This window comes from Streptomyces sp. NBC_01352 (assembly GCF_036237295.1).
In the GTDB taxonomy this organism is placed as follows: domain Bacteria; phylum Actinomycetota; class Actinomycetes; order Streptomycetales; family Streptomycetaceae; genus Streptomyces; species Streptomyces plumbiresistens.
Genome location: NZ_CP108354.1, coordinates 10452415 through 10566166, shown reverse-complemented (window position 1 = coordinate 10566166; position 113752 = coordinate 10452415). Strand labels below are relative to the sequence as shown.

Below are 113752 nucleotides of genomic sequence, written 5' to 3'. Positions count from 1 at the left end.
GGAGGACCCGAAGGCACGCGCGGTGAACGAGAAGCACGGTGACGATCACGGTGTGAACCTCGGCAAGCTGCGTGCACTCGCGAAGCGGCTGAAGACGCAGCAGGAACTCGCGTGCCGGCTCTGGGAGACGGACGACACCGCGGCGAGACTGCTGGCGATCCTGATCTGCCGCCCGAAGGCGTTCGAGCGCGACGAGTTGGACGCCATGGTGCGCGAAGCGCGCGCACCCAAGGTGCACGACTGGCTCGTGAACTACGTGGTGAAGAAGAACCCGCACTCCGAGGAGCTGCGCCGGGGCTGGTCCGCCGATCCGGATCCAATGGTCGCGAGTGCCGGCTGGGCGCTGACCACCGAACGCGTGGCGAAGAAGCCCGAAGGACTCGACCTCGCAGGACTGCTCGATGTCATCGAGGCGGAGATGAAAGACGCCCCGGATCGCCTGCAGTGGGCGATGAACCACTGCCTGGCTCAGATCGGGATCGAGCACGCCGAGCACCGCCCCCGTGCACTCGCCATCGGTGAGCGCCTGGAGGTGCTCAAGGACTACCCGACCTCCCCGGGCTGCACGTCTCCGTACGCGCCCGTCTGGATCACCGAGATGGTGCGCCGACAGCACCAGTAGGGCCTGTCCGGCGGATCCTGCCGGACAGGCCCTGTCCCGGAGGACTCAGCGCTTGAGCGCGTCAACCACCATGCCATCGGCGCCGTGACCCTCCTGCTCACCGCCCCGGGCGGCCTGCCCACGACCGACCTGCGCCTGGCCCAGGCCCTCGCCGACGTGGCGGCCGTGGCCCTGGTCCACTGGAGTCCGGACCCGGCCCGGCCCATGGACATCCTCACTCAGGCCCAGGCCGCCGTCGCCGCCAAGGCGACCGTCGAGATGGCCCAGGGCATGCTCGCCGAGTACGGCCGCCTCGATCCCGCGCAGGCCATGGACGCCCTGCACGCCTACTGCTGCCGCGACGGCGACCGCCTCACCGAGGTCGCGCAGTCCCTCGTACGCCGCACCCTGGCCCCGGAGACGGTGCTCGCCGCCCTGCGGTAGCCGGTCCGGCGCCCAGCGTTTCTGCCTCTGGTCGCTCATTCCGGTTCCTGGAGCCAGGAGTTCGCTGAGCGGCGGGGTGTCCGGGGCTGCGGGATGCGGGCGGGTCGGGGCGGACTCCTTGGCCCTGCGTACCTTGTCACCCAGCTCGTTGAGGGTTTCCGCGGGGCAGACGTCGGCCAGCAGGGAGCTTCCAGCACCTTCAGCAGGCGCTCCACCTCGCTGTGGTCGGCCAGCTCACGGCGCCTGTTCTCGGCTGCGGTCGTGGGTTTCCATCTCAGCGAAGCGAACAGACCGTCAACTTCCCGGTGATCCGCTGTCAGTTCCTCAATGACGTTTCCTCCGTGCCCCATGTATGGGCGCTCCTTCCCGTCATCACCTGGCGGCCGGGAGGCGAGGGAGGACCTGCGCGCCAACGCAGTTGCTCATGTCCTGGCGATTTATGGGACTCACATGGGGTACTTCCGATATGAACGTTCTGGCCCGTGGGAGGAATCCGGACATGCTGTCTCATACGCTTGAGCGTGGCGTTCTGGTCATCACTGTGCACCGCGATCCCGGCATCGGCGGACGCGCCACCCTCGCAGCGGAGATCAGCCACCTGATCCGTGCCCACAAGCCGGCGCCAGTCGTCATCGTCCTGGACGAGCCGGCCACAGGTGGCGCAGCGATCAGTGCGGTCCTGCGCGCCCATCGCACCTGCAGCAACCTCGGTGTCCTGATGTCGGTGGCAACCCACAGTGCCCCCGCCCGACGGCTGCTCGAGGCCAATGCCGACACCACCGGACCCCGACTGGTCATTCACGCGCGGACCGACACCGCCATCACCGCGGCGTTCACGGCGGCAACCGCCGCATGACGCCGTGAAGAACCACGCCGTGAAGAACTACGTGGACTCTCCGTCGTCGTCCGCCTCGGTATCGACGCCCTCGAGGGGCTTGCCCGCCGCCGTGCCCTTCTCCGCCTGGTAGCCCTCCTTCGCGCCGGCCGTACCCGGTACGGATCGCTCCCGTGCCTGGCTCTCCGCGCCCGAGTGCGCCCCCGGTTCGTCATGGTCGCGCGCCCGGTCGAAGCGGTCTCCGCGGTGACTCTTCCGGCTGCTCATGCTCGGCCTCCCATCGGCAGTGGGGCTTTGCCGGGTTCCCCCGGGGGGGGACCGGAAACGCCTGGGGCCGACGGGGCAGGAGGCCGCCGCTGGGTGGAGGGCCGTAACGGCATAGTCGTGCCGCGTCGGCGCCATGCGGTCCCGCATCGAGCCAGGTGCGTGCGCTTCGAGAACCGCGCGCCCCACAAGCCGCGGCGGCAAGTACCGTACGATCGCGACTCGTTGGGCGGTCGATCGGAGAGCTGCGGATGCCGGGTGGACTCGTCGCGCTGGCACTCGGCGGTTTCGGTATCGGCCTGACCGAGTTCCTGATCGCCGGGCTGCTGCCTCAGGTAGCGTCCAGTTTCTCGGTGTCCGAGGCCGCCGCCGGCTGGCTGATCTCCGGGTACGCACTGAGTGTCGCGATCGGCGCGATCGCCCTCACAGCGGCGACGGCGCGGCTGCCCCGCAAGGCGGTCCTGGTCGGCCTGGTGGCGTTGTTCGTCGTCGGCAACCTGTTATCCGCTCTCGCGCCGACCTATCCGGTGATGCTGCTCGGGCGGATCGTCGCGGCGTTGTGCCACGGTTCGTTCTTCGGTATCGGCTCGCTGGTCGCTCGCAGTCTGGTCGCGCCGGAGAAGAAGTCCCGCGCGGTGGCGCTCATGTTCGCCGGGTTGACCGTTGCGAACGTACTGGGTGTGCCGTTCGGTGCCCTGGTCGGTGAGCGCTGGGGCTGGAGAGCGGCCTTCTGGGCGGTCACCGCAATCGGCGTACTCGCGCTGGCGGGCATCGTCGCCCTCGTCCCCGGCCGGGCGGGAGAGACACGGCCGTCGACGGTGCCGGGCCGCGCGGGCCCGATGGCGGCCGGCGGCCTACGGGCCCAGTTCCGAGCGTTCCGGTCCTGGCAGGTCTGGCTGACCCTGATGGCCACCGCGCTCAGCTACGGCGGGATGTTCGGTGCGTTCAGCTACATCGCATACACGTTCACCGAGGTCGGCGGCTTCTCTCCGGCTGATGTCGCCTGGTTGCTGATGGTGTACGGCGTCGGCCTGGTCGTCGGGAACCTGGTAGGCGGGCGAGCGGCCGACCATGACCGTGACCGCGCCCTGGTCCTCGCCTTGCTCGGACTCACCGTCACCCTGGCCACTTTCGGTCTGCTGGCCGGCAGCCCCACCGCGTCGGTGATCCTCGTGTTCCTGATGGGGCTGTTCGGGTTCGCCGGCGTCCCCGGCATGATCACTCGCGTCACCGACTTCGCCCACGGAGCGGCGCTGGCCGCCAGCGCCAATGTGTCCGCGTCCAACATCGGCAACGCGCTCGGCGCCTGGCTCGGAGGCCTGGCCATCACCGCGGGTCTCGGCTACGCGGCGCCGCTCTACGTCGGCGCCGGTATCGCCCTGATCTCCGTCATCGTCATGGCCGTCGCCGCACACCAAGCCAGGTCACCGGCTGAGCAGCGGACTGACCACTGCCTATAACCCCTCTCCTCTCTGGGAGAAGGGCATTGGTGTGGCCGCCGGCAGCTTGGGTACTTCGTGTGGCCGAAGAGGGGAAGTGTGGGACGAGACGCTTCCGCATCGAGGGCATGCCCCACCGACGCCACAGCGGCCTGCGGGATCGTCGGCGGTGTCGTGACGGTGCGGAGCCTCCGACCCCGGCAAGACGGTGTACTCCCCGGATGCTCCCCGGACGGGCCCTGCCGAGACCGTGTCACAGACGAGGAAGGCCGAAGCCGTGAACCAATCACAGAACCCCGCCCACCAGCATCCGCGGCCCGAGTTCCCCTCCCAGGATCAGCCTCATCCCGGCTGGACCGGGCCCATGGACCCGCCGCCGGACCACGGTGAGGAGTCCTACCGGGGCAGCGGCCGCCTCGAGGGCCGCAAGACTGTGATCACCGGCGGAGACTCCGGAATCGGACGGGCGGTGGCGCTGGCCTTCGCCCGCGAGGGAGCCGACGTGCTCTTCACCCACCTGGACGAGGAGAAGGACGAAGCCCGCGAGACCGCCCGGTGGGTGGAGGATGCCGGCCGCCGCGCGATCCCCGTCTCCTGCGACATCCGTGAAGAGGACGCCTGCCGGTCCCTGGTGGACCAGGCCGTCAGCGAGTTCGGCCACATCGACATCCTGGTGAACAACGCGGCCTACCAGATGTCGCAGCCGGAGGGCATCGAGGCCGTCTCCACCGAGCAGTTCGACCGCGTGCTGCGCACCAACCTCTACGGCATGTTCTGGCTGTCGAAGTTCGCTCTGCCGCACATTCCCGAGGGCGGCGGCATCATCAACTCCACCTCCGTACAGGCGTACAAGCCCAGCCCCCATCTGCTCGACTACGCGATGACCAAGGGGGCCATCGTCACCTTCACCCAAGGGCTGGCCCAGATGCTGGCCGACCGGGGCATCCGCCGTCGCCCCGGGACCGGTCTGGACGCCGCTGATCCCGGCGACGATGCCGGACACGGTCGAGTTCGGCAAGCAGGCACCGCTGGGCCGGCCGGCCCAGCCCGCGGAGATGGCGCCCGCCTATGTCTTCCTGGCCTCGCAGGAGGCGTCCTTCATCACCGCCGAGATCGTCAACGCCACGGGGGGTACGCCGCTGCCGTGAACGCGACGGGCTGGACCGGCGCCCGGTATGCCCGACTCATGCCGGGTACTCCGGGAGACATGGCTGGTATCGAGTTGCGCAGCAGCGCATTCCACGATCACTCCGTCATCGAACGCCGGTACGCGTACGAGGGCGACAACACCTCCCCTCCCTTGGCCTGGAGCGGTGTGCCGGACGACGCGAACGAACTGGTGCTGCTCTGCGAGGACCCCGACGCCCCGTCGGGCACCTTCGCGCACTGGATCGTGGTCGGCATCGATCCCCGCAGTGAGGGCGTCGCGGCGGGGCAGTGCCCGACCGGCGGCACCGAACTCGTCAACGGCTACCACGAGCGGGGCTGGGGCGGGCCGCACCCTCCTCCGGGGGACGAAGCGCACCGCTATTTCTTCCGGCTCTACGCCCTGTCGAAGCCGTGCGTGCTGCCCGACGCGCCCAGCGCCCAGGAGGTGCATCAGGCGGTGGACGAGGAGCAGCTCGCGAGCGGCACTCTGGTGGGGTTGTACCAGCGCTGACGGCACCGACAGCACTGACGGCGCTGACGGCACCGACAGCGCTGGACGTCCGTGCGCCGTTCGTCCGGGACGACGGAGGCTTCAGCCGGAACACTCGTCATCGGGCGCCGCGCCCAGGTGATCCCGGAACCAGTCGGCGGCGGCCTCCGCGGCCTGCCGCAGCGTGCCGGGTTCGGGGAAGAGGTGGGTCGCGCCGGGCACCACATGGACCTTGTGCGCCACGGACAGCTTGCCGGCGGCCTGGTGGTTGAGGTCGAGCACCGTCTCGTCGTTGCCGCCGACGACGAGCAGGACCGGGGCCGCGACCAGGGCCAGCGCGTCGCCGGCCAGGTCGGGACGTCCGCCCCGCGACACGACCGCCGCGACCCGCCTTGGACGCTCGACTGCTGCCACCAGGGCCGCGGCCGCTCCCGTGCTCGCCCCGAACAGGCCCACGGGCAGGTCCGCGGTCTGCGGGCGTTGCTCCAGCCAGTCGATGGCATCGGCCAGGCGCCGGGCCAGCAGGCCGATGTCGAAGCGGTGCTCGCCCGTCACGACGTCCTGGTGCTCTTCCTGCTCGGTCAGCAGGTCCAGCAGGAGGGTGCCGATGCCGGCCCGCTGCAGCTCGGCGGCGACGGCACGGTTGCGGGGACTGAGGCGTGAACTGCCGCTGCCGTGCGCGAACAGCACCATCCCACGCGCCCCGAAGGGAATCACGAGGTCGCCATGGAGGGCCGCCTCCCCCGAAGGAACGATCACCGCTTCGGAAACCATCGTCGTCATCTCCCCTGAGGCCGTACGAGGACTTGGACGGGTTGGACGGGTACCCAGGTGTCCCGGTTTTGGCGCTTCCCGAAAGGTAAGCCCGGAAGAAACATCCGGAAATATCCGTAATCGGGCACGGATGACGGGGGCACCAGGCGCACGAACCCTGCAGGAGCGGCGGATCCTCGGCCATGAGGCCGTCGGCGTCGTGGAGGAGACAGGCTCCGGGGTGCGCAGCTTCCGCCCCGGCGACCGGGTGGTGGTGCCGTCCACCGTGGCGTGCGGGACCTGCGGTTACTGCCGTGCGGGCTACTACGCACAGTGCGACAACGCCAACCCGAGAGGGTCGCGGGTGGCCACGGTGTTCTTCGGTGGTTCGGAGGCCGCAGGGAGCCTGGACGGGCTCCAGGCGGAGTACGCCCGCGTTCCGTTCGCCCAGGTCAGCCGGGTGCCGTGCCGGACACGGTCGACGACGCACAGGCCATCCTGTTGTCGGACATCTACCCCACCGCGTGGTTCGGGGCGAAGCCGGCCGAGATCGGTGACGGCGACACCGTGGCGATTCTGGGCGCCGGGCCGGTCGGGCAGGCCGCTGTCGCGCGCGCCCGTCTGCAAGGCGCCGGGCTGATCATCGTCGTCGACGGCGTGGCCGACCGGCCGCTCTGGAGCTGACCGGCGGCATCGGCGTCGACCGGGTGATCGAGGCCGTGGGCGTGGACGCCCAGCGACCCGCCCACGGGCCGGCCCCGGAGGCTCTGCGGGAGCAGGCCGAGCAGTTCGACCACGAACGCCAGGAGGCAGCCCCGGAGCGGAATCCGGCCGGGGAGGACGTGGGTGCCGGGCGATGCCCCGACGCTGGCGGCCCGCTGGGCGGTGCAGCTGGCGGCCAAGGCCGCACGGTCGGCAGCGTCGGCGTCTGTCCGCCGCAGCTGCAGCATTATCCGTTCGGCGAGGCGTTTCGGGCCGCCTTGACCCCACACCGCTGATCACCCGCTGGGTGGGGACGGAAGACGCGGTCGACGCCTACCGCACGTTCGACCGGCGCGAAGTGGGCTGGCCGAAGGTCACCCACGGCGTGGCGGACTACGGCTCGGTCGCCCCAGCCTCGGCGAGGCAGCCGGAACCCGCAGGGGGGCGAGAAGGCCGTTCATGTGGCACCCCACCGTCCCATGTTGATCACATCGCTAGACGCCTTTGCGTCATGCCCCTGACCAGGCGTTGCCTCGAACGGTGAGTGCCGAACGATCCGAACACTACGAACGGTCCCAACAGTCCCATCAGTCCCAAGAGTCAGAACAGCCAGAACACCACGGCGCCGACGCCGCGGGCGACCGCTCCGCGCGACGCGCCGTCACCGTCTTCCCGTTCCTCGTCCTCGTAGCCGGCGCCGTCGGGCTGCTGCTCCCGGGGAGCTTCACCGGCTGGGGCGAGGCGGTGCCGTACCTGCTGGGCGTGGTGATGTTCTGCATGGGCGTCACCATGACCCCCGAGGACTTCCGGGGAGTCGCCAAGCGGCCCTGGGCAGTGGCCCTCGGGCTGGTCGCGCATTACGTCATCATGCCGGGCCTCGGCTGGGCAGTCGCCCACCTGCTCCAGCTCCCGCCGCAGCTCGCCGCGGGCGTGATCCTCGTCGGTTGTGCCCCCAGTGGCACCGCTTCCAACGTGGTGACGTATCTGGCGCGTGGTGATGTGGCGCTGTCGGTCTCCGTGGCGACCGTCTCCACGCTCGTGGCCCCGCTGGTCACCCCGCCCCTGACACTGTTGCTGGCGGGCGAGTACCTGCCGGTCGACGCCGGCTCCATGGTCACCGACATCCTCAAGACGGTGCTGCTGCCGGTGCTCGCGGGCCTCGTCGTGCGGCTCCTGGCGGCCCGCCACGTGCAACGGACCCTGCCGGTGCTGCCGTGGCTGTCCGCCCTGACCATCGGCGTGATCGTGACCGTGGTCGTCTCGGGCAGTGCCGATGCCATCAAGTCGGCGGCCCTGCTGGTCTTCGTCGCCGTCGTGCTGCACAACGGCCTCGGCCTCGCACTGGGATACGGCGCGGGACGGATGGCCCGGCTGGGCGAGCCGGGGAGCCGTGCCATGGCCTTCGAGGTCGGCATGCAGAACTCCGGGCTCGCGGCCTCGCTGGCCACCGCTCACTTCAGTCCGCTGGCCGCCCTGCCGGCCGCGGTCTTCTCCGTCTGGCACAACATCTCCGGTGCCCTGGCCGCCGCTTGGCTGTCCCGCCGGACGCGCTGACGGTGCGCGGACGTCGGCCGCCGCCTTCGCGACGGCCGGCGTCCGTGCACCACTCCGGTCGGTTGTCCACGCCGTGAAGAGGCCGGCCAGGGCTGCCGGCAGCCCTAACCCGCAGCATCCGGCCGACCGGTGTGCGCGGCGACGGGCCGTCCCCGCGCACGTCCCTGGGTCAGTCCACGATCACCGTGGTGCGGGCAGCCGACGCCGGACGGGCCAGCGCGGCGTCGAAGTTGCCCTCGACCTCCGCCTTCTCGGCCGCGTCCGGGTAGGGGTTCGTGCACGCGACACCGGCGCTGGAGCCCGACATCAGGCTGGTGCAGGGGCCGGGCTTGCGGTCCGGCAGGCCGAGGATGTGGCCGAGTTCGTGCGCCGAGATCCGCACCGTGTCGTAGCCCTCGTTGACGGCCTGCCGTCCGATGTAGACCGTTCCGTTGCCGAGCGAGGTGGTCAGCGCCCGGGGCCAGCCGTTGTCGGCCAGGATCCGGATGTTGGCGCGCTGCCCGGCGGCCGCCGGGCGCAGTTCGACGGAGTCCACGCTCTCGTTCCAGATCGCCGCGCCCCGATCGACTGCGGCCTTGAACTCCGCCGAGGCGCCGGCATCGTAGGTGACGACGCGGGCGGCGAGCAGCTGATCGCCGGAGCCCGGCGAAGCCGCGTAGGCCTGGCCACCGGCCAGGGTGAGAGCCGCCGTCAGGGCAGCGGTGCAGCCACGGACGAACACGCGCGAGTACATGGTCTACCTCCTGTGGGGGTGAGGAAGGCAAGGAAGGCATGCTCATGCCAACCCTGCCAGGCTCACTGCCCACACCGGGCAGCCCGCAATCCGTCAAACTGCGCCACCACCGGCCCTCCCTGCCCGACGAGTGCCTGGCCCGCCCCGCACAAGGTATGCAGAGGTACTCCCGACGACCCATCGGCATGTGGAGGCTCCATGCGGCTCATTCCCCGCTCGCTGTCCGGCTGGACCATGGCGGTGTTCGGCGTTCTCGCCGCCGCCATGGGCGCGTTGGGGCTGATCGCTCCGGATGCCCTTGTCTCGCTCATGGGCTTCGCCCCCGTGGCGGGCCTGCGGCGCGCGGAGGAGGACCACGCCCTGGCCTTCCTGACCGCATCGTCCATGGCGGCGCTCAACATGGGCGTGTACTACGTACTGGCCTCGCTCGCCGACTGGAAGGCGTTCTTCCGCCGGACTGTTCCCTTCCGCCTACTGACCTGCGCCGTCTTCACGTTCGCGGTGCTCGGCGGTCGCGCCCCGTCCGGCTTCTTCGGCGTGGGCCTGCGGGAGGGACTGGGCGCTGTGACCACGGGTGCGGCTCTGCGTCACGAGAGGCGGCGCGTCATTCCAGCGGCCGCCGGCGCCACCGAACGAACCGGGTGATGAGTTGTCCGCGGGCGCATTCACGGCCACGGACAGGGAAGACGCGCAGCGAGTACGTGCCGGTCGAGGGTGCACGAGAGTCACGAGGCGCGTGCCGCAGATTCGAAAGGAGTCCCGGTGACCACATACGTCATCACCGTCCCCGGCACATTCCTGCGAGGAGTTCCCGACGACGTGTGCTCGGACATCGAGCGCCAGCTTCGGCCTCAGGACCCGAAGAACACGGATCTCGGGGAGAGCGAGCAGTTGAGTCTGCTGACGGTGGACGAGGACGGCATGTTCGCCGCTCGGGTCGAGGTCGAGGCCGCTGATCAGTCGGGAGCCGAGGCCGAAGCCGTGCGGCTGGTCTCCCGGGCCCTGCGTGACAGCGGTTTCGCCCAGGAGGACGCTCCGTTGGGCGCGGCGATCGTGACCGGCATCGACCGCGAGTTCTGACGAGGTGTGTCCTGCGTGGATCTACGGCACGACGTGGGCCTTGGAGAGATGCGCGATCACTCAGCTCAAGTCGCGCGCCGGCTACGGCGGAGCATGGACGTCCGGTTCACGGCTCGCTCTCGGGGTGGCGCCGCACGGGCCCGCACGCGAGGATGCTCCTTCGGGACGACGGCCGGCCGCTGAGCCTGAGGGAGCCTTGGGATGGGTTCACACGCAGCGCCGCACGAACACGTCAGTAAGCGAATTCTGTTGATGTCCGTGGGCCTCGCGCTCGTGGCTGTACTGCTGGGGCTTCCCCGGGCCGACGGGGCGCCCGCTGGGCCCGCTGCGGCCGACGCCTGCCGCAGTACGGGCGTGAGTTTGCCCCGCGGTGACTGCGGTCCCTTCTGGCAGGTCCTCGCGGAGGACTTCAACGGCGACCGGGTGCCGCTGGGCGCGTTCAGCGACTGCGACCACCATGTCGACACGTCCGCTGCCTACTGCGGGGGCCTGAGCGGAGAGTTCCGCGACAACTGGTGGGCCTATCCGACCGGTTGGCGTGACACGGCCAACAGCCGAGGTCGGGACGTGGTGGGTGTCTACCACCCGGAGGACACCGTGAGCGTCGGTCCTGCGGCGAACGGCGACGGGAGGATGTTCGTACGGATGTGGCGGCCCGGCAACGGAGGTCCGGTGCACGCCGCCGCGGTGGTGCCGCGGGCGGTCATGCAGATGAAGTACGGCAAGTACAGCGCACGCATCAAGGTGACGAAGCTGGCTCCCGGCTACAAGTCCGCCTGGCTGCACTACGGTCGGGGCTGCGAGATGGACCACCCCGAAGGCGAGTGGACCGGCTCCCTCACCGCCTTCCACCATCCGTGCGGCGGCGGTGAGCAGGGCTACTTCCCGGGCAGCGACGACTGGACCGAGTGGCACACCGTGTCCACCGAGTGGACACCGGGGAACGTGCGGTTCTTCGTCGACGGTCGGCAGACCGGGCACGACACCCGCAAGGTGCCGGATCACCCTCTGTCCTGGGTGCTGCAGAACGAGAGCGCCCTGGAGGGCCCCGGGGCGGCTCCCGGCAGCAGCGCACAGCTCGACATCACCTGGGTAGCGGCGTACGCGTACGACTGGAAGTGAGATCGCGCCGGATCCTCCCGCGGAAGTGCCGCCCGAACCTGGGCCTTTCGCTCACGGCATGGACCGCAGGGGCGGATGCTGTGTCGTTATCCCTGAGGGCTGAAGCAGTGGCGGGGGCTCCGGGCCGGGATCCTCTGCGACGACCACGCCGGCGGCCGCGTGGTCGAATCCGGCCGGCCAGCGAGTGTGCTCGCTGGCCACCGCGCCGGTCAGACGTGTCTGGAGGAGGTCGGCCGTGCTCAGGTCGGAGCCCCGCAAGTCGGCCAGGCGCAGGTCGGCGCGGCGGAAGACGGCGCCGCCCGCGTCGGCCTTGCGCAGGTTCGCCTCGCGCAGGTCGGCCTCCGTGAAGTCCGCGTCACGCAAGTCCGTCTCGACCAGCCGTGCGCCCCGCAGGTCGGCCAGCACACAGCGGGCCCGGCGCAGGATCGCCGTCTTGAGGTCGGCGTGCCGCAGGTTGACCGAGACCAGGGACGCCTGCGTCAGGTTGGCGTGGTACAGGCCCGCCGCTTCCATACAGGACCGGTCGAGGTTGACCTCATGGAGCCACAGCCCGTCGCAGTCGGCCCGGCGCAGGTCCGTGACGCCGAGGTTGACCCAGGACTGCTTCCGAGGTTGCAGCAACAACACGCCGAGCCCGGTCAGCGCCACCTGGGCGTCGGCTGCACGGACTTCCAACGGCACGACGTCGTTGATGGGCACGTCCGTCGCCGGAGCCTGCGGTCCGGCGGGCGGCCAGGGCAGGTGCGTACGCAGGTAAGCGGCCTGGATGGAGATGACGGCCTCGCGGTCGCGGGCGGAGTGCTCCGCGATCCGCCACAGCGCGTGGAGCCCGCCGATGCGTGTCTCCAGCTTGTCGCTGCCGAGCTGATCGACGGCCGTGCTGAACCGGTCGGTGACATACCCCTCCTGGGTGGCGCGCAAGCCGTCCTGACTGACGCGCAGTTGCCGCCAGGTGGCGTACGCCCCGAAGAGCAGGACCATGCCGCCCACGGCCTGCAGAAGTGTCGTACGGACGTCGTTCACCGCCTTCAGCCGGTCCTGCGCGGCGACGCTCGCCCCGGCGAGATCATGGTCGACGACCATACCCGGCAGGACGACGAGCACCGCGCCCAGAACGGCCAGTCCCGCTGTCCCGGCCAGCAGGCCCGCGATCGCACGAGGCCTGACCAGCCGGTCACGCCACGCCCTGCGACCGCGGTCCGGCTCCCCCGTCTCCATGGGCATGGGAGCCTATGCGCCGCTCAAAAGACGATCAAGACGCACGACGTGGAGCGGCGGCGCCGGGCATCTCCTCGTCAACGCATGTTCCGCGTTCTCGGTCGGAAACCATCAAGGTTGCCCATACCGCGTTGCCGCCGGTGAGCGGGGACCGGTCGACTCCCCAGGTGTGCGCGATCTCCTGGACCAGGAGCAAGCCGCGGCCGCCTTCGTCCTCGGGCCCGGGCTCGCATCGGGGCAGACCGCCGGCCGCACGGCCGTGGTCGTGCACCTCCACGCGGAGGCAGTCGTCGGCGATCAGTCCGATGCCGCACAGGATGCGCACGCTGAGGGTGTGACACACCGCGTTGGTGACCAGTTCCGACACCAGGAGTACCGCGTCCGCGGACGTCTCGGCAGGCAGCCGCCAGGCACTCATGCGCGCGTCCATCAAACGGCGGGCGACTGCGACATGGGATCGGTGCGCGGGGAGCTCGATCCAGTGTCTACGCTCCGGGCTCGCGGCAGTTAAGAGTTGGGGGGAAGAAGTCGTGTGGGGGGACACGCTTGTCGCCTTCCGGCAGGAGGGGCGCAGTGGGGGGAGAGGAGCAGTGGGGGGGGCAAGCAACGGACCTGCCGGGAGAGGGGGTGTTCCCGGTGTGACAGTCACGTGGATTCGTCGTGTCGGCGGGCGTCAACCCCGCGTAGTGGCGCGATGGTTGACAACGATGCCTTCGCGTCCGAAGGAATCGTTTGCACAAGTCACTATGCTCGTAGCTGAGTTCACACTGCAACCGACTCCCTGATAATTTCAGCAAGACGGTATCCGCTTGGCTGCATCACCAAGTCGCTGTACAGGTTGCGCTGGTGACGGGCCCTCAGGAGGTGGCGCGGTGAGCGACACTCGTTCAGGCACGGGCACGAGCGCTCCGACCGTCCTGCGCATGATCCTCGGCCGCCGGCTCCAGGAGAGGCGGCTCGGCGCGGGCGTGTCCCTGGAAGATGCGGCAAGGGCCCTGCGCGTGACGTCGTTGACCATCCGCCGTCTGGAGAAGGCGGAGGTCGGCCTCAGACCCCTGTACGTGGAGAAGTTGCTGCAGACCTACGGGGCCGACCAGCAGGAGATCGACGAGTTCGTCGAGCTCGCCGAACGGGCCAACGAGCCCGGCTGGTGGCACGCCTACCGCGACGTGGTGCCGAGCTGGTTCACCGCCTACGTGAGCCTGGAGAGCGGGGCCAAGACCCTGCGTACCTATGAGCCCCAGTACGTCACCGGGCTGCTGCAGACGTACGAGTACGCACGCGCCGTCCTGCGCGGGGGCTTCCCTCATGCCGGTGAGGAGGACCTGGAGCGCCGTGTCGATCTGCGGCTGCGCCGCCAGAGCCTGCTGGAGAAGGCCGACGCCCCCACGCTGTGGGTGGTGATGGAAGAGGCCGTCCTGCACCGGGTGGCGGGCGGCAACGAGGTCATGCGGGAGCAGATCGACCGGCTCCTGGAGGTCTCGGAGCTGGATCACATCAGCGTCGACATCGTGCCCTTCGGCGCAGGCGCGCACGTCGGAGCGTGCGCGCCCTTCACCTACTTCCGGTTCGAGGAACCGGAACTGCCCGACGTCGTCTACAGCGAAATCCTGTCCGCCTCCGTGTACCTGGACCAGCGTTCCGATGTCGCGGCCCATCTCGAGGCGCACAACAGGATGTCTCTTCTGACCTCCTCCGCGGACAGCAGGGCCCTGCTGCATCGCATGCGCAAGGAGTACTCATGACCATCGCCGACGGCAGTGTCTACAACGGGATGCCCGCCTCCGACCTCGGCGAGCAGGGCTGGGAATGCCCCTGGAGCGGCCCCAACGGGGGCCAGTGCGTGGAGACCAAGCAACTCGCCGACGGCCGCATCGCGTTGCGGCAGTCGACCGATCCCACCGGTCCCGCGCTGATCTACACGTCCGAGGAGATCGCCGCTTTCGTCCAGGGGATCAAGAAGGGCCTCGCCGATCACCTGACGATCCAGGTCCACTAGACCGAACCGCAAGCGGGAGGAATCCGAGCCTGCCCGGCCGCGACCCGCCCGGCACACCGCGCCCACCACTGAAGGGGACAGGATGAGCAACACCCACGCCGCACGGGGCATCGACACCAGCAGGCCGCACTCCGCCCGCATGTACGACTTCTACCTCGGCGGCAAGGACCATTTCGACATCGACAAGCAGGCCGCCGAGACGGTCGCCGCCGCCTACCCCGGCATCTTCGTGTGCGCCCGCGAGAACCGCGCCTTCATGCACCGGGCCACCCGAGTGCTCGCCCAGGAGCACGGCATCCGCCAGTGGCTCGACATAGGCACCGGGATTCCCACCGAGCCGAATCTGCACCAGGTCGCCCAGAGCGTGGTTCCCGAAGCGCGCGTGGTGTACGCCGACAACGACCCCCTCGTTCTCAAGTACGCCGAACGCCTCATGCGCAGCACCCCCCAGGGCCGCACCACGTACATCGAAGCGGACGTCAACGACCCGCAGGGGCTGCTCGGCGCTCCCGAACTGGCCCGGATCCTGGATCTGAACCGGCCCGTGGCCCTGTCGCTGAACGCTCTCATGCACTTCGTCACCGACGCGCAGGACCCGTACGGCATCGTCGGCCGCCTGCTCGACGCCCTCCCGTCGGGAAGCGCCCTCGCCCTCAGCCACTGCACGCCCGACTTCGACCCGCCCACCTGGCAGAAGGTCACCGACATCTACACCGGTGCCGGGACGCCCGTGCAGTTCCGCTCCCAGAAGGACGTCGCGCGCTTCTTCGACGGACTCGACCTGCTCGACCCCGGCGTCACCGTCGGCCACCGCTGGCGCCCCGACCTGTCGGACAAGGACGAGAACACGCAGCCGCTTACGGACGCCACCGTCAGTTTGTGGACCGGCGTGGGCATCAAGCCCTGACCGTGACGGCAGGAGCCGTTACCCGAACAGATGCCGGCGCGACCGGCTGACCGGCTCCATGCCAACGTGCGCTCAAGGTCCTGCAGGTAGCCTTCGGCCGCCCAGGGGGCCTGCGGCCGGGTGTTCCGGGCCGCGTACGGCATGTCACCCAGGTAATGGCGGGACACGGCCGGCCGCGGTGCGGGGGCTCGTATGCCCTGAGCAGGCGCACGCGGTGTGCATCATGCCCGGGTCGATCGCGGACCGCTTCCCCGACCTGCCGCAGGACCGATTCGACCGGCACGCCCAGGGAGTGTCGAAGGCGCCGGTTCCCGATCGACGTGAGAGTGAAGGCAGCACATCCCAGGACATCAGGAGCAACCCATCGTGACCGTGACCGCGGATATGGCCATCTCCCTCGACGGCTTCATCGCCGGCACCGACGTCTCCCTCGACAACCCTGGAGGCGACGGCGCCGAGCCGCTCTTCGAGTGGATCCACAACCTGGCGAGCTGGCGGGAGCGCCAGGGCATGACCGGCGGGGAGGAGAACCGCGACTCCGAGCTGATGCGCGAGTGGTTCGATGCCACCGGAGCCGTGGTCATGGGCCGGATGATGTACGACACGGGCGAGGAGTTCTGGGGCGACAACCCGCCGTTCCGGACCCCGGTCTTCGTGCTCACCCACCGCCCGCGGCCGACCCTGGTCAAGGAGGGCGGCACCACCTTCACCTTCGTCACCGACGGCATCCACAGCGCCCTCGACCAGGCGAGGGCCGCCGCCGGGGACAGGAACGTCGACATCGCGGGCGGGGCGAGCACGGTGCAGCAGTACCTCGGGGAGGGGCTCATCGACGAGCTGCAGCTGCACGTGGTGCCCGCGCTCCTCGGAGCGGGACTGCGGCTCTTCGAGGGCCTGGGCACCGCGCGGCGGAAGCTCGAGCCGGTCAGGGTGGTCGACACGCCGCTCGCCACTCACGTGAAGTACCGCTTCGTGAAGTGACCGGCACGAACAGAGCGAGAGTCCCAGTCGCGTTCAGGCCGAGATGACCTCGCATACCCGCTGATCAGTCAGCGTGTCCCCGGCCACGGACGCCATCATGGACTCCTTCCCCGAAGCCGAGCTGGGCGTCGGCGGCGGAGCCAACGACACCGCGCTGGAACTCGGCGCCTCGCTCGGCATCGCGGTCCTCGGCTCACTTCTCGGCACGAGTTACCGGGACGAGCTGACCGATCTGGTCGGCGGGCAGTTGCCGGCCGCGGCTCTCGACACCGCCCAGGACTCGGTGGGCGGCGGTCTGGCCGTCGCCGAGCAGGTCGCCAAGGACCCGGCCGCCGGACCGCAGCAGGCCCAGGTCCTCGTCGATGCCGTCCATCAGGCGTTCGCCCACGGTGTCGCGCAGACCAGCATGGTCGGCGGGATCGTCATGGCCGCCGGCGCCCTGATCGTCCTGGCGGTGCTGCCCGGTCGCTCCGGTGCGGGGAAGCGCCGGCCGGAGGGTTCAGCCGTAGGGGGAGCGGACGCGACGGAGGAGATTCACACCGACGTCCGCTGAATCCCGGCCCCTGCGCTCCCCCTTACCGAGCACCGGTCCCCGCGGTCAGGTCACATCGGGCAGGGGGTGACGGGCGATGTCCCGGGCGTCGTCCGGAGGAACCCCCAGCATGCGCAGCACCATCTCCGCCAGGTTGCTGGCCGCCTCGTCGGCGTCGATGTCGGGGCGGGCGAACCTCAGCTCCACCAGGGACAGCAGGGACCCGCCCAGCGCGGACAGGGCGACGGTCGGGTCGACGGCGTCGAAGCGGCCCGCGGCCACGCCCCGCTCCAGGTCGCGCAGGGCTCGGGGCGCCAGCCCTCGGTCGGAGTGGATATGGCCGAGTCCGCGGTGGCGCAGTACCTGCATCAGCTCCGGGTGGGAGTCCACCATCCGCACGCTGAGCCTCAGGCCCACGGCGACGAGTTCGGCCGAGTCGTCGGTCCCCCGCAGCCGCTCGTCGATGGCCTGGCCGAACTCCTCCAGGGCGTCCACCACCGCCGCGTCGAACAGTTCCGCCTTCGACTCGAAGTGGTTGTAGAAGGAGCCGAACCCCACGTCAGCGCGTTCCGCGATCGTCTGAATGCTCGCACTGGTGTCTCCGGTCTCGGCCAGGATCTGCCGGGCCGCGCGCACGAGCGACTGGCGGGTCTCGGCGCGGCGCCGTTCGAAGCGGTTGCCGGGCGGGGCTGAGGTCGACATGCGGTGAGTCTAACAACGGCGACGATGACGATCGCATTTCTGATGGATTCATCAATTGGCCCGGCGGAGCCCTTGACGATGAGTTCCTCAGAGCTGATGATTCCCTCATTACGGCAATGTTGCTTGGAGGGCACCGTGTCCCACTCACACGTCGGCGAGACCGACGTCCGAACAGCCCACCAGGACCTCCACAGCGAGCAGGGCGCTCTGCGCGGCGAACACCCCGGGCGCTCCCGCAATCCGCTGATCAAAGTGGCTGACCTGGCCTGGCTGGAGTTCGAGAAGCCCGACCTCGACCGCGCGGAGGTCTTCGCGCGGGACTTCGGTTTCGGGATCGCCGCCCGCGGTGAGCGCGCGCTGTGGCTGCGCGGCACGTTCGCCGGCTCGCCCTGCGTGGTGATCCGACGCGGCCGTACGTCCCGTTTCATCGGCCCGGCGTTCCGCGCGGCGGAGCGTGCCGACCTGGACCGGCTGGCCCGCGCGACCGGCTCCGCCGTGCGAGACATGGACGCGCCCGGCGGCGGCAAGGTGGTCGACCTGCTCGACCCCTCCGGCATCCCCGTGCGGGTCGTGCACCCTGCCGAGGAACTGCCCGCGCTGCCCGAACAGCGGCCGCTTCTGCTCAACTCCGGGACGGATCACCGCCGCAGAAACGTCACGCAGCGCCCGCCGCGTGAGCCGTCACGTGTTCAGCGGCTGGGTCATGTGGTCGTCGAGACGCGGGTGTTCGCCCGCGCCCTGGACTGGTACCTCGACACCCTCGGCATGATCGTCAGCGACTTCCACTTCCTCGACGGTCAGCGCGAGCGCGGCCCGGTCATGGCGTTCATCCGCTGCGACCAGGGAAACGTCGCGGTGGACCACCACACGCTGGCGATGCATCTCGGGCCGGGGACCGGCTATGTCCACTCCGCCTACCAGGTCACCGACCTGGACGCGATCGCGGCGGGCGGGGAGTACCTGGCCGAGCGCGGCTATCAGCGCAGCTGGGGCATCGGCCGTCACATCCTCGGCAGCCAGCTCTTCGACTACTGGCGTGATCCGGACCGCTTCATGCTGGAGCACTTCGCCGACGGCGACCTCTTCTCCCGCGACGTCGAGGCCGGCTGGTCGCCCATGTCGGCGAGCGGCCTCGCGCAATGGGGGCCGCCGGCGACCCGGGACTTCCTCGGCGCCAACCCGTCTCCCGCCAAGGTCCGTGAGGTGCTGCGGGCCCTGCGCGGCGACAACGAACTCGACCCGGCCCGGCTGCTGGGCCTGATGAAAGCGATGAACTCATGAGTACGAACGTCCTGCGCACCACCGACGGCTGGTGGGTGGTTCGCGACGCGCGAGCCGTACGTGTCGACACCAAGGCCGTCACCACCGCCGAGCTGCTCGCCGACCGCGACGCCGTACGGGAGGCCGCCGTCTCCGGCGATCCGGGTACACCGGTCGCCGACCTGGTGGCGCTCTCCCCCGTCACCACGCCCTGCCGGGTGGTCGCCCAGATGGTCAACTACCGCAGCCACGCCCGCGATTCGGGCTTCACCGGTGAGATCCCGCCCACCTTCTTCCGCAAGGCGTCCGGCTCGGTCAGCGGCCCGCAGGACGCCGTCGTCCGGCCTTCCCATGTGGAGTTCCTGGACTACGAGATCGAACTCGGGCTGGTCATCAGCGCTTCCCTGCCCGTGGGCACCGTCGTCACCGAGCAGGACCTGCCGTGGTACGTCGCCGGGCTCGTGGTGACCAACGACGTCAGCGCCCGTGACGTCCAGCTGACCAAGACGCAGTTCTACGAGAGCAAGTCGTATCCGACCTTCACGCCGACGGGGCCGTACCTGGCGCTGCTGGAGCCGGAGGACTTCGTCCATCTCCTCGATCTGCGGCTGAGGTTGTCCGTCAACGGTGAGCTGCGTCAGGACCGCACCCTCGCCGACATGATCGTCCGCCCGGCGCAGGCGCTCACGCTGCTCGCCCGCTTCCAGACCCTCGACCCCGGCGACCTGCTGCTGACCGGCACCCCCGGCGGAACGGCCCTGAAGGCCCCGGCCAAGCCGGTGGAGAAGATCGGCGCGCTGCTGCCGCCCGCCGTCAAGTGGAAGGCGTTCTTCAGGAGCCAGGCCAGGAATCCGCGCTATCTCCACCAGGGTGACGTGATCACGGCGACGATCGCGACGCCCGACGGGCTGATCGACCTCGGTGAGCAGCGCACGCCCGTCACCGACGCGAACTGACACCCGAGATGAGCCGCACATGACCACAGAGCAGGCCGTCGGGCAACGGGACACCGCGACCGGGGCGGCGGAACAGGCAACAGACCGCGCTGCTTCCCTCCCCGTCGTCATGATCGGAGCCGGGCCCGTGGGAGTCACCACCGCCCTTCTCCTCGCCCAGCACGGAGTCCGCACCGTCGTTCTCGATCGTCACCGGGACGTCTATCCTCTGCCGCGGGCGGTCGCCATGGACGACGAAGTCCGGCGGATCCTCCAAGCCGTCGGTGTCGACGGGGAGTTCGCCCCCGTCGCACGGCCGGCCAACGGGCTGCGTCTGCTGGACGCCAGGCACCGGGTGATGGCCGAGTTCCGGCGCTCCCCGCACGGGCACCACGGCTTTCCGCAGACCAGCATGTTCGACCAGCCGCAGCTGGAACGCCTGCTGCGAGACGCCCTGGCCAGGCGTCCGGAGTGCGAGCTGCGCGGTGGCGTGGAGGTGACCGCCGTAGCAGCCCAGGACGGCGACGGGCCGGTGCGCGTGACCGTCCGAGCGGACGGCGGCGAGACCCACCTGTGTGCCGACGCCGTGCTGGGCTGCGACGGCGCGGGCAGCCTGACCCGCGACGCCATCGGCGCCGGATGGGAGGACCTGCGCTTCGAGGAGCACTGGTCCGCCATCGACGTCCGCACCCGCGCCCACGTCCGGTGCTGGGAAGGCGTCGACCAGGTCTGCGACCCCGCCCGGCCCGCGACGTTCATGCGCATCGGCGAGGACCGCTACCGCTGGGAGTTCCGGCTGGGGGACGGCGACAGCCTCGACGGCCCCGATGGCCGGGAGCGGCTGCGCGAACTGGTCGCCCCCTGGGTGGACATCTCCCACGGCGACGACTTCGAGGTGATCCGGCAGGCCCGCTACACCTTCCGGGCCCGCCTCGCCGACCGGTGGCGCCGGGGGCGGGTCTTCCTGCTCGGCGACGCCGCCCACCTCACCCCGCCCTTCATCGGGCAGGGCCTGTGCTCAGGCATGCGCGACGCACACAACCTCGCCTGGAAACTCGCCCGGGTCCTCCAACAGGGCGCCGACGAACGGCTCCTGGACACCTACGAGAGCGAACGCAAGCCCCACGCCCGCCATGTGATCCGCCTCGCCGTCGCCACGGGCTGGGCCATGACCGGCGGCCAGGACCGCGCCGCCGTGTTCCGCCGGACCCTGCTGGGTACCGCGTGCCGCGTCCCGGGGGTGACGGGCCTGGCCGGCCGTGGCCTCAGCCCCGACCTGACCCCGGGCCCGCTGGTCCGGCGCGGCCGCCTCGCGGGCACCTGCTGCCCCCAGCCCTGGGTGACCGCCGACGGCCGGCGCACCCGCCTCGACGACGTACTCGGGGACTCCCTCGCCGTCCTGACCGCCGTACCCCTGATCCCGTCGACGCGGGCCGTCGCCGAGGGACTCGGCGCCCGGATCGTCCCCGTGGACGAGCTGGGCGACGACGGCACCCTCGCCGCCTGGCTGCGCGACGGCCGGGCCGCCGCCGTACTCCTGCGCCCCGACCGCGTCGTCCTGGACACCGTGCCCACCGGGCGCGGCGGCTTCACCGACGCCGCGGCCTGGGCGCCCCTGCTCTGCACGACCCACCGCCCCGCACTCCTGAGGAGCACCGCGCGATGACCGCACCGAGCCCCGCACCGTCCCCGGATCCCTTCTGGTCCCCCGATCCGGAGGCCGCCACCACGAGCCGTATCGCGGACTTCGGCCGTTGGGTCACCCGGCACCGGGGCGTCCAGGTCGCTGCCGACCACACCGACTACGCCGCCCTGCACCGCTGGTCCGTCGCCGACCTCGAAGGGTTCTGGGGCGCGGTGTGGGAGTACTTCGACGTCGACGCGGCCACGCCGTACGAGCAGGTGCTGGAGGTGGACAGGATGCCGGGCGCCCGCTGGTTCCCCGGCGCCACCCTCAACTACACCCACCACGCCCTGCGCCACCTCGGCGACGACCGGCCGGCGATCATCGCGCTGGACGAGACAGGAGCCGGCTACGAGATGTCCGGCGACCGGCTGCGCGCCCAGGTCGCCTCCGTCGCCGCCACCCTGCGCGACCTGGGCGTCGGCCCGGGCGACCGGGTCGTGGGCTACCTCCCCAACACCCCGCACGCGATCATCGCCTTCCTCGCCGCGGCGAGCCTGGGCGCCGTCTGGTCGGTGTGCGGCCAGGACTACGCTCCGCAGGCCGCCGCCGACCGCTTCGGCCAGCTCGAACCCACGGTGCTGATCGCCGGGGACGGCTACCTCTTCAACGGTACGACCCACGATCGCCGCGATGCCGCGCTGGACCTGGCACGGTCGCTGCCCACCCTCAAGGCCACCGTGCTCGTGGACCACGTGGGCCTGCCCTGGCCGCAGGGCGACTACCCGGCGCTGACGCTCGCCTGGGAGGACGCGGTCACCCGCACCGAGCGACTCGCCTGCACGCCGGTGCCGTTCGACCACCCCCTGTGGGTCGTCTTCTCCTCCGGCACCACCGGCCTGCCCAAGGGCATCGTCCACGGCCACGGCGGCGTCCTGCTGGAGCACTTGAAGACCCTCGGCCTCCACTCCGACCTGGGCCCCGGCGACCGCCTCCTCTGGTACACCACCACCCACTGGATGATGTGGAACCTGGTCGCCTCCGCCCTCCTCACCGGCGCCACCACCTGCACCTACGACGGCAGCCCGGCCCCCCTCGCCCGCCCGGACGTCCTGTGGGACCTGGCCGCCCGCCATCGCGTCACCCTCTTCGGCACCAGCCCCCAATACCTCCTCGGCATGGCCAAGTTCGGCATCGACCCGTCCGCGCACGACCTGTCGTCGATCCGCGCCGTCGGCTGCACCGGCTCCGCGCTGCCCGCCTCCGCCTACCCCTGGGTCCGCGACCACGTGGGCGAGCGCGTCCAGTTGGCCTCCATCACCGGCGGCACGGACGTCGTCTCCGGCTTCGCCGGCGGCGCCCCGACCACGCCCGGCTGGGCCGGGGAACTGTCCGTGCCTCATCTGGGCGTGGCCCTGGCGGCGTACGACGACGAGGGCTCCGCCGTGGTCGACCGGGTCGGCGAGCTGGTCGTCACCCGGCCCATGCCGTCCATGCCGCTGTACTTCTGGAACGACCCCGACGGGACCCGCTTCCGCGACGCCTACTTCGGCGCGTACCCCGGTGTGTGGCGGCACGGCGACTGGATCACGCTCACCGGTCATGGCTCGGTGATCGTGCACGGCCGCTCCGACTCCACCCTCAACCGCAACGGCGTACGCCTGGGCAGCGCCGACATCCACGAGGTCGTCGAACGCCTGCCGGAGATCACCGAAGCCCTGGTCATCGGCGTCGAGGAACCGGACGGCGGCTACTGGATGCCCCTGTTCGTCGTCCTGGCGGCCGGAGTCGCCCTCGACGACTCCCTCCGCGACAGGATCCGCCACGCAGTCCGCACCGGCGCGTCACCCCGTCACGTCCCCGACGAGATCCTCGCCGTCTCGGGCATCCCCCACACGCGCACCGGCAAGAAGCTCGAAGTCCCCGTCAAGCGGCTCCTCCAAGGAGCCCCGGCCGACCCGGTCGTCGACCCCTCGGCCGTCGACAGCCCCGAACTCCTCGCGTTCTTCGCCGGTCTGGGCGCCGAACGCCGGGAGGCGAGGGACGGCACCTGACCGCCGGATGCGCCCCCGCTCACCTGGACCCGCCGAACACCCCCTCTGCCCACCACAGGAGGTCATTCCGACATGCTGCTTCCGTTCACCACCGATCCGTTCACGGCTCCGACCGACCGGGACATGCTCCCCTCGGAACGAAGGGAGTTCGTCCGCACGCACCGCACCTGCGTATTCGGCTACCGGCGCCGCAACGACGGTCCGGCCATGTCGGTCGTGTACTACGTGCCGACCGACAACGACGAGTTGCTCGTGTCGACGCAGGCGGGACGAGGCAAGGGTCGCTTCGTCCAGCGGGACGGCAAGGTCGGTCTCTGCCTCCTCGACGAGCGGTGGCCCTTCACCTACCTCCAGGTGTACGCCGACGCGGTGGTCGAGCGTGACCGCGGCCTCGTGGTCGACGTGATGATGGCGGTCGGCGAGCGCATGTCCGGCGAGCAACTCGGTGCGGACGCCCGGCCGTTCGTGGAAGCGATGGCCGACAAGGAGGACCGCGTCGTCATCCGCTGCCGGCCCTACGCCACCTACGCGACTCCGCCGCGCCACCTGGCCGGCCATGACCAGGCGGAAGGGCTCACCCACTGGGTGTCGGGCACCGTTCCGTGGGACGCGCCGGACCCGTCCTGATGACGTCCCCGCGCCCGGCAGGCGTTGTGCCGGAGGGGGATCTGGTGACCGCAGCTGTGCCGCCTCATCAGTAGTGAGGTTCCTGTCAGGCTTCGTCCATGGTGGCCGGCCAGGTCCCACAGGACGTCCGGGCGGGCGAGGAGGGCCGACCGGACCGGCGGGCTCCCGCGCCCCCGCTGGTAAAATGGGGGCACGCTTCGACACCGCCGGGGCCCGTACCAAGGGGTACGGGCCCCGGCGCGTTCCGGGCGCCAAGATCAGGAAGGTTCCCCATGAACGCGAAGCCGTCGGCCCCTGGGCTCTCCCGCGCCGGCAAGTCCCAGCGGGCGGCAGCGCCGCTGGGCGAACTCCCGACGCCGCAGACGGTGTCCCCGGGCCTGCCGCCGGCCGCGTCCTTCGACGCGCTCGGGCTGCCGCCGGAGCTGGTGAGGACGATGACCGGCCTCGGGGTGACGGAGCCCTTCCCGATCCAGGCCGCGACCCTTCCGAACGCGCTGGCCGGCCGCGACGTCCTCGGCCGCGCGCGGACCGGCTCCGGCAAGACGCTGGCCTTCGGGCTCGCGCTGCTCGTGCGGACGGCAGGCCGGCGAGCGGAGTCGAAGCGGCCGCTCGCACTGGTCCTGGTGCCGACCCGGGAACTCGCACAGCAGGTGAGCGACGCGCTGACACCGTACGCGCAGACGCTGAACGTGCGACTGGCGACGGTCGTCGGCGGGCTGTCGATCAACCGGCAGTCGGCGGAGCTGAAGACCGGCGCCGAGGTGGTCATCGCGACGCCGGGGCGGCTGGCCGACCTGGTGTCGCGTCGGGACTGCGTCCTGAACCATGTGCGGATCACGGTGCTGGACGAGGCGGACCAGATGTGCGACCTGGGGTTCCTGCCGCAGGTCTCCGACGTCCTGGACCAGGTCCCCTCCGACGGGCAGCGACTGCTGTTCTCGGCCACGCTCGACCGCAACGTCGACCAGCTGGTGCGGAGCTACCTGCACGACCCGGTTCTCGCCTCGGTCGACCGGCTCGCGGGCTCCGTCACCACGATGGAACACCACGTGCTGAACATCCACGGCGCCGACAAGTACGCGACCGCGACCGAGATCGCCGCGCGCGACGGCCGGGTCCTGATGTTCCTGGACACCAAGGCCGCCGTGGACCAGTTCACCCGTCACCTGCGGGCCAGCGGCGTACGGGCGTCCGCCCTGCACAGCGGGAAGTCGCAGCCGCAGCGCACGCACACGCTCGGCCAGTTCAAGGACGGTGAGATCACCGTGCTGGTGGCCACCAACGTCGCGGCGCGGGGCATTCACATCGACGCGCTCGACCTCGTCGTCAATGTCGACCCGCCGGCCGACGCCAAGGACTACCTGCACCGTGGCGGGCGTACGGCCCGTGCCGGGGAGTCCGGGAACGTGGTCACCCTGGTCACCCCCAACCAGCGCCGGGATGTGAACCGGATGATGTCCGAGGCGGGCATCCGGCCGACGGTCACGCAGGTGCGCTCCGGCGAGGAGAAGCTGACCGCCATCACCGGGGCGAAGCGCCCGCCGATCGAGTCGAAGGGCAGCGGAAACGCCCCTTTCCGCGGCCTCGGCACCCGTCCGGGCCGCCCCGCGAAGGAGTCCCGCAAAGCCGCCGAGGCCCGCAAGACCGCGGAAGCCCGCGCGGCGGCCCGGGTACGCAAGGGCCGCTGACGCCGCACCACTCGGTGATCCGCGCGAGCCGGGCGTGCAGGGCGCGGTCGTCCACGGCAAGGACGTCCGGCTCCTGACGGGTCCGCGCGTACCGCGATGCGGCTGGGCGCGGGCGCCAAGCCTCCGGTGTCGAGGCCCAGGGCGTTGCGGGCGGCGATCCGTCCGAGGCCCTCGGCGTCGATGTGGACGGTGATGAGGGCGGGGGTGGCCAGGGAGCCGTGCTCGGTCTCGTCGAAGCCGTCACGGGGGCGGCACCGGCCTCCCGAGGCCTCGGCACGACTAAGCGTTCCAGGGGCGGAAGCCCTCGACGCCGGGCGGCCTCCTGGGCGAACCCGAGCCGGGCCTCGGCGAGCGGGAAGTCATGATCGGGCAGTGCCATCGCGATCCGGACGCGCCCCCGTCCGGCAAGATGTCCGATCTGCAGTGCGGCATTGACGGCGAACCCGTTCTCCCAGTCCTGCCGGCTCGGCTCGCGCCCGTGCATGTAGACCTCCCCGAGCCTCAGCACGGCCCGTGGCGCGATGGTGGGAGAGGTTGAGAAGGGCCACGCCCTCCCGCCAGGCGGCCTGCTCCTGCCGCCGGCCGGAGTACTCGGGCTCGACGACCTCGGGGGTCCACTGGAGGGTGGGGAAGCCATTGCCACGGACACGCCACCTCAGGTTGCGTGTCGCGCTCTCATCCGCGCTCGCGGAGGTACGCCTCCAGCTCTGCGGCACCGGTCAGCATCGCCCGCCCGCGGGCGGACAGCCGACCGTGCCAGTCACTCAGCGCGGCCTCCAGCGGCTCCAGCCCGCCGGCCGCCCGTACCTGGGTGATCAGCGGGGCGATCTGCTCCAGCAGGTAGCCGCCCCGCCTGAGTTGGTGAGCCAGCCGGGCGTCCCGGACGTCGGCCTCGTCGTAGACGCGGTATCCGGTCAGCGGGTCGCGGCGCGGGCTCACCAGCCCGGCGTGCTCCCACTTGCGCAGTGTCGCGGGCCGGATTCCGAGCTCCGCCGCCAGCGGCCCGATGAACGTGCCGCCGGCCCCGGACACCGCGGCCGGCTCGGACACTGCGCCGGGCTCGGACGCCGTGGTGGGCTGCAGGCCGCGGAGGGCGCTCTCCACGGCCTGGAGCGTCCGCCGATCGTCGAGGAGCTGGGCGTGGCTCTCGTCGATGAGCCGGAACGCCTCATCGACCGTGCCCTGGTTCACGGCCCGCATGATCGACGTCGCCGTCCGGTGACTGTGGCCCGGTACCAGGGCGAGGAACGCGCGCAGTGCGCCCGCGTGCAGCGAGGTGTAGGTGCGGTAGCCGTGGGGTGTGCGACCGGCGGCCGGAAGGATGCCGGCCTCTTCGTAGTTCCTGACCGCCTGCGTGGACAGGCCGTGCTCGCGCGCCAGGTCAACCGGCCGGAGCTGTCTGCCGCTTTGAAGGTTCTGTCCCACGGACCTGACCATATCGCGGGAAAGTTTCAAGCGGAGGTTCAACGATACCGTTGAAGGCATGGCCACTGACATCAGCGACACCACCCATGCCTTCGAGGCCGCCGCCGTCATGAAGCTGCTTCCGGCCCCGCCTCGGCTGCTCGCCCTCGGCGAGCCCACCCACGGCGAGGACACTCTGCTCGGCCTGCGCAACGAACTCTTCCGGCAGCTCGTCGAGCAGGAGGGCTACCGGACGATCGCGATCGAGAGCGACTGCGTGATGGGCCTGGTCGTGGACGACTACGTCACCTCGGGCACGGGCACCCTCGACGAGGTCATGGAGCACGGATTCAGCCACGGGTGGGGCGCGTCCGCGGCCAACCGCGAGCTCGTGCGCTGGATGCGCGCCCACAACGACGGCCTGCCCACGTCCGAGCGGCTCCGCTTCGCGGGTGCCGACGGCCCGCTGGAGATCACCCACGCCGCGAGCCCCCGGCAGACCCTCACCGCACTCCACGGCTACCTCGCGGCCCACCTGGACGTGGAGCTGCTCCCCTGCAGCGCGGAAACACTCGACCGCCTGCTCGGCACCGACGACCGGTGGACCCATCCCGCCGCGATGACGGACCCGTCCCAGTCCGTGGGGCGGTCGGCCGAGGCCAGTCGGCTGCGGCTGCTCGCCGACGATCTGGTGGCGCTGCTCGACGCGCAGACGCCGCACCTGATCACGGCGACCTCGCGGGACGACTGGGACCGGGCCCGCCTGTACGGGCGTACCGCCGTCGGCCTGCTGCGCTACCACTACGGGATGGCCGACACCTCACCGGCCCGCATGACCCGGCTGTTGGGCCTGCGGGACCAGATGATGGCCGACAACCTCCTCGCCGTCGCCGAACGGGGCCCGGCACTCGTCCACGCCCACAACTCCCATCTCCAGCGGGAGAAGAGCACGATGCGGATGTGGGACCAGCCGCTGCTGGAGTGGTGGAGCGCCGGCGCGATCGTGAGCGCCCACCTGGGCGAGGAGTACGCCTTCCTTGCCACGGCCCTCGGCACGATCCGCCACCAGGGAGTGGACGCCCCGTCCCCGGACACCGTCGAAGGACTCCTGTACGCGCTCCCGGAGGACCGCTGCGTCATCGACGCTCCGCGGCTGGCCACCGCCCTCGGCGACACGCGGCCCGCGCCCCGCGTATCCCCCTGGTTCGGCTACGCCCCGTTCGACCCGGCCCACTTGGCGGGCAGCGACGGCCTGGTGTTCGTCAAGGACGTCCCGCAGAGCTAGGGCCACGATCAGCAGTCCGGCGTGTCGGGGCGCCTCGGGCTGCGCGAGCCCCGCCCGGCTGGCGCGGATTGCTGGTCCGGCAGCGGACGGGCCTGCCCGTACGACACCGCGCCGGCCCGGTGTCCGAGCACACATCTCCGGGCGAGAAGGCCGGCCCGATCGGGGGGCCGCGCGTACGGCCCTTGATCAGGCCGGGCAGCAGCCGCCCAGTACCGGCTTCCCAGAAGTCCGTCTCCGATACACCGGCAGACCGTCGTAGCCGTGCTCGGCGCACCAGCCGGGCTCCCCAGGTATGCGGGTCGCAGTTCCGCACTCGGCGGTCAACAGGACGGAGTCCAGCTCGCTCAGGATTCGGACTCCGGTTGAACTGCGTCATGCCAGTTCAGTGCTTGCGTCACCTGGTGGTGCGTCTCTTCGGCCACCACACGGGCTTCCGCCACGGCATCCCCGCGTTCACGCACCAAGCTCTCGTAGACCGGCAGGTGATCGTTTTCGGCTGAGTTGGTTTTCACAGGGCTGATCCTTATCGGTGTCGTACTCCGGGGCGGCCTGACCGCACCGCGAAATTCTGGGTGCTCTCAAAACCGGTAATGCGGTCATGCACGGTTGAGTCGCGCGGCGATCCCGTGACCGACGAGCAGATAAAGCACGGCGGGCAGACCGTAATTGAGGAGCACTCGAAGGCCCTCTGTGTCCATGGTGAAAATGTCCTGCGACCACCAGGCCAGCCAATCGGCCGTTCCGTGCACGAACTCGACGAAGACACTCGCTTCGTTGGCCCCGAGCAGGTGGAGCAGAATCCACAGGCCAAGGAAGCCGGCGGCGATGTCAGCGATCGTGTGGATGGCCAGGGCCGCGCGTCGGGCACCGGCCTGGTCCCGTGGGTAAGGGCGCGGGCCGGTCGGGGGCTGGTCGTAGGCGCGGTATCCGGACACCGGGTCGGGATTGCTCACTGATTTCCCATCTGACTCATGATCTTGCAAGCCGGAGTACGGCAATGTCTCCGCGTTCCCGCGCACTCGGCACACGGGTACGTGCATGACTGCGTCATGGGTCCGCCGCCGTGTTACACGCCCCAGAGATATTCAGCATTCGGGCACACGTGCTGCAGATTTCCCACTCAATGTGCGAGCGAGGTGCTCCTTGATGCGCCTCGTCGCGCGCTCTCTCGGCCTGCTCTACGCCGGCCCGGTGGGCGGCTGCCACTCGAGCAGCAGGATCGTGGCATCGTCGCGCAGGTGACTGGACTTCGCGTCCAGGATGGAGTGGATCAGACGCCTCAGCGTTTCGGATGCGAGTTCTCCGGCGGCCGTCGCCCGGATGACGTAGTCGGCGAAGCGTTCGAGGCCGAAGAGGCTGTTGTCGCGGGTGCGCGCCTCGGTGACGCCGTCGGTGCAGAGCAACACCCGGTCGCCCGGCTGCAGGGCGCATTCGTGAATCTGGCGCGGCCGCCCTGCCAAGAGGAACGGCAGTCCCATCGGCGGGTCCGGCTCGCGTTCCAGCGCGTCGACGATCAGCTGCTGGTCACGGATGAGGAGGGGCGCGGGGTGACCGCAGTTGGCCCACCGCAGCATCCCGGTGGCGAGGTCCAACTGGGGCAGTACGCCCGTACAGAACTGATCGGGAAGCCACTCGGCGAGCGCCTGGCACGATGTCGACCAGTTCGGGGAGATCCGCGCCGGTACGCCGGGCGTTGCGGCATGCGGCGAGGGAGACGGCGCTGGTCAGTCCTGAGGCGAGGTTGTGCCCCATGGCGTCCAGGACGGTGGCGTGCAGCGTCGTGTCCGTCAGGGAATGGTCGAAGGCGTCGCCGCCGATCTCGTAGGCAGGCTCGAGTACGGCCGTGGAGATGACGTGCCCGTTGCCGATCGTGCGCGGAGGCAGAAACGCCCGCAGCAGTTCGGCGGGCAGCATCATGGGTTCGACGCGCGTCCGGCGGACGAAGGAGTCCTTATACGCCCGTTTGGACGTGATCATCATGCTGAGCAGTGCGCCAAGTGCTCTGCCTCGAGTGAGTGATGCGGCCGTGAGTACGCGGGCGTGCACCGCGAGGACCCCGAGCCGCTCGGCTCCGTCTAGCAACGGGAACCAGGCCGTGATCCCGTCCGTCCCCGACTCCTCGACCCGTAGTGACTGGGTGCGATAGGTCCAGCCCGCCAGTGAGTCGTCGATCGGGTGGAGGCGACGTCGGTCAGCGGGACGAGGCTGCGTTGTTGCAGGTCGGCGAGGTACACCACGGCGTGCTGAAGTCCCAGTGCCTTTGTGCAGCGGGCCACCGCGGTGGACAGCTCGAGTGTGGAGTTGACAGGGTCGGCGAGGAATTCCCTGAGCTGCTCGTCGCTGACCTCGGCCGTCACGTCATCACCGCCCAGTGGACTGATCGTCTGGCCCCAGCCTCACACCCGGCGCCGTGATCCGCAGGTCGAGGTCGGCCCACGGCGCGAGGAGCCGGCGGGCGTCGGCCGGGGCTCGCCGTACGGGGCGCGACGTGTGGTGCCGGGTTCAGTCCCCGCGCACGTCGACGTCACCGTTGACCGTGGTCAGCGTCATGGTGGGGCCGTGGGGAACGTCCCGCGTGGGGACGGCGACCGTGGCGCGGCCGTTGTCCGTGCCCGCGGTGACGAGGTAGGCAGGGGCGTTGTGCGGGACGGTGACGCCGACCGAGCCATTGGTGGTCGTCGCGGTGACACTCGACGGGGCGGTGGCGCAGGCGAGCTTCACATCGCCGTTCGTGGTCGCCGCGTACAGCCGACGCGTGTCGAGGGCCGTCGCGCGCACCGAGCCGTTGCGGGTGGACAGCCGTACCGCGGCATCGTCGCCTCCGGAGCGGGTGACCGTCACGTCGCCGTTAAGGGTCGTCAGGTCCAACGCGGCAGCGATGCCCGCCGCGTCGATGCCCGCGTTGCGGGCACTGACCGTGACGCTCACGCCGTCCGGGACCTCGACGTAGGGCATGCGGGGACACGCTTCCCCGCTCCGGGCCCGGTCCCCACACGAGAGGTCGAGGGTCCATGTGCCGTCGCGGTGCGACCAGTCGGCATCGGCACGGTCGTCCACGATGGCTCGGTGGCCGTCGGCGGGGCGTAACAGCAGCCCGTTGTCGGTCGTGATGACCAGGTGACGACCGGAGGCCCCAAGGGCGGGTCCCGCCGCGACCGAGCCGTTGGACGCCCCGCTCCCGTGGTCACCGCACGACACGGCGACGGGAAGAACCGTCAGCACGACGCTCACGAGCAGCACCCGCCTTGTCGGTATCGCCTTCATGCCGCTACGAATGCCCCGACCCGGCACCGTCATGGCCACGCCACCGGTCAGTACCGAAGCCGGCTGCCGGCCCCGCCCCGGGCGAAATCCACGCGCGGGTCGAAGGGCTCCCGCAGTACGGTCTGGCGATGGACGATCAGGACGGTTACTTCGGAGAACGGGTCGCGGCGGCCTACGACGAGTCGTCAGCTGACATGTTCGACCCGAGTGTCGTGGAGACGACGGTCGGCTTTCTGGCGGGGCTGGCCGGCGGCGGCCGGGCCCTTGAGCTGGGCATCGGGACGGGACGCATCGCCTTGCCGCTGGCGCGTCACGGAGTCCCGGTCCACGGCATCGATCTGTCACGGGCGATGGTGACCCGGCTGCGTGCCAAACCAGGCGGTGACGCGATCGGCGTCACGATCGGTGACTTCGCGACGACCAGGGTGGACGGGACGTTCTCCGTCGCCTACCTGCTCTTCAACACGATCATGAATCTGACGACGCAGGCCGCCCAGGTGGCCTGTTTCCGCAACGCGGCGGCTCACCTGGAACCCGGGGCCTGTTTCGTCATCGAGGTCATGATCCCCGAACTGCGGAAGCTCCCGGCGGGGCAGAACGTCGTGCCGTTCCACGTGAGCCCGACGCGGTGGGCGTTCGACGTCTACGACGTCGCAACCCAGGCGACGAGTTCGAACTACGTCGAAGTCGTCGACGGCCGTGGTGAGTACCGGTCGATCCCCTTCCGGTATGTGTGGCCGTCCGAACTCGACCTGATGGCCCAGCTCGCCGGGCTGCGACTGCGCGAGCGGTGGGAGGGATGGACGCGGGAACCCTTCACCAGCGAGAGCGGCCGGCACGTCTCGGTCTGGGAGAGACCCGCCGACTGACCGGCCTTGTTCACGCGTCGTGACGTCAGGGAGTGGCGAGGAGTTCGAGCGTGTCGATCACACGGTTCGAGAAGCCCCACTCGTTGTCGTACCAGGCGACCACCTTCACGTGGCGGCCGTCGACGCGGGTCAGGGCCGAGTCGAAGATCGCCGAGGCCGGATTGCCCGTGATGTCGGAGGAGACGAGCGGGAAGTCCGAGTACTCGAGGATGCCGGCGAGCGGCCCCTGTGCCGCGGACAGGTACGCCGCCAGCACGTCGTCGCGGGTGACGTCGCGGGCGACGGTCGTGTTGAGCTCGACGATGGAACCCACCGGAACCGGTACTCGGATCGAGTCGCCCGACAGCTTGCCGTCCAGGTTCGGAAGCACATGGCCGATCGCCTTGGCGGCACCGGTCGTCGTCGGCACGATGTTGACGGCGGCGGCCCTGGCACGACGGGCGTCGCGGTGCGGACCGTCCTGCAGGTTCTGCTCCTGCGTGTAGGCGTGCACCGTCGTCATGAAGCCGTGCTCGATACCGGCGAGTTCGTCGAGCACCGCGGCCAGCGGTGCGAGCGCGTTGGTCGTGCACGAGGCGTTCGAGACGATCGTGTGGACGGCCGGGTCGTACGCGTCCGTGTTGACCCCGAACGCCAGCGTGACATCGGCGCCGTCCGAGGGCGCGCTGACGAGCACCTTCTTCGCACCCGCGTCGAGGTGGGCGCGGGCAGCCTTGGCCGACGTGAAGCGGCCGGTCGCCTCGAGGACGATGTCGACACCGAGTTCGGCCCACGGCAGCTGCGCCGGTTCGCGCTCGGCGAGCACCGTGATGCGACGGCCGTCGACGACGAGGGCGTCCCCGTCGACGGTCACCGGACGACCGAGCCGGCCGGCCGTGGTGTCGTAGGCGAGCAGCCGCGCGAGGGTGGCGGGCTCCGTGAGGTCGTTGACCGCGACGACCTCGAGGTCGCTGTCGCGTTCGAGCAGTGCGCGCAGCACATTGCGTCCGATGCGGCCGAATCCGTTGACGGCGATGCGAGTCATGAATGATCTCCCTTCGGTTCCCCACCAGGTTCGCTCGCGGCTTCCGCCGCTGACAGTGGCGCGACTGCCACGGTTCGCAAGGATCGCGCCAGTGGCAGGGCTACTCGCCCGGGGCGAAGGTGCGCCGGTACTCACTCGGTGTGGTGCCGAGGATGCGCTGGAAGTGCAGCCGCAGATTCGCACCGGTGCCGAGGCCGACGTCGGCGGCGATCTGCTCGACGCCGCGCTGCGAACGCTCCAGCAGCTCGCGGGCCAGGTCGATGCGCGCGCGCATGACCCACTGCATCGGCGTGTACCCGGTCTCTTCGACGAAGCGACGCGAGAACGTGCGCGGCGAGACCGCGGCCTGCCGCGCGAGTATCTCGAGGGTGAGGGGCTCGCCGAGCCGGTGCAGCGCCCACTCGCGGGTGGCGCCGAAACGTTCGCCGAGCGGCTCGGGCACGCTGCGCGGCACATACTGCGCCTGACCGCCGCTGCGGTAGGGAGCCGCGACCAGGCGCCGGGCCGCGTGGTTCGACGCGGCCACCCCGAGGTCGCCGCGCAGCATGTGCAGGCACAGGTCGATGCCCGAGGCGGCGCCGGCCGACGTGAGCACGCTGCCCTCGTCGATGAACAGAACATTCTCGTCGACCTGGACGAGCGGATGCTTCGCCCTGAGTGCCCGTGTGTAGTGCCAGTGCGTCGTGGCGCGCTGACCGTCCAGCAGGCCCGTCGCGGCGAGCGCGAAGGCGCCCGTCGAGATGGCGGCGAGCCGCGTGCCCCGCTCGTGGGCGGCGACCAGCGCGTCGACGACGGCCTGCGGCGGATCGTCGCGGTCCGGGAACCGGTAGCCGGGGATGAACACGATGTCGGCCCACGCGAGCGCGTCGAGGCCGTGGGCGACGTGGTAGGAAAGGCCGTCGCCGCCGGTCACGAGACCAGGTGCCGCGCCGCACAGCCGCACCTCGTACGGCATGCTCGCGCGAGTGGTGAACACCTGGGCGGGGATGCCGACATCGAGCGGCTTCGCGCCTTCCAGCACGAGAACGGCGACGCGACGGAGGCGGGAGGCTGACACGGGGACAGGGTACGCAGGGATGAGGGCTGAGCCCCGCCCGGAGGAGTTCCTTCGAGGTCAGGCGTTGCGTGGGGTGACCAGGCCGGATTCGTAGGCCAGGACGACGAGTTGGGCACGGTCACGGGCGTGGAGCTTGGCCATGGCCCGGTTGATGTGGGTCTTCGCGGTCGTCGGGCTGATCACCATGCGGTCGGCGATCTGGTCGTTGGACAGGCCCTGCGCGACCAGGGCGACGGCCTCGCGTTCGCGGTTGGTCAGCTCTTTCAGTCCCGCGCCGTCGTCGGTGTGGAGCGGCTGGGTGACGTACCGGTTGATCAGCTTGCGGGTGATCGACGGTGCGAGCAGGGCGTCGCCGCGCGCGGCGACGCGTACGGCATGGAGGAAGTCCTCCGGCACGATGTCCTTGACGAGGAACCCGGCCGCGCCGGCGCGCAGTGCGTCGAAGACGTACTCGTCGAAGCCGTAGTTGGTCAGGATGACGACGTGCACCCCGGCCAGGGCCGGGTCGGCGGCGATGCGCCGGGTCGCCTCGATGCCGTCGACGACCGGCATCTGGATGTCGATGAGCACGATGTCGGGCAGGTGTTCCCTGGTGAGGACCAGGGCCTCCTCACCGTCGGCGGCCTCGGCCACCACCTCGATGTCGTCCTCGAGGTCGAGGAGCGCGCGGAATCCGCTGCGCAGGAGCGGTTGGTCGTCGACAAGCAGGACTCGGATCATGGCGTCCGGTCCACGGGGAGTTCGGCCTGGACGGTGAAGCCGCCCTCGCCACGCGGCTCCGCTCGCAGCCGGCCGCCGAGGGCGGTGACGCGTTCGCGCATCCCGAGCAGCCCGACGCCGGGCACCGGGGCGGTGTCCGGTGTGGCCCTGCCGTCGTCGTCGACGCGTATCGCGAGGGCGTCCGGACGGCAGTCGATCCGGACCGACGCGGTAGCGGCGCCGGCGTGCCGGGCGATGTTGGTGAGCGATTCCTGGACGATCCGGTAGGCGGTCCGGTCCACCGCGGCCGGCACGGCGTGCCGCTGTCCTTCGATCGTCAACGTCGTGTCCAGGCCGATCCCACGGGCCCGTTCCACCAGTTCCGGGACATGGTCGAGCCCGCGCGGCGGGGTCGTGTCGTCGTCGCGCAGTGCTCCCAGGGTGGCGCGCAGCTCCCGGGTCGCCTCACGCCCGGCCGCCTGGATCGCCAGCAGTGCCTGCGGCACCTCTTCGCCGCGCTTGCGGGCCACGTGGACGGCGACTTCGGCCTGCACCTTGATGACCGAGATCTGGTGGGTGAGCGAATCGTGCAACTCCCGCGCGATGTGCAGCCGCTCCTCGTCGGCCCGGCGCCGCGCGGTCTCCTCCCGGGTGCGCTCGGCTTCGTCCGCCCGCCGCTCGGCCTGTCGCAACGCTTCGCCCGCGGCGCCGGCCGCGATCAGCCAGGCCAGCTCGAGGGCGCCACGGGCCTGCGCGAACGCCTCGCTCGCGTCGTGCAGGGAGACGAGCGCCGCGAGCGGGAGAGCGGCCAGCATGGTCACGCTCGCCACCACCGTGATGGTGCGGTGTCCCGCCCGTACGGCCGCGTACACCGCGAAGAGGTACGCGACGGCGGGCACGTCGAAGCCGGCCGCCTGATAGCCCACCGCGCACAGCCCGGTGACGGCCAGGACGGGCACCGGAGCCCGGCGGCGCGCGGCCAGCGCCAGGCCGCCGGCCACCAGCAGCGCGTAGCCGAGCAGGTCGAGGCCCGTCGCTGAGTGCTGTCCGGACAGCCCGGTGACCAGCAGCGTCGCCGCTACGCCGACGGCGATCGCCCAGTCTCTGACGCCGGCCGGAACGCCGGACCGTCCTGTACTCATGCGCGCACCCTAGCCGGATGCCGCCATGGTCGAGTCCCGCTCGCGGACGAGCGGCCGACTACCGCGTACGCAGTACTTTCACGGCGCCTGCGGCGTCCGCGGCAACCGGGTGCGTCCTCGGCGGCAGCGCGAAGTGACTCCGGCCGCCGGACGACCGGCGGCCTGTTCGGCGACATGCTCGAGCCACCTCCGAACCTCGGAGACGAGACGTACGAAACGAGACGCAGGACATAGGAAAGAGGAGAGGGACATGAGCCCATCAGGAGCCCTGACGTCAGTGGGACTGGTGATGGCCGCGCCGGCGGCCGCGAGCATGTCGGTCCAACCGGTCGCCGCCGGTGTCTACGACATGAGTGCCGGGCGACTCGGGGCCTCCTCGGCCGCCGTGCTGGGGCTGATCGGCGTGGTCATCGGCGGACTGGCGCTGGCCCGCCCCGCCGGTCGTTTCGGCACCGGCTCCGGCTCCGGGCGGCTCGGAACCACCGTGGCGCTGGTGGCCGGACTGATCGCCATGGCCCTCGGCGGGCTGGTCGTGGCCACCTCCGACGGTGGTATCGGCACCGGCAACGGGCTGGGCGGGGCCATCGTCGCCCTGGTGGTGGGGCTGATCGCGCTGGTTCTCGGCGGGCTGGCCCTGGCCCGCTCCCGCCGCACCGCCTGACCGCGAGCTGCTCATCCAGGTGGGCCAGGGGCGGCGACGCGAAGGTCGAGGAGCTGTTGGGTGTGCCCTGGTACGTGGTCCGTGGCGAGGCCATTGATGAGGGCCGCGAGCGGAATCGGCTGGTCCAGCACCAGGGCCCCGTTGGACTGGAGGAACGTCGGAACCAGAACCGCGGCGGCTTCCTCGTTGAGCTGATCGGCGATGTCGCACAGGACGGTGGCCTGGTTGCGGACGTGGCTCATCAGGTCCGCCCTGCCGGAGTGCTCGGCGATGATCCGGCCGAGATTCCAGGGGTCGAGGGAGACCCGGTTGTCGAAGGCGGGGCGCGAGCCGGCGACGACGGCGAGAGCGGCCGCTGCGGTCCCGGCGTCGACGCTGAGGAGATGGGCCAGAATCTGGTCGGCGTTCCATCCTCCGTCGTCCACGTCCTCCGCGTCACCGAGGTCGGGGCCGGCCGCAACCTCGAGCAGCCTGTCGTAGGCGCCGCGCAGTGCTGTCGTGTCCACAGCGTGCTTCCCTTCGGTCGGGTCGTGTCGTGTCGAGTCAGTCGGGTGGTGTCGAGCCCGAGTCCCGCTCCGCTGCCTCGGCGACGCGTTTGATGTTCGCCAGGCGCCGGTCCCAGTCGGCCGCGAGTGAGGCCATCCACCGGGCCGTCGCGTCCAGTGCCGCGGGCCGTACCGCGTAGCGCATCTCGCGTCCGACCCGGCTGCCGGAGACCAGGCCGGCGGCGTCCAGGACGGCGAGGTGCTTGACCACTGCCTGCCGGGAGACGGGGAGTGGTTCGGCGAGCGTCGTCGCGGTGGCCTCGCCCCGTGCGGCGAGCAGGTCGAGCAGCCGGCGTCGGGTCGGGTCCGCGAGCGCGGCGAGGACGTTGTCCACCGCCTCGCCGGCGCCGGCGCGTTCGTCTGTCACGCGGAGGGCTGTTCGGCGCGCGTCTTGAGCGCGTCGAGCTCCAGGGGCCAGCCCGCGGTGTGGTCCTTCAGGTTCTGGCTGCGCAGTTCCTCGGACCCGGCCAGTGCCGCGAAGCCGCTCTCGACGACGCGCAGCCGGGTGCCTTCGCCTTCCTGGGTCAGCGTGAACTCCACGAGGGTGCTGTTGTCCTCGCGCAGTTCCTCCCCGGGGAAGGCGCTGGTCCAGCGGTACGCCAGGTAGGTGGGGGGCTCGACCTTCTCCACGCGCACCGGGAAGTCGCCGTGCTCCGCGTTCTTCGCCACCATCGACTCGCCTTCCCTGGCCACGGTGCCGGGCAGGCTCGCCTTGTCGGCCACCCAGAACCCGGGCTGGGCCACCAGCGACCAGACCCGCTCCAGGGGTGCCGCGATCAGGGTCTCGCGCTCGATCCGGTCCTCGCTCATGAGGTCGACTCCATTCGTTGCCGTCGTTGTGTGCAACTCCAGAGTTGCACGTCGCGATTCCAGGTGCAACCCGCGAGTTGCACTCCGCTCGAACAGTGGTGGACCGCAGCAGTGACCCCGTCGCCCTCCGGCGTACCGGGATCGTCCCGCTCGGTCACCGTAGGCCGCCCTGCTGGCCTCGATCTCCGTCTCCGCGATGTGCTCGATCGCCCAGCCGACGAGCCCGGGCGCCGGTGGTATGAGGCTCCGCCGGGGAGGCAGGTCGTACTCGACTCGCGGCGGGACCTCGGCGTACGCCGTCCGGGACACGAGGCCGTCGCGCTCCAGGTTCCGGAGTGTCAGCGTCAGCATCCGCTGTGAGATCCCCGGTATCTGCCGGTGCAAGTCCGTGAAGCGCAGGCGTCCCTGGCGGCGAAGCCCGGCAGATCGGCCTCGACATCGCCCTGCTGGTGACCGCCGCCGCGGCCTGGCGGGGGACCACCCGGCTCTGGCCGACCCGCCCGCGCCCCGGTCCCCCGCCGGGCGGTGCCGTACCCACTGTACGCACTGTGGGCGGGCGCCCGGGCCAGGGGGCTCAGTCGCTGCTCTTCTGCCGTGCCGCACGGTCGAGTTCGCGGGTGAGCGCGTCTTCGCCCCGGCCGATCAGGGCCTTCTCCAGGCTGTGGTCGTCGCGCCGTGAGATCCGCTCGCCCTCGGCGAAGCCGTCGGTGTCCAGGACATCCCCGCACCACTCCCCACGGCCCACGACCTGGTCGTCGAACGGTACGACCGCGCCCTCACCGAGGGCCACCCAGCGGTCGTCCTGCCACCGCAGGGCGAGGATGTAGGTATGGCCGGGGACGACCCGCGGGGCGTCTCCCACGAGGTCGTCGACGCGGGTGCTGCCGTCGGACCGGAGGATCTTCCAACCGGGGGCGATGTAGTCGACGGCGGCGCCGACGTTCGGGTGCGAACGGGCGGGAGAGGTGAACGGGAGGGATTCTCGCGTCAGTTCGACGGTGCGCTCGAGCTGGTAGAGGTACGCACCGGCGGCCAACTCCCTGCGGCCGCTCTCCCGTTCCCGCACGGCGCGTCCCACGATCACGACGTCTGCGTGGTCGACCCAGTCCCGTGCGGTTGCGGACGGGTACCGATCGACGGGGAACCCGCAGCCGTTGACGGTGTCGAAGGCCGGCCGGCCGGTCAGTACGCCGGCGACGACGCCGACCGCGGCGAGCACCGCGACGACGGGGCGGCCCGGTGCAACGAGTAAGGGACGTCTGGGACTTGTGAGGTCTCTGGGCATCCGTTGATCTTGGTCCGGCGGTGATCCGTCCGGCGTGGTGGAAGCCACACCTCCGGCCACAGTCGTGTCACAGACGGAACAGGTCGGCAGGGGGCCGGTAGGCGGCCCGAGCCGGGGATGCCTGACCTTCAGCGTGGTCCCGTCCCGTGCCGCACGGAGTCTCGGGCGGAGTCGACCAGGGCCGCGATCAGGGGCGAACGCCCGGCGGCCTGCCAGGCGAGCACGATCTGCCCCGGCGGGATGTCGCCGACCGGAACGTACGCGATGTCGTCCCGCGCGTAGCCTGCGGCGACCGGGGCGGGCAGGAACACCACGCCGCGCCCGGCTCGGACGTACTCCACGATCTCTTCCATGTCGTGGACGACGGGTCCCTGCCGTGGTCGGGAGCCGTCGGGACGTGGGTCCACGGTCCAGAAGGCGTTCCACGCGGGCGTGGCCTCGGCGTAGCGCAGGACGGCCTCGCCTGCGAGGTCGGCGATACCGACGGAGCCGCGGGCGGCCAGCGCGTGCTCGGCAGGCAAGGCGACGACAAGCGGCTCGGTGTAGAGGGGCAGCAGGCTGAGGCCCTCGGAGTCGACGGGCAGCCTGACGAAGCCGGCGTCGACGCGGCCGTCACGCAGGGCCTGGCCGTGATTCCACCAGCGCAGGCGCTCGAACCGGACCTCCACGCCGGGGTGACGGTCGGTGAAACGCTGCACGACCGCGGTCATGTCCGTGCCCAGCATGAATCCGACGGTCAGGCGGCGGCCGGCTTCGTCGGCCCGCCTGGCCCGCTCCAGCGTGGCCTGGCTCTCGGCGAGCAGCCGTCGGGCGTCGTGACAGAGCTGTTCGCCGGCCGGGGTGAGGGCCACCTCCCGGCTGGTCCGGACGAAGAGATCCACCCCGATGTCGCGTTCCAGTTGCCGGATCTGTCGGGAGAGCGCGGGCTGGGTGATGTGCAGCGCGACGGCCGCCTGCCCGAAGTGCGTCCACCGCGGCCGCGGCGGCCACCCTGGGCGGGCTGGCTCCCGACGGCACGCTGCTGCTGTGCGGCTACGGCTCCGATCCCCTGGTCCTGCCCGCCCAGCCGATGGTCCTGAACCGGCTGCGGGTCATGGCCTCCCCGTCCGGCTCCCCGCACGACCTGCGCGACACCCTCGCCTTCTCCGCGGCCCACAGCATTCTGCCCGACGTCACCCCGATCAGCCTCGACCAGGCGCCGGCCGCCCTGGACGCCATGGCCGCGGGCCGGGGCGGCGGACGGTCCGTCATCTCCTTCGGCTGACCCGCCCGGGGTCTCGTTCAGGACACCCGGAACAGGACCTCCCCGGCGGCCGACCGCATTCCGTTCTCAAGGAGCAACCGCATGAGCCTCACCGTCCTGATCACCGGCGCCGGCTCCGGATTCGGCGCGCTGACCGCCCGCGCCCTGGCCGACGCCGGGCACACCGTGTACGCGGCGATGCGCGACACCACCACCCGCAACGCCGACCGTGTCACCGCCGCCAAGGCCTACGCCGCCGAGCACGGGGTCGACCTGCGTACCGTCGAACTCGACGTCCTCTCCCAGGAGTCGGCCGACGCCGCCATCGAGACGGTCCTGTCCGAGGCCGGCCGCCTGGACGTGCTCATCCACAACGCCGGACATATGGTGACCGGCCCCACCGAGGCCTTCACCCCCGACGAACTCGTCGCGGTCTACGACACCAACGTGCTGGGCACCCAGCGCGTCAACCGGGCCGCCCTGCCGCACCTGCGCAAGCAGCGCCGCGGCCTGGTGCTGTGGGTCGGTTCCACCTCCACCCGGGGCGGCACCCCGCCGTACCTGGCGCCTTACTTCGCCGGCAAGGCCGCCATGGACTCCCTGGCCGTCTCCTACGCCGCCGAGCTGGCCCGCTTCAACATCGAGACGACGATCGTGGTGCCCGGCTCCTTCACCTCCGGCACCAACCACTTCGCCACCGGCGGCCACCCCGGCGACCAGACCGTCATCCCCGACTACGCGGCCCGGTACGCCGGACTGATGGAGCAGGTCTCCCAGCGTCTGGCCGCCCTCGCCCCGGCCGACGCCGACGTGTCGCAGGTCGCCGACGCGATCGTCGAGGTCGTCGGCACCGAGCACGGCAAACGGCCCTTCCGCGTCCACATCGACCCGGCCGACGACGGCTCCGAGACCGTCAGTGCCGTCGCCGACCACATCCGCGCGGAGTTCCTCAGCCGCATCGGCCTGGAGGACCTGCTGCACCCGCACGACTGACCGCCCGGGCGGTGCGGGCGGCCCGGTGCCATGCCCTGCGGTCAGCCGATCGGCTCGGGCATGGGGACCACGTCGTAGGAGAGGCGGATGCTGTCCCCGGTGACCGGGTCGCCCAGTTCCACCCGCCAGCCGTCGGCGAACTGGTCCACGCCCTCGGCCATGGGGATGGTCCCCGAGATGAGGACCGTGCCCGGCACCAGATCGCCCCGGGAGCGCAGTACGTCCGCCCAGTAGGCGGGGGTGAGCAACTCGGCCAGCGTGCCGTGCTGGATCTCGCTCTCCTCCCCGTCGTGGCTGACCCAGGCCCGCAGGGTCAGCTCGTCGAGCCGCTGCTCGACGTCGGCCAGGCGCCAGGCGCGGCGGGCGAGCACATCCGGGCCGGCGTTCTTGCTCCAGGCCACGCCGTGTACTTCCAGATCGCGGTCGGTGTGGTCGCAGGCCGCGGTGAGCAGCAACTCCCCGTCCGCCGCCACGATCAGGGCCCACTCGGCCTCACCGGACGTGCGGGCGTGCTGGGCGGCCACGCGGTCGGTCTGCTGGGCCAGGTAGGGCGAGACGGGGTAGAGCGCGGGCGTCACGGCGGGGGCGGGGACTCCGAGCTCGGCGAGTTCCGCGACATGGGCGGCGACGTCGTCCTGGCTGCGCCCGGCGTAGCCGGCGTTGAGTACCCGCTGGACGTCGACGTCGCGGGTGGAGCCGTCGGGCAGCTCGAAGGTCAGCACGGCCACAGGATCTCCTCGTGGGGGCGTTTCGAAGCGGTTAACTTCCGGCGCAGGGGTTGCGCATACGACCTGTATACAAGAAGTATGCCGAAAGGTCGATGTCTCCTCGACGCAAGGATTCGGACGTATGCAGCACACCCCGCAGGGCGATCAGGCGGTTCTCCCCGACCGTTCCGGCATGCGCCGGGCCTTCTTCGCCAGCCTCACCGGAACCGCTCTGGAGTGGTACGACTTCGCCGTCTACTCCGCCGCCGCGGCACTGGTCTTCGGTGATCTCTTCTTCCCCTCGGAAGACCCTCTGACCGGCACACTCCTGGCGTTCTCCACGTATGCCGTCGGCTATGTGTCCCGCCCGCTCGGCGGCTTCGTCTTCGGCCGTCTCGGCGATGTGATCGGCCGCAAGAAAGTCCTCATCGCCACCCTGGTCCTCATCGGGGTGGCCACGTTCCTCATCGGCCTGCTGCCCGCGTACGACACCGCCGGCGTCGCCGCACCGATCGCGCTGGTCGTGCTGCGCTTCGCGCAGGGCGTCGGAGTCGGCGGCGAGTGGGGCGGGGCCGTCCTGCTGTCGAGCGAGTTCGGCGATCCGCGCCGCCGCGGCTTCTACGCCTCCGCGGCGCAGGTCGGTCCGCCGGCCGGGAATCTCCTCGCCAACGGTGTGCTGGCGGCCCTCGGCGTCCTGCTCACCGAGGACCAGTTCCTGTCCTGGGGCTGGCGGGTGGCGTTCGTGCTGTCCGGAGTACTGGTCGGCTTCGGTCTGTGGATCCGGGCCAAGCTGGAGGAGACACCGGTCTTCAAGGCCATGGAGGCCGAGCAGTCCCGCCCCGAGGCGCCGATCCGCGAGGTGTTCACCACCCAGCCCCGGGCCCTGCTCGCCGCGATCTTCAGCCGGGTCGCGCCCGACGTGCTGTATGCGATGTTCACCGTCTTCGTGCTCACCTACGCGACCGACAGGCTGGACATGTCGCGCGGCTCCGCGCTGACGGCCGTCCTGGTCGGCTCCTCGCTGCAGGTGTTCCTCATCCCGCTGGCCGGCGCCCTCTCCGACCGCGTCAACCGGCGTCTGCTGTACGGCTGTTCCGCCGTCGCCGCCGGAGTGTGGCCCTTCCTGTTCTTCCTTCTGGTCGACGGCGACAGCTGGATGCTGCTCATGTTCGGCGTCGTCGTGGGCCTGGCCATCCACTCCTTCATGTACGGACCGCAGGCGGCCTTCGTCGCCGAGCAGTTCTCGCCCCGGCTGCGCTACACCGGCTCCTCGCTGGCCTACACGCTCGCCGGACTCATCGGCGGCGCGGTCGCTCCGCTACTGTTCACCGCGCTGCTGAGCTCCTACGACAGCTGGGTCCCGCTGGCGCTGTACATCGCCGTGGCGGCGGTCGTCACCGTCGGCGGGCTCTGCCTGGGCCGGGACTCCGCCCCTGCCATGGAGGAGGACGCCCGACTCGCCGCCTCCCGGCAGGCCGAACCGGCCCATGTGGTGTGACGGGCCTCCCGTCGCCCCTCCCCCGCTTCCCTCCCGACGCAGAAAGGCGGTGCCCCGTGCGCATCGCGTTGAGCCAGCTGACCACCGGCGCCGACCCCGAGAAGAACCTCCGCCTCATCGAGGAGTGGACGTCACGCGCCGCGGAAGCGGGCGCGAGAGTCGTCGTGTTCCCCGAGGCCTCCATGGCCTGCTTCGGCACCGACCTCACAGCCGTCGCCGAACCCCTGGACGGCCCGTGGGCCACCGCGGTGCGCGAGATCGCCGAGGCGGCGCACATCGTGGTGGTGGCCGGCATGTTCACCCCGGCCGCCGACGGGCGGGTGGCCAACACCCTGCTGGCGACGGGTCCGGGCGTCGAGGCCTCGTACGACAAGATCCACCTCTACGACGCCTTCGGGTATGCCGAGTCCGAGACGGTCGCCCCGGGCGAGCGGATCGTCACGATCGACGTGGCCGGCGTACGCCTCGGGCTGGCCACCTGCTACGACGTGCGCTTCCCCGAGCTGTTCCGCGCCCACGCCGACGCGGGAGCGATGGCGACCCTGCTGGCGGCGTCCTGGGGGGCCGGCCCGGGCAAGGCCGACCAGTGGGAGCTGCTGGTGCGGGCCCGGGCGCTGGACGCGACGGTGTGGGTCGCCGCCGTCGGCCAGGCCGACCCCGCCGCCTCGGGAGTCGTCGCCCGCGGCACGGCACCCACCGGCATCGGCCACAGTGCGCTCGTCGGCCCCGACGGGACTCTGCGCCACCGCCTCGACGCGGAACCCGAACTCCTCGTGGCCGACGTGGACGTCGACGAGGTGGCCGCCGTCCGGGAGAAGATCCCGGTACTCGCCAACCGCCGGCTGGGGGTATAGCCGTGCCCAAGCCGGAACTGGAGTTCCACCTGCCCACCGGGCCCTGGACGGCGCCGCAAGGCGCCGCCCCCGGGGTGGCCGAGCGGGTCCTGGCCGAGGACGCGCGCCAGGAGCGCCGTACCGTCCTGGTGCGCTGGGATCCGGGCACCGACAGCTCCGCCCAGGGCGTGGCACGGCACGCGTTCTGGGAGGAGGTGTACATCCTCGACGGCGCCCTGCGCGATCTGACGCTCGACGAGACGTTCGCCCGGGGCACCTACGCGTGCCGACCGCCGGGCATGCCGCACGGCCCGTGGACCGCGCCCGAAGGCGTCACCATGCTGGTGATCACCTACCCGGACTGAACCACGGGGCGCGTGTTCAACCGGCGAGCAGCACCTTCAGCGTGGAATCCAGATGGTTGTCGATCGCCAGGCAGGCGGCCGCCGCGTCACCGGCGGCGAGCGCCTCCACGATCGCCCGGTGCTCGTCGAGCACCCCTTCCTGGCGCCCCTGCTGGTTGTACAGCGCGACCACACCGGCCCGGACCTGACGGCTGCGCAACCCGTCGTAGTGCCGCTCCAGCAGCGTGTTCCCCACGGCCGACACCAGGGTCGCGTGGAAGAGGTGGTCCACCGCGATGAACTCCTTGGCCTGCTCGGGCCCGGCCAGGCCGGCCTGACGGTCCAGCAGTTCGGTGAGCTGCCGCAGCGGGACCCTGTCCGTCGCGATGACCCGCTCGGCCGCGTACCGCTCGACGATCCCGCGCAGCTCCATCAGCTCGGAGATCTGCCGACCGGACAAGGGCGCCACCCGCGCCCCGCGCTTGGGCACCAACTCGACCAGATCCTCGGCCGCGAGCAGCAGCAGCGCCTCCCGGATCGGGGTGCGCGATACTCCGATCCGGTCGGCGATGTCCTGCTCGGAGAGAAACTCCCCCTGCATCGCCGGATCCGTCAGCACCGTGTCCTTGAGGTACGCGTACGCCTTCTCCCGACCGGACGCCACCACTACCCCCAACCGTCGCATACACCTTGTATACGGAAGCTACCACGAGGCCCGGGACCGGGCGGGCCTCCGAGCGAAGCCTCGTCCCGACTCCCGGCGGGAACGGGCCTCCACCTCACCACTGGCGCCGGGAGCCGGTGGCAGGGAGGTGGATCAACGGCCGGCGGCCTGGAGTCATGTCGGCGTCCGCTTCGAGAAACCGGGTGATCGCCCACAGCGCGTGGCCGAGGGCCGTGCCGAGCGGCGGACAGGTCGGCTCGTGAGGCCGGAGGGCCCAGTGCTCGGCCGCGACGCGCAGCGCGGTGTTCATCATGCCCCCTTCCAGACGGACCGGACGGCGAGGTCGTCCGAAGAGCGATCGGTGCCCTCGGCGATCAAGCGGCGAGAATGTCCTCGGCGTCGAAGTGCGCCTCCGGCCAGACGGCACGCAGTCCGGGCTCCTCACGGCTCAGGCGGACGAACCCGCGCGGGGTCTCCAGGCGCTGTGCCACGTCCACACCGGAATCATCGATGGCCGAGAGTGCTGCGGCGAGGACGTCGCGGCCTCCGGATCCGGCCTACGTCGGCGGACCCTCCGACGACGGCCGCGCCGAGGTCGTGGACTGTCGCCCGGCGGACCGTGTCGACGCACGGTTCCGACGCGGCGTGCGCCGCGACGCGTCGCGCACCCCCGGCCCCCCGCCCCAAGGCCCGAGGCACCAACGCCCCGTTGACAGGGCACATCGCGACTCACACAATCAGCACCATGACCGGACACTGGTTCGATACGACGGGGCCCATGCGCGTCCCGGATCGGACCGGCTGCGAGCGCTCAGGCCGCTGACCGGACTGCCGCCGAGCCGTGTGCTCGCCGCGCGCCGCAGCCCAGGCCATGCCGGTCATCTTCCTTCCCCACGCTCCGGATCACTCCCGGCATACGTCCGCACTGCATCACGAACTCCTTCGTAGACGGCCCGCGAGAGCACGCACTTGAAGCCAACTGCCGTCTGCCACCTGCAGAACACGTACGAGGAGATGGATGCGATGACTGTCGTGAACGCCGGGCCGCAGCCCACACTGCGCGAGGCCCGCGTACCAGAAGGCGGGATGTACGAGGGTGTCCGCGTGCTGCGCCGGCTGCCCGAGGGGTGGGAAGAGCGCCCGTACGAGCATTTCGAGCTCGTGCCACAGGGGTGCACGATCGGGGCCGAGATACGGGGCATCAGTCTCGCGCGGCCGTTGGGGGACGCGCTGCGCGAGGAGTTGAACCGCGCGCTGCTGGAGTGGAAGGTGCTCTTCTTCCGCGGCCAGCGGCTGACCTCCGCGCAGCAGCGTGACTTCGCCCGGCACTGGGGCGAGTTGGAGACGAACCCGCTGCTCGCCCAGGGGTCCAGCGAGGACGTCGTGCGCTTCGACAAGGGCGACAGAGCCATGCCCACCTTCGAGAACGTCTGGCACGCCGACGTGACCTTCCGGGAGCGGCCGGCGCTCGGCGCGGTGCTCCAGCTGCACGAGGTCCCGCCGTTCGGTGGGGACACCATGTGGGCGGACATGGCCGCCGCCTACGACAATCTGCCGCGGGAGGTGAGGGACCGTGTCGACGGGGCCACCGCCGTGCACGACTTCATCCCCGGCTTCGCCCGCTTCTATCCGCCCGAGCGGCTCATACCGCTCCAGTCCGCCTTTCCCCCCGTGGAGCATCCGGTGGTGCGCACCCACCCGGAGACGGGACGGCGGCTGCTCTTCGTCAACACTTCGTTCACCACCCGGATCACCGGCATGGAACGCGAGGAGAGCGACCGGCTGTTGCGGTACCTCACGCAGCAGGCCCATGTGCCGGAGTACCAGGTGCGGTTCCGGTGGCAGCCGGGCGACGTCGCCTTCTGGGACAACCGCGCCACCCAGCACTACGCGGTGAACGACTACGGACCGCACCGACGGGTGGCGGAACGGGTCGCCGTCGCGGGCGACCGCCCGTTCTGAGGAAGGGAGCCGCGCGGCGGAACACCGGCCGCGCGGCTCACCGCTGTGCGAGGTCCGAGCGCCTGGATCAGAGGACGGACACCAGCAGCGACACGGCGGACTCCTGACGGCCGATGCTCGCCCGGTCGAACGGACCGGACCAGCTCACCCCGTACTGGTCGGAGCTGTTGCGGTCGTACTGGTAGGCGGAGCGGGCCTGGGTGAGCAGGTAGCCCCGGTAGGGACGGCCGGGCAGCAGGGCGTCGAGTTCGCCGAGATTGCGGGCGAAGATGCCCTTGAACGCCGTGCCGTCGGACTCGCAGGTGTCACTCGCCTCGCAGGGCTCCGTCAGGATCCCCTTCGGTGACAGCAGGGGGCTGTCGACCACGGCGTCGGCGATCTTCCGTGCGTCCCTGAGCAGTGCGCGGTCGCCGGTGGCCTTGTACAGCTCGGCCAGTCCGCCGAGGACGACTCCCTGGTTGTACGTCCAGGTGATGCCGCCGTTGTTGGCGCAGCCGCCGCCCTGTGTGTTCAGCCCGTCGTTGACCAGGTTGTCGCCGTTGATCATGCCGCTGCTCTTGAGCCACTTCCATGCGGTGAGCGCGCGCTTCAGATAGACGGTGTCACCGGGGATCCGGTTGTGCAGGGCCGCCGCGAGCTTGATGTACAGCTCGACGCTGATGGCGTTCTTGTAGGTCGCGGCGGGGATGTCCCACCAGACGCCGCCACCGCAGACGTCGTCCCAGTACTTGTACATGTACTCCTCGTCGAGCTTCGCGATCGTCAGGTACTCCTGGTCGCGGGTCAGGTCGTACATGCTGGTCATGGCCAGTCCCCACCAGCCGGTGTCGTCCGTGGAGTCGGCGCGGAACTCGCCGCCGCCCTCCGGCCACCAGGGCAGGGGCTTGCGCTGTTGCTCGATGGTGTTCTCGATCTGCAGCAGATATCTCTTCGACCGGGTCTTCGCCGTGTAGTCGAGCAGCGCCTGGAGCGCGTTGCCGGACTGCCACCACGGTGCGTCCGGATCCCAGCGGCCGGTGTCCTCGTCGTAGAACCCCATCATCGCTTCGACGGCCGCGGTGGCCCGGTCGCGCGCGTTCACGGCCGCTCCCGGTGCGCTCGAGGTACTCGGTGTACTCGCCTGCGCGGGCAGCGCTCCCGCCACCAGCACCAGAGCCGCACCGAGGGCGAACGCCCCCACCGCCGCCCGGGCTCTTCGCAACTGTGCCAACATCCCAGACGCTCCTGAGCAGTTAGGGGGACATCGTCGGATGCTGCTCAACTATGAGCGTGCACGCCATGACATGACAAGAGTCGGTCAGTAACGAGCCTGTTTCCTGGGTCGGATGACCGAAGTCGGTCATCCGATTAGGCTCTCCCCGTGACTTCGAGCAAACGACACGCGCGGATCGTCGACGCCCTCCGTACGACCGGAGTGGCCTCCGTGCGCGAACTGGCGGAGCGCCTCCACGTCAGCGAGTCCACGATCCGCCGGGACTTGAAGCTCCTGGACCGCAACGGCGAACTGATCCGTACCTACGGGGGCGCGGCACTGTCCCTGCGCGCGCCGGCCGAGGAAGAGCCCTTCGGCATCTCGGCGTCCCACGACGGAACCATGAAGGACGCCATGGCCGAGCGCGCCGCGGCGCTCGTGCCGGACGAGAGCGTGGTCGTGCTGGACATCGGCACCAGCACCCAGCGGATCGCCCGCCGGCTCAGAGGCCGGCCCGTCACGGTCATCACCAGCAACCTGGCCGTAGTGGACGAACTGCGGGACGACGAGGCCGTCCGGCTGATCCTGCTCGGCGGGGTCCTGCGCCGCAACTACCAGTCCTTCGTCGGCTCGCTGACCGAGACGGCCCTGCGCCAGGTCAGTGCCGACCTGGTGATGCTGAGCTGCACGGGCGTACGCACCAACGGGCACGTCGTGGACGACATGGCCGTCGAGGCGCCGATCAAACAGGCCATGATCGAGGCAGCCGATCGCGTCGTCCTCATCGCGTCCGAGGCGAAGTTCCCCGGCACGGGCTCACTGCGGATCTGCTCGCTCGCCGACGTGGACGTCCTGGTCACGACCGGCGGCGCCGACCCGCACACTCTCGACCTCTGCCGGCAGGGCGGAGGTGAGGTGATCGTCGCGTGACCGTCTGCAGGGTGTCAGGACGTACGGCCGAGTCACCCGTCGAACTCGGTGAGGTCGATGGCGTGAACGTGCAGCGGAAAGCCGTACACCGGGTGTTCGATCTCGCGCTCCAGCGCCATCCCGAGCTTGCGGATGACGTTCTCGGAGGCCTCGTCACCGATCCGGACGACGCTGATGACCCGATCGAGGCCACGATCCTGGAGCGCGAACTCCAACGTGGCGTGGGCCGCTTCGGACGCGTATCCCTGACCCCAGAACTGTGAGCCGAGCCGCCAGCTGATCGCCACTTCGGCGGCCAGTTCCGGCAGGGACTCGGGCACGGACAGGCCCGTGAAGCCGGCCAGCTCGCCCGAGGCCAGCAGCTCGACGGCGAAGAGGCCGAAGCCCTCGTCGTCCCACTCCTCCTCCCACCGCTCGATGGCCTCCGCCGTGTACTCCAGGTCGCGCACCGAGCCGTCATCGATCCACCGCATCACCTGCGGGTCCGCGTTGATGTCCGCCATGGGCACGAGGTCGTCGTCGCGCCAGCGACGGAGGAGGAGGCGGGGCGTGCGAATCTCGATCATGGCGCCCATCCTGCCGAAGGCAACGGCCACATCGGTAATCCGCGCTCGTCGGCGTTGCGCCGACTGTCTGATCAGACCGCCATTCCACCCAATTTAAGTGCCCTGAATTAGGGTCAGTCGACCAGTGGGGCGCACGATCGTCCCGGAACCCCGAACAGCACGGGGCATTAGATGCACTGAATCGTTGACTAGACCGCACGGTACAGGTAACTTCACCAATCACCCGGGGGCACGTTCTGGAACGAACGACGAGGTTCGGAAAGAGGTAAGCCCTGTGTTCAAGGAGTTTGTCGTGTCCGGCGACTCGCACATCATCGAGCCGGTCGATCTCTTCAAGACCCGCCTGCCCAAGCCTCTTCGCGAACGGGCCCTCTGGGAAGAGGAGTTCACGCTCGAGGAGCCGATCGTGGAGGGCGGGCACACCGAGTTCAAGAAGCTGCACACCATCGGGTACGACGGCTGGACCATCTCCAAGTACCGTCAGTTCGGCGGGGAGACCCCGGACGGCGAGCCCGAGCACATCATCCGGGACATGAACCTCGACGGCGTCGACGCCTCGGTGATGTTCCCCAACCTGTCGCTGTTCGTCCTGTTCACCGACGACCACGAATTGTCGATGGCGCACGCACGCGTATGGAACGACTACCTCGTCGAGCGGTTCCTCCCGTACAAGGACCGGCTGCGCCCGACAGCGGCGATCCCCATGACGGACATCCCCGAGGCCGTCGCCGAGATCGAGCGGTGCGCGCGCCTCGGGCTGGGCGCGATCCTGATCCCGGAGACCCCGCCCGTGCCGTACGCCTCCCGCGTGTACGACCCGGTGTGGGCGGCCGCTCAGGCGAACGGGATGCCGGTGTTCATCCACGTCGCCACCGGCGGGGTGAAAACCAAGGAAGACACGTCGGAGACGGCGATGACCGTCCGGAGCATGATGACGGCCGTCAACATGGGCAAGGGCCAGTTGACCGACGACATGGTGTCGGGCCGGCTGCAGCAGTCCGCGGCCGGGTTCGCCAACCCGCAGCGCATCATCGCCGACCTGGTCGGCGGCGGTGTCTGCGAACGGTACCCGAACCTGCATTTCAACCTGATCGAGTTCAGCGCCGGCTGGCTCGTCTCCTACATGGGCTTCATGGACAAGTCCTTCCGGACCGGTATCGGCCAGGACCCCGACTGGTGGCTCGGCTTCTGGGACGACAACCGCTCGCCGAAGGAGCAGTCGGCCATGGGGCGGCTGTTCACCATCAACGACAAGTGGCCCTACCCCCTCAAGCCCAGCGAGTACATCCAGCGTCAGATCCACGTCCAGTTCGCGGACGACCCCACGGCCGTCAAGGCCCGCCACATCACCGGCGTGTCGACGATCATGTGGGGCAACGACTACCCCCACGCCGAGGGCACCTTCCGCAGCAGCGCCGACTGCATCGCGTACAACTTCGACGACACGGTGTCCGACGAGGACCGCGCCGCCATCCTGGGCGGCACGCTGGCCGACGTCGTGGGCTTCGACAAGAGCAAGAAGCTGGCTCCGGTCTCCGAGGACGCCTGAGGCCCGACCGAGCCGCGAGCCGGGCCCGGAGCGAGATCGCTCCGGGCCCGGCATCCATCGCACAACGCATGGAACGGGAGTCACGTGAGAGCCAAGGTGGTCAAGGGGTCCAATGCGGCTGAGTCAGATTCAGAGTCTGTGTCCGAGACCGGTGGTGCACAGCCCGCCCCGCCTTCCGCCGAACCTGCCGGAACTGCCGATTCCGGCGGCGGGCCCGATCTGCGGACCGCGGGTCTCAAGGCCTTGCGCGAGTTGTTGCCGGGCGTGTTCCCCGAGGGGGACGACATCGACCTCCGGGACGGTCGCCTCGGAGAGGAACTCGTCGAGATCGGCGTCACCAGTGTGTTCGGCGCGCTGTGGGCGCGCGACGGGCTCAGCCGCCGTGACCGCAGCCTGGTCACGCTGGGCATCCTCATCGCCCTCGGCGCGGAGAGCGAGCTGGCGACCCACGTCCGGATCGCGCTGACCAACGGCCTGACCGAGGACGAGCTCGCGGAGGTCATCTACCACGCCACGGGCTACGCCGGTTTCCCCCGGGCGGTGGCGGCCCGCACGGCCGCACGCGAGGCCTTGGGTCATTGACTTCCGCTCCCCGGGCTGAAGCCCGGGGATTCCTACCACGGTCGACTGACCGTCTCGGTGGGTTCCTGCTTCACCGCGCTGGGCCGGTACGAGTACCGGTCTTACCTGCGCTCGACAGGCTGACACCGCCAGTCCGGCGGCCTTGGCGACGTTGACCGCCGCATTGATGTCCCGGTCCAGGACGGCCCCGCAAGCCCCGCACTCCCACACGCGGATGTGCAGGGGCTTGGGACCGTCCTTGACGCCGCACTGCGAGCAGACCTGGGAGGTCGGCTCGAACCGTCCGATGCGGTGGATGCTGCGGCCGAACTTTGCGGCCTTGTACTCCAGCATCGTCACGAACGCGGACCATCCGGCGTCGTGCACGGACTTGGCCAGGCGCGTGCGGGCGAGCCCCTTCACCGCCAGGTGTTCCACTGCGACCGCTTGGTTGTCGCGGATCAGCCGGGTGGAGAGCTGGTGGTGGAACTCGCACCGCGCGTCGGCGACCTGCGCGTGAGCGCGGGCGACCTTGACCCTGGCCTTGTCCCGGTTGCCCGAGCCCTTCGCCTTGCGGCTGAGAGCCTGCTGTGCCCGCTCAAGCTTCTTCTCGGCCCTGCGCAGGAAGCGAGGAGCATCGATCTTCGTGCCGTAGGACAAAACGGCGAAATGCCCCAACCCCAGGTCCATGCCGACAACCTGACCGCTTTCGGCCGGCGCGACGGGCTCGGTCTCTACAACAAAGCTTGCGAAGTACCTTCCCGCCGCGTCCTTGATCACGGTCACCGTGGAGGGGACCGAGGGGAGGTTGCGGGACCACTTGACCCGCACGTCCCCGATCTTCGGCAAGGACAGATCCCCACCGGTGGTGATCTTCCATCGGGCGTTCGCGGTGAAACGTACGGCCTGCCGGTTGTCCTTGCGGGACCCGCAGGGACTGCTGGAGCACGACAGCGGACACCTCGCCGAGCCATGCGCGCTCTTCGGTGAGCTTGGCATCGGTGATCAGCAGCTTGGACAGGTCCCCGGTCTTCGGGAACGCCTCGCCTGCAGTGCGGGCGGACTCACGGGCGCGAAGCGCATCGTTGTAGACCACCCGCGCACACCCGAACGCCCTGGCCAGCGCTGAGCGCTGAGGACCGTTCGGATACAGGCGGAAGCTGTACCTCAACTGCATGCCGATCACCCTACGACCGGTGGTTTATGGCTGAGTAGCAGAACATCCGTACTGGTTCGGCACTGTGCTTTCGTCCTTCACGTGCACTCATCGAGCAGGAGAACCGGCCCGTCTGAGCTCAGGTCAACGGTGCGGACCTGTGCGCACAGCGCGGGTCAGAACACTTCTCAGAATCGCTTCACCACCGGGCTAAAGCCCGGTGCAATGCGCTCAGACCCGGTGGCGCCGACCGGCGGCACGGCGCGGGCCCGGGCCACGTAGGGCCGGGAGACGACGGTGACGGCCAGGGAGACCGCGGCAAGGACGGTCACCGCGGTGCCGGGAGTGAGGTACTGGGCGACGCCGCCGGCGATCGCGGCACCGACGCCCTGCCAGGTCATCCGGCCGGCGGACTCGACGCCCTGGACCTGGCCACGGACCGCATCCGGAGTCAGCGCGAGAAGCTGCTCCTGCAGGGGCAGGGTGGCGGCGTATCCCGCACTGGCGACGAACACCGCGGCCGTCGCCACCAGCATGGGCGGACCGAGAGCGAACACCAGGTACGGGGCGGCGAGCAGCAACCGCAGGGCGAACGCGCAGCGGTGTCTTTGGTCGGCGGTGAGCAGTCGTCCGACGGCCAGGTCCCCGAGGAGCATGCCCGCCGATCCGGCGGCCAGGAGAGCACCGGCGTGCCCCGGGGCGTAGGAGAGGAACAGAGCCGCACAGCCGACGATCAGTCCGTTGGGCACCCACAGGTTCAGCAGCAGTGCCCGCCGGCCGGGGTGGGAGAAGAGCACGATGTTCGTCGTCCAGGTCTGCCGCAGTCCGGGGCGACGGGTCGGACGGATCGAGTGCTCCCGAACGGTCGTCGCCACCACGACCGACCCGAGTCCGGTCAGGGCCGCGGCGACGAGGAAGACCTCGTGCGGGCCGAGGTGCCGCAGCAGCACGGCGCCGATGGCATAGCCGAGGATGGCCGTGCCTCCCGACGTGATGTTCATGAGCGAACGTGCCGCCGCATAGCTGGAGGTAGGTACGACCTCGGCGAGCAACCCCATCCGCGTGCCCGTGCCCAGGGACTGGAAGAAGCCCAGCACCAGGAGCAGACCGAACCGGGCGGCCAACGGCAGCCCCGGAACCGCCTGCGCGGCGACGCCCACCAGTGAGACCCCCTGAAGCGCGACGAGGGTCCGGCGAGGACGGCGCCCGTCCGCGACCGACATCAGCGTCAAGGCACCGAGCACCGTCGCGAAGGTCGCGCCGTACATGCTCACGGCCGTCAGGAACGGCGAACCGGTCTGGTGGCCGACCAGTGTGCCGAGGGCGAAACCCGACAAGGTGGTCGCGGCGACCGTCAGTGTGAAGCTGATGTACAGGCCTGCGAACTCGCTGGTGCGGAGCAGGACGCGGTAGCTGGAAGGGGGCGGCGCGGCGGGCGCCGACGTGTCGGAAGGCATGAAAAAAGCCTCCGCACGCACCGGTTGGGGGCGCCGAAGGCCAACGCGCTCATTCTAACAGTCGAGACGGGTCCGAGTCGGCCCGTGAGCGGAACGTGCGGCGGTAGGTGTCCGGGGGCACGCCCACGGTGCGGTTGAAGTGACGGCGCAGTGTGGTGGAGGTGCCCATGCCGGTGGCCGTCGCGATGGCGTCGACACCGTCGTCGGTGGTCTCCAGCAACTCCTGGGCACGGCGGATCCGTTGGGTCAGCAGCCACTGCAGCGGGGTGGTGCCGGTGGCCGCCCTGAAGTGGCGGCCCAGGCTGCGTGAGCTCATCCGTGCCTGGCGGGCCAGGTCCTCCACGGTCAGCGGCTGGTCGAGGCGCTCCATCACCCAGGGGAACAGGGCGGCGAGCGGGCGGTCGTCCCGGGCGGGCACCGGGGTGGTGACGAACTGGGCCTGGCCGCCTGCCCGGTGCGGCGCCACGACCAGGCGGCGGGCGACGGCGTTGGCGGTCGCCGAGCCGTGGTCGAGGCGGACGAGGTGCAGGCACAGATCCAGCGCGGCGGCCTTGCCGGCGGAGGTGAGCACGCTGCCGTTGTCGGCGTAGAGCACGTCCGGGTCGACCTGCACCTCGGGGTAGCGGGCGGCCAGGACATCGGTGTGCGCCCAGTGCGTGGTCGCGCGCCTCCCGTCCAGCAGGCCCGCGGCGGCCAGCACGAACGCGCCGGTGCACAGAGAGGCCACGCGCGCGCCCGCCGCGTGGGCCGCGCGCACCGCGTCGACCAGGTCGGCGGGCGGGTCCTCGTCGACGTCCGCCCAGCCGGGGACGATCACGGTGTCGGCGCACCGGAGCCGGTCGAGCCCGGCATCGGGCTCCAGCAGGAACCGGCCGACCCGCACGGCGTCCGCCCCGCAGAGGGCGACGTCGTACCAGGGGGCGGTCACGCCGGCCGGGGCGGAGCCGAACACCTCGTACGCCACGGACAGTTCGAAGTGCAGCATGCCGTCGGTGACGGCCAGCGCGACTGTTGCCATGTCCGGAATTGTACGGGGCATGGCGTTCCAGACACTCACAGCGGACCGCACTCCCTCTGCCAGGATGTGCGCACTAGATCATTTCGAGCAGGGGGAGACGTCATGGGATCAGGGCACAGAGTCGCGGTGTTCGGCGCGTACGGGCACACCGGGCGGTTCGTGGTGGCGCAGCTGCGGGATCGCGGGTTCGTCCCGGTTCTCTCCGGCCGCGACGCCGACAAGCTGCGGGCGCTGGCGGCGTCCGAGCCGGGCCTCGACGCCCGGCCGGCGTCCGTCGACGATCCGGCCTCGCTCGACCGCGCACTGGCCGGCACGTCGGCGGTGATCAACTGTGCCGGGCCCTTCGGCACGACCGCCGCGCCCGTGATCGAGGCGGCACTGCGCGCCCGGATCCCGTACGTGGATGTGGCGGCCGAGATCGAGGCCAATGCCGACACGTTCGCGCACTTCGCGGACCGTGCCCGCGCCGCGGGAGCGGTGATCGTCCCCGCGATGGCCTTCTACGGCGGCCTCGGCGACCTGTTGGCCACCGCGGCGATGGGCGACTGGACGACGGCCGACGATGCGCACATCGCGTACGGGCTGAACAGTTGGCACCCCACCGCCGGGACACGCGCCGCGAGCAAGGCCGTCCAGGAGCGGCGCAACGGCCGCCGGGTCCGCTACACGAACGGGCGGCTGGAGTACCACACCGACGACCTGCCCACCCTGGAGTGGCCCTTCCCGGAGCCGATGGGCACGCGGTCCGTCCTCGGGGAGTTCACGATGGCCGATGTCGTCACCATCCCCAGCCACCTGTCCATCCCCGAGGTGCGCACGTACATGACGGTCGAGGCGGCCAAGGACGTGTCGGCCCCCGACACGCCGACGCCGGCCGCGGTCGACGAGCATGGGCGGTCCGCGCAGACCTTCCTCGTCGACGTCGTCGTGCGCTCCGGCGGCGCCGAACGGCGCGCTGTGGCCAGGGGCCAGGACATCTACGCGGTCACCGCGCCGCTCGCGGTGGAGGCGGTGCACCGCATCCTCGCGGGGCAGACCAAGGCGGTCGGTGTGGCGTCCGCCGGCGAGATCTTCGACGCGCCCGACCTCCTCCGCACACTGTCCGCGCACATTTCCCTGGAAGTGCGGCAGTAGCGGGCAGCCCGCGGCGCCGCACATGCGGCGTCAGCGGGCTCCGGCCGGGCTGTGGTGCGTCTTCGAGGGGGTCGGCCGTGCGCGCACCCATCCGAGCAGCACCACCGAGCACACCGCCGCGAACGCGCACCAGGTCGAGACGAACTCCAGCCGCCACAGCGCCCAGCAGGCCACTGCGCCGACAGCGACCAGAATCCCCAGCACCAGCAGCCGCCGGTCGCCGGACAGCAGCAGCGAGCCCACGGTGGCCAGGAGGTAGCCCGCGACCAGGAGCTCCGGATGGGAGAGGTCGACCGCGTAGCCGACGGTGCGGCCGCGGATCTCGGCCGTCACCGGTCCGGTGGCAAGGTCGTGGGCAAGCATCGCGGCGGTCGCGGTCCCTACTGCGAGCAGCAGGACCAGCCGTGGCCGGGCGTGCGGCGGGGCGGCGCACAGGACGCCCGCGGGCACCCACAACGCCAGCAGGGGCAGCGCGATGACGGCCCAGAGGACGGTGGCCGGTCCGCTGCCCCCGTCCGAGGCCCAGACCACCGACTCGACGATCTGGTGGGCCCCGAGCAGCAGCGGCAGTGCGGCGAGCGGCAGGTCTCCGACGCTGCGCACCCGCGCCACGCAGGCCGCCCCGACGCCCGCGACGCCGACGCCCGCCACGAGGTCGGCCGTCGCACTCCAACACATCACGCCACCATGAGGTCGACCGTCGTGCGTATTTGTCCTGCTGTGCGGGTCACGCTACGTCGCGCTCTCACCCGACGAGGCGGGTGACACGAGGGCCGCGTCCCAATCCCTCGGGCTCACTGCTGGTGGCGCAGTCCCTCGGCGTCCCTCGGTGGCGGACTGCGGGGAGAGTCGCCCGCGGTGAGGTGTTCCAGGACCTCCACCAGGTCCTGGCATGCCTTTTCCACCGAGCGTCTGGTGTTGCGCTGCTCGGTGATGACGGCCGACAGCAGCAGCGCTGTCAGGGCCATGGAGCCGTTGAACGCCTGGAGTTTGAACATCACTTCCATATGAGACAGCCGTTCGAAGGGACCGTTCTGGTCCGTCGCCGCGATGGTGGCGGCCGTGGAGGCGAGGAGGGCGCACAGAATGCTGCCCGCCAACTGGAAGCGCAGGGCGGCCAGGATCAGCAGCGGATAGACGAGGAACAGCAGGCTGAGGCCGCTGTACGTGGCCAGCGGTACGAGACCGCAGGCGATGAGGGCCAGCCCCGAGGCCTCCTTCCATCGGGCCACCCGCGGTGGCAGGCGGGCCGTGTGGAGCAGCAGCAGGAGGGGAGTGACGATCAGGACACCCATCGCGTCGCCCACCCACCAGGCCAGCCAGACGGGCCAGAAACGGGATGCGTCGAGCTTGTCCAGGAGGACGAGAAGCCCCGCGCCGGCGGTCGCGCTGATCAGCATGCTGACAAGGGCTCCCAGGAACACCAGCGCGACGCCGTCCCGCAGTCGGCTGAGGTCCGTACGGAACCCGACCCGGCGCAGCATGAGGTACGCGCAGACCGGTGCCGCGGTGTTGCCCGCCAGCGTTCCGAGCACAGCGGGCTGCAGTGTGGTGATGGACATGATCACGAACAGCACACCCAGGGTGATGCCGAGCAGGGACCGCAGCCCGAAGATCAGCAGGCAGGCCACCGCGACGCCCGTGGGGGGCCAAATGGGTGTGACCACGGCACCCTGGACGACGAGCTGGCGCACGAGGCCCAGCCGCCCCGCCGCGAAGTAGCAGGCGGCGACCGTCAGCGTCTGGACGGCGAAGAGGGCCGGCCGACGCAGATCCTGGATACCCACCACAGCAGCCATCAGATACCGATGCCGCCCTGCCTGCGAGCCGAGAGACGCGGCCCCGCCCGCCTACCGCCGTACGTCGGGTGCGTCGTGGCCGACGACCAGTACGGCCGCGTCGTCCTCGTGTCCCACCCGCTCGGCTCCCTTGATCACGGCGGCGGCGAGCGAGCCGGCGTCCATGCCCGCCACGGCGGCGATGCCCGCGAGCCGCACCACTTGGTCGAGCCCCTCGTCGACGTTCAGCAGGGGCCCCTCCACCACGCCGTCCGTCAGCAGGACGAACACTCCGCCCGTGCTGAGCCGGTACCGGGTCACCGGGTAGTCCTGCCCCTCCTGGATGCCCAGCGGCGGTCCCCCTTCGTCCTCGGCGATACCTGACTTGCCGTCGGCGGTGGCCCAGACGCAGGGGATGTGTCCCGCCCGGGCGCTCTCCAACACCCCGGTGGACGGGTCGAGCCGCATGAACGTGCAGGTCGCGAACAGGTCGGTGCCGAGGGACAGGAGCAGCTCGTTCGTTCGGGAGAGGAGTTCGCCCGGCTCGCTCGTGACGGAGGCGAGCGCGCGCAGTCCGACCCGGACCTGTCCCATGAAAGCGGCGGCCTCGATGTTGTGGCCCTGCACATCACCGATGGACAGCCCGATGCACCCGTCGAGCATCCTGAAGGCGTCGTACCAGTCGCCCCCTACGTTGAGACCGTGAAAGGCGGGCGAGTACTGGACGGCCAGGTGGAACCCGGGGGCGACAGGCAGGTCTCCGGGAAGCATGCCGCGCTGCAGGGCGACGGCCAGCTCGACCAGGGACCGCTGGAGCTCGGCCCGCTCACGCGCCTGAGCGGTCAGCGTCCCGAGCCGGGCGAGCAGTTCGTCACCGTCGTCGGTTGAGGGCTTGCGGGACATCGACCACTCCGGAAGGTTAGCGTCCCTATGAGTATAAAAACCTATTTGACCCATTAGGGTGGCTCGGAGCCACTCGGAGCCACTCGGGCCCACCGCGGGCTCGGCGTACGCCGGGACGAGTACGCGCGGTTACTCCCGCCGCCGGACGTCCTCGCCGCTCGCACCCGGCACCGTGTTCCAGGTGAAACTCAGCCGCCCCGCACGCCGGGCCTCCCTCGTCGTCCATGTCGCCGCCTCCGCCGGCTGGCTCGGGCTCACGCTCGGGCTGCTCGCGCTCGGGATCACCGCGACCACCACCGGGTCCGCGGTGACCGTGGAAGCCTCCGTCAGGGCCATGAAGCTCTTCGCCGACTGGCTGCTGCTCCCCCTCGCGTTCCTGACCCTCCTCAGCGGCCTGGTGCTCGCCCTGGGCACCTCGTGGGGACTGGCGAAGCACCGCTGGGTCTGCACGAAGTTCTGGCTCACCCTGGCCACGACCACCGCCACGGTCTTCGCTTTGCGTCCCGGGGTGAACTCCGCGGTCTCGGCCGTCGCCGCTGGCGGGCCGCTGCCCGATGCCGGCGACGTCCTGTTCGGGCCGGTCGTCTCGCTGTCCGCCTACCTCTTCATGACGGTGCTCTCGATCCTCAAGCCCTGGGGCCTGACACGTCGTGGCCGGAACCTGCGTACGCCGGCCCGCACGCCCGCCGGGTCCGTGCCCCGTGACGCGGGTCAGATGTCCGCCACCAGGAGCCGGTAGCCGACATCGATGGCGTCGAGGGCCAGCAGCTCGGCGTGGCGCTCGTGCCAGCGGCCCGTGGCCAGGTCGTCGGCGAGTGCCGCCAGGCCGGGTGCGAGGGCGTCCTCTCCGGTCTGGGCGAGCATGGAGATACCGGCCCGCACCTGTGGGTCGAGGTAGGCACGAGGGCGCCGCCAGTACGCCGCACCGAACCCGTCCGTGCAGTCGTGCGGGACGGGGACGGTTTCCTGACGTGCCCCGCCGAGCAGGGCGGCCAACCGGTCGATCGGGACGGCACGGGTGTCGTCGAAGGCGGCGGCGCGCGGGAGATAGTCGCGTACGAGCCAGAACCGCTCGCGGAAGATCCGCTGGTCCCACGTCAGGACGACGACGCGGCGCCGCGCGACCCGGCGGAGTTCGGCGATTCCGGCCGCCAGGTCGGTCCAGTGGTGGATGGTGAGCAGCGCCATGACGGCGTCGGCGGCGTTGTCGCACAGCGGGAGGCGCTCGGCGACCGCGCGTACGGCCGGCGCGGAACGGGGCGGGCGCTGGGCGAGCATGACTTGACTGGGCTCGACCGCGAGGACCGTACGCGGCGGCTCGTAGGAGCCGGTACCCGCTCCTACGTTGACCACGTCGGCGGCGTCTGCGAGCGCGGCGTGGAGCTGCGCGGCGATCCTCGGATCCGGCAGCCGGGTCCGGCCGTACGAGGCGCCGAGCGTGTCGTAGATGGCCATGCCTGTCAGTATGCAGCCGGGCCCCGGCACCGGGGCGCTTCGTGTGAGGCTGTACCTCTTCCCTCCGTCCCCAATTGGCGCGCATGTCACAGGCGTTGACCAGGATCTGACACAACAGCACAATGAGGGCGCGCGTTTGAGAGCGCTCTCAGTGCCTCCATGTCATTCGCCCCACACCTTCGAGGAGACCAATGACCGGCAGCCCAGGCCCGGGACTCAGCCGCCGTGCGCTCATCGGGACCGGGCTCGGTGTCGGTGCCGCGGTCTTCACCGCGGCCGGCTCCGGCGCGGCCCTGGCCGCGGAAGGCTCGTCCGTTGGCGCCGGCTCCGCACAGCGCCGGGCGTACGCCTTCCTCGCCGCCGCCATGGACGCCTATCCGGACCACGGCACCGTCCGGCTGGCCCAGAGCTACACCGACCAGGCCGGTCTGTTCAGCACGGCGTTCACGTACGACAACGCCCTGGTGATCCTGGCCGAGCTCGCCTCCCGCACCGCGGGCGGCCGCTCCAGAGCCGTGGCCCTCGGCGACGCGCTTCTCTACGCCCAGGCCCATGACCCCGTGTACGACGACGGCAGGCTGCGCCAGGCCTACAACGTCGGGCCGTACACCTTCTACGACGGTTCACCGCAGCCGGACGGCTTCGTGCGAGCGGACGGTACGGCCAACGTCGGCACGCAGTTCGGCTTCACCGGCACGGCCGTGGGTGACATGGCCTGGGCCGCCGTCGCGCTGGGCGCGCTCGCCCGCCGGACCGGACAGCGCCGCTTCCTCACGGGTGCCGTGCGGATCGGTGAGTGGATCGAGCGGGTCGGCCGCACCGACGAACCCCTCGGCGGCTACAAGTTCGGGGTCAACGGGGCCGACGAGAAACTGCCCTTCACCTCGACCGAGCACAACACGGACCTGATCGGCCTCTTCGGACAGCTCGCCCGGCTCACCGGGGATTCGGTGTGGCTGCAGCGGCGGGCGCGTGCCGAAGCCTTCGTCATGAAGATGTGGGAGCCGTCCGGGGGCTTCTTCTACACCGGCACCAACGACGGTGTGACGATCAACAAGTCGCCGATCCCCGAGGACACCCAGACCTGGACCCAGCTCGCCCTGTCCTCCCCCGCCCATTCCGTGTCGCTGGACTGGGCCGCGAGCGAACTGGCCGTTCTGGACACGGCCGACCGGCCCAACAGTTCGGTTCCCGCGGGCCAGTCCTACGAAGGCGTCACCTTCAGCTCGGCCGCCCTCCTGGCGAACGAGGACGCCCCGATCGCGGAGGGCCAGCCCAAGCCGGACCGCAACGGCGTGTGGTTCGAGGGGACGGCCCACCTAGCACTCGCCCTGCGGAACCGGCACACCCGCGGAGACGAGACACGCGCCCGGCGGCTGATCGCCTCCATCGAGCGGGCCCAGGATCTCCTGGGCGGCGACCAGACCATCGGGAGCAAGGCGGTTGCCGAGAGGTCCGGAGTCGTCTCGGCGAGCAGCCCGCTCGACACCGGCTTCGGGTTCGGCTACTACCCCTACCGGCACGCGGGGGCCACGGCCTGGTACCTGCTGGCGGCGACACGCACCAACCCGCTGCGCGCCTGAACGGAACAGGGGCGCAGTAGCACGACTGCCGAAATGTCCCGATGCGCGTAGCACGTCCCGGCTTCCTACCGGACTCTTACTCGTCCCCCAACTCCCCTTCTGAGCTGCCCATTTGACCGGCCACCGGGACCTGGGTGCCGCGAGATCCCATCGAGGGACCATCGTCATGGCTACTTAGGTTTGCCTACACTCAGCCCGCCCTGGAACGTGATCCTTCCGGGGCGTGCCTGAGAGGAGTTCCCCGGTGTGGGACAACGCGCTCCCGAGCTTCCTGATCGGCCTGCGTGAGGGCCTGGAAGCCGGCCTGGTCGTCTCTGTTCTGGTGGCCACCCTCGTCCGCTCCGGCCACCGCTCCCGGCTGCCGCACGTGTGGACCGGGGTGCTCGCCGCGGTGGGGCTGTCGATGGGGTTCGGCGCGGTGCTGACGTTCACCTCGGCCGGCCTGTCCGGGCAGGCGCAGGAGGCGTTCGGCGGTTCGCTCAGCGTGGTCGCGGTCGCCTTCGTCACCGCCATGGTGTTCTGGATGCGCCGGTCGGCGCGGAGTTTCTCCGGTGAGATCAAGGAGAAGGTCACCGCGGCACTGGGCATGGGCTCGGGCGTGCTGGTCGTCACCTCGTTCCTCGCCGTCGGCCGCGAGGGGCTGGAGACCGCCCTGTTCCTGTGGACCACGGGACAGACGGCCGGCGAGTCCGCCGGCCCGCTCGTCGGTGCGGGGGCGGGCCTGCTGCTGGCCACCGTCGTCTGCTGGGGCCTGTACCGGCGGGTGCTGCACCTCAACCTGACCCGGTTCTTCACCTACACCGGTGCCGCACTGATCGTGATCGCGTCCGGGGTGCTCGGCTACGGGTTGCGCGATCTACAGGAGGGCGGAGTGCTGCCGGGGGCGACGACGTACGCCTTCGACCTGTCGGCCGGCATCGATTCCGGCTCCTGGTACGCCACCTTGCTCAGCGGCACACTCAACCTGACGCCGCAGATGACGTGGCTTCAGGTGATGGCCTACGGCGCGTATCTCGCCGTGGTGATGACGCTGTTCGTCCGCGGAGTGCGCGGCACGGACGCGCCCGTCGCCGCCCGGCCCGTACCGGCGGCGTCGGCCACCTCCGCGTCCGTAGCCGAACCGGCCGCCCCACGTCCCGCCGCCGCCTGCGGGCGACGCCTGCCCCGATGGGTCCTGCCGGTGGCCGCGCTCGCCGCTCCCTCGCTGATCGCGGGCGTCCTGGTGGCGGTCGGCGACGCGAAGCCCGCCTCCGCGGCCACCGTCACCGTCTCCGCCGCGCACTGCGGCAAGGGATTCACCACGCCCAAGCCCGGGCGGCAGTCCTTCCAGGTACGCAACAGCGGCAGCCGTACCGTCGAGGCGTACCTGATCGACCCGGCCACGGCGGCCGTCTACGGCGAGGCCGAGGGCATCGCGCCCGGCACGACCCGCACCCTGATCGCCACGATCGGCGGCGGGAGTTACGCCTGGCGCTGCGTGCCGACCAGCGGGCAGGCCGTCACCTCCGCGGCGGTCCGGGTCACGGGCGGCGGCACGGTGAGAGCAGTACTGCCCGTCTCCGAGAAGGATCTCGCCGCCCCGCTCGCCGCCTACCGTGCCTACGTACAAAGGGGTCTGGCCCTCCTGCTGACTAAAACCCGGACCCTGCAAGACGACATCGAGGCCGGCCGGCTCGACCGGGCGCGCAAGGACTGGCTGCCCGCACACGAGCAGTACGCCTCGCTCGGCGCCGCCTACGGCACGTTCGGGGACTTCGACGCGGAGATCAACGGGACGACGGCCGGACTGCCCGACGGGGTGAAGGACTCCGGCTTCACCGGTTTCCACCGGGTCGAGTACGGCCTGTGGCACGGCGAGCCGGCCGGCTCGCTCGCCCGGGCCGCGCGGCAGCTCACCGCCGACGTCGCCGCCCTGCGGAAGGACTTCCCCCACCAGGACTTCGACCCGGGCGACCTGCCGCTGCGCACCCACGAGATCCTGGAGGGCACCCTCCAGCAGGAGCTGACCGGTGCCACCGAATACGGCAGTGGCACGGGCCTGGCGACCGCCGAGGCCAACATCAAGGGCACCCGGGAACTTCTCGGCCTCCTGCGCCCCCTGATCGACAAGCGTGACCCCAAGGTCTCCCCCTCGGTGGGCAGTTGGCTGCGTCGCACCGAGCGGCTGCTGCTCTCCGCCCGCCGCGGTGACGGGAGGTGGACGCCGGTCGGTGAACTCCCCGCCGCCACCCGCCAGAAGCTCGACGGCGCCATGGGCCAACTGCTGGAGGAACTCGCCCCGATTCCCGACCTGTTGGAGATCCGCAAGTCAGCCTGAACACCCTTGCGCCTCACCACCGCCGCACTGCCGCACTCCGCACCACCTGGAAAGGACCATCCCGATGACGCCCCAGCAGCCGGGCCCCGAAGAAGGTCACGAGGGTGTCTGCCCCGCGGGCCGTCGTACGTTCGTCAGGACCGCACTCGGAATCGGCGCGGCCGGAGCGGCACTGGCCGGAGCCGGGTTCGCCGGTGCGGAGCTCACCGGCGGGCGGGCCGACGCGGCGGAAGGCGTCACCACGGACGACGGCAAGGTGCCGTTCCACGGCGTCCACCAGGCCGGGATCACCACCCCTCAGCAGACCGCCGCCGCCTTCGTCTCCTTCGACGTCGTCGCCGACGACCGCGCCGAACTCACCGACCTGCTGCGCACCCTCACCGCCCGGGCCCGGTTCCTGACTGCCGGCGGCACCCCCGCGGACCTGGGCGTGGGCGCGCCGCCCTCCGACAGCGGCATCCTCGGCCCGGACCTCCCGGCCGACGGTCTGACCGTCACCGCGGGCCTGGGTTCCTCGCTCTTCGACGACCGCTACGGTCTCGCCGCCGCCAAGCCACGCCGCCTCACGCCGATGCGCACGTTCCCCAACGACGACCTCGACGCGGCCGAGTGCCACGGCGACCTGTCCCTCCAGATCTGCGCGGGCCACTCGGACACCGTGCTGCACGCGTTGCGTGACATCGCCCGGCACACCCGCGGCGCCCTGCAGGTCAAGTGGCGTATCGACGGCTTCCAGAACCCCTCACGTCCGTCCGGCACCCAGCGCAACCTCCTCGGCTTCAAGGACGGCATCGTCAACCCCGACACCTCCTCCGCCCGGGAGATGAACAAGCTGGTCTGGGTCACCGAGGCGGACGGTGAGCCGTCCTGGACGGTCGGCGGCAGCTACCAGGTGATCCGGATCATCCGGATGCGTGTCGAGTTCTGGGACCGGGTCTCGCTCACCGAACAGGAGCAGATGATCGGCAGGCGGCGGGACACCGGCGCCCCGCTCGACGGCGCCCGGGAGACCGACGCGCCCCGCTACGCCAAGGACCCGCACGGCCGGGCGATCCCGCTCGACGCCCACATCCGCCTCGCCAACCCGCGCACCGCGAAGTCGGACTCCTCACGCATCCTGCGCCGCGGCTACAACTACGACCGCGGCATCGACCAGGTCGGCAACCTCGACATGGGGCTGGTGTTCTGCTGCTACCAGCAGGACGTGGCCCGCCAGTTCGAGGCCACCCAGGAACGGCTCGTCGACGAACCACTGGTCGACTACATCACCCCCACCGGCGGCGGGTACTTCTTCGCCCTCCCCGGCGTACGCGACCGATCCGACTGGCTCGGACGCGCCCTGCTGCACGGGTGAAGCACCGGGACCGGCCGAGGCACGCCCGGGCCGGTCCGCGGTTCGTCGCATCAACGGTCGGCACCACGAAGCCGGCGCGGTCCTGCGCGACGATCAACCCCCTGCTGATTCCCTGTCAGCCTTCCACGCCGGTGGCGCCATGGGCGGATCCGACCGGCTTCGATTCCGGTGAGCCTCGCTGCCGGAGGTAGATCGACAGCACCGCCATCGAGGCGACGGCCAGCAGTTCGGACTGCCAGTTCTGCAGCGTACGGTTCCAGAAGTCCGCGGCGCCCAGGTACTGGGACCAGCTGATCGGGGCCTGGAGCTGCCTCAACTGCTGTTCGTTGTAGGCGGCCACGCCGGTGATCGACTGAACCAGCCAGGACAGCAGGAAGATCGCCCCCATGACCAGCAGCAGGGAGTGCGAATAGACCGCGCGTCGCCATCCGCCGACCCGGGCCCATTCGGGCGCGCCCTCCTTGGCGTACTCGCCGACCAGTTGCTGCTTGTCGGACTCGGTGCCGCCCTTGTGCAGTTCCTTGGACTCCGGGGACCCCCGCTGCACCAGCCAGACGGTCACACCGATGAAGAGGAAGAACTGGAGGTACTCCGACTGCCAGTTCTCCGCCACGTCGACCGCGAAGTCGGACGACGTCAGGTACTCGGCGAGACTGATCGGCCGCAGCTGGTCGGTGACCAACTGGTTGTTGAAGTCGGCGTGCCCGGCGATCGCCTGCCCGGCCAGGGCCAGCAGGAACGTGACGGTGAAGAACAGGCCGAGCCCGTTGTCCCGCACGAAGCCCCGCAGGCCACGGTGCTCGGGGGGTGCGGTCCGGGACGAGTGCTGGGTCATCGCTGCATCAGTCCCACGGCGGCGAGGTAGGCGAGGCCGACCGCGATGATCAGGACGACCGTGGTGAACATGACTCTCATGGCTCACCCGCCGTTGACACGGCACTGGTAGGGCTGTTCCGGCCGCGGGCTGCACCCGGCGGCCACGACCTTCCACCCGGCGGCGAAACGGGAGAGGAACAGCGTGTCCGTGGCGAGCACCGCCCGCGCCTGGTTGCCGTAGACGTCCACCACGCGCACGGCACCATCCGAGGCCAGCGATTCCTCACTCAGCGCCTTCGCGCACGGGCTGCCGGCCGACTGCTCCAACTCCTCCACGGTTCCGGGCGCGAGGGCCGTGCACATACGGCCGTACGCGCCGTCGGCGACCGCCTTCTCGAACGCGACCGCGGCGTCCCGCACCTCGTCGCGCCGCTCCGACACCGTGCCGCATGCGCCCACCGCGCCGGCAAGGACGACGGTGACGGCCACCCGGCACGCTCGTCCGGTCATCCACGCACCTCCGCACCGACACGCCACCCCGGCCTGCCACCGGCAGTAGACAGCAGGGAACAGCCCCTGAACGACTTCCACGCCCACCGTTACCCCACCCGGCCGACCTGGCCGTCTCAGTGGCGAACAAGGTGGTTTACATCCCCGAGAATTGGTGAGGCGCGCGGAATGCTGTCTTCCCCCACAACAGCCTTGACTCCAGTCACACGCGTCGAGAGCGCCCCCACGCCGACGAAGCAGCGCGACTCGTTCTTCGACAACGCCAAGTACCTGGCGATCGTGCTGGTGGCGATGGGGCACGCCTGGGAGCCGCTGCGATCCGACAGCCGCACCGTCACCGCGCTCTACACGCTCGTCTACGCGTTCCACATGCCGGCGTTCATCGTCATCTCCGGTTACTTCTCGCGTGGCTTCGACGCGAGCCCGGAGAAGATCAAGCGCCTGATCACCGGCGTGGTCGTCCCCTACGTCGTCTTCGAGACTGCGTACACGCTCTTCACGCGGTGGACCGACAACGTTCCGGACCGGCCGGTCAGCCTGCTGGACCCGCTCTATCTGACGTGGTTCCTGGCGGCGCTGTTCATCTGGCGGCTGACCACGCCCCTTTGGAAGAGCGTGCGCCATCCGCTGCCGCTGGCGCTCGGCATCGCGGCGCTGGCGACGCTGTCGCCGTCCATCGGCAGCGACCTCGACCTGCAGCGCACTCTGCAGTTCCTGCCGTACTTCGTGCTCGGTCTGTGCCTGAAGCCCGAGCACTTCCGGCTGGTACGGCGACGTGCGGCACGCGTCCTGGCCGTGCCGGTCTTCGCGTGCGCTCTCGCCATGGCTTACTGGGCCGTCCCGCGGATGGACTACGCCTGGTTCTTCCACCGTGCCAGCGCCCAGGAACTCGGTGTGCCCGCATGGTACGGGCCCCTCATGACGCTGGCCCTCTTCGGCTGCTCCCTGACTCTGGTCGCCTGTTTCCTCGCCTGGGTGCCCGGGCGCCGGACGTGGTTCACCGCGCTGGGCGCGGGCACGCTGTACGGCTATCTGCTGCACGGCTTCGTCGTCCAGGCCGCCAATCACTGGCACTGGTCCCGCCTCGACTGGACCCACCGGCCGCTCGGCGCGATCGCCGTCACCCTCATCGCCGGCGCGGTCGTCACCGCGCTGTGCACCCCGCCCGTCCGTCGGGTCTTCCGGTGCGTGATGGAGCCGACGATGGCGTGGGCGTTCCGGCGGGATCCGAACGCAGAGGGCGCCCGGGCCCGCGCCGGGCTGGGGTGATCACACCGTGCCCGTCCTCACCTCCACGGAGAGGTCGTTGTCGACCGTGTAGTAGGGGCGCAGGACGGCGCCGTCGACCGTGGCCGTCGGGTAGACGTACACACCCTTGCGGTCCGCCACGTCGTCCAGGAGTCGGGCGATCCGGATGGCAGGTGCGTCTGCGGCGGGCTCGACGAAGGCGTTCCAGACGCCGCTTTCGGTGCCCGTCGCTGCGGCCAGCTCGCCGTGGTCGACCGTGAAGGAGAAGCCTCGGCCGTCCTGTGCGACCTTCGGCTGGAGGGTGAGGACGGTGCCGCTGCTGCCCCGTCGGCGCAGGCGCACGACGGCGCCCTCCTGGAACGTGGCGCCGTGCAGACGTGCGTCGACGGTCATCGACCGGTCGGTGAGATCTAGGGTACCGACCTCCGCGTGAGCGGGGCGCAGCCAGGCCCGTACGGCGAGATAGCCGTCCTGGGTGGAGTACGGAATCCGGACGGCCAGCGGAGTCTGCCGGTCATGCGGGTGTCCGTCGACGAGGGTCCGCAGGTCGCGCGGGCCCGGACGCAGACGCTGCCGCCCGGAACCCGGTTCCGGGATCAGGTACACGTCCCACCGGCCCTCCGTGAGGGCGGGCTGCGGCCCGAGGACGACGCGTTGGCGACCGTCGTCGACGGGTTCCAGGTCGAGGATGTGGAGGTCCTTTTCGGGCTGTCCCTTCTTCGGGCGCAGCCGCAGCAGCAGCCGCTGCCCCGGGGCCCAGCCCGGCGGGAGGTCGAAGGTGATCCGGCCGTCCGCATCGACCACGCAGGCCACGCGTGGCGGCTCCCTGTGCTGTTCCGCGCTCACCGCTGTCCCTTCCGTACGATGCGCAGCGCGCCGCTGGCCGCGCCGAACGCGGCGTCGCGGGCGGCGAAGCCCTGGCTGACCAGGACACGGCCGGCGCGGGCGCGTTCCCGTGCGGCCGGTCGCCCTGCCTGCCGTGCCGTGACCGCCTCGGCGAGAAGACGTTCGGCCTGCTCGACCACGGGGCCGGGCGCGAATCGCCGTGCGTTCTCCAGGGCCGCGCGGCCCATCCGGCGGCGCCGGTCGTCGTCACGGACGAGGTCCAGCAGGGCAGCGCCCAGCGCGTCGCGGTCCCCGACGGGCACGAGCCGTCCGTCGACCCCGTCCTCGATGATTTCACCGGGTCCATAGGGGCAGTCGGTGCTCACCACCGGCAGGCCGCAGCGCATCGCCTCGACGATCGTCATGCCGAACGGTTCGAAGTTGGAGGCGGCCGCACCGATCGATCCCTTCACCCACTCCGCCTCCATGGGTGCCGCGGCCCCCATCAGGAAGACGTTGTTCCACAGGCGCAGGTCCACGATGAGCTGCCGCAGCCGATCGTGCTCCTCACCCTTGCCGTAGATGCGCAGCTGCCAGTCCGGACGTTCGGCGGCGACCACGGCGAAGGCCTGTATGAGCAGGTCGTACCGTTTCACCGGGACCAGCCGGCCGGCCGCTACGACCACCTTCGCGGTGCCGTCGGCGGCCGGGAGGACGGGATCCGGCACGCTGTTCGGGAGGGCCTCCACCCGCACGCCTGGCAGCCTCATCTTGCGCCGGTAGGCGGCGGCGTCCGCCTCGGTCACCGTGGTGAGGACGTCGAGCCGGCGGTAGGCCCGGCGCAGCGCGTTGCGCAGCCGGGGCGGATGGTTGTCCAGGGTGAGGTGCTCCTGGCCGATGCGTCCGACATGGCGCGGAGTCTGGAGCGCGAGATGGACGTTGAGCCCCGGCCTGGTCCCGATCACCACGTCCGCGTCGATCGTGGCGAGGCATTCACCGATCCGCTGGTCGGTCAACTCGCTGTACTGGCGGTACCGGTACTCGGCCCGCGGGAACACCCTCGCCGGTCTCAGATGTAACGGATGCTCCTTCTCCTGTCTGAGGTCCACCAGAGGCCGCAGCGACACCTTCGGGTCCAGGGTGAAGTTCGGGCGCTCTCGGTGCCGCAGCACGGAGACGATCTCCACCTCGTGCCGCTCGGCCAGTGCGTGGGCCAGATTGAAGGTGGTGGCGATCGTGCCTCCGATCCCGTAGGCGTTGTGGATCAGGAAAGAGATCTTCATGGCGGACTAGACCATGGCAACTGCCCTTACGGTTGCCGCGCGTTACCACTTCGTAGTGAACGTCAGTGCTGCTTGAACTGGCCAAATGGTATGCGGAAGGTGAAAAGGAGTTGCTGCGCGGGGTCCGGCTCGGTCAATGGGCCGAGGACTTTCCCGCCGAAGGCGATCAGGTCATCGCCGCTCTGTTCGCCGAGCGTCCCGAGTGGCCCGGCGAGTACGGCCACCGTCAGGTTCTCGGAGGCGGCGGCCCCGTGGGGCGGGGCCGCCGCCTCCTCCGGGATCAGGCCAGCGGGGCCGGGTAGGTCGGGTACTCCACCCCGGAGACGTGCTGGACGACGCGGATGACCTGGCAGGAGTAGCCGAACTCGTTGTCGTACCAGAGGTAGAGGATGGCGTTGTCGCCGTCGACCTTGGTGGCGCCCGCGTCGATGATCGAGGCGTGGCGGGAGCCGATGAAGTCGCTGGAGACCGCGTCGGGGGCCGTGGTGAAGTCGATCTGACGCTTGAGCGGCGAGGTCAGCGAGACGTCGCGGAGGTGGTCGAGGACCTCCTCGCGGTTGGTCTCACGGCCGAGCCGCAGGCTGAGGATCGCGATCGAGACGTCCGGCACCGGGACACGGATCGAGCTGCCGGTGATCGGCGCCTTGAGGTCCGGCAGCGCCTTGGCGACGGCGGAGGCGGCACCGGTCTCGGTGATGACCATGTTGAGCGGCGCGGAGCGGCCACGCCGGTCGGCCTTGTGGTAATTGTCCAGCAGGTTCTGGTCGTTGGTGAACGAGTGGACGGTCTCCACGTGGCCGCGCAGGACGCCGTACTCGTCCGCCATCGCCTTCAGCGGCGGGACGATCGCGTTGGTGGTGCAGGAGGCGCAGGAGATGATCTGCTCCTCCGGCTTGATGGTGTCGTGGTTGACGCCGTGCACGATGTTGGGGACGTCGCCCTTGCCCGGCGCGGTCAGGACGACCTTGTCGACGCCGGGGCGCAGGTGCTGCGACAGGCCCTCGCGGTCGCGCCACTTGCCGGTGTTGTCGATGAGGATGGCGTCCTTGATGCCGTACGCCGTGTAGTCGACCTCCGACGGATCGTTGGCGTAGATCACCTTGATCTCGTTGCCGTTGGCGATGATCGTGCTGTTCGCCTCGTCGACGGTGATCGTGCCCTGGAACTGGCCGTGGATGGAGTCACGGCGCAGCAGCGAGGCGCGCTTGATGATGTCCTGCTCGCCGCCGCCGCGGACGACGACGGCACGCAGCCTGAGGCCGTTGCCGGAGCCGGACTTCTCGATGAGCAGGCGGGCGACGAGGCGGCCGATGCGGCCGAAGCCGTACAGGACGACGTCGCGTCCTTCCCGGCGCTCGATCTTGTTGGCGCCCGTGGCACCGGCGACAGCCTCGGCGGTGAAGGCCGCCACCGACAGCCCTCGGTCGTCGGTCCGGTACGTCGCGGCCAGCATGCCTATGTCGATCTGGGACGGGCCGAGGTCCAGGGTGGTGAGGGCCTGGAGGAACGGCAGGGTCTCGGTGACCGACAGTTCCTCCCCGGCGATCTGCCGGGCGAACCGGTGGGTCTTGAGGATGCTGACCACTGACTTGTTCACCAGGGAACGGCTGTGGAGCAGCACCGTGACGTCCTGCTCCCGGTGCAGCCTCCCGATGATCGGGATCATCGACTCCGCGATCTCCTCGCGGTTCTTCCAGTTGGTGAACGAGTCCTCGTTGACAGTCACAGTTTTCTCTTTCGAGCTAGGTGGCGCTCATATGCTAGTACCCCTCCGTTCTGATCAAGCGGGGGGATCCACCTGCGGCGGCGAGGTGCGGGTGCGTGCTGTCCGGCTGAGCGTGCGCAGTGCCTCGCCGAGTGCCGCCACGCCTTCGGCTATGGCGCCGGGTGCGGTGGCCGCGTAGCCGAGGACGAGGCCTGGGCGGCCGGGGAGTTGGCGGTGCCAGGACAGGGGCTGGCACTTCACGCCCCGGGCGAGCGCGGCGGCGGCCAGATCGGTGTCGGGTACCTGCGGCTCGTACGTGACGGTCAGATGCAGACCGGCCGCGGCGCCGTGCACGGTCGCGCCCGGGAGATGCCGGGCGATGGCGTCGATCATCGCGTCGCGGCGGCGTCGGTGACGGCCGCGCAGCAGGCGCAGATGGCGTTCCAGGTCGCCGGAGTCCATGAGCCGGGCGAGTACCAGCTGGGGCAGGACGGCGTTGCCCAGGTCCGTGAAGCGCTTCGCTTCGGTCAGCGCGTCACGGTAGCGGGGCGGGGGTACCAGCCAGCCGATCCGCAGGGCGGGTGCGAGGAGTTTGGAGACGCTGCCCGCGTAGCAGACGTGGTCGGCCAGCAGGGCGCGCAGTGCGGGTACCGGCGGCCGGTCGTAGCGGTGTTCCGCGTCGTAGTCGTCCTCGATGATCAGTCCGCCGTCCTCGGCCCAGCGCAGGAGGTCGCGGCGGCGCTCACCGCTCATGACCACGCCGGTGGGGAACTGGTGGGCGGGGGTGAGCAACGCCGCGCGGGCGCCGGTGGCGCGCAGTGCGTCCACGCGGATGCCGTCGTCGTCGACCGGTACCGGTGGGGTGGCGAGGGCTCCGTTCGCCAGGTGCTGGCGGGTGCCTAGCGAGCCCGGGTCCTCCACCGCGACGCTGTCGATGCCTGCCGCCCGCAGCACGGGGTGCAGCAGGGTGAGCGCCTGCGCGGTGCCGGCGACGATCAGTACCTCGTCCGGTTCCACCCGGATGCCCCGGCTGCGGGCCAGCCAGCCGGCCACGGCCCGGCGCAGTTGTGGGGCGCCACGCGGGTCGCCGTAACCGAGCTGCTCGGCGGACAGGCCGGTGAGTACGGCCCGCTCCGCGCGCAGCCAGGCGGTGCGGGGGAACGCGGCGAGGTCGGGCTGCCCGGGGGTGAAGTCGACGCGGGCGCGGACGGCACGCAGGGCGTCGAAGACCTCGGCGCCGGGCTCGCCGACGAAGAGCGTGCCCGGTGCGGAGTCGTCGATGGAACCGGCGTGGCCGGTGGGGGACGCGGGCGGCGGCAGGGCGGGGGCCGCGACCACCACCGTCCCTCCGCGCCGGCGTCCCTCGACGTGACCGTCCTCGGTGAGCCGCCGGTAGGCCTCGGTGACCACCCCGCGGGAGACCCGCAGCTCGCCGGCGAGCACGCGGGTGGGCGGCAGCCGGCTTCCCACCGCGAGCCGACCGTCGGCTATCGCCTGGCGCAGCCGCCGAGCCAGCCAGTCGGCCTTGCCGGAACCTGATGCGTCACCGGCATCGAGCTGGAGGAAGTCGGAACCGTAGGGCGGTGGGTCGGGGTCTGGCTGCGGGGCTTTGGCGGAACCGTAGGGCGGTGGGTCGGGGTCTGGCTGCGGGGCTGCGCCGGACCCGTAGAGCGGTCGGTCCGGGCGTGACTGCGGGACTTCGCCAGGCCCGTAGAGCGGTCGGTCCGGGCGTGACTGCGGGACTTCGCCAGGCCCGTAGAGCAGTCGGTCCGGGCGTGACTGCGGGACTTCGCCAGGCCCGTAGAGCAGTCGGTCCTGGTCTGGCTGCGGGGCTGCGCCGGACCCGTAGAGCAGTCGGTCCGGGCGTGACTGCGGGACTTCGCCAGGCCCGTAGAGCAGTCGGTCCGGGCGTGACTGCGGGACTTCGCCAGGCCCGTAGAGCAGTCGGTCCGGGTCTGGCTGCGGGACTTCGCCAGGCCCGTAGAGCGGTCGGTCCGGGTCTGGCTGCGGGACTTCGCCAGGCCCGTAGAGCGGTCGGTCCGGGCGTGACTGCGGGACTTCGCCAGGCCCGTAGAGCGGTCGGTCCTGGTCTGGCTGCGGGGCTGCGCCGGACCCGTAGAGCGGCAGGCCGGGGTCTGACGGCGGGACTCTGCCGGAGCCGCGGGACGTGGAGCCGCCGTCCGCCGACGGTGCCTCGTCGGAACCGCGAGGCAAGGGGCCGGGGCCCGCCGACGGGGCCGCATCAGAGCCGTACGCCAGAATCCCGCCGTCCCCCGGCCGGGCTGCATCAGAACCCTGGACCGGAGCGCCGCCATCCGTCGGCGCGGGCCCCGGGGAGCCGAAAGACGGCGAACCGAGGCCCGCCGTCCGGGCTGTGTCAGAACCCTGGACCGGAGCCCCACCACCCGCCGGCGCGGGCTCGGCGGAGCCGAAGGGCGGGAAGCCCAGGCCCGCCGACCCAGCTCCATCCGAGCCGTACGCCACCATCCCACCGTCCCCCGACCGAGCCGTCTCAGCGCCCCGGCCCGGAGCCCCACCACCCACCGACGTAGGACTGGCGGAGCCGAAGGACGAGGAACCCAGATCCGCCGACCGGGCCGGCTCAGAGCCGTGCGCCGGGATCTCGCCGCCGCCTGCCGACCGGGCCGCATCAGAGCCCTGCGTCGGAGCGTCGCCGCCCGTCGGGGTGGGCCTGGCGGAGTTGGGCTCTTGCGATGTCCGGTCCCCCTCGTTCATCGGGTCCATGGTGTCACGGGTCCCCTGGGCGTCTCGCGCGGAATCTAGTCGCCGAAGACGAACTCCGGTGCGGAGCGGGTGAGGACGGCCGACGCCGTGGTGGTCGGCCAGTGCGCGGTCAGTTCCTCGGCGGCGGTCTTCAGGAGATCCGACACGGTCTGCGCACCGCCCTCGTGCATCGCTTCCGTGACCACGAGGATCCGGCCGGTGTGCTCGCCGACCGCGGAGTGGCCGCTCTGGCGGTTGGTCCAGCGGCGGGCGTGTGCCCGGCCGGCGGAGTCGACGAAGGTCACCTCGCCGGGGGCGGGGTGTTCGGTGTCGCCGCCGAAGGTCGTGTAGTGCTCGTCGCCGAGAGCGTGGCGCACCTCGAGCAGGGGGCCGGAGATACGGTCGACGTCGAGCGCCGCGACCGGTACGCCGTAGGCGACCGAGAGCGCGTTGCACAGGTCGACCACCGGGTGGATGCGGGGCAGTTCACCCTCCTTGCGCAGTCGTCGCAGCAGTGATTCCGAGGCGCACCGGTACTGCGTCGGCTTGAGCCCCATCCGGGAGAAGGTCCGCCGCCAGGCCAGTACCTCGGGGAACGCGCTCTCGGAGGTGCCGGCCAGCCGGGCCGTGGCGCGGGAGGTGTATTCGGCGACGCGCGCGGTGACGTCGGCGGAGATGTCGATGCCGGTGGCGTGCAGCGCGCCGGCGGAGAGTTCGGGGTGGTCGGCCCAGAGGGCGTCCGCGTGCCGGAAGCGCATGCTCACGCCACCGCCAGTCGTGCGCTCAGGCCGACGAAGCAGACGGCGAACACCCGGCGGATGCCGGTCATCACCTGGGGCCGGGCCAGCACGCGGTGGCGTACGGCGGCGGCGCACATGCCGTACGCGGCGAAGACGACGAAGGTGAGGGCCATGAACACGGCGCTGAGCCGGAGCATCGCGCCGAGGGAGCCGGACTCTCCGGCGGGGACGAACTGCGGAAGGAACGCGACGAAGAACATCGTGAGCTTCGGGTTGAGGAGATTGAGCAGCACCCCGGAGGCGATCACGCGGGACACCGGCCGTGGCTCGGATTCCGTCTCGACCGTCAACGCGTCCTTGTCACGCAGTGTGGCCCACGCCATGTAGAGGAGGTATGCCACGCCGAGGTACTTCACCGTCTCGTAGGCGACGGCGCTGGTGTGCAGCAGTGCGGCGAGACCGGTGATCGTCGCGATCAGGTGCGGCACGATGCCGAGGGTGCAGGCGAACGCGGCGACGATGCTCGCGCGGCGGCCGTGGGACAGCCCGGCGGCGAGGGTGTAGACCACGCCGGTGCCGGGGGTGACCACCACGACGAGGCTGGTCAGTAGGAACGCGATGCTCAAGGAGGGCCTCCGCAGGGTTCGTTGTCCTCTCACCCTTTCGCGGTCTTGGTCCGGTGGACAGAGCCAAAGTGTGCGGGGTTGAGTGGTCCATAACGGGTTCGGACGAACGCCGCGTCCTGCGAGGTTCGAGCCATGGCTGGGAGGGCTCACCGGCCTTGCGCCGTTCGAGTGGTGCGCCGCCGGTCACGGTCGTAGCGTCGAGGCAGGGACGGGTGCGGACGGCGGCCGGGAGCGGACATGCCAGGACTCGCGGTGACCAAGGCGGCGGCGCTGTGTGCCGCGATGGCGTTCGTGGCGGCCATGGGCCCGGCCTCCGCCTCCCCCGCGGCGGCGCCGTCGTCGGCGGTGCAGGCGGTGGCGCAGCCCGTCAGGGACACCGTGCTCGTCGACTGCTCCTCCAAGCCGCAGGTGCGTCCGGCCGACTTCATCCTGGCCTGCGGCGACGGCAACAGTCGCCTGGCCTCGCTCCGGTGGACGCACTGGGACGCCGGTTCCGCGAAGGCGAGGGGCGTCAACTGGGTGAACGACTGCGATCCGTACTGTGCGGCGGGGACCTTCCACTCGTATCGCGTCGTCGTCCGGCTCGACCAGCCGCAGGACTGGAACAAGGATCCGCAGCAGCAGCGCTACGGGCGGATGACGCTCACCTTCCCCGGTGACCGGCCGGAGCGGCTGGCGCGCACGGTGACCTACTCGCTGTGGAACTGAGCGGCGCCTTGGCCGGTCGTCACCCGGCCTCTTCCGGGCCGCGCCCGATGAGGTCGGCGAGCAGCTGGCCGCTGGTCACGCTCCGGTCGTCCTTGTGGGCGTGCCAGCGCTCGAAGGTGTCCGCCGCGGCGTCGGCGAAGGAGCCCGTCAGACCGCTCCCCCGCCAGGCCTCGGCGATCTCCCGCATCTCCGGCTCCCAGCGCCAGGCCCTGGGGCCGGCGCTCGCCAGTTGTTCCGGCCGGGCCAGTGGGGTGTCCGGCAGCAGGTGCGCGGCGACGTCGAGGAGGTCCTCCAGGACGCCGTGGTCCTCCGCGAGGGCGCAGGCCTCGGCGGCGAGCGCGTACGAGATCTTGTTGTAGGCGGCGAAGGCCAGCTTGAGCGCCGAGGCCCGGCCGACCGGGCCGGCCAGGACGACCGGCGTCAGCAGGGTGGCGTCGAACAACGCCCGGACCCCTGATACGACCGTGTCGTCGCCCGACAGATAGAGCCGGGTGGTACCCGCCTCACGGGGCGGCGGGCCGGTGATGCCTCCGTCGACGAGTGTCGCGCCGGTGCCGTGCAGCGCCTCGGCGATCTGTGCCATGCGCCGGGGACTGACCGCGTTGGCATCGACGTAGACGCCCTCGAAGCCGGCGGCCGCCGTCTGACGGGCGACGTCGAGGGCGGCGGCCGGCGGGCACACGCTGAGGAGCAGGGTGCACTCGGCGGTCAGCTCCGCCATGCTCCCGGCGGGCAACAGCCCCAACTCCGCGGCCCGCCGCCGGGTTTCGGCCGAGCGTCCCTGCGGCAGCCACCAGACTCTGCTGCCCGCGGCCCTCACCTGTGCCGCCACCTGTGCACCCATGGCTCCGGGGTGCACGATCCCCACATCGGTATGAACCATGCCGGGACCCTATCGCCGTCGGCAGGCCGCCTCGACGCCGCCTGCTTCACATTTCCCACACGTTCCCAACACGTCACGTTCATCGACGGGATAAACTCCGGGCGCTCCATTCGCACCACAGGGGGATTCCTCATGCGTATACGCCATCTCCTGGCGATGGCCGCTGCCGTCGGGTCGATAGCCGCCGTGTCGGCCGCGCCCGCGCAGGCCGCCGAATACACGTCGGCCTTGAAGCTCAAGGGCGTTCAGTACGACGCACCCGGCGCGGACTCCAACAGCTGCTCCACCGGCAACACCAAGAGCGAGTACCTGACGATCAAGAACTACTCGGCCTCGAAGACCGTCAACCTCAAGGGTTACGTCGTCAAGGACGCCACCGGCAACCGCTTCGCCTTCGCCGTCAACCACTATCTCCAGCCCGGCGACTACGTGAAGCTGCGCGGCGGCAAGGGCACCGACTCGGACGCGAACAACGTCGTCTACCGCCAGAACTGCAACTTCATCTGGAACAACGACAAGGACACGATCTACCTGTACAAGCCGGGCGGAAGCCGGGCGGACGTACACGCGTACACCAAGAGCGGTTCCGACCCCGACCGCAACGGTTACATCACCTTCCACAGCTGACGAACCGTCACGGTCGTCCGGTCAGCGGCGAGTGCGCCACTTGCTCAGCAGGCGCTTCGCCTGAGCGCGGCGGCGCGGGTCGGATGCGGCGCGTCGCGCCTGCTCGACGGTGCGACGGCCCTGAGGACTCCGCGTGTACTGCTTGATGCGCTGGATGACGCTCGGCATGGTCGTCTCTCCTCCGGTCGGCGGGTTTCGTTCCCTCGTTGCTGCGCCTACCCGGTGCCGGACGGTTCAGGCCACGGCCCGGTTCCCGGTCCTCTCCGGACCGGGAACCGGCCTGTTCCAGCACTCCGGACAGCGCGGTCGCCGCTTTAGAATTCTGGCGACCGAGACGGGGGATGAGTGTTATGGACACCGTTATCGTGCAATTGCCCGACGAAACAGAGTCTCGTCCGGGAGCAATTCAGCAAAAGCCGCGGCTTCTTCACATGGGGCCGGGTGAGACCAGGGACTTCGGGCGGGGAGCCCCGGGCGGAGCGCTGCCCATCGTCCTGCCCGATCCCGGTGTGTCGCGGCACGCGGGACGCATCGAGGCAGCCGGGGACTTCTGGCGGCTGTCGAACTTCAGCGCGACCTCCACCTATGTCGTGGAGAATCTCGAAGGGGCCGGCGAATACGTCAAGGTGGCTCCGGGGCGGCTCGGTGCGCCCGTGCCGTTCGAATTCTCCCGGGTGGTGCTGCCCGCTCTGGACAGCACCGCGAGTTTCAAAGTGTTCGCGCCGCAACACGCCTATGCGCAGGACGGCGCCGGGCCCGACCACGGGGAGCGGACCGTGAGCCCGTTCTCCCTCGACCCGACGTCCAAGTACTTCCTCGTCCTGGCCGCGCTGTGCGAGCCCCGGCTGCGCACCGCGTCGGGCGTGGCACTGCCCGGTGCCGGCGAGATCGTGGAGCGGCTGCGGCCTCTGGAGTCGTGCCGGGATCTGACCCGTTCCGCCGTGAACTACCACATCGACTACCTGACGTCCGTGAAACTCCGGCTGCGGAGCGGGAACGAGGACGAGACGCGGGTGGGTGCCAAGCGGGAGGACCTCGTCACGCTCGCGCTGCGCTTCGACCTCGTGCGCGAGGAGCACCTGGCCCTGCTGCCCCAACGCCTCCTCGGGTACGCGCACTGACCCTGACATCTGTCAGGGACCGCTGCGCCACACCTCTCCCTAGAGTCCTGAGTGCCGGCCAAGTGCCGTGCAGTAACAGATCAGTTCAGGGGGAAACACACATGAAGAAGCTGATGCAGCGTTCCGCCGTCGCGCTGGCCGTGGCCACGCTCGGCGCGGGAGTCCTGGCCACTACGGCCGAGGCCGCGCCGGCCGCACCGGCCGCGGTGAGCGGTGGCGACCCGACGCTCACCGACGTCTACATCTGGGCCACCAACGTCAATCTGCGCGAGCAGCCGACCAGCGAGTCCAACCGCCTGGCCGTCCGCTCCAAGTACTGGCTCGACGCCGTGTGCCAGACGCAGGGCCAGACCGTCACCGACCCCGCCGTCGGCACCAACAACTGGTGGACCGCGGTACAGGAGTTCGCAGGCAGCGACATCGCCTGGGTCAACAACCTGTACCTCCGCGGCGGCGTGAAGATCGAGGGCGTCCCGGACTGCTGACGTCCGTCGGCCACCGCGTTTCCATGGGGCTTGCCCGGCGAGGTCGGGCAAGCCCCGTACGGCTGTCAGTCTCAACGACCGCCGTCGCTCAGCAGTGCGCAGACGAAGTTCTCCTGAATGGCGCGGAGCTGGCGCAACTGCGCGGGGGCCGCGGTGCGGTTGATCTGAGTGGTGACGGAGAAGGTCAGCGAGCGGCTGCCGTCCGGGGTGGCGGCGATCAGCTGCGTGTAGCCGGGGATGTTGCCGGTGTGCCCGAGCACGACACCGCAGCGCGTCGCGTAGCGGAAGATTGCGAGGCCCGCGGAGTTGCGTCCCGGCCCCGCGGGCTCGGACGCGCCGTCGATCCAGCGCCGCTGCGCGCGTACGACGCCCTTGCCGTACAGCGCTCCCCCGGCGTAGCCGCGGATGAAGCGGGTCATGTCGGCGGGGGTGGAGACGATCCCTCCGGACGCCCACACGCCGGAGGCGCTGAGGAGCTCACTGACGTCCTCCGGGGGCGGGGGCGGGCTCACGTCGTATCCGTGCAGGTAGGGCTCGGGGAGCCGGTAGCCCTGCGGAAGGCTGGTGTCGCGCAGGCGCAGCGGCTCGTAGACGAGTTCGCGCAGCAGTTGTTCGTACGGCGTGCCGGTGACCGCTTCCGCCATCAGGGCTACGGCGATGTTGTCGGAGTTGGAGTAGCGGTACTGGCTGCCGGGCCGGAACCGCAGGGGTTCGTCGGCCACGTAGTCGAGGAGACGACGGGAGTTGAAGCGGTGCCGCGGGTCGGCGATCACCTCCTCCAGGAAGGCGGGGTCGTCCGTGTAGTCCGGCAGGCCGCTGGTGTGGTTCAGGAGTTGCCGCAGCGTCACGGAGCCCCAGGCCCTGGGCAGCCGGGGCAGGCGTTTGCGCAGGGTGTCGTTCAGACGCAGGGCGTGTCGGTCGACCAGGGTGAGCGCCACCGCACCGCTGAAGGCCTTGGCCGTGCTCGCGATGCGCATGTGGTCGTCCGTGCGGGGCGGCCGGCCCGTGGCGAGGTCGGCGACGCCTGCCCGCAGGACCTGCTTGTCGTGGCCGCGCTGGAGCACGGCGATGATGCCGGGCGGGCCGCCCGGGCTGCGTACGAACTCGTCGAGCTGGTTCTGCAGCGTACGGCCGTCCGGCGGTCGCGGGGTGGCTTCGGCGGCGCTGCTGACGGCGGCCGGGGCCAGGCCCGCCAGGCAGATCGCGATGACGAGCGCCGGCCATAGCCGTGGGCGACGGATGGCGGTGCGACGGGGCGGGGCGGTGGGCAGAGGCATGGTGGCTCCTGAGGATGAGCTTTGGCTGATCCAGCCTCACCGGGTGCACAGGCCGACTGCTCCTCGTGCTGCTGCATACGGCCCAAGGACTCACCGTGCCCGAGAACCGCGCACAGGCGTGAAACTGACTGTGCCACCTGTGGCCGCCGCAACGGGGCAAGGTTCTTCGAGCAAAGGAACACCATGGCGCGCATCACCGGCAGGACCATCCTGATCGTCGGCGCCTCGTCGGGCATCGGCGCCGAGGTGGCGCGCCACCTCGCCCCCGGCGGCAACCGGTTCGTCATCACGGCACGCCGTGCCCCCGAGCTGGCCGCCGTCGCGCAGGAGATACGAGCCGCGGGCAGCGCCTGCCTGCACATCGCCGCCGACGCCCTCGACCCGCAGGCGGCGGCCGACGTCGTGGCGGCCGCGGCCGCGGAGTACGGGACCATCGACATAGCACTGCTCAACGCCGGCCAGGGACCGGACATGTCCATGGACCAGGTCACCGTGGACGAGGTCGCACGGATCATGGCGTTGAACTACGACGTCGTCGTCAACTACCTCATCCCGCTGATCGGGCAGATGCGAAGCCAGAAAGCCGGGGGACTGATCGCCCACACCAGCTCACTGGCCGGGCTGTTGGGCATCCCCCGCCAGGGGCCGTACTCGGCGGCGAAGGCGGCCGCGCGCACGCTCATCGACGCCGCGCGCGTCGAACTGGCCCCCCGGGGCATCCGTTTCACCACGATCCACCCCGGCTTCGTGGCCACCGAGCGCATCAGCGAAGACGGACTGCCCAAGCCCTTCCAGGTCAGCCAGGAGCGGGCGGCCCGGCACGTCGTACGCGCGCTGGAGAAGGAACCGGCGCAGGCGTACTTTCCCTGGCCCACGGCGGCGCTGGTCCGCACGCTGCGCGCGCTGCCCACACCCCTGTCCGCGCTGCTCCTGCGGAAACTGGCCTCCCGGTAGGGAAGCTCGCCGCGCCCGTCACGCGGCCGGCGCACGCGCCGGAGTGGCCACGGGCTCCAGTGGGCGCACGCGGAACCGGTCGCGGCGCAGCAGGGGCCGCTCGACGAGGAGGTACGAGGCGAGGGCTGCCGCGACCGTCACCACGATGCCCGCGGGGAGCAGCCGGCCGCCGTCCACACCGAGATCGGAGAGCAGCCGGATGACGGGGTAGTGCCACAGGTACATCCCGTAGCTGAGGTTGCGTCCGACCCATGCCAGTACGGACACCGACAGCAGACGGGAGGGCCACGACCCGGGGCACAGGTCCAGGGCGGCCACCACCGTGGCCGACAGGACGGCGACGGCGAGGAATCCGACCGTGTACCACACGGGGTTCCACCGGCTCTCTTCGGTGATCGGGACCTGCCAGGCGATCAGCCCCAGCAGCGCGAGCGCGGGCCAGCAGAGCCGTCCCGCCCATCGGCGCAGCAGCGCCAGTCGGGGATCGTCGGCGCGCAGCCGGGCCAGGACGACGGCCAGCAGCGCCCCGACGAGGAGCTGGTCGGCGCGGGTGTCGGGGCCGTTGTAGATGCGGTGCGCCGCCGTGGGGTCCCAGAGCACCGTCCGCCAGAGCACCGGCAGGACGCACAGCGCCGCGACCCAGCCCAGCACCGACCGCGCCGTCGCGTGGCGCAGCAGGACCAACAGCAGGAGCGGCCAGGCCAGATAGAACTGCTCCTCCACTCCCAGCGACCAGGTGTGGCTGAGCGGCACGGTGATGTCCGTGTACGGCCCGGACTCCCCGGCCCGTACGAGATTGACCACCGAGGCCGCGGCCAGCCCGGCCGCCACCCACGCTCCGTCGAGCAGCGGCAGCGGGAGCGCCACGGACAGCAGGGCGATGACCGCGCACATCACCAGCATGGCCGGCACCAGCCGCAGCCACCGCCGCCGGTAGAACGACCCCAGGCCGATACGGCCGGTACGGGCGTATTCGGCGACCAGCAGCCGGGTGATGACGAAGCCGCTGAGCGTGAAGAAGACGTCCACGGCCACGGAGCCTCCGGGCAGCGGATCCGGCTCCACGTGATACACGATCACCAGCATCACCGCGACCGTCCGCAGTCCGTCCAGCCCCGCCACCCGCCCACCACGCAGTGCCGACGAAAAGCCCCGCCCGCCACGTCTGTGCCGTTGCGCCGGTGAGGGGACGAGCGGCAGCGCCGCTCGCACGTCCGGGCTCTGCCGCTCCGTAGCCTTGTCGGCCTCGTCTACCGTGCTCCGATGGGGGTCGCTCATGACGACGGCGCCTGCCCAGCGCGGCAGAGATCACACAACTTCTCAGGTTCCCCACAGGTTCAGCGCCGCTTTCCGGCCGCCGAAGACATGGCCGGAGACATCGCGGAGAACGGGCGCGCACCGCCTTCGCTGACCTGTCAGTCCCGGGGGCTCACGAACCAGTCGAGCGCCGCGGTGAGTTCCGCGGGCTTCTCCACCGGGAGTTCGTGGCCGGCGTCCAGGATGCGGATGACCGCGTCCGGGTAGCCCTTCGCCATGCGGAGCATCTGGGCGACGGGCAGTTGGACGTCGTGGTAGCCGTGCACCAGCAGGGTGGGGGTGCGGATCTCGCCGACGCGGTCGAGGACGTCGAAGGCGCGCATGGCGGAGTAGAGCGTCATCACCACCTCGCGCGGGGTGGCCGCCGAGGCGCCGATGTAAGCGCGGATCTCCTCGCGCGGGTAGCCGGGGGCGAAGGCGCGCTGGATGTTGGCGGCGACGAAGAGCTTGAAGGGGACCAGGGTGGAGGCCGCCATCAGCAGGCCTCTTCCCCGGTTGTAGCTCATCTTGCTGATGGAGTTCACCAGCACCATGCGGTCGACCCGGTCGGGGTGGGCGAGGGCGATGGTCTGCGCGATCATGCCGCCCATGGAGTGACCGACAGGGATGAAGCGGTCGACCTCGAGGTGGTCGAGGAGGGCCAGGACGTCGTCGGCGAGGTCCTCGATCGTGCGGGCGCCCGATCCGGTGCTCTCGCCGTGGCCGCGCAGGTCGAGGCGGATCACCCGGCGTCCCGGGGCGAAGTGGGCCATCTGGTGGTCCCAGCGGTGGCGGTTGGCCGTCCAGCCGTGGATGAACACCAGGGGCGTGGCCTCACCGTCGCGGGGGCCCTCGTCGTCGTACGTCAGTGTGGCGGCGTCGAGAGCGAGCGTTGGCATGGGGCCTGGCCTCCTGCGATGGCGATGGCGATCGAGTTACTGCCGAGTACGGTAATGGGCCCGGGGGCCGCCGTCACCGTAGCGGCCCGAGGAAATCGAGGATGTGGCCGAACACGTCGAGGGCGGCGCCCCGGCCGAGGAACGTGTCGAGGTGACCGTAGCCCGGGATCTCCGTGTAGGTGACGTCCAGCTGGGGCTGCCGGTGGGCGAGGACGTCGTGGCAGAGCTTCTGGGAGTCCTGCCACAGGCCGTTCTCGCTGCCGGACAGCAACAGGACCGGGGTGTCGATGCGGGCCGCCGCGTCCAGGGCGTTCGGCGGCAGGGACCGGTAGCGCAGGTCGGTGTCGTGCCAGCGGACCACCGTGCGGGCCAGCTCGATGCGGCGCAGGTGCGGCAGGATCCACAGGGGCGCGGGACCGAGGAGTTCGGCGAGGCGGTCGTGGGTGGTCTCGGTGAGGTGCTCGTGGACGAAGAGCGAGGCGCCCGTGCCCCAGGCCGAGTTGTGCAGGATCTGGCAGGTCGGGTCGGGGCAGCTCGCCTTGCGGGAGGCCAGCGCGAACAGGGGGGTGTACTTCGACCACAGGCCGACCTTGCGGATGTCGACGGGTATGTGGTCGATGCGGGACTTCAGCAGTTCTCCCGCCAGGCTCATGCGCAGGGAGGTGCGCCCGGCGAGCTTCGGCGTGAGGAACACACCCTGGGACACGACACCGGCCAGGCCCGGCACCAGGCCGGCCGTCATGCTCAGCGAGAGGGTGAGCGAGCCGATGCAGTGGGCGACGACGAACAGGGGCCGGTCGCCGATGCGGGCACGGATGTGGGCGACGGCTTCGGGGATGTCGTACAGGGCGACGTCGTCGTAGGTGTACTTCTGGCCGGTCTCGTTGTACGGCAGCCGGCAGCTGCCTCGCCAGTCCAGCAGCCACGGCTCGTAGCCGTCGTCGAGGAGGACGTCGACGAGGTTGCGGGTCTCGGGCAGCAGGAACATGTCGGCGGAGGCGGTGTGGCCGTGCAGGAGCAGTACGGCCGGACGGTCGGCCTCACCGCTGTCGACTCGGGTCAGGCCGAGGCGCACCCCGTCGCCCGCGCGGAAGGGGATCTCCTCGACGCGCGTCGGGTCGAGGCGGTGGCGCAGCGGGCGCAGGGCCGTGGTGGTGCGGACCTTGCGGAGCGTGGGCCTGGTGCTGGTGCCGGTCACCTTGAAGATCATCGATTGTGCTCCGTGGGAGTCTGGGTGCGGCGCAGGTCGAGCAGGTCGGCGGCGGCCCGGGCGAAGGGGCCGAGCAGGCCGCGGCCCATCTCCAGGCCGAACCAGGCGAGCCAGGTCAGCTTGGCGGCCCGCTTCTCCTGACTGGTGAGGCGCGGGTCGACCTTGATGCCGTCGATCTGGTCGCGTACGTAGCTGTCGGCGGGGACGACGATCTCGCCCGCCAGGTGGGCGCTCTCGCCCTCCCGGCCGATCTCGACGCTCAGGGCGCGGGTCTGCCGCCACACGTCGCGGCGGGCGCGGGCGTACTTGCGGCCCTCCAGCCACCAGCGTCCGCCGTCGGTGTCGCGCAACTGGAGGCGGTAACGCAGGAGTTGGTGGCGCAGGCCGTGCTGCTGCGGGATGCCCTCTTCGGGACGTATCCAGACGTCGCCACGCTCCACGAGGAGCGGTTCGGGGTGTACGGCGGTGCAGTGGAGCTCGCCGCGCACGTCCACCCGGCGCTCGGTCACCAGTTGGTGCATGCTCGCGATGGAGAGGGTGAGCTCCGTCGAACAGGGGGTGGCGGGCGCGGACGTGCCGACGGGGCGTACGGCGCCCTCGGCGGTCTCCTTGAACCACAGGTAGGGCTGGTCGTCCTTGTGCGGCAGCCGGGCCAGGCCGTCGCCGGCGAGCCGCTCGAACGTCTTGAGCTGGGCCCGTGCGTCGTAGCGGGTGGCGGGTTCGAGTCCGAGCGCCTCGACGAGGGTGGCAGTGCGGTCCATGGTGGCGGCCGGGCCCGTGAGCGTCGCCTCGCACAGTTTGAGGGCGGTGGGGCTCTGCAACACGCGGGTCAGGAAGGTCAGTTCGGGCACGGGGGCGGCCTGGAGGCGGGCGAGGGTGTCCGTACGCCACTCCTCCCAGTCCTGGACGCGTACGTGCATGCCGCCGAGGGCCATGTCGCGTACGACGTCGTCGAGGGTGTTGGGCACGCCGGTCAGGTTGTAGTCATAGCCCCAGGCGTCGGGCTCGCAGACGGCGGCGACCGCGGCCCGGCTCACCCAGTCCACCGGGGCGGCGTTGAGGTGCCGGAAGGCCGGTACGGTCCGGAAGCGGGCGAAGGCCGAGAACAGGCCGCTGCTCAGGTCCTGCGGGTTGTAGGCGCCGGTCTTCGTGTGGCCGCCGATGCCGCCGGGGCGCAGGGCGGTGACGACCAGACCGTGGTCGCGGGCGCGGCGCAGGGCGACCTCGGCGGCCCACTTCGTCTGGTCGTAGCCCGCGACGAGGCGGTCGACATGGGCGAGCGGGTCGTCCTCCCCCATGGCGGTGATGCCGACCTCGTTGAAGACGGCGATGGAGGAGATGTGGTGCAGCGGCTTGGGGCGGCCGGTCGCGGCGAGTTCGGCCAGGGTCAGGGTGCCGAGGACGTTGCTCTGCCGCAGTGACTGGTAGCCGCGCAGGAAGTCCACGGCGGCGGCGACGCCCACGACGCTGTCCAGTTCCTGGGCGAGAGTGCCCCACACGTCGTCGGACAGGCCCAGGTGCGGGCGGCGGATGTCGCCGGGCAGCACGGTGATCCGGCGGCGCACCTCCGAGGACCAGGGCAGGCGGTAACTCTTCAGCGCCTCACCGAGCCGGACGACAGCCGCGTCCTCGTCGGCCGCGCGGACCAGGCAGTAGACGTGGGCTTCGCTGTGCCGCAGCAGGTCCAGCAGCATGTGACTGCCGAGGAATCCGGTCGCACCGGTCAGCAGGATCCGACGGGGCGGCAGCGGCTCGGGGGAACCGGTGAAGGGCAGACGGTCGACGAGGGCAAGGTCGGCGAGGATCTGGTCGAGGTCCTCGCGGCGGGCGGTGGTATGGGGTGATGCCGGGTCGGGCGTGGCCAGAGTGGTCGAGAGTGCGGGTGTGGGTGTTCGGTGGGTTGTCGCGGGCGTGGGCATGCGGAGCCCTGCCGCGGGGGCGGCCTTGAGCCAGCGCTGGGCGAGGCTGCGCGGGCGGGCATCCGCGAACACCTCGTCCAGGTCGATCTCCAGGCCCAGTCGGTCCTCCAGCTCCGCGACGAGTTCCACGGCATTCACGGAGCTGCCGCCGGCGTCGAAGAAGTCGGCGTCGGCAGAGAGGTGCCCGCCGGGGAGGTGACGCCCTGCGGCGGCGGCGATCAGCGCGGCCAGGCCATCGACGTCCGGGAGTGGGCCGGAGGCGGGCGTGGAGTGGGACGCGGCGGCGGGTGGCGGTTCTGCGCGCGGCGCGGGATCCGTGCCCGGCGCGGGATCCGTGCCCGGCGCGTGCACCTGACCGAGCGCGGGCACTTTGCCGGGCGAGGACGCAGTGCCCGGCGCGGACACCATGCCATGTGCGGGCACTATGCCGGGCACAGACTCAGTGCTGGGAGCGGCGGGCTCCATGCCGGGTGCGGGCTCAGTGCCGGGCACAGGCCCAATGCCGGGTGCGGGCGCAACGCTGAGTTCGGGGACATTGCCGGGCGCCGCCTGAACTCCGGGCGCGGCCTCGACGCCTGGCCCAGACGCAACGCCCGGCCTAGACGCAATGCTGGGTGCAAGCTCAACGCCGGGCGCGGGCGCAACCCTGGGCTCGGGGGCATTGCCGGGCGCCGCCTCAACTCCGGGCGTGGCCGCGACGCCCGGCCCGGACGCAACACCCGGTGCACGCTCAACGCCAGGCGCGGACACCTTGCCGGGCACAGACTCAGTGCTGGGCACAGGCCCCACGCCGGGCACGGGCGCAACCCTGGGCTCGGGGACATTGCCGGGCGCCGCCTCAACCCCGGGCGGGGCCTCGACGCCCGGCCCGGACGCAACACCCGGTGCACGCTCAACGCCAGGCGCGGACACCTTGCCGGGCACGGGCGCAACCCTGGGCTCGGGGACATTGCCGGGCGCCGCCTCAACTCCGGGCGTGGCCTCGACGCCCGGCCCGGACGCAACACTCAGCCCAGACGCAATGCCCCCGCGCTCAACGCCAGGCGCGGGGGAATTGCCAAGCGCGGCATCAACGCCGACCCCGGGCTCGATGCCGGGCGCAGGATCGACTCCCGTCACCGGACCACCCGTCGGCCCGGACTCCGTACCGGCATCCCGGCCCGCCGAGTCGGCCGCCCGCGCGTCCTCTGTCGCCCGCGCCACCTTCGCCAGCAGCTCGCTCACGCTGAGTCCCGTCCCGCCCCGCTCGATCGCCTCGGCGGTGGCCCGCTGTGCGGCATGTGCCGCCGCGGTCTCGTTCACCTCACGCATGAGTGCCCTTCATGATGTGCGCTGTCGTTTCCCACATGGCCATCGGTCCGGTCACCGCTGCCGCCACGACCGGAACCCCCGAAGCTGTTCCGGCGTGACCACGGTCTCCAGTCGCTCGTCGTCCTGGTCGCCACCACCCAGCGCGGCCACCAGACGCCGGGCCGGTACGTTGCGTGCGGTGCGTTCCGCCGTCAGCCGGATCTTGGTACAGCCGAGTTGTTCGGCGCGGTCGGCGAGCCACTGCAACAGGCGTTCTTCGACGCCCCGGCCGAGTGCGCGGCAGCTCATCAGCCAGGCCAGTACGTCGAGCCGGTCGCCGTCGGCCCGTACGGCGAGGAGGCCGATCTGGCCGTAGTCGCCGAACCGGTCCCGCGCGGCGGCCGTCCACACCTCGCCGTGTTCCCGCCACCGGGCGAGGTCGCCGCCGTCGGCGGACCGGGCACGGAGGGTGAACTGGTTGGTGCGGCGCACGAGTTGCTCGGCCCGCTGCGCGTCCGCCTCGGACAGGGCCCGGATGTCGACCTCCAACTCCAGCCGCGCGAGGAACTCTTCGAAGCCGGCCTGTTCGCGTACGGCGTCCCGCTCCCGTTCCTGCTCGTAGAACCGGGCGCGCAGGGTGTCCTCGGCGGTCGTCGCGGCCGGGACGAGCGGCCACAACCGGCCGAGGAACTCCTCCAGTCGGTCCGCCGGCGGGCAGGTGAGCGACAGCACCTGCGGCAGTGCGGAGCGGACGCCGGCGATCTCCACTGGGTTGTCGTCGAGGAAGAGGAAGCTGTCGAGGCCGAGGCCGAGCGTGCGGGCCGCGTCCGCCAGGCGGCCCGACTTGGGTCCCCAGGTGGCGGAGAGCACGCTGAAGTGCTCGGCCTTCAGGAGGCTGTCGGGGCGGTCCAGGACGGCCCGTACGGTGTCCTCGTCGTTGTTGCTGACCAGCGCCAGCAGCGTGCCCGCCTCCCGCCACCGCAGCAGTCTGCGGGCGAGCAGGGCGCGCGGACCGGTGAGGTCGACCGCCTCGGGGCCGATCTCCCCGGCGACGCCGCCCCACAGGGTCTCGTCGCCGTCGACCGCGATCACCTTCGGCGCGGGGCGGCGGACCGCCCGTACGGCTTCGGCCAGGCGCAGGGCCACCGCCGCCTGGAAGTGCGGGGTGAACGGCAGGTGGGCCAGCCGTTCGGTCCGCTCGTCGAAGCGTTCGTCGACCTGGTGGTGGCGGGTCCAGTCGTCGGGGCCGAGCACCGCGATGCCGGGCAACTCGGCGAGTTCGGCGGCCACTTCGCGCTCCCAGCGGGTGAAGCGGTCCGTTGTGCGTGCGCACGGCAGGAAGCCGACCATCAGCGGCTTTCGGGTGCGCTCCGCCAGGGCCCGGAGCGCCGCGGGGTAGGCGGTGCGGAGCTCGGCGAGCAGTTCGTCGTCCACCGGACCGAACCGTTCGAAGTCCGCCGCCCGCAGCAGCACCGTGCCCACCGCCATGGCGGGATCGGCGAACGCGCCGGACGGATCCTGAAGGCTCGCGAGCACGTGGTGGTACGGGGCTTCCGCGACCGTCGGCCCGCCGTCCCGCGCGTCCTCGTCGACCGCCGCCTCGTACAGCGGCGGCAGGTTGCCGAGGGCGAAGGTGGCGGCGAGGGCGAGCGTGCCGTGCGCGACAACGGGCACCCTCGTCGTCCGCACCTGTGCCGTCGGCTCGTCGGCCGTCTCCTCCAGCAACCGCACCAACTCCTCCCCCAGCTCTGCCGTGCTCGCCGCGTCCAGGATGTCGAGGTTGTGGTCGAGCCGGACGCGGCCCGCGTCCGGGGTCAGGGTGATCATCAGGTCGAGGTCGGAGTAGCCGGTCCCGGCCGGCAGGACCTCGAGGTGGGTGAGACGGCCGGCGCCGGAGCGCACGTAGTTGAAGTACACCTCCACCAGCGGCGCGTTGGCCCGATGCAGGCCCTGCTTGGCAAGCGTCGCGAGCACGTCCGAGAACATCGCGCCCTTCGCGAGGATCTTCTCGAGGCGGCCGTCGGTGCGGCGCAGTACGTCCTCTATGCGTTCGTCGGCGCGGGCCTCGGCCGGGAACGGGACCGGGACGCCGTAGAAGCCCACCGCGTCGAACGCGTCGGCGTGGATACGGGTGTCCACGGGCACGGCGAGCACGAAGCGCTCGCGCTCCCGCAGCCTGGCCAGCAGGACGGTCAGGGTGCCCAGGCAGAACGCGGCGGGGGTGACGGCGAGTCGGCTCGCGGTCGCGGTCACGCGTTCCATGAGTCCGTCGGGGATCGTCACGGTCACGCTGCCGGCGCGGTACGACCGCGTCGCCGGACGGGGGTGGGCGAGCGTCAGGTCGAGCCGGGCACTGCCCTGGAACGCCTCGCGCCACTCGGCCGCGCCGGCGCCGGGCTCGCCGGTCTGCTGGGCCTTGATCAGCAGGTCGATGTCACGGTTGGTGACGGTGTCGCCCAGTGCGGTTCCGGACAGCTCGGCGTCGATCTCCCCGGCCACCAGCAGCAGCGACTGGAGGTCGCTCACGGCGTGGTGCGCGCCGAAGACCAGGGTCTGGCCCTGTGCACCGGCGTCGAGGAGTTCGAACCGCCACAGCGGCGGGGTCGTCAGGTCGAACGGTGGCTCCAGCAGGCGGCGCAGCCGGTCGGCGGCATCGGGAGTCCCGTCGGTGACGGTCGTCCAGCGCAGCACGGGCCGCGCCAACTCCCGCTCGACGAGCAGCTGTCGCCCGCCTTCCGCGCCGGTGACGATCGCGGTACGCAGTGCCGCGTGCCGTGCGGTGAGCCGGTCGAGGATGCCGGTGAGGACGTCTTGGCCGGTCGGCGTGGTGAGCCGTAGCGCGAGGCCGACCGCGTGGGCCGCGTCCGGCATGCCGGGCTGGGCGCTGCGCAGGAGTCGTACGACGTCACGGGTGGCGGGCCACAGTGCGGTCTCGGGTACCTCGGCGGCGGTCTCGGCCGGCTGGTCCTCGCGTTCCCCTTCGGGCAGCGCGGTGGCCAGGGCGCGGGCCAGGCCGCGGATGTCGGACGCCGAGAACACGGTGGCGGCCGGGAGTTCGGCGCCGAGTTCGCGGGCGAAGGCGTTGCGCAGGCGGACGAGCATGAGGGAGTCCAGGCCCAGTTCCTTCAGGGCCGTGGTCGCGGACACGTCCACGGCTCCGCCGGCGACCTGGCCGACCCGGGCCCGTACGTACGTTTCGAGCCGCTCGGCGCGTTCCTGGTCGGTGGTCGCCGCGAACACGCTCTTGACGAGGTCGTCGGAGCCGGCCGTGGGCGCCGGGGCGCCGACGAGGTCGGCGAGGATCGGGCGGGTGCGTGCCGCGTCCGGGTCAAGGGCCAGCAGCTCCCAGTCCAGGGCGAGGGGGGCGAGCTGGCGGCGCTCGGTGCCGAGCACCCGGTCGAACAACTCGCCGCCCTCCTGCGGGGAGAAGGCGACCAGACCGGACCGGCCGGTCTCGGCGGTCCGGGTGCCGGACGCGGCGACCATGCCGACGCCCGCCCAGGCGCCCCAGTCCAGGCTCAGCGCCCGGCGGCCGGTGCGGGACAGATGGTGGGCCCAGGCGTCGAGGAAGGCGTTGGCCGCCGAGTAGGGGCTCTGTCCGGCCGAGCCGAGGAGGCCGGCGGCCGAGGCGAACAGGACGAGGCTGTCGGCCTCCGGGACCAGTTCGGTGAGCAGGGCGGTGCCGAGGACCTTGGGGGCGAGGACGCGCAGGACGCGTTCGTCGGTCAGGTTGGTGACCGTGGCGTCGTCCAGCACACCCGCCGCGTGGACCACCCCGGCGATGGGCCCAGCCTCGTGTCGTACGGCGTCCAGGGCGGCCGTGAGGCTCTCACGGTCGGCGACGTCGGCGCGGGCGAGGTGCACGGTGATCCCGCGCTCCCCCAGTTCCGCGATCCAGTTCGCGGCGTCCTCGCCGGGCGTGCCGCGGCTCAGCAGGGCCAGTCGGCGGGCGCCCCGGCCCGCCAGTCGTTCGGCGACGACCCGGCCGAGGCCGCCCAGGCCGCCGGTGATCAGATACACGCCGTCCGGGGTGATCTCGCCGTGGCCGCCGTCGTCGGGGCGGGTGCGGGTCAGGCGCGGGACCAGGCGGCTGTCGCCGCGCAGGGCGACGAGGCGTTCGTCGTCGGCGTGCCGCAGCTGTGTCCACAGCGCGTCGACGCCGTCGGTGGGCGGCAGGTCGATCAGTGTGGTCGACAGTTCCGGGTGCTCCTGGGCCACGGCGAGGCCGAAGCCCCAGGCGAGCGCCTGCTCGGGGTGGGTGACCCGGGTGCTGTCACCGGCGGCCTGGCTGCCCCGTACGACCACGAACAGGCGGGGTGCGCGCCCCTGGGCCCGGTCGGCGAACGTCCGTACCAGGTGCAGGGTGTTCAGGCAGCACAGCCGGGCTGCCCGCTGTGCCGTGCCGGCGTCCTCGACGGGCGGGGCGTCGAGCGCCGACAGCTGGATCACGCGCTCGGGCGGTGCGTCGGCGAAGGCCTCGTCGAGGAGTCGGGTCAGCTGGCCCGGATCGGCCGGGTCGAGGACGTAGCGGCCCGGGCTCTCCATGGCGTACGCCGATCCGCTGCGGGCGATCACATGCGGCACGTCGGCCGAGCGCAGGCGCTCCCCGAGGGTGTCGGCCACGCCCGTCCCGTCGGCCAGGATCAGCCAACTGCCGCGGTTGGGCGGCTCCTCGGCGGCGGGGCGCGGCTGCCAGCGGGTTTCGAACAGTGCCCCGTCCAGGGGTGAGAGGGCGGCGAGTGCGAACTCCTCGGCCTCCAGCAGGAGTTGTTCGTCCTCGTCGTACAGACGCAGGTCGAGGGTGGCCGTGTCTCCGTCCAGGGAGCGCAGGGTGCAGGTCGCCCAGGCGGGTGCGGTGCCGCGTCCGGTGAAGCGGAGTCGGCCGACTCCGGCGGGTACGAACGCCCGGCCCTGGGGTGCGTCGCCGGGCAGGGCGGCCGTGTGGAACGCGGCGTCGAGGACGGCGGGGTGCAGCAGGTGGCCGTCGGCGGGCCTGCGGGTCAGCCTGCCGAGCGCCGCGTCGGCCGTGTGCCGGCCCTCCTCCAGGCCGCGGAAGGCGGGGCCGTAGTCGATGCCGAGGGCGGTGAGTCCGGCGTAGACGGCCGGGAGGTCGGACCGTTCCTCGCACCGCTCGCGCCACGCGGCGAGGTCCCCGCCCGTGGCCTCTTCCGGTGCGGTGACCGCGATCCGGCCGACCACGTGCCGCTCCCACGGTGTGCCGGTGGCCGCCGAGGCGATGGTGAAGTCCCGGAAGCCGTCCGCGGCCGGCTGGAGGACGAGTTGCAGCCGTACGGGCGTCTCCGCGTCCAGGCGCAGCGGCTGTACGAACCTGACGTCGGCCAGCCGCACTTCCCGCCCGTCCTGCACGGCGGTTGCGGCTTCCAGGGCCATGCCGAGGAAGGCCGCGCCCGGAAGCCAGACCTCGCCGGTGACCCGGTGGTCGGTCAGATAGGCGAAGCGGGGGTCGCGCAGGTCGACGTCGGTCTGGAAGAGGTGGCGGTCGGGTTCGTCGCTGGTCTCGACGTGGGTGCCGATCAGTGGCGAGCCGCTGCCGGTCGGGGCGGGTGCGAGCCAGTGGCGTTCGCGGGTGAAGGCGTACGTCGGCAGGTCGACGCGGCGCCCGGCCGGGAACAGCGCCGACCAGTCGGGGGCGTGCCCGGCGGTGTACAGCTCCCCCAGTCCGCGCAGGAGGGCGTCCTGGCCGCCGTCCCTGCGGCGCAGTGACCCGACGCCGACCGCTTCGACGCCTTCCTCGGCCGCCACGGCCTCGATCGACGCGCCGAGGGAGGGGTGCGGGCTCAGCTCGACGAAGTAGCGGTAGCCGTCGGCCAGCATCCGACGGACGGTGTCGGCGAAACGGACCGGCTCGCTGAGATTCGCGAACCAGTACCCGGCGTCCAGCCGCTCCCCGGGCACCGGCTCGGCCAGGACCGTCGAGTACAGCGGGGTCGGCGTCGCGGTTCCCCGGACGGCGGCGAGACGGCCGAGGAGTTCCTCGCGCAGCGGGTGCATCAAGGGGGTGTGCGAGGCGAACGGGGTCGACAGCCGGCGGGCGGGTATGTGCCGCTCCTCCAGGTGCCGGGCCAGGTCGGCGAGGGCTTCGGCGTCGCCGGAGACGGCTGTGGAGTGGGCGCTGTTGACCGCCGCGACGAACAACCGGCCGGCGTAGGGCGTGAGCAGTTCCTCGACCTGCGGGCGGGCCAGTTCCAGGGCCAGCATGCCGCCCCGGCCCGCCAGCGGTACGACGGCCTGAGCCCGCCCGGTCACTACGGTCACGGCGTCGTCCAGGGTGAGCGCGCCCGCGCTGTACGCGGCGGCGATCTCACCGAGGCTGTGCCCGGTCACCGCGTCCGGAGTGATGCCGAGCGAGCGCCAGGCGGCGGCCAGTGCCGCGTTGACGGCGAACAGCACCGGCTGGAGGATCTCCGTCCGGTCGAGGCCTGTGGTGTCCTGCGGGTCGCGCAGGACGTCGAGCACGGACCAGCCGGCGTGCCGGCCCACCGCCTCGTCGATCCGGGTCAGCTCGTCCCGGAACACCTCCGACTCGGCGAGCAACTGCTCACCCATACCGGGCCATTGACCGCCGTGCCCCGAGAAGACGAAGGCGACCTTGCCCGCGTGCTCCTCGCGGACCGGCGCGATCGGCGTCCGTCCCTCTGCCAACGCTTCGAGCCCCGCGAGGAGTTGGTCCCGGTCGCCCGCGACGAGTGCCGCGCGCCGCTCGAAGTGGCTGCGGTGCCGGGCCAGGGTGTGAGCGACGTCGGACAGGTCGGTGTTCTCGGTGAGGTGCGCGGCCAGCCGGGTGGCCTGTTGCCGTACGGCGGTGTCGTTGCGCCCGGACAGCACGAACAGCGGCTCGCCCAAGGCAGGTTGGGGCATGGACTCGACCTCGACGCGCGGGGCGGGGGCCTCCTCCACGATCACGTGCGCGTTGGTACCGCTGATCCCGAAGGCGCTCACCCCCGCCCGACGCGGCCGCTCGGCCGACGACGGCCACGGCACCGGCTCCTGGAGCAGGCGCAGCCCGCTGTCGTCCCAGTCCACGTGACGGCTGGGCAGGCCGGCGTGCAGGGTGCGCGGCAGCGTCTCGTGCCGCAGCGACTGCACCACCTTGATGAGTCCGGCGACGCCCGAAGCGGCCTGTGCGTGCCCGATGTTGGACTTCAGCGAGCCCAGGTACAGCGGGCGGTCCTGGGGGCGGGCGTCGCCGAAGACTTCGGCAAGGGCGTTCGCCTCGATGGGGTCACCGAGGGTGGTGCCGGTGCCGTGGGCCTCCACGTAGTCGATGTCGGCGGGCTCCAGCGCGGACAGATCAAGGGCGCGCCTGATCACCTGTGCCTGCGCGGGACCGTTCGGCGCGGACAGGCCCTGGCTGCGGCCGTCCTGGTTGACGGCGGTGCCGCGCAGCACGGCCAGCACCTCGTCGCCGTCCCGGCGGGCGTCAACGAGCCGCTTGAGTACGACCATCCCCGCACCCTCGGCCCAGATGGCACCGTCGGCCGCGTCGGCGAAGGAGCGGCAGCGGCCGGTCGGGGACAGTCCGCGCAGCCGGCTGAACTCGACGAAGGTCTGCGGTGTCACCATCAGGGTCACCCCGCCGGCGAGCGCGAGGTCGCACTCGCCCGCGCGCAGCGCCTGGGCCGCCAGGTGCACCGCGACGAGGGACGACGAGCAGGCGGTGTCGACGGTCAGCGCGGGACCGTTCAGGCCGAGCGTGTAGGCGAGCCGGCCGGAGGCGACGCTGAGGGCGGTGCCGGTGCCGACGTATCCGTCGAGCTGCTCGAGCCGGGAGCCGGACAGGTAGTCGCTGCCGAACATGCCGACGTACACGCCGGTGGTACTGCCCGCGAGCCGGGACGGCACGATGCCGGCGCGTTCCAGCGCCTCCCACGTCGTCTCCAGCAGGAGTCGCTGCTGGGGGTCCATGGCGGCGGCCTCCTTCGGGGTGATGCCGAAGAAGCCCGCGTCGAAGGACTCGATGTCGTCGAGGAACCCGCCTTCGCGGGCGTATGACTTGCCCATCGCCTCGGGATCCGGGTCGTACAGCGACTCGACGTCCCAGCGCCCGGCGGGGAACGGACCGACCGCGTCACGGCCCTGGGTGACGAGGTCCCACAGGTCCTCCGGGTCGCTCACGCCGCCGGGCAGGCGGCAGGCCATGGCGACCAGGGCGACGGGCTCGTCGGTCGCCGGTGTCGTCGCCGGGCGGATCGTCGGCCGGGCCGGGGCCGCGCGGGGGGTTGCCGCGAGGACGGTGGTCAGGAGGTGGTCGGCGAGGCGGGTCGGTGTGGGGTGGTCGAAGAGGAGGGTGGCGGGGAGTCTGGTGCCGAGGCGGGCGCTGATGCGGTTGCGCAGTTCGACCGCCGTCACCGAGTCCATGCCGAGGTCGCGCAGCGGCTGGTCGGGGCGTACGGCCTGCGCCGAGCGCATGCCGAGCGCGAGGGATGCCTCCTCGCGGACCAGGGCGAGGACACGGGCGGCTCGTTCCTCCTCGGGCAGTCGGGCGAGGCGGTCCGCGAGGCCCTGGCCGGTGTCACGACCGGTGCGGGGCGCGGGCAGCAGCGAACGCCAGAGGGCGGACGTCGGGCCGTCCGTCGTGGCCGCGTTCTTCCGCAGCCGCGGCAGGTCCAGGGCCCAGGCGACCAGGTGCGGGCTGCCGCGGCGCAGGGCGAGGTCGACGAGGTCGCGCCCCTGGTCCGCGGTGAGGGCGCGCTGGCCGAGGCGGGCCATGCGGTCGAGGTCCGCGTGCGCGGCGGCCAGTCCCTCGCCCGCCCACGCGCCGAACGACACCGAGACGCCGGGCAGGCCCAAGGCGCCGCGATGGTGGGCGAGTTGGTCGAGGAAGGCGTTGGCGGCCGCGTAGTTGGCCTGGCCCGGGTTGCCGAGGACACCGGCCGCCGAGGAGACCAGAAGGAAGAGGTCGAGCGGCAGGCCGGCGGTGAGGCGGTGCAGGTGGGCGGCGCCGTCGGCCTTGGGGCGCAGGACCTTGGCGAGGCGCTCGGGGGTCAGTTCGGCGACGATCCCGTCGGCCAGGACGCCGGCGCAGTGCACGACGCCGCGCAGGGGCAGCTCGTCACCGACGCCGGCGAGGAGGTCCGCCACCGCCGCTGCGTCGGCGATGTCGCACGCCGCCACCTCGATCTGGGCGCCGAGGGCGGTCAAGTCGGCGATGACGTCGGCGGTTCGGGCGTCCGCAGGCCCCTGACGAGACGTCAGCAGCAGACGGGCAACGCCTCGTTCGGCGAGCAGGCGGGCGATGTGGCGGCCAACGGCGCCCAGTCCGCCGGTGATCAGCACGGTGCCGTCGGTGGGGATCTCGTTCGGGATGCTCGCCGCGTCGACCGGACGGGCCCGCACCAGCCGGGGGGCGAGCAACGCGCCTTCTCGGACGGCGAGTTCGGGCTCGTCCGTGGACGCGACGGCGGACGTCAGGGCGGCGGCGGGATCCGACGCGTCGAGGTCCAGCAGGGTGAGACCGAGGTCGGGATGTTCGGCGCGGGCGCTGCGGGCCAGGCCCCAGAGCACCGACTGGGCGAGAGCGGGCACGGTGTCGCCGTCTCCGGCCGCGACCGCACCCCGGGTCACCCACACGGTCCGGGCCGGCGCCTCCTCGGCCGGCAGGGCGATCAGCGCCTGCAGTTCGGCGAGGGCGGTGGCCGCCAACTCCTGTGCGACAGCGGCGCTTTCCTCGTCCGCCGCCGGGCGCGGCCAGAACCGTACGCGGACGTCGGTGCCCGCGCCTGACGTCAGGAGGCCGCTCACGGCCTCGGCGACCTGCGGTTCGGCGCGGTCACCGACGACGGTCCCCACCGTGCCGGGCGTCTCGGCCGCCGGCACATCGACCGCCGTCCACGCCACCTCGTACAGATGCCGCCCGTTCTCCGAACCGCCTCGCAGGTCCGCGGGGCTCGCCGCGCGCAGTCGTACGGACTCCAGGCGGCCCGCGAGGAGACCGTCGGTGTCCCACAGGGTCACGTCCAGGGTCACGTCGGTGCCCGAGCCGCCGGTCCGCCGTACGGACGCGGTCAGGTCCGTGGCACCGCCGGGCGGCAGGACGCAGCGGCCGACCGCGACCGGGAGCAGGACCCGGTCCTCGGACGCGTCGAACGCGGCGGCGACGTGCAGCGCGGCGTCCAGGAGCGCCGGGTGCACCGGGTAGGGGTCGTCCGCTTCCCGGGCCACGGACGGCAGGGAGAGCCGGGCGAGGAGTTCGCCGTCGCCGGTGGCCACGGCCTGCCGTACGCCCTGGAAGGAGGGGCCGTAGCCCAGACCGAGGCCGGTCAGGCGTTCGTACGTCTGCTCGCTCCAGGCTTCTTCGGCGGTCTCCGGCCACACCGGTGGCTGCCCCGCCGTCGCGGCGGCCGGCTCCGCGGCCGACGCCGTGGCGTGCAGCGTCCACCCGACGGACTCGTCGCCGCGTGGGCGACTGTGCACGGTGATCTCCGGAACCGGACCGGCGGTGGTCACCTCGACGGACACCTCGACCGTGCCGACGGCGGGCAGGGTGAGGGGGGCGAGGAGGAGCAGGTCGGTGATGTCACCCGGGCGGGCCACCGCCAGCGCGGCGCGGCACAGTTCCATCAGGGTGGTGCCCGACACCACCGTGCGGCCGAACACGGTGTGGTCGGGCAGCCAGTCGGCGGTGGCCGTCGACCATTCGTTGCGGAACGTCCAGCGGGTCTCGTCCGGGGACTGGAGCTGGATGCCGAGCAGGGGGTGGGCCGCGCGGTCGAAGAAGCCGGGGCTCCCGGTGGCGGTCGCGGGCTCGGTCCAGTGGCGCTGCTGGTCCCAGGCGTACGTCGGCAGGTCCGCCGGGGCGGTGTCCGGCACCAGGCGGCGCCAGTCGATGTGCCGTCCGTGGACGTGGAGTTCGGCGGCGGCGCGGTCGAGGCAGGCCGGGCCGTCCTCGTCCCGGCGCAGCGAGCCGACGGCCGTGAGGTCGTGGTCGGTGTCCTCGGCGACCGTGCGCAGGGCCGTCAACAGGGCGGGGTGGGGGCTGAGTTCGACGAAGTGGCGGTACCCGTCGGCGGCCATGCGCTCGACGGTGGACGCGAAGCGGACGGGCTCGCGCAGGTTGGTGTACCAGTAGTCGGCCTCGAGTTCCCCGGTGACGGGTTCGCCGGTGACCGTGGAGTACCAGGCGACGGAGGTCGGGTAGGTGGTGACCCCGTCGAGTTCGTCGAGGATCGTCGTACGGACCGGCTCGACCTGGGCGCTGTGGGAGGCGTAGTCGACGTCGAGGCGGCGGGCGAACACCTGCTGCCGGTCGAGGTCGGCGAGCAGGGACTGCACGGAGTCCGTGTCACCGGCGATCACGGTCGACCGGCCGCTGTTGACGGCCGCGACCGAGATACGGCCGTCGTGCTCGGCGAGGCGTGCGGTCACTTCGGTGTGCGGGAGGGCGACGACGGCCATGGTGCCGGTGCCGGACAGGTCGGTCAGGGCCTGGCTGCGCAGCGCGACCACGGCCGCGGCGTCGTTGAGGCTGAGTGCCCCGGCGACGCAGGCCGCGGCGACCTCGCCCTGGCTGTGCCCGATCACCGCGTCGGGGCGTACGCCGCGGGCCCGCCACACGGCCGCCAGGGACACCATCACGGCGAAGAGGACCGGCTGGACGACGTCCACCCGGTCCAGGGAGGGGGCGCCCGCGTCGCCGCGCAGGACGGACGCGACCGACCAGGTGGTGAACGGGCGCAGCGCGGCGTCGCAGCGGTCGAGTTCGTCGGCGAAGACCGCGTCGCTGTCGAGCAGGTCGCGGGCCATCCCGGTCCACTGGGAGCCCTGGCCGGGGAAGACGAAGGCCACCTTCCCGTGCGGTCTGGCCTGTTGGGGGCCGACGATCTGATCCAGGTCGGGCTGCCCCTCGGCCAGCCGGCGCAGTGCGGTCAGCAGCGCGTCGCGGTCGCCCGCCTGCACGACGGCACGGTGCTCGAAGTGCGTGCGGTGGTGGGCCAGCGTGGCGGCCACGGACGACAGCGGCGCGTACGGCTCGTCTGCGAGGGCCCGGTGGAGCCGGTCGGCCTGCCCCTGAAGGGCGGGGAGAGTACGGGCGGAGAGCGGGAAGAGGCACGGCACGGGGCGGTCGTCGGCGCTCGGACGGACCGGGTCCTTCGAGGTCTCCTCGCTCGCCCGAACCGGCCACCGCTCCGGCTCCCCGCCCGCCCGGGCCGGATCCCGCGGCGCCTCCTCCAGCACCACGTGCGCGTTCGTGCCGCTGATGCCGAACGCGCTCACGCCGGCCCGCCGTATTCGCTCGTCGTCGCGGGGCCAGTCCCGGGCGGCGGTGAGCAGGGTCAGGCCGCTGTCGGGCCAGTCGACGTGTTCGGTGGGGGTGCCGGCGTGCAGGGACGCCGGGAGTCGCTCGTGGGCGAGGGACAGTACCGTCTTGATGACGCCGCCGATGCCCGCGGCGGCCTGGGTGTGGCCGAGGTTGGACTTCAGCGAGCCGATGCCGAGCGGCCGGTCGGCGGGGCGGCCGGGGCCGAACACGGCGGCCAGTGCCCGCCCCTCGATGGGGTCGCCGAGCGGGGTCCCGGTGCCGTGGGTCTCGACGTAGTCGAGGTCGTCGGGCCGGAGACCGGCCGCGTCGAGGGCGGCGCGCACCACCCTTTCCTGCGCGGGGCCGTTGGGGGCGCTCAGGCCCTGGCTGCGGCCGTCCTGGTTGATCGCCGAACCCTTGACGACCGCGAGGACCCGGTCCCCGTCGCGGCGGGCGTCGGCCAGCCGCTTGAGCAGGACCAGTCCGCAGCCCTCGGCCCACACCACGCCGTCCGCGCCGGCGGAGAAGGGCGCGCACCGCCCGGACGGCGACAGTCCGCGCAGCCGGCTGAACTCGACGTGCCCGCGCGGGGTCACCAGCAGCGTGACCCCGCCGGCCAGCGCCAGGTCGCACTCGCCGCCCGCCAGCGCCCGCGCCGCCAGATGGAGGGCGACGAGGGAAGAGGAACAGGCGGTGTCGACGGTGACCGCCGGGCCCTGGAGGCCGAGGGTGTAGGCGATGCGTCCCGAGGCCACGCTGGCGGCCGAGCCGGTGCCGACGTGCCCGTCGAGTTGGTCCAGCGGGGCCGAGGCGAGATAGCCGCTGTCGTAGAGGCCGACGTATACGCCCGTGGAGCTGCCGTTCAGTGTCTCCGGGACGATCCCGGCGCGCTCGATCGTCTCCCAGGCGGTCTGCAGCAGGAGCCGCTGCTGCGGGTCCATGGCGGCGGCCTCGCGCGGCGAGATGCCGAAGAAGGCGGCGTCGAAGCGGTCGATGCCGTTGAGGTAACCGCCGCGCAGGGAGTACGCCGTGCCGGTGGCCTCCGGGTCCGGGTCGTACAGGCCCTGGGTGTTCCAGCGGCCCGGCGGTACCTCGGTGACGACGTCCTGGCCGGCGGACAGCAGCCGCCACAGCGCCTCGGGGTCGTCGGCGCCGCCCGGGAAGCGGCAGGCCATGGAGACGATCGCGATGTCGTCGTCCGCTCGTACCGGAGTCACGGACGGAGACTCGGCGACGGCAGGAGCCGGGGCGTCACCGAACACGGCCTCGGCGAGTGCCGCGACGGTCGGGTGGTCGAAGACGAGGGCCGGATTGAGGGTCCGGCCCGTCCGCTCCGAGAGTTCCGCGGCCAGGGTCACCAACTGGCGGGAGCCCAGGCCGAATTCGGCGATCGGCCGGTGCGGGTCGACGGCCAGCGGGTCCAGCCCGGATGCCTCGGCCACGGCGGACACCAGCCACGCCCGCACCCCCTCGGGTGTGGTGACGGACTGCTTCGGGGACTCGTTCGCAGGCATCTGGGGAGGTGTCCTCGTGACGTCGGGCTCGGGCTGATTCCCGTACGGGCGAAAAGGGCGATACGGCCGGCGGGGCGGGCGTACGACGGAACACGCGGCCGGTGTACGGCCGCCTGGCCGCCGTCGGCGCCAAGGGGTGTGCGCCGACGGCGGGTGATCTCAGCGGGTGGCGAGCACGGCGAGGGTGCCGCCGAGGTGGGCCGCTCGGGAGGCGTGGCGCTGGATCTTGCCGCTGGACGTCTTGGGGATCGTGCCGGGGTGGACCAGGACCACGTCCCGCACGGGCACGCCGTGCGCCTCGCCGATCGCGCTGCGGATCAGGTCGGTGATCTTCTCCGCCTCGCCCGCGGCCTCGGGGGCCGCCTCGGCGACGAGGACGACCTGCTCGCCCTCCACTCCCCCGTCTCCCCCGTCGACGGAGAAGGCGGCGGTGCAGCCGGGGCGCAGGGCGGGGTGGGCCATCTCGGCGGACAGTTCGAGATCCTGCGGGTAGTGGTTGCGGCCGTCGATGACGATGAGGTCCTTGAGGCGGCCGGTGACGAACAGTTCGCCCTCGCGCACGAATCCGAGGTCGCCGGTGCGCAGGAAGCGGCCCGCGCGGCCGGCGAGGGTGGCGCGATAGGTCTCGCGGGTGGCGAGAGTGTTTCGCCAGTAGCCCTTGGCGACGCTCGCGCCGGCGACCCAGATCTCGCCGACCTCGCCCTCGGGGAGTTCCTCGTGACGTTCGGGGTCGGCGATCACCAGGGTCACGCCCGGGCCGGGCCGGCCGCAGCCGACCGCCGCCGCGTCCGCCTCGCCCGCGTGCGGTCCGGTGTCCGCGGCGGCGAGGAGAGCGGGCGGAGTGTCCACCCGGCCGCCGGTGACCATCACGGTGGACTCGGCCAGGCCGTAGCAGGGGTAGAAGGCCTCGCGGCGGAAGCCGGCCGGGGCGAAGGTATCGGTGAAGCGCCGCAGGGTGGCGGGCCGTACCGGTTCGGCGCCGTTGAAGGCGACCTTCCAGGACGTCAGGTCGAGTTCGTCGACGCGTTCCGGAGTGGCGTGCTTCAGACACAGCTCGTAGGCGAAGTTGGGGCCGCCGCTGGTGTGCGGGCGATACCGGCTGACGGCCTCCAGCCAGCGGTCGGGGCGCTGGAGGAAGTGCAGCGGGGAGAAGAGGGTGGCGGTGACGCCGAGGTAGAGCGTGTTCAGGACCGGGCCGATGAGGCCCATGTCGTGGTACATCGGCAGCCAGCTGACGATCAGTTCGCGGCCGTACTCCTCGATGGTGTCCGGGGTGTGGCCCATCCGTTCGGTGATGACCCGCTCGTTGTCGAGCAGGTTGCCGTGGGTGACGACCACGCCCTTGGGGGCGGAGGTGGAGCCGGAGGTGTACTGGAGGAAGGCGACCGAGTCGGCGGTGAGCTCGGGTTCGCGCCATGAGGCGGCCTGCTCGTCGGGGATGTCCTCGGTGGCCACACAGGTGAGGTCGGCCAGCTCGGGCAGCTGCTCGGCCATGCCGGTCAGGGCGGCGATCACCTCGCGGCCGCCCAGGATGACCTTGGCGTCCGCATCGGCTATCAGGCGTCTCATCCGGGTCAGCGCACGGTGGTTCTGCGCGCGGCCCTGCGGGGGCACGCCCGGAACGGCGACGACCCCGGCGGACAGGCAGCCCAGGTAGCCGGTGATGAACTCCAGGCCGGGCGGGTAGAGCAGCATGGCCCTGGACCCGGTCAGGCCGCGTTCCTGGAGCCAGGCGGCGACGGCCCGGGCACGTCCGGCCAGACGCCCGTAGGAGATGTCCTGGATCTCCCCGCCGCAGTCGCCCGTGACGAGGAAGCGGTACGCGGTCCGGTCGGGCTGGTGCGAGGCGTGCGTGGTCAGCAGGTCGACCAGGGAACGAGCCATATGTACGTGTCTCACCTGTCTGGATAGGTGGCGAGGAACTGGAGTTCGAGAGTCACGGCAAGGGTGGGCACGCAAGCCGCGGGCGGACCGGCCCCCTTGCCCGTCCGTCCCTCTCGACCGCTCGCCCGAGGTGTCGCGACACCACTTGCTACCGGCGAGTAACACGCTAGCAAGCCCTACGGCCCCGGCGGGCCGCCACAGTGTAAACCCTGTGCGTCAAACGGAATTTGAGAGCTCAACGACATGCCCGCTCATCATGGGACGGCTGCACGCAAAAGGCCCCGACACCGAGCATCTCGGTGTCCGGGCCTTGCGGGCCGGTTGCCGTCAGCCGCCGTCGAGTCGGGCGCGCAGAAGCCCCTTGCCCAGTTCGGCACCCTTGCGGCTGTCCGCCTGGGCCTTGCGGAACAGGTCGGCGACCTCGCTGTCCTTCTCGCGCTCGGCGTCCTGGATGTAGCTCTCCAGGCGCAACGCGTTGCTCAGGCACGCTTCCACATACCAGATCAGGTTGTAGTCCTTGTCCGGCGTACCGGTCACGCCGCCGGTCTCCGTGCTGCTGGTCATTCGGACCTCCTCCAGCGGTAGACGTTCCGGGACCGCCCGGGTACCCGCCCTCTGGCCGGGCACACCGCCCAGCAATTCCGACAGTTGCCACAGAAGCGAACAGAGTCCGGGCACTTTCGAAGCGATGTTTCCATCGACCGTGCGAGACCGGTCGATGACGGTGTGTACTGTGCTGCGGGTGCCTCGCGTGAGGGCTTCGTGCTCTCCGCTGCCCGGTTTCTCCCCACCCCCTCACGGATCTCTCCCGACTTTCCCTTGGAACCGATTCGATGATCGAATTACCGGACCTGGTGGCCGGCGGTCTCGCCGCCGGCACACTGTCCGCGCTCGTCCTCGGCGGCGGGTTGCTGCGATCTCGGCGCCAACAGGCCGCGCAACGTACGGAGATCACCGCGCTGCGCGCCCAACACGACGGCGTGGTACGGGTGTTCACGGCCGAGGTGGAGCACCTGGCGGCGCAGCGCGTACCCGCCGCCGCCCGCCGACTGGCCCATCCGCACGTGGTCGTCCCGGGCCCCCTGGATCCGCAGATCGCCGGGGCACCGCTCGGCCTCGCGCTGGAGAACGTGCTGAGCGGGCTGCGGGCCGAGCTGGCCGCGCAGCGCACCCGGATCGACGCGGCCGCGCAGGCCGGGATGCGCGGGGCCACCCGCGAGATCCAGGCCGCGCTGTACCGGCTCCAGGACGCGCTGCGCGGACTGCAACAGCGCTATGACGACCCCGAGTTGGCACAGACGCTGTTCCAACTGGACCACGAGAACGAGCAGTCGCTGCGGCGCGCGCAGGTCGCCGCGGTGGTGTGCGGGGCCTGGGTCGGACTCGCCCGCGAGGAGTCGCATCTGGTGGAGGCGGTGACGGGCGGCCAGGCCCGGCTGGCGGGCTACCACCGGGTCCGGGTGCACAACCATCTGGAACCGGGCACCGCGCTGGTCTCGCACGCCGTCGAACCGGTCGCGATCATCGTCGCGGAGCTCCTCGACAACGCGCTGCGGCACTCCGCGCCGGACACCGACGTCCTGGTCAATCTGGAGCACGTCCATCACGGCGTCTGCGTCACCGTCGACGACGCGGGCCTTGGCATGACCCAGGACGAACGGGCCCGTGCGCGGCGGCTGGTGGCCGGTTCCGAGCCGATCCTGCTCACCGACCTCGGCGATCCGCCGCGCATGGGGCTCGCCGCGATCGGCCAGCTCACCCGGCAGTTCGACCTGGGCGTGGACCTTTCCTCGCCGTCGCCCTACGGTGGGGTGCGCGCGGTGCTGAGGGTCGACAGTCACCTCCTGAGCCGCATCGACCCCGTCGAGCACCCGCCTGCGGCCAGCACACCGCGCTCGACCCGCAGGTCCGCACCGCAGGCACCGGTCGCCGTCTCCCACGGCCACGACGATGGCGAGCAGAGCCACGAGTACGGGGCCGAGCCGAGCGACGACGCCGCCACCGCCGTATCGGGCCATCAGGCATCGCAGGCCGACGCGGGCGGACTGCCGCGGCGGCGGCGCCGGACCCGCGGCGCAACCCCGGACGCACCCGCGCCGGAGCGGGCCGCAAGCCGCCCGGAGGAAGCCGCGGCCGCGCTCGGCGCACTGCAGTCCGGCACCGCCGCGGCCCGCGGGCACACCGAGGGCGTACCGGAGGAAACCGCCGTACCGGGGCATCAGACATCGCAGACCGACGCGGGCGGACTGCCGCAGCGGCGCCGCCGGACCCGCGGCGCAACCCCGGACGCACCCGCGCCGGACCAGCCGGCAAGCCGCCCGGAGGAAGCCGCGGCCGCGCTCGGCGCACTGCAGTCCGGCACCGCCGCGGCCCGCGGGCACACCGAGGGCGCGCGGATCGCCGTACGGGAGGAGACCGCCGTACCGGAAGCGACTGCGCACGACACCGAACAGGCCGACTACGGACAGACCGACTACGAAGGGGGAGCGGCTCGATGACCAGCCGCGATGCGGGCGACCAGGCGTGGGTGCTCGAACCGATCCTGCAGGTTCCGCATGTCGTCGCCGCCGTCCTGCTGACCAGGGACGGACTGGTGACGGGTTACACGGAGGCGCTGTCGCAGGCCTCGGCCGAGCGGGTCGCCGCGATCACGAGCACCGTGCAGGGCGCGTGCCGTGCCGCGGCCGCCGCGTTCGCCGACGCCGACCGGGCCGAGGTGCGGCAGGTCGTCGTCGAGTCGGACCACGGCTACGTCCTGATCGTGCCGACGGACCACGGCACCTGTGTGGCCGCCTACGGGGACGGCGAGGTGCGCCTCGACCTGCTCGCGCACCGCGTGCACTCGCAGGTGGCGCGGCTGGGCGAGAAGGCGATGGCCGCGGCGACCCGAGGGGCCGATGGCGGCACACCGGCATGACCGGCCGCCGGGCCGGCCGTCCCTTGGTTCCCGCGTATCTGTCGACGGGCGGCGTGGCCCGGACCGGCAGGCCGCAGCTGGAGCGGCTGTCGGTGCTCACCCGCAGCGGTGTGCCGGTGGCGACAGGGCTGTCCGCCGGTCTGCCCGCCGCCGCGCTCGCCCTGCTCGACGCCCTGGAGGACGGGTCGCTCACGGTCGTGGAGGCGGCGGCGCTGCTGCGGCTGCCGGTCTCGGCGGTCCGGGTCCTGGCCGCCGACCTGATCGACCAGGACCTGGTACTGGCCCGCCCGCCGATCCCGCCCGCCGAACGCTTCGACCCCGACCTGCTGAAGAGAGTGGCCGATGGCCTGCGCACCCTCAAGCACGACTAGCGGGATCCACCTGCCCGACACGGCTCGTGACCTGGTCAAGATCCTGGTCGCGGGCCCCTTCGGGGTGGGCAAGACGACACTCGTCGACTCGGTGTCCGAGATCCGTCCGCTGCACACCGAGGAGCCTCTCAGCGAGGCCTCCGCGCGGGTGGACGATCTTGACGGGGTACGGGACAAGTCGACGACGACCGTCGCCGTCGACTTCGGGCGGATCAGCCTGCCGGGCGGGATCGTGCTCTACCTTTTCGGCACGCCCGGCCAGGAGCGGTTCCGGTCGGTGTGGGACGACATCGCGTACGGGGCACTCGGCGCCCTCGTGCTGGTCGACAGCCGCCGGATCGACGCGTCGTTCGACGTGCTCGGGCTGGTGGAGGAGACCGGGCTGCCGCACGCGGTGGCCTTCAACGCCTTCCCCGACGCGCCGGGCCACTACACCGAGGCGCAGGTGCGCGCCGCCCTGGATCTGGAGCCGGGCACGCCGATCGTGACGTGCGACGCCAGGGACGCCAACTCCTCGATCGACGCGCTGCTCGCGCTGGTCCACCACCTGATCGACCGCCACCCCCCGGAGCACCGGTGACCACCTATCCGCCGCCCCAGCAGACCTTCTCCCGCTCGACGCCCGTGCGGCTGTGGGAGGACGGCTTCGCACTGGACCCGTACCGCTACTATGCCGCCCTGCGGGCCCAAGGCCCCGTCGGCTGGGCGGAGTTGTCGCCGGGCGTGCCGGCGTACGTCGTCACGGACCGGCGGGCCGCGCTGGATCTGCTGAACGACACGGACGCGTTCTCGCACGACCCGCGGCCCTGGGAGTCGACGGTCGCGGACGACTCGCCGGTGCTCGGCATGATGCGCTGGCGGCCCAACTCGCTGTTCGCGGACGGCGCCGCCCACCTGCGCTACCGCGGTGCGCTGATCGACACCTTCGAGCAGGTCGAGCCGCACGACCTGCGGGCGCGGGTGCACCGGGCGGTGCGTCTGCTGGTGAGCCGGATCGGACCGCGCGGCGAGGCGGATCTGGTGGGCGAGTTCGCGCGGCCGCTGATGGCGCTGGTGTTCAACAGCCTCTTCGGGCTGCCGGACAGTCGCAGCGACGGGCTCGACTCGGCGCTCGGCAAGATGATGGAGGGCGGCGCCGAAGCGGCCCGGGGCGAGGTGGAGTTCAGCAGGTACGTCCTTGGACTGATCGCCGCCAAGACGGAGCGGCGCGGCGACGACCTGCCGAGCCGGCTCCTGGACCATCCGGCCGGGCTGACCCCGGAGGAGGTCGCCTGGCAGGTGTTCCTGACGCTCGGCGCCGGGCACGAGCCGACCGCGAACCTGGTGTCCAACGCGCTGTCGCGGATCCTCGGCAACCCGCTCTACTACTCCACCCTCACCAGCGGTGCCCGGACCGTGACGGACGCCGTGGTCGAGGTGCTCCACCACGAGACACCGCTGGCGAACTACGGCATCCACTACGCCCGCCGTCCCGTGACCCTCCACGGGGTGTGGATCAGGGCGGCCGTCCCGGTCGTGATCTCCTACGGGGCGCTCGCCCACAGCGCCGAGCAGGAGGTCACCAGCGGCCGCCACCCCAAGGACGCCTCGCACCTGTCGTGGTCGGCCGGCCCGCACGCCTGCCCGGTCAAACAGCACACACTGCTCATCGCGACCGAGGCGATCGAACAGCTCACCCAGTGGCTGCCCGACCTCGAACCCGTCGTCCCCCGCGAGCGCCTCAGCTGGCGGCCCGGCCCGTTCCACCGCTCGCTCACCTCGCTGCCCGTCCGGTTCAGCCCCCGCTCCCCCGACCAGCCAGGAGCCCCGTCGTGACCGCGACCGACCGCATCGACCGCTTTGTCATCGACCCCTTCGGATCCGACATCGCCGGCGAGAGCGCCCGGCTGCGCGCCCTCGGCCCGATCGTGCCCGTGGAGCTGCCGGGCGGCATCCCCGCCTGGGCGCCCACCGGCTACGACGTCCTCAAGGGCCTCATCCTCGACCCGCGGGTCAGCAGGGATCCCCGCAAGCACTGGCGGCTGTGGCCCGAGGTCGACGAACACCCGTCCTGGGGCTGGGTCCTGGGCTGGGTGGGCGTGGTCAACATGCTCTCGACGTACGGCGCCGACCACGCCCGGCTGCGCAAGCTGGTCGCGCCGAGCTTCACGCACCGGCGCACCGAGGCGATGCGGCCGCGGGTGGAGGCGATCACCACGGAGCTGCTGGACGCGCTGGAGGCCGCCGACACCGACGTCGTCGACATCAAGGCGGGGCTCGCTCAGCCCCTTCCGATGCAGGTCATCTGCGAACTGTTCGGCGTGCCCGAGGAGTTGCGGGCGGACACCGGGCGGCTGATCGCGGCCATCATGGACACCTCCGACCCGAGCCCGGAGCACGCCGCGTTCGTGCAGCAGCAGATCGGCACGGTGCTGCCCGCGCTCATCGCGCACCGCAGCGAGCACCTCGGCGACGACCTGACGACGGAACTGATCCGGGTCCGGGACGAGGACGGCGACCGGCTCAGCGACGAGGAACTCCTGTACACGCTGCTGCTGGTCATCGGCGCCGGATTCGAGACGACGGTCAACCTCATCGGCAACGCGGTCGTCGCCCTGCTCCGGCGTCCCGAGCAGCTGGCGGCCGTACGGTCCGGGGAGATCGGCTGGGACGCGGTGGTCGACGAGACACTGCGGGTCCACCCCTCCATCGCCTCGCTGCCGCTGCGGTTCGCCGTCAGCGACCTCACCGTCGGCGACGTCACCGTTCCGGCCGGGGACGCGATCATCACGACGTACGCCGCCGCGGGCCTGGATCCCGCGCACTACGGGCCGGACGCGGACGCCTTCGACGCGGCGCGCGGGGCCGACGACCACCTGGCGTTCGGGATCGGCGTGCACCGGTGCATCGGCGCGCCGCTGGCCCGTACGGAAGCTCTGACCGCACTGCCGGCGCTGTTCGAGCGGTTCCCGGACCTGCGGCCGGCCGTGGACGCGGACGAGCTGCGGCAGGTTCCGTCGTTCATCGCGTTCGGCTGGCAGGAGATTCCGGTACGGCTGCACCGCTGACCGGAGGGTCAGTACGCCTGCGCGGAAGTGAGGCGCGGGAGCGCGACCGGTCCCCCGTTCCGGTCGGGCCCCCGCGGTGCCTAGAACTTACGTGTGAAACGGAACAGATGTGAATCGCGTCGATGCCCGCTGTGCCGTGCACAGGGCTCACCCGTGCACAGGTGAGTCCGGATGGCCCGGTTTCGCCCGGTCGAGGACGGGCGGTTCGAGGTCGCCCAGGACCAGGTGGGCCAGGACGACCTCGTAGAGATCACTGCCGGCGGCCAGCAGCCGGCGTTCGAGGACGGGTTCCGCGCTGCGGACGTGCTCGCGCACGGTCTGCGCGTGCATGCCGAGTGTCTGGGCGGCCCGTTCGGAGTTCCCGCCCGCCGCGATCCAGGTGCGCAGCGTCCGGCGCAGGTCCCGGGCGTCGGCGTCCAGCCGGCCGAGGAGGCCGTGCGCCCACGTGTGGACCGCGGTTCCGGCGAGAAGGTCGGCGAGCCGGGTGGGGGCGGTTTGCTCCGCACCCCGCGCGGCCGGGATCTCGGCCAGGCCGACCTGGGTGTTGAGGGCGAGGTGGGCGGCGGCGCGGACGGTCAGGTCGGAGAAGTCGGTGCCCAGCATGCCTTCGACGCGTTCCATCCGGGCGCGGACGGTGTTGCGGCTGACGCCGAGGACCTTCGCCGCGTTGACGGCGGTGAACTCCAGCCCGAGCCGCGTGGTGGCGAGGAGTTCGGCGCGGGTGTGGTGCGGCAGGGTGTCGAGCGGGCGCAGCACCTGGGCGGTCCAGTCGCGCAGGGCGCCGGGGTCCATCAGACGTTCGGGGTGGGTGCGTTCGGCGTAGACGGCCGCCTTGTCGGGCCGGAAGTGCGCGACGGCGAGGGCGCTGACGGCCTGCCCGTAGGCGGTGGCCGTGCGGGCCAGGCTCTGCCGGACGCTGCCGCCGAGGAAGACGCCGGGGTTGCGCCCGATGAGCGATCGCAGGGCCTCACCGACCGCGTCCCAGGGGGTCACGACGATCACGTGCCCGTCCATGGCGGGGCAGCGCACGACGAGGGCCTGCTCCTGGATCGCCGCGAGGCACTCCTCGGCGATGCGGTCGCGTTCCTCGGCGTCGCCCTCGAGGACGTAGACGCAGGCCGTGTCCGTGTCGAGCAGCCCCGGCCACAGGCCCGCGGCGACCCGGCGGGCGGACACCGTGTCCTCCACCATCAGCAGTTGCAGGATCGCCAGCCGCAGATCGGAGGTCGCCCGCTCCAGCCGGCGTCCGGCGACGGTCGACTCACGTGCCCGCAGCAGCAGTTCGACGACCTGCGCGGTGTGCGTCACGATGTCGGACGCCCGCCGGTCGAACGGCGACGCGCGCGCCACCGCGAGAACGCCGGCCGAGGACGGGGCCGGCCGCTCCACCCTGACCAGCCGCAGGTGCCGGCCCTCCCCCTCCCACGCGGCGGAGGCGATACGCCCGGCGACGATGTCCGCGACCAGGCCCGCGTCACGATCCGCGTCCAGGCGCACCGGGCTGCCGCCGAGGAGCACGCCGGCGCCGTCCTGGAGGGAGGCCTCGCCGCGCACGGCGTCGGCGAGCCACGCGACGACCCGGCGTACGTCGCGCCCGGTCGGCCGCAGCTGGTCGAGCAACTCCTGCGCCCATGCCGCGTCCGTGCCCGTCACCTCCGGGTGACGGAATCCGTCCTCTC

The 113752-nt window shown here is 71.4% G+C and carries 100 protein-coding genes and 8 pseudogenes (2 of these 108 running past the window's edge); 53 read left to right on the top strand and 55 right to left on the bottom strand.

The genetic code is table 11. From position 1 onward, the window contains the following. Both OG252_RS48560 and OG252_RS48555 read left to right on the top strand, forming a co-directional pair. Positions 1 to 622 carry the 3' portion of a DNA alkylation repair protein gene (locus OG252_RS48560; protein WP_266446369.1) on the top strand. 80 nt of this gene lie to the left of the window's left edge, so 622 of the gene's 702 nt are visible here — the last part of the coding sequence; its start codon lies off the left edge, out of view; it ends in the stop codon at positions 620 to 622. Positions 623 to 706: 84 nt separating this feature from the next. Continuing rightward, positions 707 to 1045, top strand: a complete 339-nt coding sequence (locus OG252_RS48555; RefSeq protein WP_329344546.1) for an ANTAR domain-containing protein — start codon at positions 707 to 709, stop codon at positions 1043 to 1045. 27 nt (positions 1046 to 1072) lie between these two features. Here OG252_RS48555 and OG252_RS48550 read toward each other — a convergent pair. After that, positions 1073 to 1395: pseudogene (locus tag OG252_RS48550) on the bottom strand (hemerythrin domain-containing protein); the annotation flags it as partial. 149 nt (positions 1396 to 1544) lie between these two features. Here OG252_RS48550 and OG252_RS48545 point away from each other — a divergent pair. Then, the gene (locus tag OG252_RS48545) at positions 1545 to 1901 is read left to right on the top strand and encodes a hypothetical protein (protein ID WP_266448966.1); all 357 of its coding nucleotides are present in this window, start codon (positions 1545 to 1547) and stop codon (positions 1899 to 1901) included. A 27-nt stretch (positions 1902 to 1928) separates the two neighbouring features. Here OG252_RS48545 and OG252_RS48540 read toward each other — a convergent pair whose 3' ends face one another. Then, positions 1929 to 2147, bottom strand: a complete 219-nt coding sequence (locus tag OG252_RS48540) for a hypothetical protein (RefSeq protein WP_266446356.1) — start codon at positions 2145 to 2147, stop codon at positions 1929 to 1931. A gap of 248 nt (positions 2148 to 2395) precedes the next feature. Here OG252_RS48540 and OG252_RS48535 point away from each other — a divergent pair, with 248 nt between their 5' ends. From OG252_RS48535 to OG252_RS48525, 3 genes and pseudogenes are all read left to right on the top strand, one after another. Next, positions 2396 to 3604, top strand: a complete 1209-nt coding sequence (locus tag OG252_RS48535; protein ID WP_266446354.1) for an MFS transporter — start codon at positions 2396 to 2398, stop codon at positions 3602 to 3604. 256 nt (positions 3605 to 3860) lie between these two features. Further along, positions 3861 to 4731 (top strand): annotated as a pseudogene (locus OG252_RS48530) (SDR family oxidoreductase). A 59-nt stretch (positions 4732 to 4790) separates the two neighbouring features. Beyond that, complete coding sequence (locus OG252_RS48525) at positions 4791 to 5243, top strand: YbhB/YbcL family Raf kinase inhibitor-like protein (protein WP_266446352.1); 453 nt, start codon at positions 4791 to 4793, stop codon at positions 5241 to 5243. Positions 5244 to 5324: 81 nt separating this feature from the next. Here OG252_RS48525 and OG252_RS48520 read toward each other — a convergent pair whose 3' ends face one another. Then, on the bottom strand, positions 5325 to 5996 hold the full coding sequence (locus OG252_RS48520; protein WP_266448963.1) for a dienelactone hydrolase family protein: 672 nt from the start codon (positions 5994 to 5996) through the stop codon (positions 5325 to 5327). Between the two features lie 130 nt (positions 5997 to 6126). On the opposite strand from OG252_RS48520, the pseudogene OG252_RS48515 reads away from it, so the two are divergent. The 3 genes and pseudogenes from OG252_RS48515 to OG252_RS48505 all read left to right on the top strand — a co-directional run. Continuing rightward, a pseudogene (locus tag OG252_RS48515) lies at positions 6127 to 6381 on the top strand (alcohol dehydrogenase catalytic domain-containing protein); the annotation flags it as partial. A gap of 59 nt (positions 6382 to 6440) precedes the next feature. Further along, on the top strand, positions 6441 to 6659 hold the full coding sequence (locus OG252_RS48510) for a hypothetical protein (RefSeq protein ID WP_266449093.1): 219 nt from the start codon (positions 6441 to 6443) through the stop codon (positions 6657 to 6659). Between the two features lie 558 nt (positions 6660 to 7217). Continuing rightward, on the top strand, positions 7218 to 8231 hold the full coding sequence (locus tag OG252_RS48505; protein ID WP_266446344.1) for a bile acid:sodium symporter family protein: 1014 nt from the start codon (positions 7218 to 7220) through the stop codon (positions 8229 to 8231). Between the two features lie 169 nt (positions 8232 to 8400). On the opposite strand, the gene OG252_RS48500 is transcribed toward OG252_RS48505, so the two are convergent. Further along, positions 8401 to 8964 carry a snapalysin family zinc-dependent metalloprotease gene (locus OG252_RS48500; protein ID WP_266446341.1) on the bottom strand — a complete coding sequence of 188 codons (564 nt, stop codon included), beginning with the start codon at positions 8962 to 8964 and terminating at the stop codon, positions 8401 to 8403. A 198-nt stretch (positions 8965 to 9162) separates the two neighbouring features. On the opposite strand from OG252_RS48500, the gene OG252_RS48495 reads away from it, so the two are divergent. From OG252_RS48495 to OG252_RS48485, 3 genes are all read left to right on the top strand, one after another. Next, positions 9163 to 9609: a hypothetical protein gene (locus OG252_RS48495; protein WP_266446335.1), complete on the top strand. Its 447-nt coding sequence runs from the start codon at positions 9163 to 9165 to the stop codon at positions 9607 to 9609. Between the two features lie 117 nt (positions 9610 to 9726). Further along, the gene (locus OG252_RS48490; protein WP_266446333.1) at positions 9727 to 10044 is read left to right on the top strand and encodes a hypothetical protein; all 318 of its coding nucleotides are present in this window, start codon (positions 9727 to 9729) and stop codon (positions 10042 to 10044) included. Between the two features lie 354 nt (positions 10045 to 10398). Further along, complete coding sequence (locus OG252_RS48485) at positions 10399 to 11166, top strand: glycoside hydrolase family 16 protein (protein WP_266446330.1); 768 nt, start codon at positions 10399 to 10401, stop codon at positions 11164 to 11166. Between the two features lie 51 nt (positions 11167 to 11217). Here OG252_RS48485 and OG252_RS48480 read toward each other — a convergent pair whose 3' ends face one another. Next, positions 11218 to 12384 (bottom strand): pentapeptide repeat-containing protein, encoded by a 1167-nt coding sequence (locus OG252_RS48480; protein ID WP_266446327.1) that lies wholly within the window; start codon positions 12382 to 12384, stop codon positions 11218 to 11220. A gap of 34 nt (positions 12385 to 12418) precedes the next feature. Next, a complete protein-coding gene (locus tag OG252_RS48475) occupies positions 12419 to 12928 on the bottom strand; it encodes an ATP-binding protein (RefSeq protein ID WP_443068466.1) in 510 nt (169 codons plus the stop codon). A gap of 328 nt (positions 12929 to 13256) precedes the next feature. Here OG252_RS48475 and OG252_RS48470 point away from each other — a divergent pair, with 328 nt between their 5' ends. From OG252_RS48470 to OG252_RS48450, 5 genes and pseudogenes are all read left to right on the top strand, one after another. After that, entirely contained in the window at positions 13257 to 14129 is an 873-nt protein-coding gene (locus OG252_RS48470) for a helix-turn-helix domain-containing protein (protein WP_266446324.1), read from the top strand. After that, positions 14126 to 14383, top strand: coding sequence for a DUF397 domain-containing protein (locus tag OG252_RS48465; protein WP_266446321.1), 258 nt, complete (start codon positions 14126 to 14128; stop codon positions 14381 to 14383). Before OG252_RS48470 ends, OG252_RS48465 begins: the two co-directional genes overlap by 4 nt. A gap of 82 nt (positions 14384 to 14465) precedes the next feature. After that, positions 14466 to 15290, top strand: coding sequence for an SAM-dependent methyltransferase (locus OG252_RS48460; RefSeq protein ID WP_266446318.1), 825 nt, complete (start codon positions 14466 to 14468; stop codon positions 15288 to 15290). 366 nt (positions 15291 to 15656) lie between these two features. Next, positions 15657 to 16271 (top strand): dihydrofolate reductase family protein, encoded by a 615-nt coding sequence (locus OG252_RS48455; protein ID WP_266446315.1) that lies wholly within the window; start codon positions 15657 to 15659, stop codon positions 16269 to 16271. A gap of 67 nt (positions 16272 to 16338) precedes the next feature. Beyond that, positions 16339 to 16824: pseudogene (locus tag OG252_RS48450) on the top strand (MFS transporter); the annotation flags it as partial. Between the two features lie 45 nt (positions 16825 to 16869). Here the strand turns inward: OG252_RS48450 and OG252_RS48445 are convergent. Then, a complete protein-coding gene (locus tag OG252_RS48445; protein ID WP_266446312.1) occupies positions 16870 to 17505 on the bottom strand; it encodes a TetR/AcrR family transcriptional regulator in 636 nt (211 codons plus the stop codon). Positions 17506 to 17640: 135 nt separating this feature from the next. On the opposite strand from OG252_RS48445, the gene OG252_RS48440 reads away from it, so the two are divergent. The 6 genes from OG252_RS48440 (at position 17641) to OG252_RS48415 (ending at position 25693) form a co-directional block, all read left to right on the top strand. Further along, positions 17641 to 18786 (top strand): VOC family protein, encoded by a 1146-nt coding sequence (locus tag OG252_RS48440; protein WP_266446305.1) that lies wholly within the window; start codon positions 17641 to 17643, stop codon positions 18784 to 18786. Next, positions 18783 to 19721, top strand: a complete 939-nt coding sequence (locus tag OG252_RS48435) for a fumarylacetoacetate hydrolase family protein (protein ID WP_266446302.1) — start codon at positions 18783 to 18785, stop codon at positions 19719 to 19721. Before OG252_RS48440 ends, OG252_RS48435 begins: the two co-directional genes overlap by 4 nt. A gap of 19 nt (positions 19722 to 19740) precedes the next feature. Continuing rightward, positions 19741 to 21366 (top strand): bifunctional 3-(3-hydroxy-phenyl)propionate/3-hydroxycinnamic acid hydroxylase MhpA, encoded by a 1626-nt coding sequence (mhpA, locus tag OG252_RS48430; RefSeq protein ID WP_329344535.1) that lies wholly within the window; start codon positions 19741 to 19743, stop codon positions 21364 to 21366. Next, on the top strand, positions 21363 to 23378 hold the full coding sequence (locus OG252_RS48425; protein WP_266446298.1) for an acetoacetate--CoA ligase: 2016 nt from the start codon (positions 21363 to 21365) through the stop codon (positions 23376 to 23378). The genes mhpA and OG252_RS48425 overlap by 4 nt, the downstream gene beginning before the upstream one ends. Before the next feature lie 72 nt (positions 23379 to 23450). After that, on the top strand, positions 23451 to 24005 hold the full coding sequence (locus tag OG252_RS48420; RefSeq protein ID WP_266446295.1) for a pyridoxamine 5'-phosphate oxidase family protein: 555 nt from the start codon (positions 23451 to 23453) through the stop codon (positions 24003 to 24005). A 272-nt stretch (positions 24006 to 24277) separates the two neighbouring features. After that, positions 24278 to 25693 carry a DEAD/DEAH box helicase gene (locus OG252_RS48415; RefSeq protein WP_266446292.1) on the top strand — a complete coding sequence of 472 codons (1416 nt, stop codon included), beginning with the start codon at positions 24278 to 24280 and terminating at the stop codon, positions 25691 to 25693. Positions 25694 to 26368: 675 nt separating this feature from the next. Here OG252_RS48415 and OG252_RS48410 read toward each other — a convergent pair. Next, the gene (locus tag OG252_RS48410; RefSeq protein WP_266446289.1) at positions 26369 to 27118 is read right to left on the bottom strand and encodes a TioE family transcriptional regulator; all 750 of its coding nucleotides are present in this window, start codon (positions 27116 to 27118) and stop codon (positions 26369 to 26371) included. A gap of 58 nt (positions 27119 to 27176) precedes the next feature. Between OG252_RS48410 and OG252_RS48405 the strand changes: the two genes are divergently transcribed. Beyond that, on the top strand, positions 27177 to 28382 hold the full coding sequence (locus OG252_RS48405; protein ID WP_266446286.1) for an erythromycin esterase family protein: 1206 nt from the start codon (positions 27177 to 27179) through the stop codon (positions 28380 to 28382). A 344-nt stretch (positions 28383 to 28726) separates the two neighbouring features. On the opposite strand, the gene OG252_RS48400 is transcribed toward OG252_RS48405, so the two are convergent. The 4 genes and pseudogenes from OG252_RS48400 to OG252_RS48385 all read right to left on the bottom strand — a co-directional run bounded on the left by OG252_RS48400 (position 28727) and on the right by OG252_RS48385 (position 31646). Further along, positions 28727 to 28894, bottom strand: coding sequence for a hypothetical protein (locus OG252_RS48400; RefSeq protein ID WP_266446283.1), 168 nt, complete (start codon positions 28892 to 28894; stop codon positions 28727 to 28729). Positions 28895 to 28978: 84 nt separating this feature from the next. Further along, complete coding sequence (locus OG252_RS48395) at positions 28979 to 29335, bottom strand: hypothetical protein (RefSeq protein WP_266446280.1); 357 nt, start codon at positions 29333 to 29335, stop codon at positions 28979 to 28981. A gap of 225 nt (positions 29336 to 29560) precedes the next feature. Further along, positions 29561 to 30754: pseudogene (locus OG252_RS48390) on the bottom strand (PP2C family protein-serine/threonine phosphatase). Positions 30755 to 30884: 130 nt separating this feature from the next. Beyond that, positions 30885 to 31646, bottom strand: a complete 762-nt coding sequence (locus OG252_RS48385; RefSeq protein ID WP_266446277.1) for a DUF4097 family beta strand repeat-containing protein — start codon at positions 31644 to 31646, stop codon at positions 30885 to 30887. Positions 31647 to 31774: 128 nt separating this feature from the next. Between OG252_RS48385 and OG252_RS48380 the strand changes: the two genes are divergently transcribed. Continuing rightward, complete coding sequence (locus OG252_RS48380; RefSeq protein ID WP_266446275.1) at positions 31775 to 32515, top strand: class I SAM-dependent DNA methyltransferase; 741 nt, start codon at positions 31775 to 31777, stop codon at positions 32513 to 32515. Between the two features lie 25 nt (positions 32516 to 32540). Here OG252_RS48380 and gap read toward each other — a convergent pair whose 3' ends face one another. The 4 genes from gap to OG252_RS48360 form a co-directional block, all read right to left on the bottom strand. Further along, positions 32541 to 33539 (bottom strand): type I glyceraldehyde-3-phosphate dehydrogenase, encoded by a 999-nt coding sequence (gene gap / locus OG252_RS48375; protein ID WP_266446274.1) that lies wholly within the window; start codon positions 33537 to 33539, stop codon positions 32541 to 32543. A 100-nt stretch (positions 33540 to 33639) separates the two neighbouring features. Further along, entirely contained in the window at positions 33640 to 34596 is a 957-nt protein-coding gene (locus tag OG252_RS48370) for a GlxA family transcriptional regulator (protein ID WP_266446270.1), read from the bottom strand. Positions 34597 to 34653: 57 nt separating this feature from the next. Next, a complete protein-coding gene (locus OG252_RS48365; protein ID WP_266446268.1) occupies positions 34654 to 35316 on the bottom strand; it encodes a response regulator in 663 nt (220 codons plus the stop codon). Further along, entirely contained in the window at positions 35313 to 36437 is a 1125-nt protein-coding gene (locus OG252_RS48360; protein ID WP_266446266.1) for a sensor histidine kinase, read from the bottom strand. Before OG252_RS48360 ends, OG252_RS48365 begins: the two co-directional genes overlap by 4 nt. Before the next feature lie 250 nt (positions 36438 to 36687). On the opposite strand from OG252_RS48360, the gene OG252_RS48355 reads away from it, so the two are divergent. After that, positions 36688 to 37098: a DUF6223 family protein gene (locus tag OG252_RS48355; RefSeq protein ID WP_266446263.1), complete on the top strand. Its 411-nt coding sequence runs from the start codon at positions 36688 to 36690 to the stop codon at positions 37096 to 37098. Positions 37099 to 37109: 11 nt separating this feature from the next. Here the strand turns inward: OG252_RS48355 and OG252_RS48350 are convergent, their stop codons facing one another. From OG252_RS48350 to OG252_RS52515, 7 genes and pseudogenes are all read right to left on the bottom strand, one after another. Then, a complete protein-coding gene (locus OG252_RS48350; protein WP_266446260.1) occupies positions 37110 to 37604 on the bottom strand; it encodes a hypothetical protein in 495 nt (164 codons plus the stop codon). Between the two features lie 37 nt (positions 37605 to 37641). Next, positions 37642 to 38010, bottom strand: coding sequence for an ArsR/SmtB family transcription factor (locus OG252_RS48345; protein WP_266446257.1), 369 nt, complete (start codon positions 38008 to 38010; stop codon positions 37642 to 37644). Beyond that, positions 38007 to 38453 carry an SRPBCC domain-containing protein gene (locus OG252_RS48340; RefSeq protein WP_266448961.1) on the bottom strand — a complete coding sequence of 149 codons (447 nt, stop codon included), beginning with the start codon at positions 38451 to 38453 and terminating at the stop codon, positions 38007 to 38009. Before OG252_RS48340 ends, OG252_RS48345 begins: the two co-directional genes overlap by 4 nt. A 207-nt stretch (positions 38454 to 38660) precedes the next feature. Further along, positions 38661 to 39056 (bottom strand): annotated as a pseudogene (locus OG252_RS52520) (winged helix-turn-helix transcriptional regulator); the annotation flags it as partial. After that, positions 39028 to 39672 carry a hypothetical protein gene (locus tag OG252_RS48330; RefSeq protein ID WP_266446255.1) on the bottom strand — a complete coding sequence of 215 codons (645 nt, stop codon included), beginning with the start codon at positions 39670 to 39672 and terminating at the stop codon, positions 39028 to 39030. The gene OG252_RS48330 and the pseudogene OG252_RS52520, both read right to left, overlap by 29 nt. Before the next feature lie 194 nt (positions 39673 to 39866). Then, positions 39867 to 40589, bottom strand: a complete 723-nt coding sequence (locus OG252_RS48325; protein WP_443068517.1) for a LysR family substrate-binding domain-containing protein — start codon at positions 40587 to 40589, stop codon at positions 39867 to 39869. Then, positions 40578 to 40691: pseudogene (locus OG252_RS52515) on the bottom strand (helix-turn-helix domain-containing protein); the annotation flags it as partial. The gene OG252_RS48325 and the pseudogene OG252_RS52515, both read right to left, overlap by 12 nt. Before the next feature lie 140 nt (positions 40692 to 40831). Here OG252_RS52515 and OG252_RS48320 point away from each other — a divergent pair. Continuing rightward, on the top strand, positions 40832 to 41002 hold the full coding sequence (locus OG252_RS48320) for a hypothetical protein (RefSeq protein ID WP_329344524.1): 171 nt from the start codon (positions 40832 to 40834) through the stop codon (positions 41000 to 41002). An 81-nt stretch (positions 41003 to 41083) separates the two neighbouring features. Beyond that, a complete protein-coding gene (locus OG252_RS48315; RefSeq protein ID WP_266446251.1) occupies positions 41084 to 41974 on the top strand; it encodes an SDR family oxidoreductase in 891 nt (296 codons plus the stop codon). Positions 41975 to 42015: 41 nt separating this feature from the next. On the opposite strand, the gene OG252_RS48310 is transcribed toward OG252_RS48315, so the two are convergent. Then, a complete protein-coding gene (locus OG252_RS48310; protein ID WP_266446248.1) occupies positions 42016 to 42702 on the bottom strand; it encodes a DUF2848 domain-containing protein in 687 nt (228 codons plus the stop codon). A gap of 121 nt (positions 42703 to 42823) precedes the next feature. Between OG252_RS48310 and OG252_RS48305 the strand changes: the two genes are divergently transcribed. Genes OG252_RS48305 through OG252_RS48295 form a run of 3 tightly spaced genes read left to right on the top strand, consistent with a single transcriptional unit; the run spans position 42824 to position 45377 of the window. Next, complete coding sequence (locus OG252_RS48305; RefSeq protein ID WP_266446245.1) at positions 42824 to 44179, top strand: MFS transporter; 1356 nt, start codon at positions 42824 to 42826, stop codon at positions 44177 to 44179. A gap of 56 nt (positions 44180 to 44235) precedes the next feature. Further along, complete coding sequence (locus tag OG252_RS48300; RefSeq protein WP_329344520.1) at positions 44236 to 45033, top strand: carbon-nitrogen hydrolase family protein; 798 nt, start codon at positions 44236 to 44238, stop codon at positions 45031 to 45033. 2 nt (positions 45034 to 45035) lie between these two features. Next, a complete protein-coding gene (locus tag OG252_RS48295; protein WP_266446241.1) occupies positions 45036 to 45377 on the top strand; it encodes a cupin domain-containing protein in 342 nt (113 codons plus the stop codon). A 16-nt stretch (positions 45378 to 45393) separates the two neighbouring features. Here the strand turns inward: OG252_RS48295 and OG252_RS48290 are convergent, their stop codons facing one another. The 3 genes from OG252_RS48290 to OG252_RS48280 form a co-directional block, all read right to left on the bottom strand. Continuing rightward, positions 45394 to 46020, bottom strand: coding sequence for a GntR family transcriptional regulator (locus OG252_RS48290; protein ID WP_266448951.1), 627 nt, complete (start codon positions 46018 to 46020; stop codon positions 45394 to 45396). A 115-nt stretch (positions 46021 to 46135) separates the two neighbouring features. After that, positions 46136 to 46333: a hypothetical protein gene (locus tag OG252_RS48285; RefSeq protein WP_266446238.1), complete on the bottom strand. Its 198-nt coding sequence runs from the start codon at positions 46331 to 46333 to the stop codon at positions 46136 to 46138. Between the two features lie 61 nt (positions 46334 to 46394). Then, the gene (locus OG252_RS48280) at positions 46395 to 46517 is read right to left on the bottom strand and encodes a hypothetical protein (protein ID WP_329344517.1); all 123 of its coding nucleotides are present in this window, start codon (positions 46515 to 46517) and stop codon (positions 46395 to 46397) included. A gap of 526 nt (positions 46518 to 47043) precedes the next feature. On the opposite strand from OG252_RS48280, the gene OG252_RS48275 reads away from it, so the two are divergent. Further along, positions 47044 to 47982, top strand: a complete 939-nt coding sequence (locus OG252_RS48275; protein WP_406491158.1) for a TauD/TfdA dioxygenase family protein — start codon at positions 47044 to 47046, stop codon at positions 47980 to 47982. Positions 47983 to 48049: 67 nt separating this feature from the next. Here the strand turns inward: OG252_RS48275 and OG252_RS48270 are convergent, their stop codons facing one another. Further along, positions 48050 to 49195, bottom strand: a complete 1146-nt coding sequence (locus OG252_RS48270; RefSeq protein WP_266446232.1) for a glycoside hydrolase family 76 protein — start codon at positions 49193 to 49195, stop codon at positions 48050 to 48052. Positions 49196 to 49342: 147 nt separating this feature from the next. Here OG252_RS48270 and OG252_RS48265 point away from each other — a divergent pair, with 147 nt between their 5' ends. Then, on the top strand, positions 49343 to 50104 hold the full coding sequence (locus OG252_RS48265) for a DeoR/GlpR family DNA-binding transcription regulator (RefSeq protein ID WP_266446230.1): 762 nt from the start codon (positions 49343 to 49345) through the stop codon (positions 50102 to 50104). 32 nt (positions 50105 to 50136) lie between these two features. Here the strand turns inward: OG252_RS48265 and OG252_RS48260 are convergent, their stop codons facing one another. Next, the gene (locus OG252_RS48260) at positions 50137 to 50670 is read right to left on the bottom strand and encodes a GNAT family N-acetyltransferase (protein WP_266446228.1); all 534 of its coding nucleotides are present in this window, start codon (positions 50668 to 50670) and stop codon (positions 50137 to 50139) included. Between the two features lie 292 nt (positions 50671 to 50962). On the opposite strand from OG252_RS48260, the gene OG252_RS48255 reads away from it, so the two are divergent. Together OG252_RS48255 and OG252_RS48250 are read left to right on the top strand one after the other, a co-directional pair. Beyond that, positions 50963 to 52219, top strand: coding sequence for an amidohydrolase family protein (locus OG252_RS48255; RefSeq protein WP_266446226.1), 1257 nt, complete (start codon positions 50963 to 50965; stop codon positions 52217 to 52219). Between the two features lie 84 nt (positions 52220 to 52303). Next, the gene (locus tag OG252_RS48250) at positions 52304 to 52801 is read left to right on the top strand and encodes a carboxymuconolactone decarboxylase family protein (protein WP_323186233.1); all 498 of its coding nucleotides are present in this window, start codon (positions 52304 to 52306) and stop codon (positions 52799 to 52801) included. Between the two features lie 57 nt (positions 52802 to 52858). On the opposite strand, the pseudogene OG252_RS48245 reads toward OG252_RS48250, so the two are convergent. From OG252_RS48245 to OG252_RS48235, 3 genes and pseudogenes are all read right to left on the bottom strand, one after another. After that, positions 52859 to 53957: pseudogene (locus OG252_RS48245) on the bottom strand (RNA-guided endonuclease InsQ/TnpB family protein); the annotation flags it as partial. Between the two features lie 167 nt (positions 53958 to 54124). After that, the gene (locus OG252_RS48240) at positions 54125 to 55393 is read right to left on the bottom strand and encodes an MFS transporter (protein ID WP_266446225.1); all 1269 of its coding nucleotides are present in this window, start codon (positions 55391 to 55393) and stop codon (positions 54125 to 54127) included. Positions 55394 to 55442: 49 nt separating this feature from the next. Further along, positions 55443 to 56411, bottom strand: a complete 969-nt coding sequence (locus OG252_RS48235; RefSeq protein ID WP_266446223.1) for a helix-turn-helix domain-containing protein — start codon at positions 56409 to 56411, stop codon at positions 55443 to 55445. 102 nt (positions 56412 to 56513) lie between these two features. Between OG252_RS48235 and OG252_RS48230 the strand changes: the two genes are divergently transcribed. Continuing rightward, a complete protein-coding gene (locus tag OG252_RS48230) occupies positions 56514 to 57545 on the top strand; it encodes a saccharopine dehydrogenase family protein (RefSeq protein WP_329344510.1) in 1032 nt (343 codons plus the stop codon). A 30-nt stretch (positions 57546 to 57575) separates the two neighbouring features. Here the strand turns inward: OG252_RS48230 and OG252_RS48225 are convergent, their stop codons facing one another. From OG252_RS48225 to OG252_RS48215, 3 genes are all read right to left on the bottom strand, one after another. Further along, complete coding sequence (locus OG252_RS48225) at positions 57576 to 58223, bottom strand: DUF6629 family protein (protein ID WP_266446219.1); 648 nt, start codon at positions 58221 to 58223, stop codon at positions 57576 to 57578. Positions 58224 to 58339: 116 nt separating this feature from the next. Beyond that, the gene (locus OG252_RS48220; RefSeq protein ID WP_266446217.1) at positions 58340 to 59344 is read right to left on the bottom strand and encodes an MASE1 domain-containing protein; all 1005 of its coding nucleotides are present in this window, start codon (positions 59342 to 59344) and stop codon (positions 58340 to 58342) included. A 51-nt stretch (positions 59345 to 59395) separates the two neighbouring features. Continuing rightward, the gene (locus tag OG252_RS48215; protein ID WP_266446215.1) at positions 59396 to 60226 is read right to left on the bottom strand and encodes a PP2C family protein-serine/threonine phosphatase; all 831 of its coding nucleotides are present in this window, start codon (positions 60224 to 60226) and stop codon (positions 59396 to 59398) included. Between the two features lie 181 nt (positions 60227 to 60407). On the opposite strand from OG252_RS48215, the gene OG252_RS48210 reads away from it, so the two are divergent. Continuing rightward, a complete protein-coding gene (locus tag OG252_RS48210; protein ID WP_266446213.1) occupies positions 60408 to 60965 on the top strand; it encodes a DUF2269 domain-containing protein in 558 nt (185 codons plus the stop codon). Here OG252_RS48210 and OG252_RS48205 read toward each other — a convergent pair. Continuing rightward, positions 60938 to 61681 carry a methyltransferase domain-containing protein gene (locus OG252_RS48205; protein WP_266446210.1) on the bottom strand — a complete coding sequence of 248 codons (744 nt, stop codon included), beginning with the start codon at positions 61679 to 61681 and terminating at the stop codon, positions 60938 to 60940. The genes OG252_RS48210 and OG252_RS48205 overlap by 28 nt on opposite strands. Positions 61682 to 61872: 191 nt before the next feature. Here OG252_RS48205 and OG252_RS48200 point away from each other — a divergent pair, with 191 nt between their 5' ends. From OG252_RS48200 to efeB, 3 genes are all read left to right on the top strand, one after another. After that, positions 61873 to 63264: a Tat pathway signal sequence domain protein gene (locus OG252_RS48200; protein WP_329344505.1), complete on the top strand. Its 1392-nt coding sequence runs from the start codon at positions 61873 to 61875 to the stop codon at positions 63262 to 63264. Between the two features lie 244 nt (positions 63265 to 63508). Beyond that, positions 63509 to 65581, top strand: a complete 2073-nt coding sequence (gene efeU / locus OG252_RS48195) for an iron uptake transporter permease EfeU (RefSeq protein ID WP_329345400.1) — start codon at positions 63509 to 63511, stop codon at positions 65579 to 65581. Between the two features lie 64 nt (positions 65582 to 65645). Beyond that, entirely contained in the window at positions 65646 to 66935 is a 1290-nt protein-coding gene (gene efeB, locus OG252_RS48190; protein WP_329344503.1) for an iron uptake transporter deferrochelatase/peroxidase subunit, read from the top strand. 115 nt (positions 66936 to 67050) lie between these two features. On the opposite strand, the gene OG252_RS48185 is transcribed toward efeB, so the two are convergent. Then, positions 67051 to 67770, bottom strand: a complete 720-nt coding sequence (locus OG252_RS48185) for a DUF6766 family protein (protein WP_329344501.1) — start codon at positions 67768 to 67770, stop codon at positions 67051 to 67053. A gap of 83 nt (positions 67771 to 67853) precedes the next feature. Beyond that, positions 67854 to 68261, bottom strand: coding sequence for a hypothetical protein (locus OG252_RS48180; protein WP_329344499.1), 408 nt, complete (start codon positions 68259 to 68261; stop codon positions 67854 to 67856). A 168-nt stretch (positions 68262 to 68429) separates the two neighbouring features. Between OG252_RS48180 and OG252_RS48175 the strand changes: the two genes are divergently transcribed. After that, positions 68430 to 69530 carry an acyltransferase family protein gene (locus tag OG252_RS48175; protein WP_443068465.1) on the top strand — a complete coding sequence of 367 codons (1101 nt, stop codon included), beginning with the start codon at positions 68430 to 68432 and terminating at the stop codon, positions 69528 to 69530. On the opposite strand, the gene OG252_RS48170 is transcribed toward OG252_RS48175, so the two are convergent. Together OG252_RS48170 and OG252_RS48165 are read right to left on the bottom strand one after the other, a co-directional pair. After that, positions 69531 to 70355, bottom strand: a complete 825-nt coding sequence (locus tag OG252_RS48170) for a hypothetical protein (RefSeq protein ID WP_329344495.1) — start codon at positions 70353 to 70355, stop codon at positions 69531 to 69533. Beyond that, the gene (locus tag OG252_RS48165) at positions 70352 to 71617 is read right to left on the bottom strand and encodes a glycosyltransferase family 4 protein (protein WP_266446195.1); all 1266 of its coding nucleotides are present in this window, start codon (positions 71615 to 71617) and stop codon (positions 70352 to 70354) included. The genes OG252_RS48170 and OG252_RS48165 overlap by 4 nt, the downstream gene beginning before the upstream one ends. Positions 71618 to 71682: 65 nt before the next feature. On the opposite strand from OG252_RS48165, the gene OG252_RS48160 reads away from it, so the two are divergent. After that, a complete protein-coding gene (locus tag OG252_RS48160) occupies positions 71683 to 71919 on the top strand; it encodes a hypothetical protein (protein WP_329344492.1) in 237 nt (78 codons plus the stop codon). Here the strand turns inward: OG252_RS48160 and OG252_RS48155 are convergent. The 4 genes from OG252_RS48155 to OG252_RS48140 all read right to left on the bottom strand — a co-directional run bounded on the left by OG252_RS48155 (position 71898) and on the right by OG252_RS48140 (position 77412). Next, positions 71898 to 73343 carry a glyceraldehyde-3-phosphate dehydrogenase gene (locus OG252_RS48155; RefSeq protein WP_266446190.1) on the bottom strand — a complete coding sequence of 482 codons (1446 nt, stop codon included), beginning with the start codon at positions 73341 to 73343 and terminating at the stop codon, positions 71898 to 71900. The genes OG252_RS48160 and OG252_RS48155 overlap by 22 nt on opposite strands. Before the next feature lie 54 nt (positions 73344 to 73397). Next, positions 73398 to 74837, bottom strand: coding sequence for a MocR-like pyridoxine biosynthesis transcription factor PdxR (gene pdxR / locus OG252_RS48150; protein ID WP_329345398.1), 1440 nt, complete (start codon positions 74835 to 74837; stop codon positions 73398 to 73400). Positions 74838 to 76102: 1265 nt separating this feature from the next. Continuing rightward, positions 76103 to 76804 carry a B3/B4 domain-containing protein gene (locus tag OG252_RS48145; protein WP_266446188.1) on the bottom strand — a complete coding sequence of 234 codons (702 nt, stop codon included), beginning with the start codon at positions 76802 to 76804 and terminating at the stop codon, positions 76103 to 76105. A 2-nt stretch (positions 76805 to 76806) separates the two neighbouring features. Further along, positions 76807 to 77412 carry a LysE family translocator gene (locus OG252_RS48140; RefSeq protein WP_266446183.1) on the bottom strand — a complete coding sequence of 202 codons (606 nt, stop codon included), beginning with the start codon at positions 77410 to 77412 and terminating at the stop codon, positions 76807 to 76809. 237 nt (positions 77413 to 77649) lie between these two features. On the opposite strand from OG252_RS48140, the gene OG252_RS48135 reads away from it, so the two are divergent. Then, on the top strand, positions 77650 to 78120 hold the full coding sequence (locus tag OG252_RS48135) for a hypothetical protein (protein ID WP_329344488.1): 471 nt from the start codon (positions 77650 to 77652) through the stop codon (positions 78118 to 78120). A gap of 19 nt (positions 78121 to 78139) precedes the next feature. Here the strand turns inward: OG252_RS48135 and OG252_RS48130 are convergent, their stop codons facing one another. Next, positions 78140 to 79003 carry an NAD(P)-dependent oxidoreductase gene (locus tag OG252_RS48130; protein WP_329344486.1) on the bottom strand — a complete coding sequence of 288 codons (864 nt, stop codon included), beginning with the start codon at positions 79001 to 79003 and terminating at the stop codon, positions 78140 to 78142. 132 nt (positions 79004 to 79135) lie between these two features. Here OG252_RS48130 and OG252_RS48125 point away from each other — a divergent pair, with 132 nt between their 5' ends. Further along, on the top strand, positions 79136 to 79630 hold the full coding sequence (locus tag OG252_RS48125; protein WP_329344484.1) for a lamin tail domain-containing protein: 495 nt from the start codon (positions 79136 to 79138) through the stop codon (positions 79628 to 79630). Positions 79631 to 79651: 21 nt separating this feature from the next. On the opposite strand, the gene OG252_RS48120 is transcribed toward OG252_RS48125, so the two are convergent. Beyond that, positions 79652 to 79798 carry a hypothetical protein gene (locus OG252_RS48120; protein ID WP_266446172.1) on the bottom strand — a complete coding sequence of 49 codons (147 nt, stop codon included), beginning with the start codon at positions 79796 to 79798 and terminating at the stop codon, positions 79652 to 79654. Positions 79799 to 79980: 182 nt separating this feature from the next. Here OG252_RS48120 and OG252_RS48115 point away from each other — a divergent pair, with 182 nt between their 5' ends. Together OG252_RS48115 and OG252_RS48110 are read left to right on the top strand one after the other, a co-directional pair. Next, complete coding sequence (locus OG252_RS48115) at positions 79981 to 80751, top strand: serine/threonine protein kinase (RefSeq protein WP_329344482.1); 771 nt, start codon at positions 79981 to 79983, stop codon at positions 80749 to 80751. A 101-nt stretch (positions 80752 to 80852) separates the two neighbouring features. Continuing rightward, complete coding sequence (locus tag OG252_RS48110) at positions 80853 to 81236, top strand: peptidase M23 (RefSeq protein WP_266446167.1); 384 nt, start codon at positions 80853 to 80855, stop codon at positions 81234 to 81236. A 71-nt stretch (positions 81237 to 81307) separates the two neighbouring features. On the opposite strand, the gene OG252_RS48105 is transcribed toward OG252_RS48110, so the two are convergent. Next, a complete protein-coding gene (locus OG252_RS48105; protein ID WP_329344479.1) occupies positions 81308 to 82513 on the bottom strand; it encodes a serine hydrolase domain-containing protein in 1206 nt (401 codons plus the stop codon). Between the two features lie 183 nt (positions 82514 to 82696). Here OG252_RS48105 and OG252_RS48100 point away from each other — a divergent pair, with 183 nt between their 5' ends. Beyond that, positions 82697 to 83467, top strand: a complete 771-nt coding sequence (locus tag OG252_RS48100; RefSeq protein WP_329344478.1) for an SDR family NAD(P)-dependent oxidoreductase — start codon at positions 82697 to 82699, stop codon at positions 83465 to 83467. A gap of 18 nt (positions 83468 to 83485) precedes the next feature. Here the strand turns inward: OG252_RS48100 and OG252_RS48095 are convergent, their stop codons facing one another. From OG252_RS48095 to OG252_RS48065, 7 genes are all read right to left on the bottom strand, one after another. Beyond that, a complete protein-coding gene (locus OG252_RS48095; RefSeq protein WP_329344476.1) occupies positions 83486 to 84589 on the bottom strand; it encodes an acyltransferase family protein in 1104 nt (367 codons plus the stop codon). A 293-nt stretch (positions 84590 to 84882) separates the two neighbouring features. After that, positions 84883 to 85662 carry an alpha/beta fold hydrolase gene (locus OG252_RS48090; RefSeq protein ID WP_329344474.1) on the bottom strand — a complete coding sequence of 260 codons (780 nt, stop codon included), beginning with the start codon at positions 85660 to 85662 and terminating at the stop codon, positions 84883 to 84885. Between the two features lie 73 nt (positions 85663 to 85735). Then, entirely contained in the window at positions 85736 to 86872 is a 1137-nt protein-coding gene (locus tag OG252_RS48085) for an alpha/beta hydrolase (protein ID WP_329344472.1), read from the bottom strand. Beyond that, positions 86869 to 89199 (bottom strand): thioester reductase domain-containing protein, encoded by a 2331-nt coding sequence (locus OG252_RS48080; RefSeq protein WP_329344470.1) that lies wholly within the window; start codon positions 89197 to 89199, stop codon positions 86869 to 86871. The genes OG252_RS48085 and OG252_RS48080 overlap by 4 nt, the downstream gene beginning before the upstream one ends. A gap of 954 nt (positions 89200 to 90153) precedes the next feature. Continuing rightward, positions 90154 to 103854 (bottom strand): SDR family NAD(P)-dependent oxidoreductase, encoded by a 13701-nt coding sequence (locus OG252_RS48075; RefSeq protein ID WP_329344468.1) that lies wholly within the window; start codon positions 103852 to 103854, stop codon positions 90154 to 90156. A gap of 159 nt (positions 103855 to 104013) precedes the next feature. After that, on the bottom strand, positions 104014 to 105738 hold the full coding sequence (locus OG252_RS48070; RefSeq protein ID WP_329344466.1) for a fatty acyl-AMP ligase: 1725 nt from the start codon (positions 105736 to 105738) through the stop codon (positions 104014 to 104016). 327 nt (positions 105739 to 106065) lie between these two features. Continuing rightward, on the bottom strand, positions 106066 to 106302 hold the full coding sequence (locus tag OG252_RS48065) for a hypothetical protein (RefSeq protein ID WP_266446145.1): 237 nt from the start codon (positions 106300 to 106302) through the stop codon (positions 106066 to 106068). 269 nt (positions 106303 to 106571) lie between these two features. On the opposite strand from OG252_RS48065, the gene OG252_RS48060 reads away from it, so the two are divergent. From OG252_RS48060 to OG252_RS48035, 6 genes are read left to right on the top strand one after another with little or no spacing between them, the layout of a single operon-like run. Next, positions 106572 to 108236 (top strand): ATP-binding protein, encoded by a 1665-nt coding sequence (locus OG252_RS48060; RefSeq protein ID WP_329344463.1) that lies wholly within the window; start codon positions 106572 to 106574, stop codon positions 108234 to 108236. Next, on the top strand, positions 108233 to 108655 hold the full coding sequence (locus tag OG252_RS48055; protein WP_266446140.1) for a roadblock/LC7 domain-containing protein: 423 nt from the start codon (positions 108233 to 108235) through the stop codon (positions 108653 to 108655). Before OG252_RS48060 ends, OG252_RS48055 begins: the two co-directional genes overlap by 4 nt. Further along, positions 108652 to 109026 (top strand): DUF742 domain-containing protein, encoded by a 375-nt coding sequence (locus OG252_RS48050; RefSeq protein ID WP_266446138.1) that lies wholly within the window; start codon positions 108652 to 108654, stop codon positions 109024 to 109026. Before OG252_RS48055 ends, OG252_RS48050 begins: the two co-directional genes overlap by 4 nt. Beyond that, complete coding sequence (locus OG252_RS48045; protein ID WP_266446135.1) at positions 108998 to 109606, top strand: GTP-binding protein; 609 nt, start codon at positions 108998 to 109000, stop codon at positions 109604 to 109606. The genes OG252_RS48050 and OG252_RS48045 overlap by 29 nt, the downstream gene beginning before the upstream one ends. Continuing rightward, positions 109603 to 110841, top strand: coding sequence for a cytochrome P450 (locus OG252_RS48040; protein WP_329344459.1), 1239 nt, complete (start codon positions 109603 to 109605; stop codon positions 110839 to 110841). The genes OG252_RS48045 and OG252_RS48040 overlap by 4 nt, the downstream gene beginning before the upstream one ends. After that, positions 110838 to 112073 (top strand): cytochrome P450 family protein, encoded by a 1236-nt coding sequence (locus tag OG252_RS48035; RefSeq protein WP_329344457.1) that lies wholly within the window; start codon positions 110838 to 110840, stop codon positions 112071 to 112073. Before OG252_RS48040 ends, OG252_RS48035 begins: the two co-directional genes overlap by 4 nt. A 147-nt stretch (positions 112074 to 112220) precedes the next feature. Here OG252_RS48035 and OG252_RS48030 read toward each other — a convergent pair whose 3' ends face one another. Further along, on the bottom strand, positions 112221 to 113752 hold the 3' portion of the coding sequence (locus OG252_RS48030) for a helix-turn-helix domain-containing protein (RefSeq protein WP_266446128.1). Its footprint extends 10 nt past the window's final position; 1532 of the gene's 1542 nt are visible here — the last part of the coding sequence; the start codon falls outside the window, past its right edge — the gene reads right to left on this strand; its stop codon occupies positions 112221 to 112223.

Coding starts and splice junctions, on each gene's coding strand:
- OG252_RS48545 (WP_266448966.1), top strand. CDS start 1,545: ATGCTGTCTCATACGCTTGAGCGTGGCGTTCTGGTCATCACTGTGCAC.
- OG252_RS48540 (WP_266446356.1), bottom strand. CDS start 2,147: ATGAGCAGCCGGAAGAGTCACCGCGGAGACCGCTTCGACCGGGCGCGC.
- OG252_RS48535 (WP_266446354.1), top strand. CDS start 2,396: ATGCCGGGTGGACTCGTCGCGCTGGCACTCGGCGGTTTCGGTATCGGC.
- OG252_RS48525 (WP_266446352.1), top strand. CDS start 4,791: ATGGCTGGTATCGAGTTGCGCAGCAGCGCATTCCACGATCACTCCGTC.
- OG252_RS48520 (WP_266448963.1), bottom strand. CDS start 5,996: ATGGTTTCCGAAGCGGTGATCGTTCCTTCGGGGGAGGCGGCCCTCCAT.
- OG252_RS48500 (WP_266446341.1), bottom strand. CDS start 8,964: ATGTACTCGCGCGTGTTCGTCCGTGGCTGCACCGCTGCCCTGACGGCG.
- OG252_RS48495 (WP_266446335.1), top strand. CDS start 9,163: ATGCGGCTCATTCCCCGCTCGCTGTCCGGCTGGACCATGGCGGTGTTC.
- OG252_RS48480 (WP_266446327.1), bottom strand. CDS start 12,384: ATGGAGACGGGGGAGCCGGACCGCGGTCGCAGGGCGTGGCGTGACCGG.
- OG252_RS48465 (WP_266446321.1), top strand. CDS start 14,126: ATGACCATCGCCGACGGCAGTGTCTACAACGGGATGCCCGCCTCCGAC.
- OG252_RS48460 (WP_266446318.1), top strand. CDS start 14,466: ATGAGCAACACCCACGCCGCACGGGGCATCGACACCAGCAGGCCGCAC.
- OG252_RS48445 (WP_266446312.1), bottom strand. CDS start 17,505: ATGTCGACCTCAGCCCCGCCCGGCAACCGCTTCGAACGGCGCCGCGCC.
- OG252_RS48435 (WP_266446302.1), top strand. CDS start 18,783: ATGAGTACGAACGTCCTGCGCACCACCGACGGCTGGTGGGTGGTTCGC.
- mhpA (WP_329344535.1), top strand. CDS start 19,741: ATGACCACAGAGCAGGCCGTCGGGCAACGGGACACCGCGACCGGGGCG.
- OG252_RS48425 (WP_266446298.1), top strand. CDS start 21,363: ATGACCGCACCGAGCCCCGCACCGTCCCCGGATCCCTTCTGGTCCCCC.
- OG252_RS48420 (WP_266446295.1), top strand. CDS start 23,451: ATGCTGCTTCCGTTCACCACCGATCCGTTCACGGCTCCGACCGACCGG.
- OG252_RS48415 (WP_266446292.1), top strand. CDS start 24,278: ATGAACGCGAAGCCGTCGGCCCCTGGGCTCTCCCGCGCCGGCAAGTCC.
- OG252_RS48405 (WP_266446286.1), top strand. CDS start 27,177: ATGGCCACTGACATCAGCGACACCACCCATGCCTTCGAGGCCGCCGCC.
- OG252_RS48385 (WP_266446277.1), bottom strand. CDS start 31,646: ATGAAGGCGATACCGACAAGGCGGGTGCTGCTCGTGAGCGTCGTGCTG.
- OG252_RS48380 (WP_266446275.1), top strand. CDS start 31,775: ATGGACGATCAGGACGGTTACTTCGGAGAACGGGTCGCGGCGGCCTAC.
- gap (WP_266446274.1), bottom strand. CDS start 33,539: ATGACTCGCATCGCCGTCAACGGATTCGGCCGCATCGGACGCAATGTG.
- OG252_RS48365 (WP_266446268.1), bottom strand. CDS start 35,316: ATGATCCGAGTCCTGCTTGTCGACGACCAACCGCTCCTGCGCAGCGGA.
- OG252_RS48360 (WP_266446266.1), bottom strand. CDS start 36,437: ATGAGTACAGGACGGTCCGGCGTTCCGGCCGGCGTCAGAGACTGGGCG.
- OG252_RS48355 (WP_266446263.1), top strand. CDS start 36,688: ATGAGCCCATCAGGAGCCCTGACGTCAGTGGGACTGGTGATGGCCGCG.
- OG252_RS48340 (WP_266448961.1), bottom strand. CDS start 38,453: ATGAGCGAGGACCGGATCGAGCGCGAGACCCTGATCGCGGCACCCCTG.
- OG252_RS48320 (WP_329344524.1), top strand. CDS start 40,832: ATGGCCTCCCCGTCCGGCTCCCCGCACGACCTGCGCGACACCCTCGCC.
- OG252_RS48315 (WP_266446251.1), top strand. CDS start 41,084: ATGAGCCTCACCGTCCTGATCACCGGCGCCGGCTCCGGATTCGGCGCG.
- OG252_RS48305 (WP_266446245.1), top strand. CDS start 42,824: ATGCAGCACACCCCGCAGGGCGATCAGGCGGTTCTCCCCGACCGTTCC.
- OG252_RS48285 (WP_266446238.1), bottom strand. CDS start 46,333: ATGATGAACACCGCGCTGCGCGTCGCGGCCGAGCACTGGGCCCTCCGG.
- OG252_RS48275 (WP_406491158.1), top strand. CDS start 47,044: ATGACTGTCGTGAACGCCGGGCCGCAGCCCACACTGCGCGAGGCCCGC.
- OG252_RS48270 (WP_266446232.1), bottom strand. CDS start 49,195: ATGTTGGCACAGTTGCGAAGAGCCCGGGCGGCGGTGGGGGCGTTCGCC.
- OG252_RS48260 (WP_266446228.1), bottom strand. CDS start 50,670: ATGATCGAGATTCGCACGCCCCGCCTCCTCCTCCGTCGCTGGCGCGAC.
- OG252_RS48240 (WP_266446225.1), bottom strand. CDS start 55,393: ATGCCTTCCGACACGTCGGCGCCCGCCGCGCCGCCCCCTTCCAGCTAC.
- OG252_RS48235 (WP_266446223.1), bottom strand. CDS start 56,411: ATGGCAACAGTCGCGCTGGCCGTCACCGACGGCATGCTGCACTTCGAA.
- OG252_RS48230 (WP_329344510.1), top strand. CDS start 56,514: ATGGGATCAGGGCACAGAGTCGCGGTGTTCGGCGCGTACGGGCACACC.
- OG252_RS48225 (WP_266446219.1), bottom strand. CDS start 58,223: ATGTGTTGGAGTGCGACGGCCGACCTCGTGGCGGGCGTCGGCGTCGCG.
- OG252_RS48220 (WP_266446217.1), bottom strand. CDS start 59,344: ATGGCTGCTGTGGTGGGTATCCAGGATCTGCGTCGGCCGGCCCTCTTC.
- OG252_RS48215 (WP_266446215.1), bottom strand. CDS start 60,226: ATGTCCCGCAAGCCCTCAACCGACGACGGTGACGAACTGCTCGCCCGG.
- OG252_RS48205 (WP_266446210.1), bottom strand. CDS start 61,681: ATGGCCATCTACGACACGCTCGGCGCCTCGTACGGCCGGACCCGGCTG.
- OG252_RS48200 (WP_329344505.1), top strand. CDS start 61,873: ATGACCGGCAGCCCAGGCCCGGGACTCAGCCGCCGTGCGCTCATCGGG.
- efeB (WP_329344503.1), top strand. CDS start 65,646: ATGACGCCCCAGCAGCCGGGCCCCGAAGAAGGTCACGAGGGTGTCTGC.
- OG252_RS48185 (WP_329344501.1), bottom strand. CDS start 67,770: ATGACCCAGCACTCGTCCCGGACCGCACCCCCCGAGCACCGTGGCCTG.
- OG252_RS48180 (WP_329344499.1), bottom strand. CDS start 68,261: ATGACCGGACGAGCGTGCCGGGTGGCCGTCACCGTCGTCCTTGCCGGC.
- OG252_RS48175 (WP_443068465.1), top strand. CDS start 68,430: ATGCTGTCTTCCCCCACAACAGCCTTGACTCCAGTCACACGCGTCGAG.
- OG252_RS48165 (WP_266446195.1), bottom strand. CDS start 71,617: ATGAAGATCTCTTTCCTGATCCACAACGCCTACGGGATCGGAGGCACG.
- OG252_RS48145 (WP_266446188.1), bottom strand. CDS start 76,804: ATGCGCTTCCGGCACGCGGACGCCCTCTGGGCCGACCACCCCGAACTC.
- OG252_RS48135 (WP_329344488.1), top strand. CDS start 77,650: ATGCCAGGACTCGCGGTGACCAAGGCGGCGGCGCTGTGTGCCGCGATG.
- OG252_RS48130 (WP_329344486.1), bottom strand. CDS start 79,003: ATGGTTCATACCGATGTGGGGATCGTGCACCCCGGAGCCATGGGTGCA.
- OG252_RS48125 (WP_329344484.1), top strand. CDS start 79,136: ATGCGTATACGCCATCTCCTGGCGATGGCCGCTGCCGTCGGGTCGATA.
- OG252_RS48120 (WP_266446172.1), bottom strand. CDS start 79,798: ATGCCGAGCGTCATCCAGCGCATCAAGCAGTACACGCGGAGTCCTCAG.
- OG252_RS48115 (WP_329344482.1), top strand. CDS start 79,981: ATGGACACCGTTATCGTGCAATTGCCCGACGAAACAGAGTCTCGTCCG.
- OG252_RS48110 (WP_266446167.1), top strand. CDS start 80,853: ATGAAGAAGCTGATGCAGCGTTCCGCCGTCGCGCTGGCCGTGGCCACG.
- OG252_RS48105 (WP_329344479.1), bottom strand. CDS start 82,513: ATGCCTCTGCCCACCGCCCCGCCCCGTCGCACCGCCATCCGTCGCCCA.
- OG252_RS48100 (WP_329344478.1), top strand. CDS start 82,697: ATGGCGCGCATCACCGGCAGGACCATCCTGATCGTCGGCGCCTCGTCG.
- OG252_RS48090 (WP_329344474.1), bottom strand. CDS start 85,662: ATGCCAACGCTCGCTCTCGACGCCGCCACACTGACGTACGACGACGAG.
- OG252_RS48085 (WP_329344472.1), bottom strand. CDS start 86,872: ATGATCTTCAAGGTGACCGGCACCAGCACCAGGCCCACGCTCCGCAAG.
- OG252_RS48080 (WP_329344470.1), bottom strand. CDS start 89,199: ATGGTGTCCGCGCCGGGCACTGCGTCCTCGCCCGGCAAAGTGCCCGCG.
- OG252_RS48075 (WP_329344468.1), bottom strand. CDS start 103,854: ATGCCTGCGAACGAGTCCCCGAAGCAGTCCGTCACCACACCCGAGGGG.
- OG252_RS48070 (WP_329344466.1), bottom strand. CDS start 105,738: ATGGCTCGTTCCCTGGTCGACCTGCTGACCACGCACGCCTCGCACCAG.
- OG252_RS48065 (WP_266446145.1), bottom strand. CDS start 106,302: ATGACCAGCAGCACGGAGACCGGCGGCGTGACCGGTACGCCGGACAAG.
- OG252_RS48060 (WP_329344463.1), top strand. CDS start 106,572: ATGATCGAATTACCGGACCTGGTGGCCGGCGGTCTCGCCGCCGGCACA.
- OG252_RS48055 (WP_266446140.1), top strand. CDS start 108,233: ATGACCAGCCGCGATGCGGGCGACCAGGCGTGGGTGCTCGAACCGATC.
- OG252_RS48050 (WP_266446138.1), top strand. CDS start 108,652: ATGACCGGCCGCCGGGCCGGCCGTCCCTTGGTTCCCGCGTATCTGTCG.
- OG252_RS48045 (WP_266446135.1), top strand. CDS start 108,998: ATGGCCTGCGCACCCTCAAGCACGACTAGCGGGATCCACCTGCCCGAC.